Source organism: Micromonospora fiedleri, assembly GCF_016774385.1.
GTDB lineage: Bacteria > Actinomycetota > Actinomycetes > Mycobacteriales > Micromonosporaceae > Micromonospora > Micromonospora gifhornensis.
The window spans coordinates 1-114266 of record NZ_JAETXL010000004.1 but is presented as its reverse complement, the minus strand read 5'-3'; the positions used below and the strand labels follow the sequence as shown (position 1 = coordinate 114266).

105 protein-coding genes, 1 tRNA gene and 2 pseudogenes (1 of these 108 running past the window's edge) are annotated in these 114266 nt (G+C 70.6%); 61 read left to right on the top strand and 47 right to left on the bottom strand.

Going from position 1 to position 114266, the window contains the following annotated elements; all coding sequences use genetic code 11:
- From nuoI to JMF97_RS11410, 7 genes are all read left to right on the top strand, one after another.
- Positions 1-510: the 3' portion of an NADH-quinone oxidoreductase subunit NuoI gene (nuoI, locus tag JMF97_RS11440; protein ID WP_102657960.1), read on the top strand. It extends 132 nt beyond the left edge of the window; the window shows 510 of its 642 coding nt (coding positions 133-642); the start codon falls outside the window, past its left edge; the stop codon is at positions 508-510.
- A complete protein-coding gene (locus tag JMF97_RS11435; RefSeq protein ID WP_013731027.1) occupies positions 507-1277 on the top strand; it encodes an NADH-quinone oxidoreductase subunit J in 771 nt (256 codons plus the stop codon). The genes nuoI and JMF97_RS11435 overlap by 4 nt, the downstream gene beginning before the upstream one ends.
- Entirely contained in the window at positions 1274-1591 is a 318-nt protein-coding gene (gene nuoK / locus JMF97_RS11430; RefSeq protein ID WP_013731028.1) for an NADH-quinone oxidoreductase subunit NuoK, read from the top strand. Before JMF97_RS11435 ends, nuoK begins: the two co-directional genes overlap by 4 nt.
- A gap of 12 nt (positions 1592-1603) precedes the next feature.
- The gene (gene nuoL, locus JMF97_RS11425; RefSeq protein WP_203221576.1) at positions 1604-3562 is read left to right on the top strand and encodes an NADH-quinone oxidoreductase subunit L; all 1959 of its coding nucleotides are present in this window, start codon (positions 1604-1606) and stop codon (positions 3560-3562) included.
- Between the two features lie 100 nt (positions 3563-3662).
- Positions 3663-5186, top strand: a complete 1524-nt coding sequence (locus tag JMF97_RS11420; RefSeq protein WP_203221575.1) for an NADH-quinone oxidoreductase subunit M — start codon at positions 3663-3665, stop codon at positions 5184-5186.
- Positions 5187-5298: 112 nt separating this feature from the next.
- Positions 5299-6849 (top strand): NADH-quinone oxidoreductase subunit NuoN, encoded by a 1551-nt coding sequence (gene nuoN / locus JMF97_RS11415; RefSeq protein WP_203221574.1) that lies wholly within the window; start codon positions 5299-5301, stop codon positions 6847-6849.
- 107 nt (positions 6850-6956) lie between these two features.
- Entirely contained in the window at positions 6957-8024 is a 1068-nt protein-coding gene (locus tag JMF97_RS11410) for a polyprenyl synthetase family protein (RefSeq protein WP_307816903.1), read from the top strand.
- Between the two features lie 25 nt (positions 8025-8049).
- Here the strand turns inward: JMF97_RS11410 and JMF97_RS11405 are convergent, their stop codons facing one another.
- On the bottom strand, positions 8050-9252 hold the full coding sequence (locus tag JMF97_RS11405; protein ID WP_203221572.1) for an MFS transporter: 1203 nt from the start codon (positions 9250-9252) through the stop codon (positions 8050-8052).
- Between the two features lie 152 nt (positions 9253-9404).
- Here JMF97_RS11405 and JMF97_RS11400 point away from each other — a divergent pair, with 152 nt between their 5' ends.
- Positions 9405-10187: an IclR family transcriptional regulator gene (locus JMF97_RS11400; RefSeq protein WP_013731034.1), complete on the top strand. Its 783-nt coding sequence runs from the start codon at positions 9405-9407 to the stop codon at positions 10185-10187.
- Positions 10188-10262: 75 nt separating this feature from the next.
- On the opposite strand, the gene JMF97_RS11395 is transcribed toward JMF97_RS11400, so the two are convergent.
- Positions 10263-12374 (bottom strand): PhoX family protein, encoded by a 2112-nt coding sequence (locus JMF97_RS11395; protein WP_203221571.1) that lies wholly within the window; start codon positions 12372-12374, stop codon positions 10263-10265.
- A 242-nt stretch (positions 12375-12616) separates the two neighbouring features.
- Between JMF97_RS11395 and JMF97_RS11390 the strand changes: the two genes are divergently transcribed.
- Together JMF97_RS11390 and JMF97_RS11385 are read left to right on the top strand one after the other, a co-directional pair.
- Positions 12617-13111 (top strand): sigma-70 family RNA polymerase sigma factor, encoded by a 495-nt coding sequence (locus JMF97_RS11390; protein ID WP_232510732.1) that lies wholly within the window; start codon positions 12617-12619, stop codon positions 13109-13111.
- Positions 13108-13800, top strand: coding sequence for an anti-sigma factor family protein (locus tag JMF97_RS11385; RefSeq protein WP_203221570.1), 693 nt, complete (start codon positions 13108-13110; stop codon positions 13798-13800). Before JMF97_RS11390 ends, JMF97_RS11385 begins: the two co-directional genes overlap by 4 nt.
- A gap of 120 nt (positions 13801-13920) precedes the next feature.
- Here the strand turns inward: JMF97_RS11385 and JMF97_RS11380 are convergent, their stop codons facing one another.
- The 5 genes from JMF97_RS11380 to eccE all read right to left on the bottom strand — a co-directional run bounded on the left by JMF97_RS11380 (position 13921) and on the right by eccE (position 18424).
- A complete protein-coding gene (locus JMF97_RS11380) occupies positions 13921-14397 on the bottom strand; it encodes a hypothetical protein (protein WP_203221569.1) in 477 nt (158 codons plus the stop codon).
- A 231-nt stretch (positions 14398-14628) separates the two neighbouring features.
- Positions 14629-15549: an EamA family transporter RarD gene (gene rarD / locus JMF97_RS11375; RefSeq protein ID WP_203221568.1), complete on the bottom strand. Its 921-nt coding sequence runs from the start codon at positions 15547-15549 to the stop codon at positions 14629-14631.
- A 17-nt stretch (positions 15550-15566) separates the two neighbouring features.
- Complete coding sequence (locus JMF97_RS11370; RefSeq protein WP_203221567.1) at positions 15567-16046, bottom strand: GNAT family N-acetyltransferase; 480 nt, start codon at positions 16044-16046, stop codon at positions 15567-15569.
- A 129-nt stretch (positions 16047-16175) separates the two neighbouring features.
- Positions 16176-16562 (bottom strand): phage holin family protein, encoded by a 387-nt coding sequence (locus JMF97_RS11365; protein ID WP_203221566.1) that lies wholly within the window; start codon positions 16560-16562, stop codon positions 16176-16178.
- A 41-nt stretch (positions 16563-16603) separates the two neighbouring features.
- Positions 16604-18424, bottom strand: a complete 1821-nt coding sequence (gene eccE, locus JMF97_RS11360) for a type VII secretion protein EccE (protein ID WP_203221565.1) — start codon at positions 18422-18424, stop codon at positions 16604-16606.
- Between the two features lie 240 nt (positions 18425-18664).
- Here eccE and JMF97_RS11355 point away from each other — a divergent pair, with 240 nt between their 5' ends.
- Both JMF97_RS11355 and JMF97_RS11350 read left to right on the top strand, forming a co-directional pair.
- On the top strand, positions 18665-18985 hold the full coding sequence (locus JMF97_RS11355) for a WXG100 family type VII secretion target (RefSeq protein ID WP_013731042.1): 321 nt from the start codon (positions 18665-18667) through the stop codon (positions 18983-18985).
- A gap of 21 nt (positions 18986-19006) precedes the next feature.
- The gene (locus JMF97_RS11350) at positions 19007-19300 is read left to right on the top strand and encodes a WXG100 family type VII secretion target (RefSeq protein WP_013731043.1); all 294 of its coding nucleotides are present in this window, start codon (positions 19007-19009) and stop codon (positions 19298-19300) included.
- A 169-nt stretch (positions 19301-19469) separates the two neighbouring features.
- Here JMF97_RS11350 and mycP read toward each other — a convergent pair whose 3' ends face one another.
- The gene (gene mycP / locus JMF97_RS11345) at positions 19470-20720 is read right to left on the bottom strand and encodes a type VII secretion-associated serine protease mycosin (protein WP_203221564.1); all 1251 of its coding nucleotides are present in this window, start codon (positions 20718-20720) and stop codon (positions 19470-19472) included.
- A gap of 155 nt (positions 20721-20875) precedes the next feature.
- Here mycP and JMF97_RS11340 point away from each other — a divergent pair, with 155 nt between their 5' ends.
- Together JMF97_RS11340 and JMF97_RS11335 are read left to right on the top strand one after the other, a co-directional pair.
- A complete protein-coding gene (locus tag JMF97_RS11340; protein WP_203221563.1) occupies positions 20876-24139 on the top strand; it encodes an SseB family protein in 3264 nt (1087 codons plus the stop codon).
- Positions 24136-24501: a UCP033725 family protein gene (locus tag JMF97_RS11335; RefSeq protein ID WP_203221562.1), complete on the top strand. Its 366-nt coding sequence runs from the start codon at positions 24136-24138 to the stop codon at positions 24499-24501. The genes JMF97_RS11340 and JMF97_RS11335 overlap by 4 nt, the downstream gene beginning before the upstream one ends.
- Here JMF97_RS11335 and JMF97_RS11330 read toward each other — a convergent pair whose 3' ends face one another.
- The 3 genes from JMF97_RS11330 to acs form a co-directional block, all read right to left on the bottom strand.
- Positions 24502-25434, bottom strand: a complete 933-nt coding sequence (locus JMF97_RS11330) for an alpha/beta fold hydrolase (protein ID WP_126712703.1) — start codon at positions 25432-25434, stop codon at positions 24502-24504.
- Positions 25435-25571: 137 nt separating this feature from the next.
- Positions 25572-27977 carry an immune inhibitor A domain-containing protein gene (locus tag JMF97_RS11325; protein WP_203221958.1) on the bottom strand — a complete coding sequence of 802 codons (2406 nt, stop codon included), beginning with the start codon at positions 27975-27977 and terminating at the stop codon, positions 25572-25574.
- A gap of 285 nt (positions 27978-28262) precedes the next feature.
- Positions 28263-30257, bottom strand: coding sequence for an acetate--CoA ligase (gene acs, locus JMF97_RS11320; protein ID WP_203221561.1), 1995 nt, complete (start codon positions 30255-30257; stop codon positions 28263-28265).
- Positions 30258-30634: 377 nt separating this feature from the next.
- Between acs and JMF97_RS11315 the strand changes: the two genes are divergently transcribed.
- The gene (locus JMF97_RS11315) at positions 30635-31381 is read left to right on the top strand and encodes a Fic family protein (protein WP_203221560.1); all 747 of its coding nucleotides are present in this window, start codon (positions 30635-30637) and stop codon (positions 31379-31381) included.
- Positions 31382-31552: 171 nt separating this feature from the next.
- Here JMF97_RS11315 and JMF97_RS11310 read toward each other — a convergent pair whose 3' ends face one another.
- Positions 31553-32359, bottom strand: a complete 807-nt coding sequence (locus tag JMF97_RS11310) for an HAD family hydrolase (protein WP_102657944.1) — start codon at positions 32357-32359, stop codon at positions 31553-31555.
- A 172-nt stretch (positions 32360-32531) separates the two neighbouring features.
- Entirely contained in the window at positions 32532-33248 is a 717-nt protein-coding gene (locus JMF97_RS31985) for a tyrosine-type recombinase/integrase (RefSeq protein ID WP_307816879.1), read from the bottom strand.
- 1331 nt (positions 33249-34579) lie between these two features.
- On the opposite strand from JMF97_RS31985, the gene JMF97_RS11300 reads away from it, so the two are divergent.
- Positions 34580-35806 (top strand): AAA family ATPase, encoded by a 1227-nt coding sequence (locus JMF97_RS11300; RefSeq protein WP_203221559.1) that lies wholly within the window; start codon positions 34580-34582, stop codon positions 35804-35806.
- Positions 35803-36375: a DUF4276 family protein gene (locus JMF97_RS11295; protein ID WP_203221558.1), complete on the top strand. Its 573-nt coding sequence runs from the start codon at positions 35803-35805 to the stop codon at positions 36373-36375. Before JMF97_RS11300 ends, JMF97_RS11295 begins: the two co-directional genes overlap by 4 nt.
- 518 nt (positions 36376-36893) lie before the next feature.
- On the opposite strand, the gene JMF97_RS11290 is transcribed toward JMF97_RS11295, so the two are convergent.
- The 3 genes from JMF97_RS11290 to JMF97_RS31260 all read right to left on the bottom strand — a co-directional run bounded on the left by JMF97_RS11290 (position 36894) and on the right by JMF97_RS31260 (position 39871).
- Positions 36894-38192: a hypothetical protein gene (locus tag JMF97_RS11290; protein ID WP_203221557.1), complete on the bottom strand. Its 1299-nt coding sequence runs from the start codon at positions 38190-38192 to the stop codon at positions 36894-36896.
- Positions 38193-38778: 586 nt separating this feature from the next.
- A complete protein-coding gene (locus tag JMF97_RS11285) occupies positions 38779-38982 on the bottom strand; it encodes a hypothetical protein (protein ID WP_203221556.1) in 204 nt (67 codons plus the stop codon).
- Positions 38983-39151: 169 nt separating this feature from the next.
- The gene (locus JMF97_RS31260) at positions 39152-39871 is read right to left on the bottom strand and encodes a VHL beta domain-containing protein (RefSeq protein WP_238359228.1); all 720 of its coding nucleotides are present in this window, start codon (positions 39869-39871) and stop codon (positions 39152-39154) included.
- A gap of 456 nt (positions 39872-40327) precedes the next feature.
- On the opposite strand from JMF97_RS31260, the gene ssd reads away from it, so the two are divergent.
- From ssd to JMF97_RS11245, 7 genes are read left to right on the top strand one after another with little or no spacing between them, the layout of a single operon-like run.
- Positions 40328-41425 (top strand): septum site-determining protein Ssd, encoded by a 1098-nt coding sequence (ssd, locus tag JMF97_RS11275; RefSeq protein WP_203221555.1) that lies wholly within the window; start codon positions 40328-40330, stop codon positions 41423-41425.
- Positions 41422-42681, top strand: a complete 1260-nt coding sequence (locus tag JMF97_RS11270; protein WP_203221554.1) for a TadA family conjugal transfer-associated ATPase — start codon at positions 41422-41424, stop codon at positions 42679-42681. Before ssd ends, JMF97_RS11270 begins: the two co-directional genes overlap by 4 nt.
- Positions 42678-44009, top strand: coding sequence for a type II secretion system F family protein (locus JMF97_RS31255; RefSeq protein WP_238359227.1), 1332 nt, complete (start codon positions 42678-42680; stop codon positions 44007-44009). The genes JMF97_RS11270 and JMF97_RS31255 overlap by 4 nt, the downstream gene beginning before the upstream one ends.
- A complete protein-coding gene (locus JMF97_RS11260) occupies positions 44009-44785 on the top strand; it encodes a type II secretion system F family protein (RefSeq protein WP_203221553.1) in 777 nt (258 codons plus the stop codon). The genes JMF97_RS31255 and JMF97_RS11260 overlap by 1 nt, the downstream gene beginning before the upstream one ends.
- Before the next feature lie 32 nt (positions 44786-44817).
- Complete coding sequence (locus JMF97_RS11255; RefSeq protein WP_013731057.1) at positions 44818-44976, top strand: DUF4244 domain-containing protein; 159 nt, start codon at positions 44818-44820, stop codon at positions 44974-44976.
- A gap of 47 nt (positions 44977-45023) precedes the next feature.
- Entirely contained in the window at positions 45024-45341 is a 318-nt protein-coding gene (locus JMF97_RS11250; protein WP_238359279.1) for a TadE family type IV pilus minor pilin, read from the top strand.
- Positions 45338-45691, top strand: a complete 354-nt coding sequence (locus JMF97_RS11245) for an Rv3654c family TadE-like protein (protein ID WP_203221551.1) — start codon at positions 45338-45340, stop codon at positions 45689-45691. Before JMF97_RS11250 ends, JMF97_RS11245 begins: the two co-directional genes overlap by 4 nt.
- A gap of 82 nt (positions 45692-45773) precedes the next feature.
- On the opposite strand, the gene JMF97_RS11240 is transcribed toward JMF97_RS11245, so the two are convergent.
- From JMF97_RS11240 to JMF97_RS11225, 4 genes are all read right to left on the bottom strand, one after another.
- Positions 45774-46190 carry a hypothetical protein gene (locus JMF97_RS11240; RefSeq protein WP_238359226.1) on the bottom strand — a complete coding sequence of 139 codons (417 nt, stop codon included), beginning with the start codon at positions 46188-46190 and terminating at the stop codon, positions 45774-45776.
- A 258-nt stretch (positions 46191-46448) separates the two neighbouring features.
- Positions 46449-47027 carry an LURP-one-related family protein gene (locus tag JMF97_RS11235; protein ID WP_013731061.1) on the bottom strand — a complete coding sequence of 193 codons (579 nt, stop codon included), beginning with the start codon at positions 47025-47027 and terminating at the stop codon, positions 46449-46451.
- A 105-nt stretch (positions 47028-47132) separates the two neighbouring features.
- Positions 47133-47339, bottom strand: a complete 207-nt coding sequence (locus tag JMF97_RS11230) for a hypothetical protein (protein ID WP_203221549.1) — start codon at positions 47337-47339, stop codon at positions 47133-47135.
- Between the two features lie 112 nt (positions 47340-47451).
- Complete coding sequence (locus JMF97_RS11225; RefSeq protein ID WP_203221548.1) at positions 47452-49926, bottom strand: DEAD/DEAH box helicase; 2475 nt, start codon at positions 49924-49926, stop codon at positions 47452-47454.
- Positions 49927-50068: 142 nt separating this feature from the next.
- Between JMF97_RS11225 and JMF97_RS11220 the strand changes: the two genes are divergently transcribed.
- From JMF97_RS11220 to topA, 6 genes are all read left to right on the top strand, one after another.
- Complete coding sequence (locus JMF97_RS11220; RefSeq protein ID WP_013731064.1) at positions 50069-50410, top strand: STAS domain-containing protein; 342 nt, start codon at positions 50069-50071, stop codon at positions 50408-50410.
- Complete coding sequence (locus tag JMF97_RS11215) at positions 50410-50844, top strand: ATP-binding protein (protein WP_013731065.1); 435 nt, start codon at positions 50410-50412, stop codon at positions 50842-50844. The genes JMF97_RS11220 and JMF97_RS11215 overlap by 1 nt, the downstream gene beginning before the upstream one ends.
- 326 nt (positions 50845-51170) lie before the next feature.
- Positions 51171-53552 (top strand): sodium-translocating pyrophosphatase, encoded by a 2382-nt coding sequence (locus JMF97_RS11210; protein ID WP_203221547.1) that lies wholly within the window; start codon positions 51171-51173, stop codon positions 53550-53552.
- A 120-nt stretch (positions 53553-53672) separates the two neighbouring features.
- On the top strand, positions 53673-54215 hold the full coding sequence (locus tag JMF97_RS11205; RefSeq protein ID WP_043722676.1) for a hypothetical protein: 543 nt from the start codon (positions 53673-53675) through the stop codon (positions 54213-54215).
- A complete protein-coding gene (locus tag JMF97_RS11200) occupies positions 54206-54991 on the top strand; it encodes a hypothetical protein (RefSeq protein ID WP_203221546.1) in 786 nt (261 codons plus the stop codon). Before JMF97_RS11205 ends, JMF97_RS11200 begins: the two co-directional genes overlap by 10 nt.
- 376 nt (positions 54992-55367) lie before the next feature.
- Entirely contained in the window at positions 55368-58196 is a 2829-nt protein-coding gene (gene topA, locus JMF97_RS11195; RefSeq protein WP_203221545.1) for a type I DNA topoisomerase, read from the top strand.
- Positions 58197-58279: 83 nt separating this feature from the next.
- Here the strand turns inward: topA and JMF97_RS11190 are convergent, their stop codons facing one another.
- Both JMF97_RS11190 and JMF97_RS11185 read right to left on the bottom strand, forming a co-directional pair.
- Positions 58280-59200 carry a DUF559 domain-containing protein gene (locus JMF97_RS11190; RefSeq protein ID WP_203221544.1) on the bottom strand — a complete coding sequence of 307 codons (921 nt, stop codon included), beginning with the start codon at positions 59198-59200 and terminating at the stop codon, positions 58280-58282.
- Between the two features lie 147 nt (positions 59201-59347).
- Positions 59348-60661 (bottom strand): D-arabinono-1,4-lactone oxidase, encoded by a 1314-nt coding sequence (locus JMF97_RS11185; RefSeq protein WP_203221543.1) that lies wholly within the window; start codon positions 60659-60661, stop codon positions 59348-59350.
- Between the two features lie 223 nt (positions 60662-60884).
- Between JMF97_RS11185 and JMF97_RS11180 the strand changes: the two genes are divergently transcribed.
- Positions 60885-61529 carry a TetR/AcrR family transcriptional regulator gene (locus JMF97_RS11180; protein ID WP_203221542.1) on the top strand — a complete coding sequence of 215 codons (645 nt, stop codon included), beginning with the start codon at positions 60885-60887 and terminating at the stop codon, positions 61527-61529.
- 91 nt (positions 61530-61620) lie between these two features.
- Here JMF97_RS11180 and JMF97_RS11175 read toward each other — a convergent pair whose 3' ends face one another.
- Entirely contained in the window at positions 61621-62829 is a 1209-nt protein-coding gene (locus tag JMF97_RS11175) for an amino acid deaminase/aldolase (protein WP_203221541.1), read from the bottom strand.
- A 313-nt stretch (positions 62830-63142) separates the two neighbouring features.
- Between JMF97_RS11175 and tmk the strand changes: the two genes are divergently transcribed.
- From tmk to JMF97_RS11140, 7 genes are all read left to right on the top strand, one after another.
- Complete coding sequence (gene tmk / locus JMF97_RS11170) at positions 63143-65236, top strand: dTMP kinase (protein ID WP_203221956.1); 2094 nt, start codon at positions 63143-63145, stop codon at positions 65234-65236.
- Positions 65236-66444: a DNA polymerase III subunit delta' gene (locus JMF97_RS11165; protein ID WP_013731076.1), complete on the top strand. Its 1209-nt coding sequence runs from the start codon at positions 65236-65238 to the stop codon at positions 66442-66444. The genes tmk and JMF97_RS11165 overlap by 1 nt, the downstream gene beginning before the upstream one ends.
- A 132-nt stretch (positions 66445-66576) precedes the next feature.
- Complete coding sequence (locus tag JMF97_RS11160; RefSeq protein ID WP_013731077.1) at positions 66577-66906, top strand: YbaB/EbfC family nucleoid-associated protein; 330 nt, start codon at positions 66577-66579, stop codon at positions 66904-66906.
- 1 nt (position 66907) lies between these two features.
- Positions 66908-67210 carry a hypothetical protein gene (locus JMF97_RS11155; protein WP_203221540.1) on the top strand — a complete coding sequence of 101 codons (303 nt, stop codon included), beginning with the start codon at positions 66908-66910 and terminating at the stop codon, positions 67208-67210.
- On the top strand, positions 67210-67905 hold the full coding sequence (locus JMF97_RS11150; protein WP_203221539.1) for a hypothetical protein: 696 nt from the start codon (positions 67210-67212) through the stop codon (positions 67903-67905). Before JMF97_RS11155 ends, JMF97_RS11150 begins: the two co-directional genes overlap by 1 nt.
- 107 nt (positions 67906-68012) lie before the next feature.
- The gene (locus JMF97_RS11145) at positions 68013-68879 is read left to right on the top strand and encodes a PSP1 domain-containing protein (RefSeq protein ID WP_203221538.1); all 867 of its coding nucleotides are present in this window, start codon (positions 68013-68015) and stop codon (positions 68877-68879) included.
- A gap of 48 nt (positions 68880-68927) precedes the next feature.
- Positions 68928-69368 (top strand): Rv0361 family membrane protein, encoded by a 441-nt coding sequence (locus tag JMF97_RS11140; protein ID WP_238359225.1) that lies wholly within the window; start codon positions 68928-68930, stop codon positions 69366-69368.
- 66 nt (positions 69369-69434) lie between these two features.
- Here JMF97_RS11140 and JMF97_RS11135 read toward each other — a convergent pair whose 3' ends face one another.
- Positions 69435-71255 (bottom strand): metallophosphoesterase family protein, encoded by a 1821-nt coding sequence (locus JMF97_RS11135; protein WP_238359224.1) that lies wholly within the window; start codon positions 71253-71255, stop codon positions 69435-69437.
- 124 nt (positions 71256-71379) lie between these two features.
- On the opposite strand from JMF97_RS11135, the gene JMF97_RS11130 reads away from it, so the two are divergent.
- Positions 71380-71456: transfer RNA gene (locus tag JMF97_RS11130), tRNA-Thr, on the top strand.
- A 186-nt stretch (positions 71457-71642) separates the two neighbouring features.
- On the opposite strand, the gene JMF97_RS11125 is transcribed toward JMF97_RS11130, so the two are convergent.
- The gene (locus JMF97_RS11125) at positions 71643-72170 is read right to left on the bottom strand and encodes a hypothetical protein (protein ID WP_203221537.1); all 528 of its coding nucleotides are present in this window, start codon (positions 72168-72170) and stop codon (positions 71643-71645) included.
- Positions 72171-72367: 197 nt separating this feature from the next.
- Between JMF97_RS11125 and JMF97_RS11120 the strand changes: the two genes are divergently transcribed.
- Positions 72368-72559 (top strand): hypothetical protein, encoded by a 192-nt coding sequence (locus JMF97_RS11120; protein WP_203221536.1) that lies wholly within the window; start codon positions 72368-72370, stop codon positions 72557-72559.
- Between the two features lie 2351 nt (positions 72560-74910).
- On the top strand, positions 74911-75483 hold the full coding sequence (locus tag JMF97_RS11115; RefSeq protein ID WP_203221535.1) for a YxiH-YxzG fusion protein: 573 nt from the start codon (positions 74911-74913) through the stop codon (positions 75481-75483).
- A gap of 62 nt (positions 75484-75545) precedes the next feature.
- Here the strand turns inward: JMF97_RS11115 and JMF97_RS11110 are convergent, their stop codons facing one another.
- The 3 genes from JMF97_RS11110 to JMF97_RS11100 all read right to left on the bottom strand — a co-directional run bounded on the left by JMF97_RS11110 (position 75546) and on the right by JMF97_RS11100 (position 76578).
- Entirely contained in the window at positions 75546-75773 is a 228-nt protein-coding gene (locus JMF97_RS11110) for a hypothetical protein (RefSeq protein WP_203221534.1), read from the bottom strand.
- A 91-nt stretch (positions 75774-75864) separates the two neighbouring features.
- On the bottom strand, positions 75865-76233 hold the full coding sequence (locus JMF97_RS11105; protein ID WP_203221533.1) for an SRPBCC family protein: 369 nt from the start codon (positions 76231-76233) through the stop codon (positions 75865-75867).
- Between the two features lie 99 nt (positions 76234-76332).
- A complete protein-coding gene (locus JMF97_RS11100; protein ID WP_203221532.1) occupies positions 76333-76578 on the bottom strand; it encodes a hypothetical protein in 246 nt (81 codons plus the stop codon).
- 122 nt (positions 76579-76700) lie between these two features.
- On the opposite strand from JMF97_RS11100, the gene JMF97_RS11095 reads away from it, so the two are divergent.
- The 5 genes from JMF97_RS11095 (at position 76701) to JMF97_RS11075 (ending at position 81320) form a co-directional block, all read left to right on the top strand.
- The gene (locus JMF97_RS11095) at positions 76701-77348 is read left to right on the top strand and encodes a 2'-5' RNA ligase family protein (RefSeq protein WP_203221531.1); all 648 of its coding nucleotides are present in this window, start codon (positions 76701-76703) and stop codon (positions 77346-77348) included.
- 238 nt (positions 77349-77586) lie between these two features.
- Positions 77587-79023, top strand: a complete 1437-nt coding sequence (locus tag JMF97_RS11090) for an MFS transporter (RefSeq protein ID WP_203221530.1) — start codon at positions 77587-77589, stop codon at positions 79021-79023.
- Positions 79024-79188: 165 nt separating this feature from the next.
- Complete coding sequence (locus tag JMF97_RS11085) at positions 79189-79674, top strand: DUF2231 domain-containing protein (protein ID WP_203221529.1); 486 nt, start codon at positions 79189-79191, stop codon at positions 79672-79674.
- Positions 79675-79688: 14 nt separating this feature from the next.
- On the top strand, positions 79689-80207 hold the full coding sequence (locus JMF97_RS11080; RefSeq protein WP_203221528.1) for an Hsp20/alpha crystallin family protein: 519 nt from the start codon (positions 79689-79691) through the stop codon (positions 80205-80207).
- Positions 80208-80213: 6 nt separating this feature from the next.
- Positions 80214-81320, top strand: a complete 1107-nt coding sequence (locus tag JMF97_RS11075) for a glycosyltransferase family 9 protein (RefSeq protein ID WP_203221527.1) — start codon at positions 80214-80216, stop codon at positions 81318-81320.
- 45 nt (positions 81321-81365) lie between these two features.
- Here JMF97_RS11075 and JMF97_RS11070 read toward each other — a convergent pair whose 3' ends face one another.
- Positions 81366-82235, bottom strand: a complete 870-nt coding sequence (locus JMF97_RS11070; protein WP_203221526.1) for a glycosyltransferase family 2 protein — start codon at positions 82233-82235, stop codon at positions 81366-81368.
- A complete protein-coding gene (rfaE2, locus tag JMF97_RS11065; protein WP_203221525.1) occupies positions 82232-84118 on the bottom strand; it encodes a D-glycero-beta-D-manno-heptose 1-phosphate adenylyltransferase in 1887 nt (628 codons plus the stop codon). Before rfaE2 ends, JMF97_RS11070 begins: the two co-directional genes overlap by 4 nt.
- 260 nt (positions 84119-84378) lie before the next feature.
- Here rfaE2 and JMF97_RS11060 point away from each other — a divergent pair, with 260 nt between their 5' ends.
- Positions 84379-86055 (top strand): MDR family MFS transporter, encoded by a 1677-nt coding sequence (locus tag JMF97_RS11060; RefSeq protein WP_203221524.1) that lies wholly within the window; start codon positions 84379-84381, stop codon positions 86053-86055.
- A gap of 33 nt (positions 86056-86088) precedes the next feature.
- Here JMF97_RS11060 and JMF97_RS11055 read toward each other — a convergent pair whose 3' ends face one another.
- The 6 genes from JMF97_RS11055 to ku form a co-directional block, all read right to left on the bottom strand.
- Complete coding sequence (locus JMF97_RS11055) at positions 86089-86580, bottom strand: NUDIX domain-containing protein (protein WP_203221523.1); 492 nt, start codon at positions 86578-86580, stop codon at positions 86089-86091.
- 284 nt (positions 86581-86864) lie between these two features.
- Complete coding sequence (locus JMF97_RS11050) at positions 86865-87875, bottom strand: NADPH:quinone reductase (RefSeq protein WP_203221522.1); 1011 nt, start codon at positions 87873-87875, stop codon at positions 86865-86867.
- Positions 87876-87954: 79 nt separating this feature from the next.
- Positions 87955-88608: an HAD family hydrolase gene (locus JMF97_RS11045; protein WP_203221953.1), complete on the bottom strand. Its 654-nt coding sequence runs from the start codon at positions 88606-88608 to the stop codon at positions 87955-87957.
- 93 nt (positions 88609-88701) lie between these two features.
- Positions 88702-89562, bottom strand: a complete 861-nt coding sequence (locus tag JMF97_RS11040; RefSeq protein ID WP_203221952.1) for an SCO6745 family protein — start codon at positions 89560-89562, stop codon at positions 88702-88704.
- A 48-nt stretch (positions 89563-89610) separates the two neighbouring features.
- Positions 89611-90255, bottom strand: coding sequence for an FKBP-type peptidyl-prolyl cis-trans isomerase (locus JMF97_RS11035; RefSeq protein ID WP_203221521.1), 645 nt, complete (start codon positions 90253-90255; stop codon positions 89611-89613).
- A gap of 173 nt (positions 90256-90428) precedes the next feature.
- Positions 90429-91448, bottom strand: a complete 1020-nt coding sequence (gene ku, locus JMF97_RS11030; protein ID WP_203221520.1) for a non-homologous end joining protein Ku — start codon at positions 91446-91448, stop codon at positions 90429-90431.
- Positions 91449-91533: 85 nt separating this feature from the next.
- Between ku and ligD (JMF97_RS11025) the strand changes: the two genes are divergently transcribed.
- Both ligD (JMF97_RS11025) and ligD (JMF97_RS11020) read left to right on the top strand, forming a co-directional pair.
- On the top strand, positions 91534-92475 hold the full coding sequence (ligD, locus tag JMF97_RS11025) for a non-homologous end-joining DNA ligase (RefSeq protein ID WP_203221519.1): 942 nt from the start codon (positions 91534-91536) through the stop codon (positions 92473-92475).
- A complete protein-coding gene (gene ligD / locus JMF97_RS11020; RefSeq protein WP_203221518.1) occupies positions 92465-93379 on the top strand; it encodes a non-homologous end-joining DNA ligase in 915 nt (304 codons plus the stop codon). Before ligD (JMF97_RS11025) ends, ligD (JMF97_RS11020) begins: the two co-directional genes overlap by 11 nt.
- A 211-nt stretch (positions 93380-93590) precedes the next feature.
- On the opposite strand, the gene JMF97_RS11015 is transcribed toward ligD (JMF97_RS11020), so the two are convergent.
- The 3 genes from JMF97_RS11015 to JMF97_RS11005 are packed head-to-tail and all read right to left on the bottom strand — an operon-like array spanning position 93591 to position 94357.
- Positions 93591-93857: a hypothetical protein gene (locus JMF97_RS11015; protein WP_203221517.1), complete on the bottom strand. Its 267-nt coding sequence runs from the start codon at positions 93855-93857 to the stop codon at positions 93591-93593.
- Between the two features lie 29 nt (positions 93858-93886).
- Positions 93887-94099, bottom strand: a complete 213-nt coding sequence (locus JMF97_RS11010; RefSeq protein WP_203221516.1) for a hypothetical protein — start codon at positions 94097-94099, stop codon at positions 93887-93889.
- A gap of 3 nt (positions 94100-94102) precedes the next feature.
- Positions 94103-94357 (bottom strand): hypothetical protein, encoded by a 255-nt coding sequence (locus JMF97_RS11005; RefSeq protein WP_203221515.1) that lies wholly within the window; start codon positions 94355-94357, stop codon positions 94103-94105.
- 147 nt (positions 94358-94504) lie between these two features.
- Here JMF97_RS11005 and JMF97_RS11000 point away from each other — a divergent pair, with 147 nt between their 5' ends.
- The gene (locus tag JMF97_RS11000) at positions 94505-95257 is read left to right on the top strand and encodes a TIGR03089 family protein (RefSeq protein ID WP_203221514.1); all 753 of its coding nucleotides are present in this window, start codon (positions 94505-94507) and stop codon (positions 95255-95257) included.
- Here JMF97_RS11000 and JMF97_RS10995 read toward each other — a convergent pair.
- The 3 genes from JMF97_RS10995 to JMF97_RS10985 form a co-directional block, all read right to left on the bottom strand.
- Positions 95223-96443: an NUDIX hydrolase gene (locus tag JMF97_RS10995; protein ID WP_203221513.1), complete on the bottom strand. Its 1221-nt coding sequence runs from the start codon at positions 96441-96443 to the stop codon at positions 95223-95225. The two genes, JMF97_RS11000 and JMF97_RS10995, sit on opposite strands and share 35 nt — an antisense overlap.
- 574 nt (positions 96444-97017) lie before the next feature.
- Positions 97018-97374, bottom strand: coding sequence for a hypothetical protein (locus JMF97_RS10990; protein WP_203221512.1), 357 nt, complete (start codon positions 97372-97374; stop codon positions 97018-97020).
- Between the two features lie 200 nt (positions 97375-97574).
- Positions 97575-99254 (bottom strand): DNA repair helicase XPB, encoded by a 1680-nt coding sequence (locus JMF97_RS10985; RefSeq protein WP_203221511.1) that lies wholly within the window; start codon positions 99252-99254, stop codon positions 97575-97577.
- A 429-nt stretch (positions 99255-99683) separates the two neighbouring features.
- On the opposite strand from JMF97_RS10985, the gene JMF97_RS10980 reads away from it, so the two are divergent.
- Positions 99684-99923, top strand: coding sequence for a hypothetical protein (locus tag JMF97_RS10980; RefSeq protein ID WP_203221510.1), 240 nt, complete (start codon positions 99684-99686; stop codon positions 99921-99923).
- A gap of 15 nt (positions 99924-99938) precedes the next feature.
- Here JMF97_RS10980 and JMF97_RS10975 read toward each other — a convergent pair whose 3' ends face one another.
- Positions 99939-102413: a helicase-associated domain-containing protein gene (locus JMF97_RS10975; protein WP_203221509.1), complete on the bottom strand. Its 2475-nt coding sequence runs from the start codon at positions 102411-102413 to the stop codon at positions 99939-99941.
- 87 nt (positions 102414-102500) lie between these two features.
- On the opposite strand from JMF97_RS10975, the gene JMF97_RS10970 reads away from it, so the two are divergent.
- Positions 102501-103124, top strand: coding sequence for an HAD family hydrolase (locus JMF97_RS10970; RefSeq protein ID WP_203221508.1), 624 nt, complete (start codon positions 102501-102503; stop codon positions 103122-103124).
- Positions 103125-103152: 28 nt separating this feature from the next.
- Positions 103153-103539, top strand: coding sequence for a cold-shock protein (locus JMF97_RS10965; RefSeq protein ID WP_013731110.1), 387 nt, complete (start codon positions 103153-103155; stop codon positions 103537-103539).
- On the opposite strand, the gene JMF97_RS10960 is transcribed toward JMF97_RS10965, so the two are convergent.
- The gene (locus JMF97_RS10960) at positions 103500-104348 is read right to left on the bottom strand and encodes a 1,4-dihydroxy-6-naphtoate synthase (protein ID WP_203221507.1); all 849 of its coding nucleotides are present in this window, start codon (positions 104346-104348) and stop codon (positions 103500-103502) included. The two genes, JMF97_RS10965 and JMF97_RS10960, sit on opposite strands and share 40 nt — an antisense overlap.
- A 559-nt stretch (positions 104349-104907) precedes the next feature.
- Here JMF97_RS10960 and JMF97_RS31980 point away from each other — a divergent pair.
- Together JMF97_RS31980 and JMF97_RS31975 are read left to right on the top strand one after the other, a co-directional pair.
- Positions 104908-105093: pseudogene (locus tag JMF97_RS31980) on the top strand (helix-turn-helix domain-containing protein); the annotation flags it as partial.
- 141 nt (positions 105094-105234) lie between these two features.
- Entirely contained in the window at positions 105235-105756 is a 522-nt protein-coding gene (locus JMF97_RS31975) for a hypothetical protein (protein WP_307816909.1), read from the top strand.
- A 9-nt stretch (positions 105757-105765) separates the two neighbouring features.
- Here JMF97_RS31975 and JMF97_RS10950 read toward each other — a convergent pair whose 3' ends face one another.
- Complete coding sequence (locus JMF97_RS10950; protein ID WP_203221506.1) at positions 105766-106431, bottom strand: futalosine hydrolase; 666 nt, start codon at positions 106429-106431, stop codon at positions 105766-105768.
- Positions 106428-108071, bottom strand: coding sequence for an MFS transporter (locus JMF97_RS10945; protein WP_203221505.1), 1644 nt, complete (start codon positions 108069-108071; stop codon positions 106428-106430). Before JMF97_RS10945 ends, JMF97_RS10950 begins: the two co-directional genes overlap by 4 nt.
- A gap of 87 nt (positions 108072-108158) precedes the next feature.
- On the opposite strand from JMF97_RS10945, the gene JMF97_RS10940 reads away from it, so the two are divergent.
- Positions 108159-108995, top strand: a complete 837-nt coding sequence (locus JMF97_RS10940; RefSeq protein ID WP_203221504.1) for a DUF3027 domain-containing protein — start codon at positions 108159-108161, stop codon at positions 108993-108995.
- Between the two features lie 33 nt (positions 108996-109028).
- On the opposite strand, the gene JMF97_RS10935 is transcribed toward JMF97_RS10940, so the two are convergent.
- Positions 109029-109271: a DUF2530 domain-containing protein gene (locus JMF97_RS10935; protein ID WP_013731115.1), complete on the bottom strand. Its 243-nt coding sequence runs from the start codon at positions 109269-109271 to the stop codon at positions 109029-109031.
- Between the two features lie 91 nt (positions 109272-109362).
- On the opposite strand from JMF97_RS10935, the gene JMF97_RS10930 reads away from it, so the two are divergent.
- The 5 genes and pseudogenes from JMF97_RS10930 to thpR form a co-directional block, all read left to right on the top strand.
- Entirely contained in the window at positions 109363-110838 is a 1476-nt protein-coding gene (locus tag JMF97_RS10930) for an NCS2 family permease (protein ID WP_203221503.1), read from the top strand.
- 106 nt (positions 110839-110944) lie between these two features.
- Positions 110945-111394, top strand: a complete 450-nt coding sequence (locus tag JMF97_RS10925) for a MarR family winged helix-turn-helix transcriptional regulator (RefSeq protein ID WP_043719449.1) — start codon at positions 110945-110947, stop codon at positions 111392-111394.
- Between the two features lie 78 nt (positions 111395-111472).
- On the top strand, positions 111473-112750 hold the full coding sequence (locus JMF97_RS10920) for an MFS transporter (RefSeq protein WP_203221502.1): 1278 nt from the start codon (positions 111473-111475) through the stop codon (positions 112748-112750).
- Between the two features lie 90 nt (positions 112751-112840).
- Entirely contained in the window at positions 112841-113344 is a 504-nt protein-coding gene (locus JMF97_RS10915) for a hypothetical protein (protein WP_203221501.1), read from the top strand.
- A 175-nt stretch (positions 113345-113519) separates the two neighbouring features.
- Positions 113520-114059: pseudogene (thpR, locus tag JMF97_RS10910) on the top strand (RNA 2',3'-cyclic phosphodiesterase); the annotation flags it as partial.
- Positions 114060-114266 lie beyond the last annotated feature (207 nt).

The window sequence follows — 114266 nt, the reverse complement described above, 5'->3', positions numbered from 1 at the left end:
AACCGGCACCCGGACGGGCTGGAGAAGTGCATCGGCTGTGAGCTGTGCGCCTGGGCCTGCCCGGCGGACGCGATCTACGTCGAGGGTGGCGACAACACCGACGAGCAGCGGTTCTCGCCGGGTGAGCGGTACGCCAGCGTCTACCAGATCAACTACGCGCGGTGCATCTTCTGCGGACTGTGCATCGAGGCCTGCCCGACCCGCTCGCTGACCATGAGCAACGAGTACGAGCTGGCCCGGGACAACCGGCAGGACCTGATCTTCACCAAGGAGCAGCTGCTCGCGCCCCTGCTGGAAGGGATGGAGCAGCCGCCGCACCCGATGCGCCTGGGCGACAGCGAGAAGGACTACTACGTCGGCAGCCTGACCAACCCGGGTACCTCGGCCGGTGCCGAGCGTTCGCCGATGGGGCCGGGCCGCTACCAGGTGGACGAGCACCCGGGCGTCACGTTCCCCGGTGCCGAGCAGGCCGCCCAGCGAGCTGCGGCGGAAAAGGGAGAGACGGCATGACCACGTCGACGGTGCTCGCCGCCGCGGGGGCGGTCTCCGGCGGGGAGGCGGTGACCTTCTGGATCCTCGCCCCGCTCGCGTTGGCCGGCGCGATCGGCATGATCGCGGCGCGCAACGCGGTGCACTCGGCGCTCTGGCTGGTGCTGACCATGCTCAGCCTGGGCGTGTTCTACGTGCTCCAGGCGGGGCCGTTCATCGGCATGGTGCAGATCATCGTCTACACCGGCGCGATCATGATGCTCTTCCTGTTCGTGCTGATGTTGGTCGGCCGGGACGCCTCCGACTCGCTGATCGAGGTCTTGCGCGGTCAGCGGATCGCCGCGATCGGGCTCGGCGTCGGCTTCGCCGCCCTGCTCGGCAGCGGCGCCTACCGGGCCACCCAGGGCACCGAGGCGGTCGGCCTGGAGCAGGCCAACGCCGGCGGCAACGTGCAGAGCATCGCCCGGCTGCTCTTCACCGACTACATCTTCGCGTTCGAGCTCACCGCGGCGCTGCTGATCACCGCCACCATCGGCGGCATGATCCTGGCGCACGTCGAGCGGCGCAAGGAGGACCGGCGCGACCAGGTGGCCACCATGAAGGCGCGCTTCGCGCCCGGCAACTACCCCGGCCCGAAGCCCGGCCCGGGTGTCTTCGCCACCTCCTCGTCGGTCGCCACCCCGGCCCGCCTGCCGGACGGGCGACTCAGCGACCGGAGCACGCCGGACATCCTGCCGGTCCGCGAACTGACCGCCGAGGAGACCACCCTGAAGGGCACTGAGAAATGAGTGACTTCTTCTCGGTCGAGCCGAACTACTACCTCGTCCTCGCCGCGGTGCTGTTCACCATCGGCGCGGCCGGGGTGCTGGTCCGGCGCAACGCGATCGTGCTGTTCATGTGTGTCGAGCTGATGCTCAACGCGGCCAACCTGGCGTTGGTCACCTTCAGCCGGATGAACGGTGACCTCAACGGCCAGATCATGGCGTTCTTCGTGATGGTGGTGGCGGCGGCCGAGGTCGTGGTCGGGTTGGCCATCATCATGGCGATCTTCCGCACCCGGCGCTCCGCCAGCGTCGACGACGCCAACCTGCTGAAGTACTAGAGGGGCCCACCGGTGGACGAAATTCTGACGTACGCCCAGGCTGCTCCGGCCGAGACGGTCTCGTACGCGACGGCCGACGGCCTGCTGAGCAGCGTCTGGCTGCTGGTGGCAATCCCGCTGCTCAGCGCGGCGGTGCTGCTGCTGCTCGGGCGACGGGCCGACCGTTGGGGACACTGGCTCGGCGTCGCCGCCATCGGCGCGGCGTTCGTGCTCGGGTTGAGCTACTTCCTCGGTCTGCGTGGCCTGGAGAACAAGTCGGTCGAGCTGAGCCTCTGGGACTTCATCGCGGTCGGCGGCCTGCACGTCGACTTCGGCCTGCTCTTCGACCCGCTGGCCGGGGTCTTCGTCCTGCTGATCACCGGCGTGGGTTTCCTGATCCACCTGTACGCGGTCGAGTACATGGCGCACGACCCGGGTCGTCGGCGGTTCTTTGCCTACTTCAACCTGTTCGTCGCGGCCATGCTGCTGCTGGTCCTCGGCAACAACTACGTGATGCTGTACTTCGGCTGGGAGGGCGTCGGTCTGGCGTCGTACCTGCTGATCTCCTTCTGGTACACCAAGCCGGCCGCGGCCACCGCCGGTAAGAAGGCGTTCCTGATGAACCGGGTCGGTGACGCCGGTCTGGCCATCGCCATCTTCATCATGTTCGCCACGCTGGGCACCACCCAGTACGACGAGGTCTTCAACGGCGTCGGCGCGCTGGCCGGTGGCACCGTGCTGGTGCTGGGCCTGCTCCTGCTGCTCGGGGCCGCCGGTAAGTCCGGTCAGTTCCCGCTCCAGGCGTGGTTGCCGGACGCGATGGAGGGCCCGACCCCGGTGTCGGCGCTCATCCACGCCGCGACGATGGTCACCGCGGGCGTCTACCTGATCGCCCGGTCCAACATCATCTTCTCGGCCAACACCACCCTGCAACTGGTGGTGGTGAGCGTCGGTGCGCTGACCCTGGTGATGGGCGCGATCATCGGTTGCGCCAAGGACGACATCAAGCGGGTGCTGGCCTGGTCGACGGTGAGCCAGATTGGCTACATGTTCCTCGGTGTCGGCCTGGGTGGCGCGGCGTACGCGCTGGCCATCGTGCACCTGCTGGCGCACGGCTTCTTCAAGGCCAACATGTTCCTCGGTGCCGGCTCGGTGATGCACGGCATGAAGGACCAGGTGGACATCCGCCGCTTCGGTGGCCTCTCCAAGTACATGAAGATCACCTGGTTGACCTTCGGTGCGGGCTGGCTGGCCATCATCGGCATGTTCCCGTTCTCCGGGTACTTCTCCAAGGAGCCGATCATCGCCGCCGCCTTCGAGCGGGAGGGCTGGACCGCCTGGCTGTTCGGTGGGGCCGCGGTGCTCGGTGCCGCGCTGACCGCCTTCTACATGACCCGGCTCTTCGTGCTCACCTTCCACGGGCCGAAGCGGTGGACCACGGACATCGAGCACCCGCACGAGTCCCCGCCGCTGATGACCATCCCGCTGATCCTGCTCGGCATCGGCTCCCTCGGCGCCGGTTGGCTGCTGGCCACCTCGGTGCCGGACTGGCTGACCGCCACCGCCGGGCTGAGCGCGGGCGAGGCGCACCACGACGCGGTGCTGCCGCACTGGGCGATCGTCGCGCTGTCGCTGGGCGTCACCGTGATCGGTGCCCTGCTGGGCTGGTTCCTGTTCCGGGGCGGTACGGCCATCGAGCCGCAGCCGGCCGGGGTGCTGGTCACCGCCGCTCGCAAGAACCTCTACACCGACACGGTCAACGAGGCGGTCTTCGAGAAGCCGGGCATCTTCCTCACCCGGGCGCTGGTCTACCTGGACAACCGGGGGATCGACGGTCTGGTCAACGGTCTGGCTGCCGGCGTCGGCGGCGGTTCGAGTCGCCTCCGGCGGATGCAGACCGGCTTCGTCCGGTCGTACGCCACCTCGATCCTGACCGGTGCGCTGCTGGTGGTGGCCGCCTTCCTGGCCGTCCAGGCGGGGTGGTTCGCGTGATCGACCTTCAGGGGTCGGGAAACCGCGCGGCTTTCCCGACACTCTCCCAGGCGGCCGTCGCCGGCGGACCGCGCTTCGACGACGGAGGTAAGGCCGCATAATGTCCGACTTCCCGTTCCTCTCGGTGCTCACCGTGGCGCCGCTGGTCGGCGCAGTGGTGGTCGCCCTCCTGCCGCGTAGCCGGCCGACCCTGGCCAAGCAGGTCGCGCTCGGCTGGTCACTGCTGGTGCTGGCGCTGTCGATCGCCATGTGGGTGACCTGGCAGGTCGACGGCCAGCGCTTCCAGTTCCGCGAGTCGTACCCGTGGATTCCCAACTGGGGCGTCAACTTCACCTTCGCCGCCGACGGCATCGCGCTTGTCATGCTGATGCTGATCGCGGTGCTGGTGCCGCTGGTGATCCTGGCCTCCTGGCACGACGCCGAATCCTCGAAGCGGTCGGTACCGGCCTACTTCGCGCTGCTGCTCGTCCTCGAATGCACGATGCTCGGTGTCTTCGCCGCCGCCGACGTCTTCCTGTTCTACGTGTTCTTCGAGGTCATGCTGGTGCCGATGTACTTCCTGATCGGCAGCTACGGCGGCCACCAGCGGCAGTACGCGGCGGTCAAGTTCTTCCTCTACTCCCTGGTCGGCGGTCTGTTCATGCTGGCCGCGGTGATCGGCCTCTGGGTGGTCGGCGGCAAGACCTTCGACTGGGTGGCGCTGTCCGAGGTGGACATCTCCACCGGCGCGGAGCGCTGGCTGTTCCTCGGCTTCTTCATCGCCTTCGCGATCAAGGCACCGTTCTTCCCGTTCCACACCTGGCTGCCGGACGCCGGTGGCGCGGCGCCGGCCGGTGCCGCCGCACTGCTCGTCGGCGTGCTGGACAAGGTGGGCACCTTCGGCATCCTGCGCTACTGCCTGCCGCTGTTCCCGGACGCGGCCCAGTGGTTCGCGCCCTGGGCGCTGGCCATCGCGGTGATCGGCATCATCTACGCCGCGCTGCTGGCGGTCGGGCAGAACGACCTGAAGCGACTGGTGTCGTACACCTCGATCGCGCACTTCGGCTTCATCGGCGTCGGCATCTTCGCCTTCACCACCCAGGCCGGTACGGGTGCGGTGCTCTACATGGTCAACCACGGGCTCGCCACCGGCCTGCTCTTCCTGGTGGTCGGCATGCTGGTCGCCCGCCGGGGCTCGGCCCTGATCAGCGACTTCGGTGGTGCCGGCAAGCTGGTTCCGGTGCTGGCCGGGGTGCTCTTCTTCGCCGGTCTCGCCTCGCTGGCGCTGCCCGGCACCGCGCCGTTCGTCTCCGAGTTCCTGGTGCTGATCGGCACGTTCACGGTGAACAAGCCGGTGGCGGTGATCGCCACGCTCGGCATCATCCTGGCCGCCGCGTACGTGCTCTGGATGGTGCAGCGCACCACGCAGGGCACGCTCAACCCGGCGCTGACCGAGATCGACGGGATGAAGCGGGACCTCAACCTTCGCGAGAAGTTCGTGGTCGCGCCGCTGATCGCGCTGATCGTGCTGCTCGGCTTCTACCCCAAGCCGGTCACGGACGTGATCAACCCCGCCATCCAGGCAACGATGGAGGACGTCGGCCGGACCGACCCGGCTCCGACCGTGCAGGAGGCCGCCCGGTGAGCGCGAGGAGTGAGCTTGCGAGCCCCGCAGTCGCGAACGGAAAGGCTGGTTCGGTGAGCGCGAGGAACGCAGCGCAGCGGAGTACCGCAGTCGCGAACGAAAGGCTGGTCTGGTGAACGAGTTTGAACTGCCGCCGATCGACTACGCGGCACTCGCGCCGATCCTGATCATGATGGGCGCGGCGGTGGTCGGGGTGCTGATCGAGGCGTTCGTGCCTCGGCGCCTGCGGCACCCCATCCAGCTGCCGCTGGCGCTGCTGGCGGTGCTCGCCGCGCTGACCATGGTGGTGTTCAACGCCGACAAGCGGCTGATCACCATCGGGGTGATCGCCATCGACGGGCCGACGCTGTTCCTCCAGGGCGGGATCCTGGTCCTGTCGGCGGTGGCGCTGCTGATGATCGGTGAGCGGTCGATCGAGCGCGGTGGCGCGTTCGTCGCCCAGGCCGCCATCACCGCCGACTCGCCGGACGACCGGCGGCAGGCGCAGCACGCCAGCGGTGCCGGCGAGGTGTACCCGCTTGTCACCTTCGCCATCGGCGGCATGCTGATCTTCGTCTCGGCGAACGACCTGCTGACCATGTTCATCGCGCTCGAGGTCTTCTCGCTGCCGCTCTACCTGCTCTGTGCGCTGGCTCGCCGCCGCCGCATCCTGAGCCAGGAAGCGGCGATGAAGTACTTCCTGCTCGGCGCGTACGCCTCGGCCTTCTTCCTGTTCGGTCTGGCGCTGCTGTACGGCTTCACCGCCGGCCTGGGCGACCGCCCGGCCGGGGTCGACTTCGCCACCATCCACGCGGCGGTGGCCAACTCGACGCAGAGCCCGGTGCTGCTCTTCGCCGGTATGGCGCTGGTGGCGATCGGTCTGCTGTTCAAGGCCGCTGCGGCACCGTTCCACGTCTGGACCCCGGACGTGTACCAGGGCGCGCCGACGCCGGTGACCGGCTTCATGGCGGCCTGCACGAAGGTGGCCGCGTTCGGTGCCCTGCTGCGGGTGTTCCACGTCGCCTTCGAGGGCGCGCGGTGGGACTTCACCCCGGTGCTCGGTGTGGTGGCGGTGCTCACCATGCTGGTCGGCGCGGTGTTCGCGGTGACCCAGACCGACATCAAGCGGCTGCTGGCGTACTCGTCCATCGCCAACGCCGGGTACCTGCTGGTGGGTGTGTTGGCGCCGGGCGCGAACGGGCTCTCCGGCACCATGTTCTACCTGGTCGCGTACGGCTTCGCGGTGTTGGCCGCGTTCGCGGTGGTGACCCTGGTCCGGGACGCCGACGGCGAGGCCACCCACCTGTCCCGCTGGGCCGGGCTGGGCCGGCGTTCCCCGCTGTACGCGTCGGTGTTCACCTTCATCCTGCTGGCCTTTGCCGGCATCCCGCTGACCAGCGGCTTCACCAGCAAGTTCGCGGTGTTCGGGCCGGCCCTGGAGGGTGGGCAGGTCTGGCTGGTGATCGCCGGTGTGCTGACCAGCATGGTGCTGGCCTTCCCGTACCTGCGGGTCGTGGTGATGATGTGGCTGTCCGAGCCGGGTGAGTCGACTCCGACGGTCACCGTGCCCGGTGGGCTGACCTCGGCGGCCCTGGTGATCGGCGTGATCGCCACCCTGGTGCTCGGCGTCGCGCCGGGCCCGCTGCTGGATCTGGCCTCCGGTGCCGCCGAGTTCGTGCGGTAGCTGCGGACCCTGCTGACGAGGGCCGGCCCACGACTGTGGGCCGGCCCTCGCCGCGTATCCCCGGTCCGGTGCAGGTAGAGGCCGTGTGGCATGGTGGAGCTGTGGCGATCAGGGGTGGCGAGGGTTCAGGTGTCACCGGCTCCGGTGCCCGCCGGAACCGGCTTGGCGCAGGTCAGTTCGGCGCGCTCGGCCTTCATCTCGCCGACTCTCGCACGGAGGAGTCCGTGCTGGGTCTGCTGGAGGCGGTAGAGGCGGAACTGCGGGACACCGTCGCCAGCGCCGACCCGTTCGTGACCGAGGCCGCCCGCCACCTGGCGGACGCCGGTGGGAAGCGGTTCCGGCCGCTGCTGGTGGCGCTTGGCGCGCAGTTCGGCGACCCGAGCCGGGCGGAGATCGTGTCGGCCGCCGTGGTGGTGGAGCTCACCCACCTCGCGACGCTCTACCACGACGACGTGATGGACGAGGCGCCGGTGCGCCGGGGTGCCCCGAGCGCCAACTCCCGCTGGACCAACTCGGTGGCGATCCTGGTCGGCGACTATCTCTTCGCGCGGGCCGCGGACGTCGCGGCCGAGCTGGGCCCCGAGGCGGTACGCCTCCAGGCACGCACCTTCGCCCGGCTGGTGCACGGTCAGATCGCCGAGACTGTCGGGCCTCGGGCCGATGACGACCCGGTGGCGCACTACCTGCGGGTGATCGCGGAGAAGACCGGTTCGTTGATCGCCACCAGCGCGCACTTCGGCGGCCTGTTCTCCGGGGCGACTCCGGAGCACGTGGCGGCGCTGGCCGGGTACGGCGAGACCATCGGGGTGGCGTTCCAGCTCTCGGACGACCTGCTCGACATCGCCAGCGAGTCCACGGAGTCGGGCAAGACGCCCGGCACCGACCTGCGGGAAGGGGTGCCGACGCTGCCGGTGCTGTACGCCCTGGCGGCGGACGACACCGACGCCGCCTCGGTGCGGCTGCGGGAAATCCTGGCCACCGGCGCGTTGACCGACGACGCGCTGCACGCCGAGGCGCTCGGCCTGCTCCGCGAGTCCGCGGCGCTCAAGCGCGCCCGGGAGACCGTCCGCAGCTACGCCGAGGACGCCCGCGCCCAACTGGCGCCGCTGCCGCAGATCCCGGCCCGGCGGGCCCTCGAATCGCTCTGCGACCACATCGCCGACCGCACCAGCTGACCCGCCGTCGATCCTCCGGCAGCTCTCAGGCCGGGCGGGTGGCCACCGGGTGGCGCTGGGCGGACAGCAGGCGGGTGGCGGTGAGCATCAGCGCGGCGGCGGCGAGCATGGCGACGGCTGCGGTGAGCCACATCGTCGGGTAGCCGGCTGCGGCGGCGAGCGGGCCTAGGGTCAACGGACCGAGGGCGCCGCCGGCGTACACCCCGGTCTGGGTGATCGAGGTGGCGGCCCCCGGCGCCTGCGGATGCAGCTGGACCACGGCGAAGTTCATCAGCCCGGGCCAGGACCAGCCCAGGGCGAAGCCGAGCAGTACGCCGACCATCAGCGGGGCTGTGCCGGCCATCGCGAGCAGGGCCAGCCCGACCGCCCCGACGACGAGCATGCCGGCGATGAGCGTGACGTGTCCGCCGGAGCGGCGGTCGGCCAGCCAGCCGAGACCGACCCGGGCCGTGATGCAGGCCGCGCTGCCGAGGGTCAGGGTCAGCCCGGCCAGCGCCGGTTCGAGTCCCCGGTCGACGGCGGCGTCCACCACGAAGGTGCCCAGCGCGCCCGCCGCCCCGGCGGCGAGCGTCGCGGCGATACCGACCACCACCAGCGGAAACGTCCCGCGCCCGGCGCCACGGACCGAGCGGCGGGCGGGTTGCGCCGGCTGCGCGGGTACGGCCGGCAGGGTGGCCAGCGCGGCAGCGGCGGCGGCCACGAACGCCCAACGCCAGCCGACGGTGAGGGCGAAGGTGGGCACCGCGGCCCCGGCCAGCAGGGTGGAGACCGGAATGGCGGCCTGTTTGATGCCGAACGACAGGCCCTGCCGCCGGGCCGGCACGTGCCGGGCGAGCAGCACGTTGCTGGACAGCTGGCCGAGCGCGTTCGCGGTGCCGGAGACCGCGAGCAGGGCGAGCAGCACCGGGTACGATCGGGCCAGCACCGCCACCGCGAGCAGGCAGGAGGCGGAGACGAGGATGCCGGCGCGGGCCACCACGGCACCGCCCCAACGCTCCACCAGAGCCCCGGACGGTACGGAGGCGAGCGCGCCCACCGCGAAGTAGACCGCGACGACCAGCCCGAGCCCGGCGGGTGAGAAGTGCAGGTCCTCCCGCATCTGCACGGCGAGGCCGCCGACCAGGAAGACCGGCAGGACGCAGGCGATGGTCACCACGACGGCCACCGCGCTGGCTCGGACCGGCCTGGTGGTGGCCGTGCTGTCGGGAAGAGGAGCGGTGTCGGGCACGATGATCAACCTATTCGAGCGTCGGCGCGGCGACACAAAGTGCAACCGAGATCACTTCACGTGTGCCGATTACCTGCGTCATCCATCCGATCAGGGATTTCGCCTCGGGCCGCTTTTTCATATGGTGTAAGTCCCTGGTGGCGGAGGTGGTTGTGCGTGACCCCCTGGCGGAGCCTTCGGACCTGATCCGGAGCGTGTCCCGCGCACTGCGAGTGCTCGAGTCGGTCGGTCGTGCCCCACGCGGGCTGACGGTGAAACAGATCGCCCGACGCTGCGAGCTGACCGTGGCCACCACGTACCACCTGGTGCGGACCCTCGCGTACGAGGGCTACGTGATCCGTCGGGAGGACGGGACGTACATCGTGGGCCTGGAGGTGGCCGACCGCTATCGCGAGCTGGTCGCCGCGTTCCGGGGGTCGCCGGCGGTCGGGGAGACACTGCGCCGGGTCGCGCTGGAGACCGGCTGGAGCCACTACCTCGGCCGGTTCGTCGGCGGGCAGGTGGCCATCACCGCCGTCGCTGAGGGCCACCGATCGCCCTATCTGGAGGATCTCGTGCCCGGGTTCGACGAGGGCGCGCACGCGACAGCTCTCGGCAAGGCCCTGCTTGCCACGCTCACCGCCGAACAACGCCACCGCTACCTGCGCGAGTACGGCATGCGGCCGTTCACCAGCACCACGTTGAGCACCCCGGAGGCGTTCGAGGCCGACCTGGCTGCCGGGGAGCGCCGTGGCATGCAACTGGAGCTGGGGCAGTTCCGCCAGGGGGTGGCCTGCGCGGCGGTGCTGATCAGCCCGGACAAGGACATGGAGCGCCGGACCGTGCTGGCCTGCGCGCTGCCGGCCAGCGAGATGATGACCTCCGCCCGGGTGGTCCGGACGAAGCTGCTCACCGCCGCCCGCGCGATCGCCGACAGCCTCGCCACCGACAACTGACCGCCGCAGTCCGACGGCCCCCGTCCTGGTGGGACGAGGGCCGTGGGAGCGGCCGGCGCGGATGCCGGGGCGGGGTCAGCTACCGACCGGTCCGCCGTCCAGCCGCCAGGTGACCACCACGCCCGGCTTGGCGTAGTCGCCGTCCGGCCAGGTGGAGGCCGGGTTGTCGACCGTGGCACCGGTGATCTCACCCGGGTGCTGCACGGCCACGAAGAGGGAGCGGTTGTCGCCGGTGACGAACGGACCGCAGGTCTCCGCGCCACGCGGCACGGTGAGGAACTGCTTCAGGTGGCCGCGTTCCGGGCCTTCCGTGGCGGTGGCGAAGAGGCCGTCGTTGCTGCCCAGCGCGTTGCCGTCGGTGGAGATCCAGAGGTTGCCGGTGGCATCGAAGGCCACGTTGTCCGGGCAGGAGATCGGGGAGACCCTGGTCTTGTCGTACCCGGCGAAGTAGGTCGACGGGTCCGCCGGGTCGCCGCAGACGATCGGCAGTGACCAGGTGAACGTCTCGGCGGTGTGATCCGTCCGGTCCTCCACCAGTTCCAGGATCTGGCCGTGCCGGTTGGCGGTACGCGGGTTGGCCTCGTCCGGCTTCGGGTTGCTGCCGACACCACGGTTGGTGTTGTTGGTCAGCGCCACGTACACCTTGCCGGTGTGCAGGCTCGGCTCGACGTCCTCCGGACGGTCCATCTTGGTCGCGCCGACCTTGTCCCCGGCGAGTCGGGTGAAGGTGAGCACCTCGGCGGCGCTCATGCCGTCCACGTACGACCGGTGGCCGCTGACCAGCTTGATCCAGCGGCCACCGCCGTTGAACGCGCCGTCGCTGGGCAGCGTGCCGGAGCCGTCGACCTCGGCGGCGCTGGTCTGGCCGAGCTGGGCGACGTAGAGGGTGCCCGACTCCAGCAGGGTCAGGTTGTGCCTGCGGGCGACCCAGGAGTCACCCGTCATGAACTTCTTGTCGGAGACGAACTTGTAGAGGTAGTCGAAGCGCTCGTCGTCGCCCATGTAGACGACCACGTGACCGCTGCGGGCCACGATGACGTTGGCGCCCTCGTGCTTGAACCGGCCCAGCGCGGTGTGCTTGCGGGGACGGCTCTCCGGGTCGTACGGGTCGATCTCCACGATCCAGCCGTGCCGGTTGGCCTCGTTGGGGTGCTTGGCCAGGTCGAAGCGGTCGGCGACGCGTTCCCACCGACGGCTGCCGCTGCGGTAGCGGGCGGTGGTGGTGATGCCGTAGCGGGCCAGCCGGGCCTTGTCGGCCTCCGGCGCGGCGTCACCGCCGACGAAGTACTGGTCGAAGTTCTCCTCGCCGGAGAGCACGGTGCCCCACGGGGTCACCCCACCTGCGCAGTTGTTCAGCGTGCCGACCACCCGGCGACCCTTCGGGTCGGCGGCGGTCTTCACCAGCGACGAGCCGGCGACCGGGCCGGTCAGTTCGAAGGTGCTGCTCAACGCGTCGACCCGCCGGTTGTACGGGCGACGGCCCGAACCGGCCACCCGCCACTGACCGGTGCCGGCGACCCGCTCGATCTCCACCACCGACATGCCGTGCGCCGCCATCGCCACCTTGACCTGCTCGACGGTGAGCGCCTCCTGGCTGGTGAAGCCGGGGAACATCAGTTCCTCGTTCGTGTACTCGTGGTTGACCACGAGCAGCGCCCGCTTGCCGCCCTTGTCCAGCGGCAGCACGCCGACGAAGTCGTTGTTGTAGCCGAACTGCCTGGCCTGCGCGGCGGCGGTCTGCCTGCGCAGGTCGAAGGCGGGGGCACCGGGCACCACCGGGTCGCCCCAGCGGATCAGCACCGCGTGGTCGTAGCCGTTGGGCACCACGAAGGTGTCCAGGGTGTTCGGGGGGATCGGCTTGAAGGTCAGCGCGCCGGTGCCGATGCCCTTGCCGCCGGTGGGGGTGGCCGGGGGCCGTGCCGGCGCGTTGGCTGCCGCCGAGGCAGCGGCGCGGGTGTCGGGCAGCGTACCGGTGAAGCCGAGCACCATCGCGCCGACCGCGCCGGCGCGGACGACACCGCGACGGGAGACCTCCGCGTGCACGAGATCACCGAAGTACGGGTTGTCGGAGGTGTTGGGTACGGGGTGGTCGCAGGCGTTGGCGCAGCGGTACAGACAGGTCATGGCGTCGCGGCTGCCGTGGCGGGTGGTGCCCAGTAGCGGCAGCGGCCGGGGACGGTCGCTCATGGGGGGAGCCTCCTGGGGTCGGTGCGCGCCGGCGCAACACACCGGCGCGTACCCGCCGGACGCTAGGGGCGCCCGGTGAGCGCGGGTCGGCCACCGTCTGAACCGGCGATGAAATCCGCGCCGGAGGGCAGGTTTGAGCTGGGGCTGAACTGTTGGGGGTGACCGCACGTATCAAACCTCGTAACGCCGAGCCCGCTCGCGGCGAGAGCGAGGAGAGGACCATCAGCGACCACGACGCGGATCTGCTGCGTGCCCTGCATGACGAACATGCCGACGCGCTGTACGCGCACGCGTTGCGCCTGGTCAACGGCGACCGGCAGCGCGCCGAGGACCTGGTGCAGGAGACGCTGCTCCGGGCCTGGCGCCACCCGGAGTCGCTCGACCCGCGACGCGGCTCGGTACGGGCCTGGCTGTTCACCACCGCGCGGAACCTGGCCATCGACGCCTGGCGACGCCGCTCCACCCGGGTCGGTGAGATCTACACCGACGAACTGCCCGAACCGCCCGAGGTCGTCGACGAGACGGAACGTGCCGTCGAGGCGTGGACGGTCGCCGAGGCGCTCAACCGGCTCAGCCCGTCGCACCGCGACGTGCTGGTCGAGTGCTTTTACCAGGGGCGCTCGGTCTCCGAGGCGGCGTCCCGGCTGGGCGTCCCGCCGGGGACGGTGAAATCCCGAACCCATTACGCGCTGCGGTCACTACGGTTGGTCCTTGCCGAGATGGGGGTGACTGGATGAGCCGCTGCGACTTCGCGTACGACGATGGCGCGTACGTGCTGGGTGCCCTGTCTCCCGCGGACCGTGCCGCCTACGAACGCCATCTGGTCGACTGCCCGGCCTGCCAGCAGTCCATCTCCGAGATCGCCGTGCTGCCCGGCCTGCTCGGCCGGCTGGATCCGACCAGCCTGGAGCAGTTCCTGCCGCCGCCGGAGAACCCCCGGGTGCCCGAGCTGCTCAGCGCCGCGCGGGAACGTCGCCGCCGCGAACGGCAGGCCAACCGGCTGCGGTACGCGGTGATCGGGCTGGCGGCTGCCGCGCTCGCCCTGGTCGTCGGCTTCGGTACGGCCACCATGCTGCCCGGGCAGGGACCGACCGCACCGCTGGCCCAGGTGCGGATGGTGCAGATGCGTCCGGTGGCGGGCACCGTGCCGCTGCACGCCGAGATCGGGCTCACCGGCACGAACTGGGGCACCGAGGTCACCATGACCTGCGGGTACGACGAGCGGTCCGGTTACGGCAAGGCGAACGCGTTCCGGTTGGTGGCGCATGCCGCCGACGGTTCGCAGGAGCAGATCGGCTCCTGGTTGGCCGCGCCCGGCGACGACCTGCGGATCAGTGGCGCGACCCGGTTCACCAACGCCGAACTGGTCCGGTTGGAACTGGTCCGGGCCGACGGCACCGTCGTGCTGGCCTATGACGTGCCCTAGTCGCCGCCCGCTTGAAGGCGACGGCAGCGGCTAGCACCGGCGCGAGTTGCGGTTGCAGCCGGATCAACCTCCACCGCGGTCCCTCGGGGCGATCCGTGTCGACCGCCCCGAGGGGGACGGTCATTCGGGAATGACGAACTGGCGGGTGCTGGTGGTGTTGTAGTTGACGCCGTTCTTCGTGGCGTGGTGGACGCAGTTGATCGTGATCGTGCGGAACTCCGGCGAGACGCCGGTCACCGGGATGGTCGGGGACCAGAAGTGCACGTCGACGAGGGCTCCGTTGTTCTCGGAGTCGTAGTCCGTGGTGGAGTAGCCGGTCAACGTGTTGGCGTAGCACCGGACGTTGATGTAGTCGGCGTCGACGCGGTTGTTGCTGGCGTTGGCGAACCGGGAGTATCCGCGAACCTTGACGCCGCCGGTCCGGTACGGCCAGTTGCCCTCGTGGCCGTACTTCTCCAGCTCGATGACTCCCTGCAAGGTGTAGGCCGGGGCAGGCGGGGTGCCGCCGCCACCGCCGCCACCGGGCGGAGGCAGTTCGATGCAGTCGTCGAGCTCCCAACACCTGGGGGGCAGTGCCTGTGCCGGAGCGGCTGCCATTGCGACAGCGCCCAAGCCCAACATCAGCGCGACAGCGGCTCGTATGGTGCGCAAATGCACTTTGTCTCCCATCAATGACACGGAAGGTTCATCGCTTTCCGTGATCTATTGATCGCGAAACGTACTTGGCTGGCCGGGGTGACGCAATCACCCCTTTAGATGTTGCCCGCACCCGGTCAGGGGGTGTTCAGCGTGCCTGTTGAAGGCCTTCGGGCGCCGCGACCGGCGGAGTCAGCGGGCGGCGGCGGGGGAGACGACGAGCGGGCGCTGACGGCGGGTACGTCGCGCCTGACGGAACCCGTCGGCAGTGAAGATGATCAGGGCGAGCCAGACCAGGGCGAAGCCGGCCAGGCGGGCCGGCGGCATCGGCTCGTGGAAGATCAGCACCCCGCAGCCGAGCTGGAGGATCGGGCCCACGTACTGGAGCATGCCCAGGGAGCTCAGCGGAAGCCGGTTGGCGGCCCCGGCGAAGAGCAGCAGCGGGATGGCGGTCAGCGCGCCGGCGAGGACCAGCAGCAGGGTGTGTGCCGTCGACACCTGCCCGAACGCGATGTCGCCGGTGGTCGCGATCCAGCCGAGGTAGCCGAGCGCTGGCAACGCCAGCACGGCCGACTCGACGAACAGACCCTCCGCGGCCGGCAGCCCGAGCTGCTTCTTGACCAGGCTGTACCCGCCGAAGGTGAGCGCCAGGATCAGCGCGATGTAGGGCAGTTGGCCGTAGTCGACGGTGAGCACGGCCACCGCGACCGTGCCGATGCCCAGCGCCCACCACTGGGCCGGGCGCAGCCGTTCCCGCAGCACCACCACGCCGAGCAGGACCACCACCAGCGGGTTGATGAAGTAGCCGAGGGCGGTCTCCACCACCCGGTCGGAGTTGACCCCGTAGATGTAGGTGAACCAGTTCACCCCGATCAGCACGGCGGCCACGGCGATCCCCGCCAGGGTGCGCGGGCGGCGCAGCAGGGCCCGCAGGAACCCGATGTTGCGCATCGCGAGGAGCAGCAGGGCGACGAACGCCACGGACCAGACCACCCGGTGGGCGAGGATCTCCAGCGGGCCGGCCGGACGCAGCAGCTTGAAGTAGAGGGGAAAGAACCCCCACATCAGGTAGGCGGCGAACCCGTAGAGATATCCGAGGCGGAGCGGCGTCACGGCATTACGGTAAGGGCCTAACCGGCCGACTGATCCTTGCCGGTGAGCGGGCTCACTGCCGGGTCGTGACGACGGTCCCACTCCATCCAGCGCTCGCCGTCGAGCGTGGTGAAGCCGAGCTTCTGATAGAGCCCGTGCGCGTCGTAGGTGGCCAGCAACATCCGGCGTACGCCCAGGGTGGCGAGGTGGTCGCGGGCCGCGCCCGCCAGCCAGGTGCCCAGGCCGCGACCTCGCTCGGTCCGGTCGACGTACACGTCACACAGGTAGCCGAAGGTGGTCCGATCGGTGATCACCCGGGCCACGGCGACCTGACGGCCGTCGACCGGCCGGTAGACGCCGTACCCGATCGAGCCGGCGAAGGCCCGGGCCACCGTCTCCTGGTCCCGCCCGATCGCCCAGTAGGCGTCCGTGCTGAGCCAGTGGTGCACCCGGTCCAGGTCCAGCCGGTCCGGATCGGTGCTGATCGTGTACCCGTCGTCGCGGGTCAGCGTGAACACCCCTGCGACGGTAGTCCGTAGGGCGGTCGGGTTCGGTAGCCAGATCCCGCAATCTGGTCTGCCCAGCGGGCAGGTGCCGCTCGTTCGGTGAGCGGCACCTGCCCGCTGGCGGCCGGTGTGTGGTGGGGGTCAGTCGCGGTCGAGGATGGCGCCGAGGATCCAGGTGACGACGCCGACGAAGAGCGCACCCAGGACGGCGGCCGGCCAGAAGCCGTCCACGTCGAAGGGCAGCCCGACCTGGTCGGCGATCCAGCCGGTCAGCAGGAAGAGCAGACCGTTGACCACCAGCGCGATCAGGCCGAGAGTCAGCAGGTAGAAGCCGCAGCCCACGGTCTTGATGATCGGCTGGAGGACCCCGTTCACCACGCCGAAGATGACCGCCACGAGGATCAGCGTCAGCACCGTTTCGCCGGTCGACGCGGTGTCCAGAGAGATGCCGGGAATGACCAGGGTGGCGAGCCAGAAGGCCACCGCCGTGGCGCCGACCCGGATCAGTAGACCTTTCAGAAAACCCATGGCGGGCATGGTGTCACGGCCGGGCGATGGGCGGTACCCGCTCAGGTGGCGGGCGTCGAGTCGCGGGACGGGCGACCGACCACCTGCGCCTCCAACGCGGTGCCGGCGAGCACCGCCCAGCGCAGGGCACGACGGTTCACCACGGCCACCATGTCGTGCCGGATCCGGGTCAGCCCGTCGGCGGAGTCACCGAGCCCCAGCGCGGCACCGGCGATCCCCGCCTCCGTACGACTCAACGGCTGGAGCACCGCCAGGTCGGACCGGCCGAGCGCGTCCGCGTCGGCGGGCGTCAACTCGTCCCGGACCAGCAGCGTGGTCTGCCAGGCCGCACCCGGCCGGGGACCGCCGGTGGGCGGCGGCGCGTCCAGGACCACCAGCACCGGAGACAGCGGCGTGCCCGGACCGGTCTCGACCTGCCGGCCGGGCGGGAGCAGCGGGATCGGCTCGCCCGGGGTGCCGACACCGCGTACGAACGGCTGCCAGAGCTGTGGGCGGGTGGTCTGGACGACGACGCGGCAGCCCAGTGCCATCGCCCGCATGGTCACCAGTTGGGCGGCCCGTACCCCGCCGACGATCATCACGCGGGTGCTCTCCGGCCGGAACAGTCGGACGGTGACCGGGCTGCCGTGCCGGTTCGCGCCCACCACCAGCCCGGCTGAGCCGTACGGCAGCTCCAGCCCCGCGCCCTCGCCGGTCGCGGCCGGGACCGGCAGGGCCAGCGGCAGGGTCTCGGCGAAGCCCGGCAGGTGCGCCCCGTCGAGTCGCTGCACCAGGCCACCGGCCGCCGTCACCAGCGCGCGCAGCGCCCGCGCGGCAGCGGACAACTCGGCGGGCGTCGACGCGCCGATCCGTACGGTCAGGCCGGTGGTCGCCGTCGCATCGGCGTGCAGCGACACCGTCACCGCGGTCGCCGGCAGCTGCAACAGCCGCGACACCAGCTGGCGTGCGGCCTCCGGGGCGGGCCACCGGCGGAGCCGGAACGTGGTCTGCAGCAGCCCACCGGACCGCACGGCCTGCCAGGACTCCCGGACGGGCCGCCCGTCACAATGAGCGAGCTCGGCGAAGACGCGCAGCGCCGCCGGCTCACCCAGCGGCCGTACCGTCAGCGGCCGGGCGCGTCGGACGATCCGGCGTACGGCGCTGGCGAGGGTGCTGCGTAACGCCTGCTCCGACCAGCCTTCGGCGCGCGTCACCCGGACCGCCAGCACCGCTCGTTCCCAACCTGCCACCCGGCCCTGAGTCAGCTGGCGGTACGAGGTGGCGGCGGGGCCGCCACCGGCTCCCGTCACCGGCGTCGCGGACAGCACGAGCTGGACGCGTACCGGCGGACCATCGCCCGGGTCGGCCGGCAGCAGCGAGGCGGGTGAGGGCAGCTGCTGCCCGCCGTCACCGAGCAGGTCGGCCCGGTCGCCGAGCTCCAGCAGCGCCACCACACCGCCGGGGTCGTCCAGCAGCACGGCCGATGACCCGGCCAGCTCGACCGGATGGCGAACGGTGTCCGGCGCCACCAGGTCGAGCAGCGCCGCCGGACCGCCGTCCTCGGTGACCGTGCGTCGGCGGGTGGCATAGCCCAGACCGATGCTCAACCACTCGTACAGCCACCGCCGGCGGACCCGGCACCAGGCGAGGAACAGCAACGCCCCGGCCAGCGCGGCGGCGGCCAGCATCGCGGGCAGGCCCCGGCCCAGGGCCGCGACGGGTGCCGCCAGCGCCACCTGGGTGGCGACGATCTGTCCGGCTCGGGGCCGGTGATCTCGCCAGCGGTCGGGCCCGGTCGACACGGTCGCGGGCGTGACCCGCTGCCCGGTCGTGGGTGATCCGCCGGGCGGTGGGTGCCCGAGCGCGGCCGGGACGCCCGTCATCGCCACCGCACCCTCCTCGGCCGGTCACCCGCCGCGACCTGACTGCCGCCCATCGTAGTGAGCTGGGTGGATCCGCGTTGTCCACAGGGGAACGGGACGGGGTAGCACAACAGCGACGGTGCCGCTACCGTCAGCGACGAGACTTCAGTGGTCCGATCTCACGGCACACAGCCCCTCCGGTGCCCGTGGGTGTGCGTTTGCCGGGCCAGTCACGAGCCAGCAGACAAAGGAGACGTCGGGGTGTCCCAGACCCAGGCACAGGCCGCGGTGATGCAGCAGACCGCGGCGAAGTTCGAGCAGGCGGACCAGTCGTTGCAGTCGATGCTCAGCGGGCTGCTGACTCAGCTGGAGGTTCTTCAGCAGGCCTGGCGCGGAGCCGGCGGCCGCTCGTTCGAGCAGGTCAAACAGCAGTGGTCGCAGGATCAGGCGGCCCTGCAGCGGGCGCTGCGCGAGACCGCAGGGGCGATCCGCACCGCCGGCGTGCACTACGACGCGTCGGACGCCGAGGCGGCCAGTCGGGTGTCCGCCACCAACCGCGGCGGCATCCAGCTGCCGCTCTAGACCACCTTCAGGGGGAATCCGATGGAGCACGGTGTGCTGGTCGTCAACTTCGCCGCGCTGCAACAGGCCAGCGCGGACATCCAGCGAGCGTTGAACACGCTCGACTCGCAGCTGGGGCAGCTGGAACGCGACGCCGCCCCGCTGGTGGCCAGCTGGTCCGGTGAGGCCCAGCAGGCGTACGAGCAGCGGCAGGCCCGGTGGCGCAACGCCTCGCAGGACCTCCAGGCGATGTTGCGTGACATCAAGCTCGCGGTGGACGAGTCCGCGACCGACTACCTCGACACCGAGAAGAAGAACGTCGGCCTGTTCCGGTGACCGCAATGGCGACGCCGCCCGGAGTTCGGGCGGCGTCGCCTTGTATGTGCCGTTGTCCTTCAGCCGAGCGTTACCCCTCAACCCGGCAGGCGTTGTTGCTCAGCTCGGGCGGGCGCCTTTGCTCAGCTCGGGCGGGCGTTTGTGCTCAGCTCGGGTGGGCGTCTTTTGCTCAGTTCGGGTCGGCGGGACGCCAGCGACGGCGGGCACCTCGGGGCACGACCAGGGCTACCAGCACGATGCCGACCACCACCACTCCACCGACGGTGGCCAGCAGGACCGCCCGCTGCCGTGCGTCCGCCCGCCGGTTCTGCTGGGCGACCAGCGCCGGGTCGGGGCGGTCGTCGGCCAGGGCGATGACCGGGGCGGAGCGGGCCACCGCGCCGCCGGTGGTCTCGGTGATGGCCCGATACGGATTCAACACACCCGCGCCGTACCCGTTGCCGGGTGCCGGGTCGGCGGTGGACTTCAGCCGCCCGGCCACCTCCTCGGCGCTCAACTCGGGGTGGTACTCGCGCAGCAGGGCCGCCGTGGCGGCCACGAACGGCGTGGCATAGCTGGTCCCTTCGGCCCGATGATGGCCCTGCCCGGGAGCGGCCATCAGCACGTCCGACCCGGGAGCCACCAGATCCACATAGGAGCCGACCTGCGAGAAGTCGGCCCGTACGCCGTCCGCGCCGATCGCGCCGACGCCGAGCACCCCCTCGTACGCGGCGGGGTACGGGCGCGGATCACCGTTGCCGTGCAGGTTGCCCACGGCGGCGACCACGACCACGTCCCGCGCGAGCGCGTAGCCGACCGCGTCGCGTACCGCCGTGTGGTCGGCGTACAGGACGACGGAGAGGTTCACCACGTCGGCGTTGTTGTCGACCGCCCAGCGGATGGCGCGGGCGAAGTCGTCCGGGGCGACCGTGCGACCGGTGCCCTGACCGTCCACGACCTGCTGCTCGCTGACCCGTACCGGCAGGATCCGGGCAGCGGGTGCCAGTCCGCGCAGGCCACTGCCGTCGTGGGGTACGGCGGCGATGATGCTCGCCACCCCGGTGCCGTGGCCGACGCAGTCCCGCGTGCCGTCGCCGCCGGGATCGAGCAGGTCAGTGCCGCCGAGTACGCGGCCGGCGAGCTGTGGGTGACGGCGGTCCACCCCCGAGTCGACCACCGCCACGGTCACCCCGGCCCCGGTCGCCAACGGGTGCAGCCGCTCCGGCGCGTACCGCTGCTGTGGCCAGGGAACCGCGGACACCGACCTGGCCAGCGCGGGTGGGGTCGCGCAGTTCGGCGCCATGCCCGCCGCGACGGGTGCCGCGAGCGCCACCGTGACCGCTGTCGGGTCCGTCACCACGGCAGGTGCGGCGGTCACGGAAGCGGCCAGCAGAGCGGCCGCCAGACCCGGGAAGAAGGGACGCGGACCGTACCGGGACATCGACAGCCTCCGTATCGTGTCGACACCGGAACGGGATGTTAGCGCGTCGGGCGAGACCGGACCGGATCCCGGCCAGCCTTGTCATTGTGATCTTGATGTGACCTTGTAGGTTGTAACCGACACCTATGGCCTGGGCCCGGGAGGAGGGGGTGGCCGTGACCGACTGGGAGCCGGCCACCGAGGCGGAAGCCGCACTGCGAGACGCGCTACGCAGCAGTGACCAGCAGCTTTACTTCCGCATCCTGTCCAGCATCGAGCTGCTCCTGCCGATTGCCGCGTCGGCCGTCGCCGGGTCCGCGCCGGTGGGCTGGGGCACCTGGACCACCGGCGGCCGTACCCACGTGCTGGCGTTCACCTCCGTCGAGGCGATGCGGGCGTGTCTGGGCGAGCACGGCGGGGCCGCCCGACGCACCGGCTACGCCGAGTTGGCCACCGGCTGGCCCAACCACGAGTGGTGGCTGGCCGTGAATCCCGGGCTGCCGATCGAGGGCTACCTGCCCGCCTGGTACGTCGCCCAACTGTCCCGTGGTGACGTCCGGCTGCCCGGCCGTACCGTCGGTGCCCGAGCCAGGCTGGAGCGGGTCGAGGCGCTGAGCCGCCTCCGCGAATCCGACCCGGGCGCGGCGACTCCGCCCGCGGCCGTCGCACCGCCACCCCCGGCCCCACCCCGCCCACCGATGCCCTCCCGGGGCGTCCCCACACCGTTCCAACTCCCGGAGGTTCCCGTCGCCGCACCGGGCACGGGACCCGGGGCAACCGGCCAACCGGCCGGCGGCCAGGCGGCGGGCTATCCGGGCAGCGGCCACGTCGGGCCGCCCGGCGCAGAACAATGGCCCGGGTACGCCGGCAACCGGCCACGCTCGCTGGGCACCGAGCGCTCGGGTCTCGGCGATGGCGCGCGTACGGATTTCGCCGCCGGCGCGCGGCCGGATGGCACCCTGCCGCCACGCCAGCCCATGCCGGCGCGCGGGGAGGCGCCCAGCCGGCCGGTCGTCGCGGAGCCGCCCGCAGCTTCGACCAACGGTCAGCCCGCAGACGCCGGCACCGACCAGACGACCCGGCGGTCCTTCTTCGAGCCGGCGTCCAGCCGAGCGGCGTCCCGAAGCGAGCGGGCCACCCCGCCCTCCCGATTCGCCCGCAGCGGGCAGCCGTTTCCTCGCCGGGGCGCGGCCCCCGAGCCGGCGACCGACGGCAACACCCGAGCCTTCGACTTCAGCCAGGACGCCCAGGCGGGCGGCGTGCCCCGGCCCGAGGCGAACGGGGAGGCGACGCAGCCCCTGCGGCCGTCCGCCGGCCTGTCGCAGGATCCGACCCAGCGTCTGCGGTTCACCCCGCCGGCCGACCTGACCGGCTCGCCACAGGGCGCTTCGACCGCCGCGGACGCCACCCAGGCACTGCCGCGCCGGCAGTCGACGGAACTTGACGAGGGGACGTCCCCGTCGGCGGCGGAACCGGTTTCCAGTCCGCCGGCACCGCGGCGCGGGTTCACGCCGATCGTCATCGAGGGCACCATCATCGAGGCCCGCGACCTGACGACGCCGGAGCCCGACGTCGACCGAGACGCTTCGCCCTACGCCTCAGCAGCCGGAACCACGGCGACCGGTACGCCTGCGGCTCCTCCCGCCGACACCGAGCGGACAGCACCGATCTTCCCGCCGCGAGCCGAGCCGACGACGACGCTGTTCCCTGCGCAGTCGGAGCGGACCGTGTCGCTGTCTCCGGGTCAGGCAGAGCCAACGACGGTGTTCCCGGCGCAGGCCGAGTCAACGACGCTGTTCCCGGCTCAGGCCGAGCAGACGGTGTCGTTGTCCCCGGGCCAGGCGGAGCCGACGACGCTGTTCCCGGCGCAGGCGGAGCAGACGGTGTCGCTGTCGCCGGAGCAGGCGGAGCCGACGACGGTGTTCCCGGCTCAGGCCGAGCAGACGGCGGCTCTGTCCCCAGAGCAGGCCGAGTCGACGACGCTGTCCCCGGCGCAGGCGGAGCAGACGGTGTCGCTGTCGCCGGAGCAGGCGGAGCCGACGACGGTGTTCCCAGCGCAGGCCGAGCCGACGACGACGCTGTTCCCGGCGCAGGCCGATCAGACGGTGTCGCTGTCTCCGGATCAGGCGGGGCCGACGACGCTGTTCCCCGCACAGGCCGAGCCGACGACCACGCTGTTCCCGGCGCAGGCGGAGCAGACAGCGGCGGTTCCGACGGTGGCGGATGAGGTGACCGCCCCGGTTCCCGCGCCCGCGCCGGAGTCGGCGATCCACTCCGAGACGGTGCAGCCGTCGGCGACCGGGTCCTCGCTGTTCGACCCGTCACCGTCGCGCCCGGCCGCCGCCGATTCGAGCGCCGCCGACCCGGGCTTCGAGGACGCTGCGGCGACGACGCAGCGGATGGCCACCCCCGATGCGGCCGTGTCGTCGTCACCTGTCGATCCCGCCCCGGAGCCGACCGCACCGACGGCGGCCGGGTTCGAGCCCGCCAACGAGGTGGAGGAGAACCTGCTCGCCGCTGCGGGGGCCGCGAACACCGACACGTTCCTGTCGACGCTGCTGCTGGCGTGGGTCCTCATGCCGGTCGCCGCCGACTCCGCCCCCGGCAGCCGCCCCGGCGATCCGGGGTACGTCTGGCCGACGGTGGACCTGGACGATCAGACGTTCGTGGTGGTCTACACCTCGGCGCAGCGACTCGCCGACCACGCCGATCCGACAGCCAAGACGATCAAGGTCCGCTTCGTCCAGCTGATCCGCTCCTGGCCCGACCTGTCGTGGTCGTTCGCGGTCAACCCCGGCACCCCGGTCGGCGCGAAGCTGCCCGGCGAGCAGATCGTCGGGCTGGCCAACTGGGCAGCGGAGCTGGGGCTCGGCGACGAGAACGAGCCGGAACCGAGCGTCGACAAACCCGCGTCGACCAGCAGCCCACAGAAGACGACGTCCGCGGCCGACCCGACCCGCCCGATCGTGATGCAGAAGGCGATCGCACCCAGTCAACTGGGCTACTATCTGGAACGCGGCTACGACCGGGTCTCCGGCTTCGTGCACCGGGCCACCGAACTGGCCCACCTCACCACGCCGGCACAGCTCTACCGCGCGCTCGGACTCAACCATCCGGAGTCGCCGTTCGCGCCGGACGCCGAGGAGATCTACGTGTTGCGGTGGCCGGCGCACCGGCCGAGCCTCTACCGCATTCCCTACGGTGGGCAGAACGAAGCCGCGATGCGGGCGATGGAAGGCTGGGTCATCGAACGCGCCCCGTTCCGGGGCAACGGCTTCGCGCCGGGGGAGAGCAGTGAGGTGCTTGCCGAGTTCAAGGTGGACAGCGTCCGGCTGCCACACGGCGCACAACTGCTCCGTCTCGGTGCGGACGGCACCGAGCGGCTGGTCGCCGTCTTCGACGCCGACACGCTCGGCTGGCGTGAGGTCGGTGAGCAGTGACCCGCGACGGTTACGTGGCCCGCTGGCGCGGCCGGGAGTACCAGGCCAGCCCGGACGGCGGCGACGTGCGGCTCTACCAGGCGGAGCCGGGCGACGGCTTCGTCGAGGTGCGGCCCGGCCGGCATGTCCGGGTGGTGCCGGTCGCCGAGGTCGAGGAACTGGCGTACGTGCGTACCACGTGCACCTGGAAGGGGCAGCCGTTCATCGTGCTCGGTGAGCACGATGGTTGGCTGCGGGTCGAGTACACGGGTGGGCGCTGGCCGGTGGCTCAGGCGATGCGGCTGGAGGCCTTCGACTTCGGCGTCTATCAGGGATGGGCGCCCGTCGGAGAGGTCACCGACCTGCGTGAGCAGCGGGTCTGATCACGACTTCGCCCAGCGCAGGATCTCGCCCAGCACCAGCTCGGTGGCCTCCAGGTGCGGGAAGTGGCCGACCTGGTCCAGCAGTCGCCACTCGTACGGTCCGCTGACGTAACGGCCCGAACCCTGGGCGGTACGCGGCAACGAGGCCACATCCAGCGCGCCGTGCAGGTGCAGGGTCGGTGCGACAAGCGGTCGTTGCATCAGCTTGACGAACCGGTAGCCGTGCAGCCGCAGCACCGACCGGAACGCCCAGCGATAGCCCTCCAGCGCGCAGAACGCCGCCTGCGGGATCCGCATTGCCTGCCGGTAGCGCCGCGCGTAGTCGGCGAAGTCCGGGCCGGCGACCCAGCGGGGCCCACCCCAGCGGCGCAGGATCTCCTCCACCGCCCGGCCCTCGTCGCGGGTGAGGACATGTTCGTAGCGGGGCAGCTGGAACTTCAGCGTGGGGGTGGAGGCGGCGAACTGCCCCCGAGGGTCGGCGAAGATGGCCGCCCGTAGCCGCAGCGGGTGTGGCGCACCGAGCACCACCAGCCGGCGTACCAGCGTGGGGTGGAACGACGCCACGGTCCAGGCGACCATGCCGCCGGCGCCGGTGCCGACCACTGTCGCCGAGCGTTCACCCAGCGCCCGGATCATCCCGGCGACGTCGGCGGCGAGAGTGTATCCGTCGTACCCCCGGGGTGGTTTGTCGCTGGCGCCGTAGCCGCGCAGGTCGACGGCGACCGCGCGGAAACCGGCGTCGGCGATCTCGGGGAGCATCCGGTGCCAGGCCCACCAGTGCTCGGGGAAGCCGTGCAGGAAGAGCACCATCGGCCCGGTGCCCGCCTCGACGACGTGGAACCGGCTGCCGTTCGCGCCGACGAACCGGTGCGTCCACGGCCCTTCGGTGAGGACGCAGGATTCGTCGACGGCATCGCCGCGCTGCTCGGTCATGACGACAGCCTATGACCCCGCCGCCGGTGGCCCGGTCCGGCGGCGTCGGCGATGTGAGGTGGGCCGAGGAACGCCGGGACAGGGCGATGCCCCGGGCAGGTCACCTGCCCGGGGCATCGTGGTGTCGCGTCGGTGGTTCAGGAGAAGCGGACCTTGGTGTTGAGGCCCTTCTGCTCCAGCACCTGGATCTTGGTGCCGGTGGCCGGGAGCTTCACACCGTGGTTCGGCAACTCGGGGAACCAATACTGCTTGGTGTCGTCGAACAGCGGCTGCGCCGCCTGACCGCGGATGTACTGCGGCTGGCTGTTGAGGTGCAGCGTGAACGAGTCCGCCTTCTTCAGGCTGAACGGCGCGTCGTAGACCTGGATCCGGGCCCGCCACGGCTGGCCGGTCAGGTTGTAGATCGGCCGGGGTCGGGAGTCGATGATCAGGTTCCGGCCCTCACCCGGGTGCGCGAACGTGTCGTTGTCCGCCCACCGGGTGTTCCAGTACGAGATCAGCAGACCCTCCTGGTACGCGTAGTGGTCCACGTAGTCCGGCTTGGTGTTGGTGTACCCGAAGAAGTACGGGCCGGTCTTGAGGTACTTGTCGTACGAGATGTACTGCCGCGTGCCCGCGATGTAGTAGTTCGCGAACTTGCGGGTGTAGCTCTCCTCGACCACCTCGAAACCGCCGGCCAGCGTCCAACCGGCCCCACCGTCCTCGGCGCCGTCGGTGAAGACGGTCGTGCCGTCGGCGGTCAGCGTGACCGCGTCGCCGAAGAAGCCGCCCTCGGAGACCGCACCGTCGGTCTGGTACCGCAGCCGGAAGCCGACCTGGTTGCCGACGACCCCGTCCAGCGGGATCGTGACGTCCACCCACTCGTCGTCGGAGCTGCCGTCCAGCGCGAAGCGGCCGGGGGAGATCTCCTTGAGCGGCTGGCCGTCGGCGGTGCCGGGCTGCGGCGTCCAGGTCTGACCACCGTCGATCGAGGTCTCGAAGAACAGGTAGTCGTACTCCGCCTCGATGCTGTAGCGGCCCTTCATGGACAACGTCGCCGACGACTTCCCGGTCAGGTCGAACGTCCGGGTCATGGTGCTGTTCAGGTCGTCCGCGTTGCCGGAGAAGAACTGCTTGCTGCCCTCGAACGGCGCGCCGTTGTCGAAGGTGTACTCCCGCTCGGGCAGCACCACCACGGCGGCCTGGGCCTCCTTGGTGTTGTACTCCTGCGGGCCGAGCACCAGGGTGCGCTTCTGGCCGGCGACGATCACCTCGTAGTCGAGCCAGCCGAGCTGGAGCTTGTTCCAGGCGCCCAGGTCACCGCCGCGCTCACCGATGCCACCGTCGTTCTTGGCACCGAGGCGGCTCTGCGCCATCAACGTCCAGTGCTCGTTGTTGTTGTCGCCGCCGCTGATGACGTTGTAGTCGTCCGGCAGGCCCAGGTCGTGGGCGTACTCGTGGTAGAAGACGCTGCGACCGCCGTTCTCCGGCTGGATCGTGTAGTCGCCGATCCAGATGCCGGTGTCGCCGATCTGGGTGCCGCCGGCCGGGAAGTTCGGCGGGCCGGTACGTCCCTGGTCAGAGGCGTACGCGTACCAGCGGTGGCTCCAGATGGCGTCCTCGCCGTAGATCGGGTCACCGTCGGCCATGTCGCCACCGGCGTGCACGATCTGGAAGTGGTCGATGTAGCCGTCGGGCTCGTTGAAGTCGCCGTCACCGTCGTGGTCGTAACGGTCCCACTGGTCCATGGCCCGGACGTCGGCGGCGATCTGCGCGTCGGTGCGACCGGCGGCCTTCTGGTCGGCCACCCACTGGTTGGCGGCGTCCCGCACCAGGGCCCAGACGTTGGAGCAGACGATCGAGTCGCACGGGTAGCCGTTGGAGCGGCCGTACCGGGCCTGGTTGTAGTTGACCTTGACCCAGTTGCTGACCACGCCGTCGACGCTGTATCGACCCGAGGACTGCGCCTCGTAGTACTGCTTCACAGACTCGTCGCCCGGGGCGGTGCCGAAGTAGAGCTTCCGGTAGTGGTCGGCGTCGTAGTCCGGCTGCCAGACGGTCGAGTTGTCGACCCGCCGGTCCGGCTGCGGGATCTCGTTGTGCATCGGCCCGTCGAACCGGATCGGACCCGGAACGTCGGGGTCGGTGTCCTGATCGGGGTAGTTCGGGTGCCGCTCGTTACCGAACTCGGCCAGGATGACGAAGATCTGGTCGGTCTTCTCCCGGGAGAGCTCGACGTACTGCTTCTCGGTCGGGCCCTTGCCGCCCTTGGGGGTCTTGGCGTTACGGCCGGCCTTGCCACCACGGACGGCCCGGTCGCCGACCTTGGCCACCGTGCTGCCGTTGATCCGCTCCGTTTTGACCCGGCCCGAGAGCACCTCGCTCAGGCCTTCCTGACGCAGTGCGCGACGCTTCTCTTCCAGCGGGTTCGGCAGGTCGTGTTCGGCGTGGGCGGGCTCGGCGATCGACGGCGCGGCCGTCGGCGGCTCCGCGATCGGCGCGGCGGCGGCCGAAGCTCCGACCGTCAGCCCTGTCGCCGTCATCGAAAGCCCGAGCAGACCCACTGCGACTTTCCGCACGTGGTACCTCCGGATTGAGGGAACCGGCCCATCGGGGGTTGCAAGCCGGTGAGATCGGCCCCGACGGATATGGGGCCACTGGTGAACTTAGGCACTAGTGGGGCCCCTGGGAAGGGGTAGCCATCGATTTTATGGCAGTGAATTGCCTACAGGTCTTTTCACTGTCACAACCCGTGCCGGCGGCCACCTGCCATCCCCGCAGGTCCGGAGACACATCGACGGGTGGCGGTCCGCGTCGGACCACCACCCGTCGAGAGGTACGCCTGCCTGTCAGTCCTCGTCCGACTTGCCGCCACCCATGCCGGAGGCGATCAACTCCATCACCGAGGAGTCCTGCAACGTGGTCACGTCACCGAGCGACCGGTTCTCCGCCACGTCCCGCAGCAGCCGACGCATGATCTTGCCCGACCGGGTCTTCGGCAACTCCGGCACCAGCATGATCTGCCGGGGCTTGGCGATCGGCCCCAGCGTCTTCGCCACGTGGTTACGCAGGTCGGCGATGAGCTGCTCACCCGCCTCACCGGAGATGTCGGTGCTACCGCGCGGGATGGCGAACGCGACGATCGCCTGACCGGTGGTCGGATCGGTGGCACCCACCACCGCCGCCTCGGCCACCGACGGGTGCGAGACCAGCGCCGACTCGACCTCGGTGGTGGAGATGTTGTGCCCCGACACGAGCATCACGTCGTCCACCCGGCCGAGCAGCCAGACGTGCCCGTCGTCGTCCTTCTTCGCCCCGTCACCGGCGAAGTAGATCCACTCGTCGCCACCGGTGCCGCTCGCGCCCGCACCGAACCGCGACCAGTACGTCTCGATGAACCGGTTGTCGTCACCCCAGATGGTGCGCAGCATCGACGGCCACGGCTCCCGCAGCACCAGGTAGCCGCCACCACCGTTGGGCACCGACTGGCCCTGGTCGTCGACCACGTCGGCGCTGATGCCCGGCAGCGGGGTCATCGCCGAACCCGGCTTGGCGGCGGTCACCCCCGGCAGCGGCGAGATCATGATGCTGCCCGTCTCGGTCTGCCACCAGGTGTCCACGATCGGCAGCTCGCCCCGCCCGACGTGCTGCCTGTACCACATCCACGCCTCGGGGTTGATCGGCTCACCGACGCTGCCGAGCAGCCGGAGCGTGGAGAGGCTGTACTCGGCGGGGATGTCGTCGCCCCACTTCATCATGGTGCGGATCAGCGTCGGCGCGGTGTAGAGGATGGTCACCCCGTACCGGTCGACGATCTCCCAGAACCGGCCCTTGTGCGGGGTGTCCGGGGTGCCCTCGTACATCACCTGGGTCGCGCCGTTGGAGAGCGGACCGTACACGATGTAGGAGTGGCCGGTCACCCAGCCGATGTCCGCGGTGCACCAGTAGACGTCGGTCTCCGGCTTCAGATCGAAAACCGCGTGCGAGGTGTACGACGTCTGGGTCAGGTAGCCACCGGTGGTGTGCAGGATGCCCTTCGGGCGGGCCGTCGTGCCGCTGGTGTAGAGGATGAACAGCGGGTGCTCGGCGTCGAACGCCTCGGCGGTGTGCTCGGTCGACGCCTGCTCCACCGTCTCGTGCCACCAGTGGTCCCGCTGCGACCAGTCGACCGACTCGCCGGTCCGGCGGACCACCAGCACGTGCTCCACCGACGGGCAGTTCGCCACCGCCTCGTCGACGGTCGGCTTGAGCGCGGACGGCTTGCCCCGCCGGTAGCCGCCGTCGGCGGTGATGACGACCTTGGCGGAGGCGTCCTGGATCCGGTTGGTCAGCGACTCGGCGGAGAACCCGCCGAACACCACGCTGTGCGTGGCACCGATCCGGGCGCAGGCGAGCATCGCGACCGCCGCCTCCGGGACCATCGGCATGTAGATCGCCACCCGGTCACCGGCGACCACCCCGAGGTCGGTGAGCGCGTTCGCCGCCTGGCAGGTCATCCGGTGCAGGTCGGCGTAGGTGATGGTGCGGGTGTCGCCCGGCTCGCCCTCCCAGTGGATGGCCACCTTGTCGCCCCGACCGGCCTCGACATGCCGGTCGAGACAGTTGTACGCCACGTTCAGTTGCCCGCCGACGAACCACTTGGCGAACGGCGGATTCGACCAGTCCAGCACCTGGTCCCACGGCCGCGCCCAGGCCAGCCGCCCCGCCTGGCGCTCCCAGAAGGCCAGCCGGTCGGCCTCGGCCTCGGCGTACGCCTCAGCGGTGACGTTGGCGTCGGCGGCGAGTTCCGCCGGCGGCGGGAACTGGCGCGTCTCGTTCAGCAGATTGGCCAACGCCTCACTCATGCCAGCACTCCGCTTCGCTCCGTGCTGTCATGAGGCACCGGGACGCTGCATTGATGATCCACTCGCTGCCGCTCGCTCATGCGGTGCTCCTCGTCGTCGGGGTGACCTGCGCCTCTCCGGGGCAGGTTAGCCGGGGCTGCCGACCATGGCGACGGAACCCACCCGCCTGCGTCGCCCAATGGACCCTCCCGCGCGCCGAGGTGCACAACGCTCTCGATGAACGCCGCCGGCCGTCCCGGCGGCGGGTGCCGGAGACAGGCGTCCGGCGTCGTCGGGGCGCGGCGAGCGGTCGGTTCCGGCGCGGTGAGCGGGTGGTGCCCGTCGCGTTGCCGGTGACTGGGGCACGGGCCGACCAGCGGGCTCGATAGCGTGACGAGGTGACGACCGACCCGCTCGCACCGCTGCTCGCGCTCGCCGACGTCGCCGACGCCGTCGAGCAGGCCCGGATCCGCTTCGACACCGCGCTCGGTCACCGGGCGCTGCGCCGGCACGGCGGTCAGGTCGCCGCCGAAGTGAGCCTGCGATCCGCGGTCGCCAGCGCCGCCCTGGAGGGCCGGGTCCACGAACGCGAGGCGGTCCGGGCCGGAACGGTGACCGACCCGGTGCTGCAAGGTGCGCTGCGTGTCGCCGGGGCACTTCCCGGGCTCAGCGACCGCTGGCCCAGAGCACCCCGGCAGGTACTGGCGAAACTGCACGTGCTCGCCAGCCGGGACGTGGTCGGCGCGGCCGAACTGGGCCGCCCGGTCGAGGACCCGGTGGTCTCCGCCCGGCTGGACGCCCTGGTCGGGCTCGTCGCCGGTGGCACGAAGGTCCCACCACTGGTGCTGGCCGCCGTCGTACACGGAGAACTGCTCAACCTGCGTCCGTTCGCCGGCCCGTCCGGCGTGGTGGCCCGCGGCGCCGCCCGTCTGGTGCTGCTCTCCACCGGATTCGACCCGCGTGGCCTGCTCGCGATCGACGTCGGCCACCGCGAGCGCGAACCGGAGTACGTCGGCGCGGCCGGTGCCTTCGCCACCGGTACCCCCGACGGGCTACGGTCCTGGCTGCGGCACTACATGGCCGCAGTCGAGGTGGGCGCCGACCAGTTGACCGAGATCGGCGACGAGGTCCTGGCCGCGAGCTGAACCCGGTAGTGGGGCCGGCGCGGCGGGCCGGACTGCTGGCGCCGGCGGCCTGGGCCGGTCTGTTGGCGCGGGCGGACTGGTGGCGTGGGCGGTCTGGTGGCGTGGGCCGGAGTGCTGGCGTGGGCCGGTCTGGTGGCGTGGGCCGGGCGACGGGTCAGGCCGGGCGACGGGTCAGGCCGGGGTGGTCGAGGCGCGGGTGCGCCGGTGGCGGCCGTACCAGGCGATACCGATCGCCACCCCGACACCCACCCCGATCGCGGCCGCGGCCACCGGCACCGCCGGCCGCTCCCGCAGCCGGCGACCCAGCGGAATCGGGTGCCGGAACTCCAGCACCGGCCAGGCGTTCTCGACGGCCAGCCTGCGCAACTGCCGATCCGGATTGACCACGGTCGGGTGGCCCACACACTCCAACAACGGCCGATCACTGTACGAGTCGGAGTAGGCGTACGAGTCGTCCAGGTCGTACCCGCGCTCGGCGGCGAGTTCGCGCACCGCCTCCACCTTGCTGGGCCCGGCCGCATAGAACTCGACCTCGCCGCTGTACCGCCCGTCCACCACCGCCATCCGGGTGGCGATCACGTCGGTGACGCCGAGCAGCACCCCGATCGGGCGCACCATCTCCTCACCGGAGGCGGAGACCAGCACGACGTCCCGACCGGCTGCCTGGTGCTCCTCGATCAGGGCGGCAGCCTCGGCGTACACATAAGGGTTGATCAGCTCGTGCAGCGTCTCGGCGACGATCTGACGGACCTGCTCCACCTGCCAGCCCTTACAGAGCGTGGCAAGGTAGTCGCGGGTACGGGCCATGGTCTGCTCGTCGGTGCCGCCCAGCCGGAACATCAGCTGCGCGTACGCCGACTTGACGACATCACGCCGAGTGATCAGGCCATCCCGGTAGAACGGCCGACCGAACGCCAAGGCGCTCGACTTGGCAATGACGGTCTTGTCGAGATCGAAGAAAGCGGCACTTCGGCCCACGGCGCGAAAGTCTAGCCCGATGGTCTATGGTCGGCGGGTGCCCGGGGGCCGAATGCCCCTCGGACCTGCGGGGCAGCCCCCACCATGCTTGCAGACAGTGATCGCGGTCACACTCTGCGAACAGGATTTCGCAGGGAGTGGAGGCTACACCACTCGACGTACACAGGTTCACTCAGGCAGACTTGTCCACAAGGCGAGTATTCATATCGCGTACGACCGGCAGACTCTCGGCGGTTGCACCCCCCCCCGTGACCGCTGAGCAGGTTCGGCTCGACCCCCCCGGAGCCGAACCTCCGACGACCCCCGTCTCCCCCCGACGGGGGTCGTCCCTTTCCCCTTCCATCGCAGGCCCAGGTGAGAGCGTGTCCCCCGAGTCGGTCAGGTCGGGCGACGGGTGGAAAGTCAGCGAATCGTCAGCGAATGTCAGCCGGACCCGGTCGGCGTAGTCCTCGGGCGTGTGCGTGTACCGGTCCAGCGTCGTGGACGCCTTCTCGTGCCCCACCACCCGCCGCACCACGTTGACCGGCACCCCGTCCGTCACCAGCCACATGATGTACGAGTGCCGCAGATCGTGGAACCGCAGCCCGCCGACCGCCGACGCCGCAACATGAGCCACGGCCGCCACCTCCGTCGTGAACTCCGCCCGCCGCTCCCGGCCGTTGCGTTCCGGCCACGAGGCGACCCACCGGCCCGGCGCCACCTCGACCACCCGACCGAGCAGCCCGCCCCGCACCAGCGACGGCAGCCACACCCGCCGCCGGAAGTTCGACCGCCGTTGCGGCCCGCCGTCCCGGTCGGCGAAGACCAACGCCCGCCCGTCCGGCACCGCCGCGCCACGCCGCCGACGCAGCTCGTCGACGAGGAACGGCGGCATCGGCACCGTCCGCACGCCAGCCCGACTCTTCGGTACGCCCGCAGCGCGATCCCGCTGTGCGTCTCCACCGCCACCTGGGCGACGTGCAGCAGCCCTCGGTCGAGGTCGACCGCCTCCCACGGCAGGCCGGCGCACTCACCCCAGCGCAACCCCGCCCCGGCGGCGGCACACACGATCGCTCGATGCTCAGCCGGGACAGCGGGCAACAGCCGGCGGAAGAACGCCTCCCGACTGATCATGGTCGGACGAACCTCGACCCCCCGGTTGCGAGGCACCCGCACCCCTTCGCACGGGTTCACCGCGATGACCCGCGCCCGGATCGCCGTCCGCATGATCATCGAGAGCATCCCGAGGTGCTTCGCCGTGGTCGACGGCGCCAACGTCCGGCCGAGGATGGTCACCCACTCCTGTACTGCCAGGTGATCGATGCGCGCCAAAGGCCAGTCCGCCCACTGCGGCAGCAGATGCGCCCGCAGCATCGATTCCGTCCGCTCCGCCGTGCGCGCCTCCACCGACCGCCCGGCCGCCGGTACGATCGCCGCCATGCGCGACGCCGACACGCCGCCGCAGGAACCCGCCGACCGTCCCAGACCCCGTACTGGGCTTACACCTCGCAACCAAGCCGCCCTGATCCGTGCCGCCGCCGCAGAAGTGCACGAGCGTGTACAGGAGTGGCGGGACACGCCAGGCTGGCAAGACACACCGACGAATGCTCAGCGGCATCAGGCAACCGTGGCCGCCGTCGCTGCGCTGGACGCACTGCCCGACCCGGTCGTTGCCGAGGAACTTACCGAACTCGTTGATGCCATCCGGCCCCTACTTGTTGAATGGCGGCCGAGCCGACCAGGTTCCGAACAGCACGTCTTTGCAGCGGTTGAGCGGCTTCGACGAACTTGCAGATAGCGCCGAGTTCGGAATCCTTGCACCTCTTCCAGACAGCTACGAGCGGGCCACATACGCCACCGCCTGCGCACGCCTGCCGCTGTCGCTAGCGGGCCGTAAGCGCCTATATGCACGTCGGCTGCCCGGAGAGCATCCCTCCGCTTCGGCACGAGGCTGACCGGGACCTCGGCCAGCGGTTCGCGGTCCCGGGTGGTGGCGTTAGCTATCCAGGCAGACCAAGCAGACCACAGTCCGCCCCCGCAGCGCCCGAATGTGCGTCAAGGTCTGCTTGACGTGGGGGCCACTCAGCCCGCTGCCAGCGGGCGGGTCGACGGCAGGCAGGACGGCGGCACAGGCACACTAGGCTGAGGCACTAATAGCATGGCAGCAGCCCCACGGGTTGCAGCATCCCCGCATCGTAAGGCTCGGGATTGAGGGACAAAGTGACGAGCGAACCTTTCGTAATGCCAGAATCGATGGGTAAGTTCTCCATCACGCGTTTGAAGTTGCGTCACTATCGAAGTGTCGCAGGATGCGATATAAATGTGGGTCCGCTGACGCTTCTGGTCGGTCCGAACGGTGCCGGAAAGAGCAATATTTTGGACTCGCTCCGCCTTGTTGCTCAGTCGCTCAATGAGAATCTCGATAACGCACTTCGTGAGCGAGGTGGGATCAGTGAGGTTCGACGTCGCTCGCGAGGCCATCCAACACACTTCGGCATTTCAATCGAATTCACCTCTGCCGGCCTGCACGGGACGTTCGCCTTCCAGGTGGGCGCCGTCAGTGGAGGGGATTTCCGTGTTTCGCGCGAAGAATGCCGAGTGTGGTGGCCTGAGTCAGATCAGTTGATAAACATCGGCAGCGCGCAGGCGCAGATCTATGGTGAGAAGTTTTACGAAGTGCGCGAAGGTAAAGTCGTGTCATCGAGTGAGCCGTTGCTACCCAAGGTCTCTGAGGATCGGCTTTACCTGGTGGCGGTCTCTGGCATCGAGGCATTCCGGTTTGTGTACGAAGGTCTTTCAAGTGTCAATGTGTACAATCTGAATCCCGACGCGATGCGCCATCTACAGAAGCCTGAGGCTGGCGATTTGTTGCGGCGCGACGGGTCGAACATTGCCAGCGTGATCGAGCGGCTGCGACGCGATTACCCTGACGCCAAAGCAAAAGTCGAGGAGTACCTGAGTCGGGTTGTAGAGGGTGTCGTAGGCGTTGAACGTAGAGGACTTGGTTCTTGGGAGACCATCGAGTTTCGGCAGCGTGTTGCTGGAGATGTAGCTCCATGGACCTTCCAAGCTAGTTCCATGAGCGACGGCACTTTGAGAGCTCTTGGAGTCCTCGCAGCCCTGCTTGGTGGAGCACCTGGTCGGCCAAGCCCTGTCGGAGTCGAGGAGCCGGAAGCAGCCTTACACCCGGCTGCTGCTGGTCTCCTTCTAGATGCCCTAAGGGACGCAAGTGAGTCGCGCCAAGTTCTCGTGACGACGCATAGCCCGGATCTGCTGGATTCCTCGACCATCACGCCAGAGGAGATTCTGGCAGTAAGGTCCGTTGAGGGAAACACTGTTGTTGGACCGGTTGACGCGGCTGGACAAAAAGCTTTGCGAGAGAGCCTATTCACACCGGGTGAGCTGCTTAGGGTTGACCAACTGGCTCCCGAGAAGGGTGGATCGACGCAGTTGGAGTTGTTTAAATGAGCGAGCCTCCTACGATTGCGTCGGTAGTTGAAGGCTATGGCGAAGTGGCTGCCTTGCCTCTTCTCGTTCGGCGAGTTGCGCTAGAGGTTTTCGATTGCGCCTCGCTGGAGCTAAGCAAGCCTCATCGAGTCCCCCGTAACCAGATGATTGGTCCGACGATGTATCGTGCCGTCGAGATGCAGAGGGCACGAATCATGGATAAGGGCGGTGTTCTCGTTGTAGCTGATGCAGACGACGATGACCCATCAGAGCTAGCAACAAAAATTGAGGTCGCGGCGAATAGAGAAGGAATTTCGGTGGCTATTGCCGTCCGCGAGTACGAGGCATGGTTCCTAGCCTCAATCGAGTCCCTGCGAACTCACCGATCCGTGCATGATGACGCACGCTTCGAGGGTGATCCGGAGCTGCCGAGGGATGCGAAGTCGCGCCTTGAGGCGCAGATGGTTGAGAAGTACAGAGAAACGATTCACCAACCAGCCTTTTCCGCGATTATGAACATCGATCAAGCCCGAAAGTGTGCCTCGTTTGAAAGACTCGTGGCGCAAGTTGGTCGGCTGCTCGATTATTAGCGCCAGCGCATTCCATGAGTTCGTTTGCTTGGCAGGCCCAAATTTACGCTTACCCCTACGAAAAAGGGGGCCGATGGGGTTAACCACGCCGCTGTGATGCCAGCAGCGGCAAGGGGTATTTCGGACGAAGCGCATTTCCGTAGTCCTATGTAGAATCGCATGTCTAGTCCCACCACTGCCGAAACGCTCTCTCCTGGATCAAGGCGGCCCGCAAGCGGGCCGCGCCGGCCCGGCCCCGGCCTGCTGGCGACCTCCGGCCGGCATCGGTCGGGCCGGCCGGCCACGCTTGGGAGTCACAGGATCGGAAGACCTCGGGGCTCCGCCCCGAACCCCGGCCCTCCTCAGAGATCAGCCGGGAGCGGATCACCTCGCCGGGCACCACAAGGGCTACGAGCCTCCCCAGACGGGGCCAAGATCGTTCGTCCGGTAGGGCGCTCCACCTTGTCCTCGTCCGGGGAGGCTGGACGGTCTACGACTGCCCGACGAGGAGATCCGCTGCAGCGAGCTTCCGGCCCAAATCACACGTAGCTCAGGACGCCTGTCGACTTGTGAAGTAGCGAGAAGGCTTCTTCTCGAGTCATCGCACCCCCGCGCACCGCCTCCCGAATACGGAAGAGATCCGCGGTATCGATCACCAAACCACCAGCACGTGCGAAGTCCTCGACATCACCAGGGTTGGAGGACAGGGGCCGAGGACGACGAGCCGGGTTAGCACCTGCCTGCTGGTTCACTATGTACCACTGGGCATCCGGCACATGGCTTTCCGCCGCCGCATAGCGCACCGCTGCCCGACCCAGCTGCAGTAAATCGCTCGTCTTCGCAGTACGTCGCCCGCCATAACCCTTGACCTCAGCCAGGGCGACCCAACCTGCTGCGGTGACTCGCAGATCTTCGAGCTTCTCGGAGGCCCTTGAAGGAAGACGGTCTGAGTCGATGACCTCGAATCCGATCTCCTCTAGCGCTGCCTTGACCTCCGCAACCAGCTCGTCGCCTTGGGCGGTCAGCAGCCGGCGCTCTCCACCGTCTGCTGCTGCGCGAGCGGCCTCTCGCGCAGCAGCGAGTAGAGCTCGCCGGTCGGCCAGATCCCTCAGAACCTCGGCCTCGTCGCGGATGTGGTCCTCTAGCTTTTGTTGTGCGGCAACCTCTGCCGCCGTTCGCCACGGGTCCTCGTCTGCCCAATCCGGGCCGGACGGGAATCGGGCCGGATCTTCCCGACGCCACTGAGCAAAGGCGGCAGCAACCCACTCGGTCATGTCCGGTACGCCTTGCGGTAGCCACCACCACGGCATGCCGTCAGGTCGAGTCCAGATCCCGGCGCAGGGAAAGCCACCCTGCTCACGTACAAAAGCTGTGATGCCTTCGTCATCCTCGCGCCAGCCGGCCCCCCTGCCACGCGATACTTGCCTCACTAGCAAGGCGCGGGGTACTCGCTCGTGGAGGAACGAAGCTAGCGATCGGCGAACAAGCTCAGCCGCTTCGACTGGTACCCCAGAGTCTGGTCCCACCAGGCGTCCGGCAAGGCCCGATCTCGGATTGACGGTGTAGAAAGCGAAATCCTCGGCCTGCTCGTTGCCATGCACTCCTGCCCCGCCGAACTGCAGCACCCGCAGGTGACTGGCCACACTCGGGCCTTGGCCGCGTACAACTAGGGCGTCGTAGTCAATTTGCCGAACCTGATGGACGACGGCGCGCTCCGTCGTCAGGTATGTGACTTTGCCGGCCTCACGTTTGACGGCTTCGCCCAACTCATCCGATTCGTCGAAACCAAGGGCAAGTACCCAAGGTTTCGGGTCGTCGTCACCGAACACCTCAGACATTCGCGCCTCCGGACGCAACAGGCCGTCCACCGCGTGCCCGTGCGTGCCCGATCGGAGAGATCACTAGGGGCAACGGCGGTCAACAACAGCAAGAGGCAACACAGGCCCCCGACTTGCGTTTTCGCAGGTCAGGGGCCTACTGCTCCCTGGTGGCGGGTAGAGGATTCGAACCTCTGTAGCTTTCGCGACGGATTTACAGCTCGACCCTATCCGCCTGAGCACCGTACAACAGTGTCGCCGCGCTCGCGGACTGCCCTGCGGGCGGCCTCCGGCCGTCCTCGGGCGCCCGCAGCGCGTCATCCAAGAGTCAGCAGATCGTCAGCGAACGCCGTACCGCGTGGCGACACTCGATCATGCTCGACGGCATGACCACAGCGTTTGACCACGCGGCACAGCGTTCGATCACATTCCTTGCTACGTCAGGCGACTTTCCCCCCGACGGGGGTCGTCCCTTTGGTAGGTAAGCGCTGCCACACAGGTCCCGCACCGTCCCCGACAGGTCCTGGTCGCCGGTGCCCTCGTCCTAGCCCACCGCTCCCGCTCGGGCCGGCATCGGTCGGCGCGGCGGCCAGGGGGCAGCGGGCGGTCAGGCGTCATCGGTGTCGTCGTCACCGTCTTCGTCGCGTAGCAGGCGATCGAAGTCCTCCGGTCTCATCCGCTTGATCTCGGCTTCGAGCTTGCGGCTGTAGCGACGGTCGTTGGGGTCGCTGCCGTTGCCGGCCGCCACACGTCCGTACGCCTTCATGAACGACCCGATTTCACGTCGAATTCGATCCTGACGACGCCCCATGGTGCGACGGTAGGAGGCTGCCGTCGTCTTCTCACAGCGATTTACGCGTCGACGAGGTGGCTCGTCGCCGCTGGTGCCGTCGCGATCGCGACGATCGTGAAGGAACGGTCGGCTGTCCCCGTGGTCGTCCTGGCATGCCGCGCTTTCCCGAGTGGGAAGGCCTTCCTGGTCAGCGGATCACGGCGCGGGCGGGGGTGGCGGTGGGCTCGAAGCAGACAAGTGACCTGCCTCGGCGGTCGGTCACCACCCACGGATGCCCGACGTAGGTGTGCTGCTGGTACGACGCGGACGGCGCGAGTACCGCGTACTGCCGTCTGTGGCCCTGGTGGTCCAGCCAGTACACGATCACCGACCGTGACCTGTGGTTGACGAACTCGATGCTGGTTTCCCGGCCACCGCTCACCGAGCGCAGATCCCGCTCCCGCCAGGGTGGCAACGGTGTCAGTTCTTGCGGTTCGGTGGGTCGGGGGCTCGGGGTCGGTCGTACCGTCCGGCTTGGTGACGCACTGGGTTTGGCGCTGGGCGCGGCGGGGCTGGCGGTGCGGGTGGCGGCCGGGCTGGTCCTGGTTGCCGCCGCCGACGGTGATCGGGTGGGTGACGACACCTGGCTGGGTGCGATCGGGCGGGTGGAGGAGACGCCGCCCACGGACGACGATGCCTGCGGGGCGGAGGGTGTCTGGGTGCCGGGGGGTGGCCACGGCAGGTCGGGAGCATGAGGCCAGCCGAATCGGCCGGGCGGAGTCGGTGGTTCGGCGACCGGTGGCGCCGGGGTGGTCGGCCAGAGCGCGGTCAGCAGGAGGCCGAGCACGGCGGTACCCACACCGGCCAGGATGAGCCGGTGGGAGCGGCGGTCGGTGGGGTGCGGTGCCGGTTCGATCGGTACGACCATCGGCTCGGATGGGGATGCCGCCGGCTGGTGGTCGGAGAGGCCCGGGGGCGTCGACAGCGCCGGCCTGGCCGGTGTCGCCGAGATGGCGAGGCGTGTCGGCGGCATGGTGTCCGAGTCGGGATCGGGCAGCCACGGACCGATCCGAAGACGTGGCTGCCTGCGTGCGTGGTCGTGATCTTGCGGCTGAGTCATGACCCCGATCCGGCGAGGATTGCCGTCTCGCCGACGGCACAGGAACGTCGATTATGCGGTGGTGAGCATCACTTTGGCCATGGGGGTATGACCGAAGTGGACGGTGGGTGAGCATCCGCGTACGCATAGCAGATCAACGAGCGTTGCGGGCGTTGTCCACACAAGCGTTGGTTGTCCACAGGGCAGGCGTTCGGGGCGGTGTTCGTCGCGCCACGGGAGGCAATGTTCGGCCCAGCGAACCCGCGCCGACCGTTGGAGGCCGCGATGCCGTCCCGTACCTCCGTTCCGCCGCACCGGCGACCGCCGCTGGTGGTCACCGCCGACGGTGACCTGCTCGATGATCTGCTCCGGCTCGCTGCCGCGGGTGACGTCGAGGTGGAGGTCGCCGCCGATCCGGCTGCTGCCCGTACCCGATGGCAGCCGGCTCCGCTGGTGCTGGTCGGTGCCGACCAGGCCCAGCCCTGCCTGCGGGCTCGGCTGCCCCGACGCTCCCGGCTGGTGCTCGTCGGCCGGGCCGCCGACCTTGATCCCGGCTGGCAGGTCGCCGACCTGCTCGGCGCGGAACATGTGGCCGTGCTGCCGGCGGCCGAGCCGTGGCTGGTCGACCGGTTCGCCGAATGCGGTGCCGACGGCACAGCTGCGGCCCGGGTCGTCGCCGTGGTGGGTGGGCGCGGCGGAGGCGGAGCAAGCATCCTGGCGGCCGGGCTCGCGGTCACGGCCGCCCGAGGGCGGCTGCGGACCCTGCTGCTCGATGCCGATCCACTCGGCGGAGGCCTCGATCTGGTGCTCGGCTGGGAGCAGCTGGAAGGGCTGCGGTGGCCGGCGCTGTCGGATGCAGACGGGCGGGTCGATCCACCGGCACTGGTGCGGGCGCTGCCGAGCCGAGGTGACCTGGTGGTCCTCTCCTGGGACCGGGGTGACCCGGTGGCCGTGCCGGCCGAGGCGATGGCGTCCACCCTGGATGCTGCCCGGCGTGGCCGGGACTTCGTGGTCGTCGACCTGCCCCGACAGTTCGACGACGCGGCCGTCACGGCCTTGCAGGCGGCCGACCGGGTGTTCGTGGTGGTGCCGGCCGAGCTTCGGGCGACGGCCGCCGCGGCGCGGGTGGTGGCGGTGGCCGCGCCGAACTGTCAGGACCTGTCGGTCATCGTCCGTGGGCCGGCTCCCGGGCGACTTCGCGCAGCGGAGGTGGCTCGGGCACTCGGTCTGCCACTGGCCGGGACGCTCCGTCCGGAGCCGGGACTGTGCCGCGGGCTTGAGCGGGGCGAGGCCCCGGCGGCCGGTGGACGCGGCCCGCTCGCGGAACTCTGCCAGCGGATCGTCGCCGACCTGACCGGCCGAACGGTTGCGGGTGCGGCATGACCGGGCAACCGCTGGCGGCCCGGGTCCGGCAGCGAATCGCCGCCGCCGCGACGCCGGTCACCCCGGCCACGATCGTCTCGGCGGTACGCGCCGAGGCCGACACTGCCGTCCTCGGCGACACCGCGCTGCTGCGGATGGCCGACCAGGTACGCGACGACCTGGTGGGCGCGGGCCCGCTCGCCCCGCTGCTGGCCGACCCGGAGGTCACCGACGTGCTGGTCAACGGCGTCCGGGTGTGGGTCGACCGAGGACAGGGGCTGCACCAGGTGCCGGTGCCGGTGGGCACCGTGGACGACGTCCGTCGGCTCGCCCAGCGCCTCACCGCCGGTGCCGGTCGCCGCCTCGACGACGGCTCACCCTGCGCCGACGCGCGGCTGGCCGACGGCACCCGGCTGCACGCCGTACTGCCGCCGGTGGCCACCGACGGGCCCTACCTGTCGCTGCGAACCTTCCGGCAACGGCCGTTCAACCTGGATGAACTGGTCGCTCAGGGAGCGGTCCCGCGTCCGGCTGCCGCGGTGCTCGCCGCCGTGGTCGCGGCCCGGCTCGCCTACCTGGTGATCGGTGGGACCGGGTCCGGTAAGACGACCCTGCTGAACACGCTGCTCGGCCTGGTACCGAGCACCGAGCGGATCGTGCTGGTCGAGGACGCCGCGGAGCTGCGGCCGCTGCACCCGCACGTGGTGGGGTTGCAGGCCCGTACCGCGAACGTCGAGGGGCAGGGCACGATCGGCCTCAGTGAGCTGGTCCGGCAGGCGTTGCGGATGCGGCCGGACCGCCTGGTGGTCGGTGAGTGTCGCGGTGCCGAGGTGGTTGATCTCCTCGCGGCACTCAACACGGGCCACGACGGTGGTGCCGGGACGCTGCACGCCAACGCTCCGTCGGACGTACCGGCCCGGTTGGAGGCGCTCGGATTGCTCGGCGGGTTACCCCGTCCGGCGTTACACGCCCAGCTGGCGGCGGCCCTGCAGGTGGTGGTCCAGATCCGGCGTACGGCGCAGGGACGGGCCCTGGAGTCGATCTGCCTGCTGCTGCCCGAGGGGCCTGAGCGGCTGGTCAGGGCGGTACCGGCCTGGGTTCGAGGTCGCGGTGTCGGCCCGGCGGGACCGGCGTTGGCTGCCCTGATTCGCAGCCGGGACGTGCCGGTGCCGCCGATCCTGAACGAGCCCTGGCCCGGATCGACGGGGCCGGACGAGCACCTCGCGCCGGGCGCGGTGACGCCGGGGGACGACACGCAGCCTGGAGCGTCGAGATGAGCGGCCTGTCCTGGTGGGTGCTGGCGTTGTTGGGCCTGGTCGCGGTCGTGGTGCTACCGGTCCGCAGGCTGGTGCTCCGAACGGTTCGCTCGCGCCGGGTGGACGGCGACGAGGCGCTCGTCGACTGGATCGTCGCCCTGCGCAAGGCCGACGACGCGCCGATCGCGCAGCCATCCGGGGCGCGACCCGCCGGTCGCGATTGCGCGGCACGCGAGCGGGTCGCTGCCCGCGCGTCGACCGCCGGACCATCGGCTTCGACCCGGCCGCCGCAATGGCGTGGAAGCCGGCGTCCGCCGACCTCAAGCCGTACGCCCTTCGTGTCGAACGGCTCCGGCCTCGGATCTGCTGGCCCGATGGCCGATGAGCCCGAGCGTGGGGTTCGGCCCGGGTCGAGCCCGCCGACCTGGCCGGTGTCGAATCCGCTGGCTCGGCCGGTGTCGGGCACGCTGGCTCGGCCGGTGTCGGGCACGCTGGCTCGGCCGGTGTCGGGCACGCCGACCGGGCCGGGGTCGAGCCCGCCGAGCGGGCCGGCGCCGATGCGGGCGGACAACACCGCAGCCTCCCGCCGACCGAAGTGGCCGCCGCGCTATCTGCTCCTTCTTCTGCTGCTCGGCTCCGGGGTCGCCGGGCTGCTCGCCGGGCCGGTGGCGGCGGTCGCCTGCGGCGGGTACGGGGCGCTGGGCGTACGGGCGTGGCACCGACGTGGCGCGGCGGTGCTCCGGATTCGGGCACGGCGGGAGCGACTGGACCAGCTGTGCGCCCTCGCGGCGGACCTGAGGGCCGGGCTGCCGGTGCCGGTTGCGGCGGAGGCGTTGGGGCTCGTCCGCTCGGTGTCGACCGTCCGTCGGGAGTTGGCGGCACCGGCGACCGGGCCGACAGCAAGGGCACAGCGGCGGGACGAGCCAGCCTTGCCCGACCCGGTGGTGCCTGCAAGCAGCACCTCGCCGGGTGATCCCTCGGAGTCGGCTGGCCGCCTCGCTGCGCCGGACCGTCCCGGGCAGTTGGCCCAGGCGGCGGTGCGGCTCGCGGATCGTACGGGGGCACCGTTGGCCGACCTGATCGAGCGGATCGAAGCCGACGCCCGCTCGGCCGACCGGGCAGTTGCCGCCGCTGCGGCGCAAGCGGCCGGAGCCCGCGCGACGGCCTGGCTGTTGGCTGCCCTGCCGCTGGGCGGCATCGCCCTGGGCTACGGCATCGGGACGGACCCGCTTCAGGTTTTGCTGCACACCCCGATCGGGGGCGCGTGCGCGGTCGCCGCCATCGCCTTGCAGGTGGTCGGGCTGCTCTGGGCGGATCGCCTCGGCACGGTTCCGGACGGAGGAAGCTGATGTCGGGCACCGTCCTGGCAGTGGGTTGTCTGGCCTGCGCCGCGTTGCTCGCCGCGATGGCTGTCAGCCGAGGCCGCCCCCGGCGACGACTAAGCCGGTTGACCGGTCACGCCCCCGCCACCGTCGACCGGGCACCCGGCGGCGACTCGGCTGGTACGCCCACCGGCACACCTACCAGCCGTCGACTGGACCGGATCCGCCTGGCCGCCGCCTTGGCCGGGGTGGCCGTGGCGGTACTGGTCGAGGGGTGGCCGGGCGTGGTGGCGGCGCTGGTCACCGCGGTGCTGCTGGATCGGCAGCTGCGGCGGATCGAGCCTCCCGCCGTCCGGAACCGGCGGCTGCGGGCCGCCGCGGATCTGCCGCTGGCCGCCGATCTGATGGCGGCGGCCCTGCGGGCCGGCGCACCGGTGGAACGTTCGGTGATCGCGGTGGCCGACGCGCTCGGGGGCCCGTTGGCCGACCAACTCCGGCGGGTCGGCCGGACGCTGCAACTCGGCGGGTTGCCGCAGGAGTCCTGGGCGCATCTGGCCGAGGTGCCGGGCGGGCAGCGGATCGCCACCGCCGCCGTTCGCTCGGCAAGCAGTGGGGCCGCCCTGGCCGGGGCCCTGGTGCGGCTCGCCGATGACCTGCGCGCCGACCGGGTCACCACGATCGAGGCGGCCGCGCGCCGCTCGGGTGTGCTGATCGTGCTGCCCCTGGGCCTGTGCTTCCTGCCCGCCTTCATTCTCGCCGGCCTGGTGCCGGTGATCGTCGCCGTGCTCGGCGACGTGTTGTGAATCCATCGAGAAGGGACGACCAAGTGCGCAAAATGCTCGCCCGCCTGCGCGGGGACGCCGGCATGAACACCGCCGAGTACGCCGTCGGGACGCTCGCGGCGGTGGCCTTCGGCGGCATCCTGCTCAAGGTACTGACGTCCGACAGCGTGCAGTCGGCGTTGGCGGCTGTCATCGACCGGGCGCTGAAGTGACCGGGCGCCGGCTGGCCGGTCGTGACCGAGGCTCGTTCACCGCCGAGATGGCGGCCGGTCTGCCGGCGCTGCTGCTGTTCCTGCTCACCGGCCTGACTGCCGTCAACGCGGTCGGCACCAGGTCGGCCTGTCTGGATGCGGCCCGGGAGGCGGCGCTGGCCGCCTCCCGGGGCGAGGACGGCACACGCGCCGGCAACCGGTACGCCCCACCGGGCGCGTCAGTCACCGTGGTGGTGGAGGGCGAACTGGTCCGCGCGACGGTCCGCGCCCCGGTACGGATTCTCGGCGGTGACCTTCCGGTGATCACTGTGGTGGGCGGGGCCGTGGCGGTCGCCGAGCCGGGCGTACCGGAGCCGCAACCGTGAGGACCGAACGGGATCGTGGCGGGGCCACCATCTGCCTGTTGGCGGCGGGGCTGGTGTTCGTCCTGGCCGGCCTGTTCGGTGCCGGCGTCGGCGCCGCCCGGATGGCTCGCCAACAGGCCCGGGTGGCCGCCGACTTCGGTGCCCTGGCCGGTGCCGCCCGGGCCCTGCAGGACGAGCCGACGGCATGCGCGCGGGCTGCCGAGATCGTCGCCGCTAACGGTGCCCGGTTGGTGCGGTGTCACCTCGACGGGCTGGACGTCCTGGTCACCGCCGCGCTGACCGTGGAGCCGCTGCCCGGGCTGCGCCGGGTCGCCACGGTGACCTCCCGAGCCGGTCCGCTGCGCGGCTGATCATCAGCACGCTGACGACCATCCTGCGGCCAGGCCGGCCAGCGCCGCGAACAGCCTGCGGGCGCCTCGATCGCAGGCAGGGTCAGCTCAACCGGCTGAGACCGTCGGTGATGGCCGTACGGAGTTGGTTGCCGTACTCGTCTGCCGGCAACGCGGCGACGTGTTCGGCCGCTCGCTCGAAGGCGGCGCGTGCGGCACCGGGATCGCCCAACCGTTCGTGCGCCATTGCCACGCTCACGTGCAGCGATGGGTACAGGGCGCTGACTCTGGGGTCACCGACCGCGTCGGCCTGCCGCAGTGCCTCCTGGTTCCAGCGCAGGACCTCCTCGGGGTCGTCCTGTTGCCGGGCCAGGTAGTGCGCCGCGACACAGGCGTCGTAGCTGTCGGTACGCCTTGACCAGGCCTGTTCGAACAACGCCCGTGCGTCGGTCGGTCGGCCCTCCGCCTCCGCCCGCATCCCGTCCTGACACAGCTTGAGCACCGGATTGTCGAGGTCCATCACTGCTCCCGTTGATCGCCGACTGGCTGACGCGACGATCCTCAGGGCTCAACCAACATGAGGATCAAGCGGCAGCATCGCGCGCGGTGGGGCGCGGCGCGGTGGGGCGCGGCGAGGCGGGGCGGGAAGCAGTGCGGCGGGGCGGTCGGGCTCGCCGACGGGGCGGGTGCCGAGGCGACTCCTCCGGTACGGCGCGCAGCGAGGGCCGGGCGAGATCGCCCGGGACTGTGCGCGGCGAAGGAGTCGCCCCGGAAACGGTCAGCGGCTCTGGAGGGCGTCCAGCGCGATCGCCATGGCGATCACCAGGCGACGGTCGATCTGCGGGTGCTGGATCTGGACCACATACCGGTCGCGCAGGCCCCACTTCTTGATCACCGAGAAGACCGGCTGCCCACCGGCGACGAAGTCGAAGTGGTAGGGCAGCCAGGACAGCGAGTCGACGAAGCGGCGCAGCAGCGCCACCGGCATGCTGCGCTCCTGGCCGGTGACGGCGGGCAGGCCGGCCTGCTCGACGTGCCAGGTGGAGCGGAGCAACGACTGCGCAAAGTCCTTGCGGAACAGGCCGATCGGGTTGCCGGCGTGGTCGGTGACGTCGTATGTGGCGGCGAGGTCGAGGCGCTGGCGGGCCTTGAACCCGAGCAGCGGATGCTGCTTCGAGTCGTCGGTGTAGATCGTCACCTGCTCCTTGAAGGCGAGCCGCTTCTGCTGGGCGAACGCCAGCAGGCCGCCCTCGGTGCCGTCCGGGGCCACGCTGTGGACCTCGTACTGGTTGACCATGAGGCGGATCCGTTGGCGGACGTGGAACTGGTGCTGCGACTGCAGGCTGTCGAGCTGCATGAAGTCTCCTCAACTCTGATGCGCCGGAGTGTCGCACAGCCCGGCAACGGCAGCATCGAGCGGCCGCGATGCTGACGGCGCTGAGGGGTGAATCAGCGAATTCCGTCAGCGAATGCCGTCGGCGGTCGACCGGTGCGTCACGTTGGTGAGCAACTGCTGGATGGTGCGCAGCCGTTCGTTGATCTGATCCAGCCGTTCGGCCTGCGCCAGGGTGGCGAGCGCCGTGCTCAGGGCGATCTGCTGATCGACGCTGAGCTTCTCCTGGTCGATGGTGTAGAGCAGGTCGACGGTCTCGGCGATGGTGTCGGCCACGGCCCCTCCTCACGTACGCGGACGAACAGCGAACAGCGAGCGCAGGCCAACGAGCATCGATGGAAGCGCTCCCACCTTTCTTGCCCGTACGCCCCGGGTTTTATGCCTGGTGTCAGCGCGGCAGGTTGTTCAGCACCACGTCGAGCACCCGGACGGCACCTGGCTTGGACAGCGGGTTGTTGCCGTTGCCGCACTTGGGTGACTGCACGCAGGACGGGCAGCCGGTCTCGCAGCCGCACTCGTCGATGGCGTCGCGGGTGGCCTTGAGCCAGGCGGCGGCGGTGCCGTACGCCCGCTCCGCGAAACCCGCCCCGCCGGGGTGACCGTCGTAGACGAAGACCGTCGGCGCCTCGGTGTCGGGATGCACCGCGGTGGACAGCCCGCCGATGTCCCACCTGTCGCAGGTGGCCAGCAGCGGCAGCAGCCCGATCGCGGCGTGCTCGGCGGCGTGCAGCGCCCCCGGCACGTCGGCCGGGTCCACCCCGGCCGAGGTCAGCGACTCCGGTGAGAGGGTGAACCAGACCGCGACGGTACGCAGTTCCCGGGTCGGCAGGTCCAGCGGCCGGGTGTCGATCACCTCGCCGGTGGCGATGCGTCGCCGCTGGTACGACACCACCTGGCTGGTCACGTCCACCTCGCCGAGGAACAGCCCGACCGGCCCGGCGTCGACGTACGAGCGCACCGACACCACCGACAGCGAGGTGACGTCCCGCGCGTGGGTGGACCAGTCCGGCTCCTCGGGGTGGACGAGCGCGCAGCCGTCCTCCAGATCGAGGGAGTCGACCACGTAGGACACGCCCTGGTGCAGGTAGACCGCGCCGGGGTGCAGCAGGAAGTGCGACGAGCCGCCGTCGACGGTGCCGAGCAGCCGGCCGGTCGCCGCCTCCACCACGCAGACCGGGGCACCGCCCTCGCCGCGCAGATCCACCTCGGGCCGTTCGCGGTGCCGCCAGTACCAGCCGGTCGGCCGCTGCCGCAGCGCACCCGCCTCGACCAGCGCCTCGACGGTCTCCTTAGCGCTGTCGCCGAAGAGTTCCAGATCGGCGACGGTCAGCGGGGCCTCGGCCGCCGCGCAGGCCAACTGCGGCCCGAGCACGTACGGATTGGCCGGGTCGAGCACGGTGGCCTCCACCGGCGTCCCGAAGAGCGCCTCCGGATGGTGCACCAGATAGGTGTCCAGTGGGTCGTCCCGCGCGACAAGCACCGCGAGGGCCTCCTGCCCGGAGCGTCCGGCCCGGCCGGCCTGCTGCCACAGCGACGCCCGGGTGCCCGGGTACCCGCAGATCAACACCGCGTCCAAGCCGACCAGGTCGACGCCCAACTCCAGGGCATTTGTCGAGGCCAGGCCGAGCAGGTCACCGTGCAGCAGCGCCCGTTCCAGCGCCCGCCGTTCCTCGCGCAGGTAGCCGCCGCGGTAGGCGGCCACCCGGTCGCCGAGCCCGGGCACCGCCTCGTCGAGGCTGCGCCGCGCGCTGGTCGCCACCACCTCGGCACCCCGCCGGGACCGGACGAACGCCAGCGTCCGTACGCCGGCGGCGACGCTGTCCGCGAGCAGGTCGGCGGTCTCCCGCAGCGCCGACCGGCGGACCTGGGTGAGGTCGGCCACCTCGGCGTCGAGGGTGGGATCGGGTGGCGCGACGCCGGATCGCGGCAAATCCGGATCACGGCGCGGCGCCGGCGCGGACGCGGACGGCGATGACGCAGGCGGCGATGACGCGGACGGTTCGGCGGCGGGTAGCAGCGGTGGCTCCCACAACGCGAAGGTCACCCCGGCCCGGGGCGAGGTGTCCTCGGTGACCGCCGTCACCGGCAGGCCGACCAGTCGACCGGCCGTCGCCGCCGGGTCGCCCGAGGTCGCCGAGGCCAGTACGAAGGTGGGGCCGGCGGTGTTGCCGTACCGGGCGCACTGCCGGCGCAGCCGACGCAGCACGTGGGAGACGTGCGAGCCGAACACGCCCCGGTAGACGTGACACTCGTCGATCACCACGTACCGCAGTCGGCGCAGGAATCCCGACCACTGCGCGTGGCCGGGCAGGATGCCGTGGTGCAGCATGTCCGGGTTGGTCAGCACGAACCGGGAATGCCGTCGGATCCACTCCCGCTCGGCACGGGGGGTGTCACCGTCGTAGCAGGCCGGGCGTACGCCCTCGATCTCCAGCTCGGCGACGGCGCGCAACTGGTCAGCGGCGAGCGCCTTGGTCGGTGCCAGGTAGAGCACGGTGGCGCGGGCATCGGCGAGCAGGGTGGCCAGCGCGGGCAGGTGGTACGCCAGCGACTTGCCGGAGGCGGTTCCGGTGGCGACGACGACGTGTCGCCGGTCGTGGGCCAGCTCGGCCGCCTCGGCCTGGTGCCGCCAGGGCGCGCTCACCCCGCGTCGGGCGTACGCGGTGCGCAGTTCCTCGGGAGCCCAACCCGGCCACGGTGCCGGCGTCCCCGCCCGGGACGGCACCCGTTCGACATGGGTGACCGGATCGGTGGCGTGCCGTTGCCGCAACTGGCGTAGCAGGTCGCCGGGCGCGGCGGCCGGAACCGGGGCGGGGCCCGGCTCACGGCCCCGGCCGGCGGATACGCTGGCTGCCGAGGTCACGTCCTGCACTCTCGCACTGGTGTTCGGAAATGGGAAATTGACCCACCGGTGCGGTGAGTCCGGCCCCCGGTGAGTCGTCGGGGGGCCTCGGGGGTAGTGGTTAGATGCCCAGAGAGCTTACGGCCGCGTCGAGGGAGGACCGATGGAGCTGTCGCTGGCGACCCGCACCGTGGGGGAGCACACGGTGCTCGAGGTCGGCGGTGAGGTGGATGTCTACACCGCCCCTCGGCTGCGCGAGCGGCTGCTGGAGTTGATCGACTCCGGTGCCCGGCACGTGGTGGTCGACCTGGGGCGGGTCGACTTCCTCGACTCCACCGGGCTGGGCGTGCTGGTCGGCGCGCTGAAGCGACTGCGGACCGCCGACGGCACCTTCTCCCTGGTCTGTGACAAGGAGCCGCTGCTCAAGATCTTCCGGATCACCGCGTTGGACCAGGTCTTCCCACTGCATCCCACGGTCGAAGCAGCGACCGGCGCCGGCGCGTGATGGCGACGGTACGGCTCTCCTTCTCCCCGGCGCCGGTGCACGTGCGTACCGCTCGCCTGGTCGGGGTGGCGGTCGCCCGGCGGGCCGGGGTCCGCGAGGATCTGCTCGACGAGGTACGCCTGGCCATCGGTGAGGCTTGCACCCGCGCGGTCGCCCTGCACCGCCAGTACGGAGTGGCCGAACCGGTGCTGGTCGAGATGTCCGACTCCGGGACGTACGCGGTGCGGGTGGTCGACCGGGCCCCGATCGAGGCGAGTATCGGCCTGGCTGCGCTCGACGCCGACCAGTTGGCCAACGAGTCGCTCAACGAGGACGACCTCACCACCGGGGTGGGCTTCGCCCTGCTCGCCGGTTTCGTCGAGGACCTCCAGGTGCGCCCGGTCGACGACGGCATCGGCACCGAAGTCCGGATGGTCTGGCCGCTGAACCGCTGACCGAACTGCTCCGTTGACCGCCGCCGCCTTCCCTGAGCAGGGAATGCGGCGGCTTCGTCATGGATCCGGCCCTATATCAGATTCCGCCTCATAACACAGCGACGAAGATCATCGCGGCGCGCCGCCACCTCGCTGTGACCTCGGACACTGCGGAGGGCTAGAGTACGCGGGTTGTCAGCAAGTGATCCCTCGGACAACCAGCGCGGCTGGGCCTGGCGGCGCGGGTCCACCGAGGGTGGCTCAGCGCGCACTTGCGAAATCCGCATCCAGGCGCAGGTCGGTGCGTCTCCACCGGCCGGCGCGTTGTTCGGCACAGGAGGACACAGATGTCCGACAGCTTGGCCGCCGAGGGCGGCGGCGCGATCTCCCTCACCGGAGCCAATGTCACGTACGTCGTCATCGCCGCGGTGATCGCGCTGGTAGCGCTCGCCTTCGCCGCCGCGTTGACGAAGGCCGTGCTGGCCGCCGGCAAGGGCACCGAGAAAATGCAGGAAATCTCCGGGGCCGTGCAGGAGGGCGCCTCGGCCTACCTGTTCCGGCAGTTCCGGACTCTGGCGATCTTCGTGGTGGTCGCCGTAGTACTGCTCTTCCTGCTGCCGGTGCACCAGACCGACGGCAGCGAGACCGCGGTGAAGATCGGCCGTTCGCTCTTCTTCGTGGTCGGTGCGCTGTTCAGCGCCTTCATCGGCGGTGCCGGCATGTGGCTGGCCACCCGGGCCAACCTGCGGGTGGCCGCCGCCGCCCGGGAGCGGGAAGGCGGCCGGGAAGTCGCCATGAAGATCGCCTTCCGGACCGGTGGCGTGGTCGGCTTCCTCACCGTCGGTCTCGGCCTCTTCGGTGCCGCGCTGGTGGTGCTGATCTTCCGGGGTGACGCGCCGACGGTGCTGGAGGGCTTCGGCTTCGGCGCCGCGCTGCTGGCCATGTTCATGCGGGTCGGCGGCGGCATCTTCACCAAGGCCGCCGACGTCGGCGCCGACCTGGTCGGCAAGGTCGAGCAGGGCATCCCCGAGGACGACCCGCGCAACGCGGCCACCATCGCCGACAACGTCGGTGACAACGTCGGTGACTGCGCCGGCATGGCCGCCGACCTGTTCGAGTCGTACGCGGTCACGCTGGTCGCCGCGCTGATCCTGGGTCGCGCCGCGTTCGGCACCGACGGCCTGGTGCTGCCGCTGATCATCTCCACCATCGGTGTGCTGGTCGCCATCATCGGCGTCTTCATCACCAAGCTGCGTGCCTCCGACCGCAACGGGCTGACCGCCATCAACCGGGCCTTCTACCTGTCCGCGCTGATCTCGGCGGTACTGGTCGCGGTGGCCACCTTCGTCTACCTCCAGCCCTCGTGGGCCGCGCAGCTCGGCGACGACTGGCGGACCGCGCTCGGCGTGGACGGCGGCGACCCGCCGTTCGGCCCGCGTGGCGTGGTCATCGGCGCGGTCGTCATCGGCATCGTGCTGGCCGCCGCCATCCAGGCGCTGACCGGCTACTTCACCGAGACCAACCGCCGTCCGGTGCAGGACATCGGCAAGAGCTCGCAGACCGGCCCGGCGACGGTCATCCTGGCCGGCATCAGCGTCGGCCTGGAGTCGGCGGTCTACTCGGCGCTGCTCATCGCCGCCGGCGTCTTCGGTGCCTTCCTGCTCGGTGGCGGCTCGATCACCCTGTCGCTGTTCGCCGTGGCGCTGGCCGGTACGGGTCTGCTCACCACCGTCGGCGTGATCGTGGCGATGGACACCTTCGGCCCGATCTCCGACAACGCCCAGGGCGTGGCGGAGATGTCCGGCGACATCGACGAGCACGGCGCCCGTACGCTCACCGAGCTGGACGCGGTGGGCAACACCACCAAGGCGATCACCAAGGGCATCGCGATCGCCACGGCGGTGCTGGCCGCGACCGCGCTGTTCGGCTCGTACACCGACACCCTGCGCATCGCGTACGCCGACGCCGGGGTGACCGACGTCGGTGCCGAGATCCTGGGCGCGCTGAACGTGTCCAACCCGCAGAACCTGGTCGGTCTGATCATCGGTGCGGCGGTGGTGTTCCTCTTCTCCGGCCTGGCCATCAACGCGGTCTCCCGCTCGGCCGGTGCCGTGGTGATGGAGGTCCGCCGGCAGTTCCGTGAGCTGCCCGGCATCATGGACGGCACCCAGCGCCCGGAGTACGGCAAGGTCGTCGACATCTGCACCCGGGACGCGCAGCGCGAACTGCTGACCCCCGGCCTGCTGGCCATCCTGGCGCCGATCGCGGTCGGTTTCGGCTTCGGACCCGGCGCGCTGGCCTCGTACCTGGCCGGTGCGATCGGAGCCGGCACCCTGATGGCGGTCTTCCTGGCCAACTCCGGTGGCGCCTGGGACAACGCCAAGAAGATGGTCGAGGACGGCGCGTACGGCGGCAAGGGCTCCGACGCGCACGCCGCCACGGTCATCGGCGACACCGTCGGTGACCCGTTCAAGGACACCGCCGGCCCGGCCATCAACCCGCTGTTGAAGGTGATGAACCTGGTGTCGCTGCTGATCGCCCCGGCCGTGGTGGCCTGGAGTATCGGCGACGACCGCAACACCGGCCTGCGGATCACCATCGCGGTGGTGGCGACGCTGATCGTGGTCGCGGCGGTGGTGTTCAGCAAGCGCAAGAGCATCGCGCTCGACGAGGGCTCCGACAGCGGATCCGGCACCGCGGACCCGCGCCCGGAGGAGATCAAGGCCTGACCCTGCGGTCAGCATCACCGGTCCCCGGGCGGCGACACCGTCGCCCGGGGACCGGTCGTCGCTGCGGGGCGGCCCGCCTGACCGGTGCCGACCGGCAGAGGAGGCCGTACGCTGCAACGCATGCGTACGTGCCGGGCGGACGCCGCCAGAATGTTGACGGTGGTCCTGGCTACGTCGGTTCTGTTGGCCGGTTGTGGGTCCAGCGGTCCCAGTCCCCGGGCGTGGGCCGCGTCGGTGTGTTCGGCGTTGACCCCGTGGCGGGCCGAGATCAGCAAGCTGACCAGCAGCACCGACCAGCAGATGACCGCGCAGACCACTCCCGCGCAGGCCAAGGAGAACCTGGTCCGGCTCTTCGGCGGCGCCGAACAGGCCAGTGAGGACGCTCGCCGCAAGGTGGAGCAGGCCGGAGTGCCCACGGTCGAGAACGGCGCGGAGATCTCCGAGGGCTTCCGGGCCTCCCTCGCGTCGATGCGCGACGCCTACGGCCGGGCCCGGGCCACGATCGACGGGCTGAGCACCGGTGAGCCCCGCGTCTTCTACGACGGCGTGCAGACGGCGGTGGAGACACTGCAACAGGACTACGACGCCAGCGCGCTGGACACCAGCCGGCTGAACTCGGAGGAGTTGAAGCGCGCTTTCGACGAGGTGCCCGAATGCCATTGAGCGGCTCCGGTGAGACATCGGCGGCGCAACCGCTGCCGATGTCCTTCCCGCTGCCTGCTGCGGCACCACCGACCGCCCGACGCCCCCGCGCACGGGCGGTCGCTTCCGATCCGACCGAGGAGACACCCGCCGGGGAGACACCGGACGACGAAACCGCCGGGGAGACGCGGACCCGGGAGACACGGACGCCGGTCGGGGACCGGCAGCTGGTCTTCTTCGGGGCGGAGACCGCCGAACCCTCGGTCGCCGACCTCGCCGGCCTGCTCGCTGGGCCAGGTGAGGTGCACCGGATGGGCGGTACCGCCCGGTTGTCGGTGGTGGTGGACGCCGGGTGGCGGGTGCACGTGCTCGTCGCCGAACTGGCCCAGCGCGGGGTCCGGGCCACCTGGACGCCGACCGAGGACCAGCGGTACGCCGTGCGGACCGCGTACACCCGGGCGATCGTGCCGCTCGCGGCGGCGTGGCTGCGCGGCCCGACGCAGCAGCCACCGGCCGGCTTCCAGTTGGACGGCCGACGGCTGCGGCTCTGGCTCGCCGCGGCCGGGGTGGTCGACCCGCCGGAGATCCTGCTGCACCTCGGGGGTGTCGATCCGGGCCGCTGGTCGGTGGTCGGGGCGGCCCTGACCGCGGCCGGGCTGGTCGGCGAACTGGTCGAACCGGGCGCGGGCGGACCCGCGTACCGGATCAGCGGTCGACGCCGGGTGCTGCGGCTGGCGGAACTGGTCGGCGAACCGCCACCGGCCGCGCCGCCCGGTGCCTGGCCGGTCCGCGACTGACCGTCCGTGGGTCCCGGCCGGGCCCCGCTTTCCCGGGCCTGACCGGCTCCTCGAAGTCCGGCCGGTCCGGACCGGGCGGGCGACAGCTGTCCGATCTGGGACAGCCGGGCGTCAGCGCACACCGGGAGAAACGGCCGGGTTCCACCTCCACCGAGGGGCTGCCATGGTCACAGTGGCACGCTTTACACCCTACCCAGGGTGTACGGTGACGCCGTTCGGCGTGAGCATGGATCGTCCGTAGCGGATTGCCGCCCGCGAAACCCGAAACACGGACGGCGCGTTACGTTGGACATCCGGACCGCCGGGTATCGGGGGGTCGAGCGTGCCCCGAACCGGACAGGCGCGGCCATCGAGTGGGAATGAGGTCGAAACCGAAGTGCCGAGCAACGCTGGAACCACCCGTCTGGTCATCGTCGAGTCGCCGGCGAAGGCCAAGACGATCTCGGGCTACCTCGGCCCGGGGTACGTCGTGGAGGCCAGCTTCGGGCACGTCCGCGACCTGCCGCGCAACGCCGCCGATGTGCCCGCCAAGTACAAGGGCGAGCCGTGGGCCCGGCTCGGCGTCGACGTGGACAACGGCTTCCACGCCCTCTACGTCGTCTCCGCCGACCGCAAGCAGCAGATCAGCAAGCTGACCAAGCTGGCCAAGGAGGTCGACGAGATCTTCCTGGCCACGGATGAGGACCGCGAGGGTGAGGCGATCGCCTGGCACCTGGTGGAGACCCTCAAGCCGAAGGTGCCGGTCCGGCGGATGGTCTTCCACGAGATCACCAAGCCGGCCATCCAGGCGGCGGTGGCCAACCCGCGCGAGATCGACCGGGACCTGGTCGACGCCCAGGAGGCCCGACGCATCCTCGACCGGCTCTACGGCTACGAGGTCTCCCCGGTGCTGTGGAAGAAGGTCATGCCGAAGCTGTCGGCGGGCCGGGTGCAGTCCGTGGCGACCCGGATCGTGGTCGAGCGTGAGCGGCAGCGGATGGCCTTCCGCACCGCCGAGTACTGGGACATCCTGGCCACCCTGGCGGTCGCGAACGCGGGCGAGGGCCCGCGCACCTTCAACGCCACCCTGGTGGCCCTCAACGGCGACCGGATCGCCACCGGCAAGGACTTCGAGCCGACCACCGGCAAGGTGCGCGCCGGGGCAGGCGTCGTCCACCTCGACTCCAGCGGAGCGCGAGGGCTGGCCGCCCGCCTCGAAGGGCGACCCTTCACGGTCACCCGGGTCGAGGAGAAGCCCTACCGGCGCCGCCCGTACGCGCCGTTCATCACCTCCACGCTCCAGCAGGAGGCGGCCCGCAAGCTGCGGTTCTCGTCGCAGCAGACGATGCGCACCGCGCAGCGGCTCTACGAGAACGGCTACATCACCTACATGCGTACCGACTCGGTGAACCTGTCGGAGACCGCCATCGCGGCGGCCCGCCGGCAGATCGTCGAGCTGTACGGCGAGCGCAGTGTGCCGCCGGAGCCGCGTCGCTACACCGGCAAGGTGAAGAACGCCCAGGAGGCGCACGAGGCGATCCGCCCGGCGGGGGACAACTTCCGCACCCCGGGCGACGTGGCCAAGGAACTCTCCGCCGAGGAGTACAAGCTCTACGAGCTGATCTGGCGGCGCACCATCGCCTCGCAGATGACCGACGCGGTCGGCTCCAGCGTGTCGGTGCGGATCCGGGCGACCACCACCGCCGGTGAGGAGGCCGACTTCGGCGCCACCGGCAAGACCATCACCGACCCGGGCTTCCTGCGGGCGTACGTCGAGTCCAGCGACGACGAGAACGCCGAGGCCGAGGACGCCGAGCGGCGACTGCCCAACCTGGTCAAGGACCAGCCGCTGACCGCCGACGAACTGGCCGCCCAGGGCCACCACACCCAGCCGCCCGCCCGCTACACGGAGGCGTCGCTGGTCAAGGCCCTGGAGGAACTGGGCATCGGGCGTCCGTCCACGTACGCCTCGATCATGCAGACCATCCAGGACCGCGGGTACGTCTTCAAGCGCGGCCAGGCGATGATCCCGTCGTTCCTGGCGTTCGCGGTGATCGGGCTGATGGAGCGGCACTACCCGCGCCTGATCGACTACGACTTCACGGCCAGCATGGAGAACGAGCTGGACGAGATCGCCGGTGGCGATCACGCGGCGGTCGACTTCCTCACCGCGTTCTACTTCGGCACCACCAACGGCGCCGGTGACCAGGACATCGCCCGCTCCGGTGGGCTCAAGAAGCTGGTCACCGAGAACCTCAGCGACATCGACGCGCGCAGCGTCAACTCGATCCCGCTGTTCACCGACGACGAAGGCCGTGAGGTGGTGGTGCGGGTCGGCCGGTTCGGGCCGTACCTGCAACGGGCGCTGCCCGGCGAGCAGCCCGCCCCGAAGGCGGAGGGCGAGGAGGGCGGCACCCCGGGCGACCGGGCGCCGATTCCCGAGGGCCTCGCGCCGGACGAGCTGACCCCGGAGAAGGTGCACGAGCTGTTCCTCGGCGGCGGGGGCGAGCGCAAGCTCGGCGACGACCCGGCGACCGGCGAGCCGATCCTGCTCAAGTCCGGCCGCTTCGGCCCGTACGTGGCCAGCGGGGAACGCAAGTCGTCCCTGCTGCGCTCGCAGTCACCGGATTCGCTCACCCTCGACGAGGCGCTCAAGCTGCTCAGCCTGCCGCGCCTGATCGGCGTGGCACCGGACGGCGTCGAGGTGTTCGCCAACAACGGCCGCTACGGCCCGTACGTCAAGCGGGGCGACGAGTTCCGTTCGCTGGACTCGGAAGACAAGATGTTCACCGTCACCCTCGACGAGGCGCTGGCCCTGCTGGCCGCCCCGAAGACCCGTCAGCGTCGGGCCGCCGCCCCACCGCTGCGGGAGATGGGTGCCGACCCGCTGACCGAAAAGCCGCTGGTCATCAAGGACGGCCGGTTCGGCCCGTACGTCACCGACGGGGAGACCAACGCCTCCCTGCGGCGCGGCCAGACGCCGGAGGCACTGACCCTGGAGGAAGCCTCCGAGATGCTCGCCGAAAAGCGAGCCAAGGGCCCCGCCCCCAAGAAGACCCCGGCGAAGAAGACCGCCGCCAAGAAGACCACCGCCAAGAAAGCCCCAGCCAAGGCCACTGCTGCGAAGGCCACCAAAGCCACCAAGGCCACCCCCGCGAAGGCCGCCAAGGCCACCCCCGCCAAGAAGGCCGCCCCCAAGAAGGCCACCTCCGCGCACACGGAGTAACCACCCCAACGTCACCTTCCACGCGCACGGATCAACTGACTCGCTCACCAGCCAACGCCAACTCCGCGCACAGAGATCTCTCGTCAAGGGCGCCAGCCGGCGGCGAGCAGGGCGGCGCGGAGTTGGGCGATGACGTCGGCGGGGTGGTGGCGGATGGCCCAGGCGGGGAAGCGGAGCACTCGGTCGCCGCTGCGCCACAGATCGTTCTGTCGGCGCATGTCTGCCCAGGCGGTGGCCGGGTCGAGGTGCTGGCTGCCGTCGATCTCCACATGCACCCGCCACTCCTCGAACCAGGCGTCCAGGTAGCGGCGTCGACCAGTGGCGTCGTGGCGGACAGCCTGCCTCGTGGGTTCGGGCAGCCCGGCGCGACGGACCAGGCGCAGGAAGTCGAGTTCGGGCAGGGAGTGCGCACCGCCCACCGCATCGGTGGCGGTCTGCGCGATCAACGCGCGACGGCGGGCGCGGGGAAGACGATCCAGCACCTGGCGTACGTCGTCACCACCGACGAGGCGCTGCTGAAATCCGGCAGCGATGATCGCCCGAGCTTCCTGATCGCTCGGTGCCCACTGCGCCGCGTCCACCAACGACCGAGCCGGCATCGTCCGGCGGGGCTGCCCCACATCGAGGACGTCCGCGGCCGGCAGCAGGGTGGTGCGGTGTACGCGGACACCGGGCGGCATGGCCCGGGTCCGGTGATTCGCCGGCAGCAGGATGTGCACGACCTTGTCGTCGTACCTGCGCAGGCCCCACGCACGTGCGGCGCTCAGCCCGCCGAGCACCGCCGCCGGCCCGGCGGACAGGACGCCGATCCACGGCAGTTGTGCCGGCGCGATCGGCCCGTTGTGCGTGACGTAGACCGCCCGGTGCACCTGCCGCCAGCGGCCGACGTCGACCCGGTGCCGAATCGCCTTCGGCGACAGGTACCGCCGAGCCTGGTCGAGGCTGAGCACCTGCTCCTGATGAAACAGCAACCAGGCCAGCTCACCCGCCTCATCCCCCGGCAACCCACCTCCCGCCCACCCACTCTGTCCCCGCACACCCCCACCCTGCCCACCCACACTCCCGTCGCGCTGCCCCTGTGGACAGCCACGAGATCTTGGTACGAAAGTGCCCCTCCAGGGGCGGTCTCGTACCAAGATTCAGATCGGGCTTCAGCCGAGGAGTGCGGTGAGGTGGGGGGTGGTGAAGATGTGGTGGGGGTCCAGGTGGGTGCGGATGCGCTGGAAGTCGTGCCAGCGGGGGTAGGCGTCGGCCAGGGAGGCGGCGTCGCGCCAGTGCAGTTTGCCCCAGTGGGGGCGTCCGCCCAGCTCGGTCGCCACCTGTTCGAAGGCGCGGAAGTACGGCTCGTAGGGCATGCCGATGTACTGGTGCAGGGCGACATACGCCGATTCGCGCCCGTACGAGTGCGACAGCCAGATCTCGTCGGCGGCGGTGAAGCGCACCTCGACCGGGAAGAGCACCCGGAACGGCAGCCGGTCGATGATCCGGCGCAGGGCGTCCAGCGCCTCGGGCAGGGCGTCGCGCGGTAGCGCGTACTCCATCTCCACGAAGCGGACCCGGCGCGGGGTGCAGAAGACCGTGTCGGAGCGGCCGGTGTAGATGCGTTCGCTGAGCGCGCGGGCGGAGACGGCGCTGATCGTCGGGACCAGGGCCGGCATCGCGCGGCCGAGCCGGCAGGCGCCGGCGAAGACGGTGTTGGCCAGGAAGTCGTCGTCGAGCCAGCCGCGCCAGCGGGGCAGCGGGCGATCGTCGTCGGGCACCCGGTCGTTGACCTTCAGCTGCGCCTGGCTGCTGTACGGGAACCAGAAGAACTCGACGTGATCGTGGGTGCCGATCAGGTCGGGCAGGTCGGCCAGCACGGCGTCCAGGGCGGCGGGGCGTTCGTGGGCCCGCAGCACGAAGGCGTCCACGCAGCGCAGCGTCACCTCGACAAGTACGCCGAGCGCGCCGAGCGAGATCCGGGCCGCGTCGAACACGTCGGGGTGCTCGTCGGCGGAGCAGTGCAGCACCTCGCCGGTGCCGGTGACCAGGGTCAGCGCGGCGACGAAGGTGGCCAGCCCGCCGTACGCCGCGCCGGTGCCGTGGGTGCCGGTGGAGATCGCCCCGGCCACCGTCTGCGCGTCGATGTCGCCGAGGTTGGGCAGCGCCAACCCGTGACCTGCCAGTAGCGCGTTGAGCTGCCGCAGGGTCATCCCGGCCGGTACGGTGACAAGGCGCTGATCGACGTCCACCTGTACGTCGATGGCGAGTCCGGCCAGGTCCATCCGGCTACCGTCGCCGACCGCGACGGGGGTGAAGGAGTGGCCGCTGCCGACCGGGCGGATCCGGGCACCGGTCTCGGCGGCGGAGCGGACCTGCTCGACAACTTCGGTGACGGTGGTGGGGCGCAGAACCGCAGCCGTGCTGTGCTGGTTGCCGGCCCAGTTCGACCAGGCGGTGGCGTCGCTGACGCTGCTTCCAGGCATCGGCGCTCCTTCACATTGAATATGAACCGAGTTCATATCAGGAACGTTGTTCCTGGTAAACACCGCAATCGAGATTCGCTCGTTGTACCGGTAGTCACGAACTGGTGACGTGTAGATATGTTCATCCGTCGAGAGGGGGTGGCGAGTGTCCACTTCAGCCGCCACGACTGGGCCGCTGCGCCGGGTTCCGGTGCAGGGTCGTAGCGTCGCGCGGGTCCAGCGAATGCTGGACGCTTGCGCCGAACTCGTCGACGAGGTGGGGTACGAAGGGCTGACCACCACCCTGCTCGCCGAGCGGGCAGAGGTGGCGATCGGGTCGGTCTATCAGTTCTTTCCGGACAAGCGGGCGATCGTGCAGGCGTTGACGCTGCGCACGATGGAGGCGTACCTCCAGCGGCTCGACGAGCGCTTCGCCTCGGACGACCTGACCCACTGGTGGGACGGGGTCGACGCGGGCATCGACGAGTACATCACCATGCACCGCACCGTTCCCGGATTCCGTACCTTGCACTTCGGCGACGTGGTCGACCTGCATCTGCTCGATGAGCAGCGCGACAACAACGGGGTGATCGCCGACCAGTTGGCGCGCGTGCTCACCGAGCGCTTCGGCCTTGCCGACGTGCCCGACCTGCAATTCCATCTGGAAATCGCGGTGGAGGTGGCCGACGCGCTGATCAAGCTCGCGTTCCGGCGTACGTCCGACGGCGACGAGCGGGTGCTGGCCGAGGCGAAGGCGCTCATCCGCGACTACCTGCACCGTCAGGTGGACGCCCGGGGCGATGCCGGGCACCGGCCGGTCGTGCAGCCCGCGAAGCCGGCCGACGATCAGATCATCGATTCCGCGGAAACCGCGGCGCAGCCCGCCTGACGCTCGCCCTCCCGCCCGGCGCGGCCCTGCGGTCACCCCGCTCCACCCGCCGAACCCGTCAGGTGCGTACCCCAGCGGCTGGCGGCGGGTTTCACAGGAAGGCGCGGCTCTCGCCCCGGTAGGTCGGCACGGTGGCCACCACCTCGTCCCCGTCCACCAGGTGCAGTTCGTTGACGTGTTCGCACAGCTCGCCCGACTTCGCGTGGCGGAACCAGACCCGGTCACCGATGCGCAGCGTGGCGGCCGTGCGACCGGCCAGCGGGGTCTGCACCTCGCCGGCACCCTCGGTGCCGACCAGCTTGAGTCCGGCGGGCAGCCACGGTCGGGGCAGCCGGCTGCGGCTGGCCGATCCGGAGGCGATCCAGCCGCCGCCGAGCACGGTGGCGAGCCCGGGTGCCGGCCGGCGGACCACCGCACAGGCGAAGAAGGCCGCCGGGGTGGGACGCCAGTCGCGATAGCCGTCGAACAGTGTCGGCCCGTACAGCCCTGATCCCGCGGTGACCTCGGTGACCGCGGGATCGGCGCTGGTCGCGGCCACGCTGCCGGTGCCGCCGCCGTTGACAAATTCCAGGTCGGCGTGGTCGCGCACGGCGGCCACCGCCGCGGCGCGGCGCGCCAGCAGCTCGCGGTACGACCCGCGCTGGGCCAGCCGGATCACCGCGCCGAGCGCCCTCTGCCCGGGCGGCGCGTCACCGACCCCGGCGATCTGTGCCTCGTACGACATCAGGCCGACCAGCCGGAAGCCGGGCCGGGCGGTGATCGCGGCGGCCAACCGGCCGGCGGCCTCGGCGCTGTGCACCGGTGAGCGGCGGACGCCGACGTGCACCCGGCCGCCCAACAGTCGCCACGAGGCGTCCAGGTCGAGACAGATCCGCAGCTCAGCCCGGCTCCCCGGCGACCGCACGGTGTCGTGGAAGTCCAGCTGATCGGGGTCGTCGACCATCAGGGTGATGGCGGCGGCCAGAGCCGGATCGGCCGCGAGTTCGGTAAGCGCACCCCGGTCGACGGTGGGGTACGCCACCAGCACGTCGTCTGTGACGCCGGTACGCACCAGCCAGATCGCCTCGGGCAACGTGAACGCCATCACCCCGTGCCAACCGGGGCGGGCCAGCGCACGGGCGATCAACTCGCGGCAGCGCAGCGACTTGCTGGCGACCCGGAGGGGCTTGCCGCCGGCCCGGTCGACGAGCGCGGCGGAGTTCGCATCGAAGGCGGCCAGGTCGACCACGGCGTACGGGGGATCGAGGTGCCGGGTCGCCCGGTCCAGCCGGTGGCGCAGATTCTCGCTGTCGGTGGCCACGTGTGCACGCTAACTGTGAAACGGTGAATGCGAAACACCCTCGCGTCCTGCCTGCGCACCATGAGTTGGCCACAGCGGCCTAGGCTCGGCGGGCAAGGCGAGGCGTGACGGGGGCAGGTCCCCGCAGGTCTAGAGTGTTCCACCGGGGGTGCCCAGCGATGGGCCGGCACGTGGAGGTACGGCCATCGAAAGCCAATTCAACGGCGAGTCGTCCGGCGTGTCGCCGTCCACGAACCAGCCCACCGGCCAAGCCGGCCGCTCCGGCGGCACGACCGGCCAGGCCGACCTGACCGGCTACCCCGCCATCCGCTCGGTGCTGCGCATCCGCCCCTTCCGCCGGCTCTGGATCGTGCTCAGCGCGGCCTCCTTCGGTGACTGGCTCGGTCTGCTCGCCACCAGCATCTTCGCCGCCGCCCAGGTGGAGGGCAGCACCGCCAAGGGCGCCGCCTTCGGTGGCGTGATCGCCATCCGGCTGCTGCCCGCGCTGCTGCTCGGGCCGATCGCCGGCGTGTTCGCCGACCGGTTCGACCGGCGCTGGACCATGGTCATCTGCGACCTGCTGCGGTTCGTGCTGTTCGCCTCGATCCCGCTGTACGCGCTGACCGGTGCCAGCGGTGCCCGGGTGGTCAGCTGGGCGGCCATCGCCACCTTCCTGATCGAGACGGTCACGCTGCTCTGGATCCCGGCCAAGGAAGCGGCGGTACCGAACCTCATCCCGCGCGCCCGGCTGGAGACCGCCAACCAGCTCACCCTGATCACCACGTACGGCCTGACGCCGATCTTCGCCGCGATCGTGCTCGCCTCGCTCGACGGCATCGTCCGGGGCGCCACCGGCGGCGAGATGCCGTCCTGGGCCGAGCCGGCCCAACTCGCGCTCTGGTTCAACGCGTTCTCCCGGCTCGCCACCGCCCTGGTCGTCGCCTTCGGCATCAAGGAGATCAGCCAGGGGCAGCGCCAGCGGCAGGAACAGTCCGAGCAGAGCATGCTGCGCCAGTTCAACGAGGGCTGGCGGTACATCGGGAAGACGCCCCTGGTCCGTGGCCTGGTGCTGGGCATCTTCGGTGCCTTCGCCGGCGGCGGCATCGTGATCGGTACGTCCCGGTTCTTCGCCAACTCGCTCGGAGCCGGTGACGCCGCCTTCTCCCTGCTCTTCGGGGCGATCTTCTTCGGCCTGGCGATCGGCATCGGGCTCGGCCCGATGATCGTGCGGGACATGTCCCGGCGTCGCTGGTTCGGCATGAGCATCGTGCTGGCCAGCGCCTCAGTGATGACCCTGGCCTTCGCCATCCACCTGTCCATGGCGCTGGTCGGCGCGGTCCTGGTCGGCGCCGGCGCCGGAATGGCCTTCCTCTCCGGCACCACCCTGCTCGGCGGCGAGGTCGCCGACGAGGTACGCGGCCGGGTCTTCGCGGTGGTGCAGATCGGCACCCGACTGGTGCTGATCCTGGCGATCGCGCTGGGCAGCCTGCTCGCCGGTGTCGGTGGCTCCCGGAAGCTGGAGATCGCCGACCTGGGGATCTCGATCTCCGCCACCCGCCTGCTGCTGCTCGTCGCCGGCGCGGCCGGGATCTTCGCCGGGATCAGCGCATTCGGCCAGATGGACGACAAGAAGGGCGTTCCGGTCCTGGCCGACCTGTGGGGTTCGATCCGGGGTCGTCCGCTGATGCCGGCGGAGCCGTTCGTCTCGGCGGGGCTCTTCGTGGTCTTCGAGGGCGGCGAAGGCGCCGGCAAGTCGACCCAGCTGGCCCAGCTCGCCGAGCGGCTGCGCGCCGAAGGGCGGGACGTGGTGGTCACCCGGGAGCCGGGCGCAACCGGCGTCGGCACCCGCATCCGGTCCCTGGTGTTGGACAACACCACCGACGAGGCACCTTCGCCACGCGCCGAAGCCCTGCTCTACGCCGCCGACCGGGCGCATCACGTGGCCACCGTGGTCCGGCCCGCCCTGTCCCGGGGTGCCGTCGTGATCAGTGACCGGTACGTCGACTCGTCCCTGGCGTACCAGGGTGCCGGGCGTACCCTGCCGGTCGACGAGCTTTCCTGGCTCTCCTCCTGGGCCACCGGTGGGCTCAAGCCCGACCTGGTGGTGCTGCTGGACATCGACCCGCGTGCGGGGCTGTCCCGGGTGGCCGAGCGCAGCCGGGCCGCGGACCGGCTGGAAGCCGAGTCGCTGGCCTTCCACGAGCGGGTCCGGTACGCCTTCCTCGACCTCGCCGCCGCCGACCCGAAGCGCTACCTGGTCCTCGACGCCGGCCACCCGGTCGAGCAGATCGCCGAGCGGGTCGCCGACCGGGTGACGGAGCTGCTCGCCCCCGGCGGTGCCGACCACCCGGGACCGGCGAGTGGCCCGGACACCTCGGTGCAGCCTGAGTTATCCCCAACGGAGCTGGTGACGACGGAGCGGACTTGATGCCGGACGCCTTCGCCGACCTGGTCGGGCAGGACGAGGCGGTGGACACGCTACGCCGGGCTGCGGCCGCCGCAGCCGCCGTGCTGCGTACGCCGCAGGAAGCGGTGAGCGGAGCCGACCCGGGTGCCGGGATGACGCACGCCTGGATCTTCACCGGGCCACCCGGCTCGGGGCGGTCGGTGGCGGCGCGGGCCTTCGCCGCCGCGTTACAGTGTGAGCACGGCACCGGATGCGGGCAGTGCCCCGGCTGTCACACCACCCTGGCCGGCACCCACGCCGACGTACGGCTCGTGGTTCCCGACGGGCTCTCCATCGGGGTCAACGAGATGCGGGCGCTGGTGCTGCGGGCGGCCAGCACACCGTCCGGCGGCCGGTGGCAGGTCGTGATCATCGAGGATGCCGACCGGTTGACCGAGGCGGCCGGTAACGCACTGCTCAAGGCGGTCGAGGAACCGCCACCCCGAACGGTCTTCCTGCTCTGCACGCCCTCCACCCACCCGGACGACATCTCGGTGACGATCCGGTCGCGCTGTCGGGTCGTACCTCTGGTGCAGCCGGCGGCGGACGCGGTGGCCGAGGTGCTGGTCCGGCGGGACGGGATCGCGCCCGACGTGGCCCGGTGGGCGGCGGCGGCCACGCAGGGTCACGTCGGACGGGCCCGGCGGCTGGCCGGCGACCCCCAGGCCCGGGCCCGGCGCGAGGCGGTGCTCGCCGTACCGCGCCGGCTGACCAGCGTGGGTGCCGCCTTCGACGCGGCCTCCGCGCTGATCGAGGCGGCCGAGGCCGAAGCCGAGGCGGCGGTCGTGGAGATCGACGCGGCGGAACGCGCGGCGCTGGAGACGGCGCTCGGCGCGGGCGGTACCGGTCGAGGCGCGGCAAGCGCCGCCCGGGGATCCGCCGGCCAACTCAAGGACCTGGAGCGGCGGCAGAAGTCCCGAGCCACCCGGGCCCAGCGGGACGCGCTGGACCGGGCGCTTGTCGACCTGGCCGCCTTCTACCGGGACGCGCTGACCATGGCGATGGGCGCACCGGTGCCGCCGGTGCACACCGACACCGCCGAACTGGCTGACGCCGGCGCGCGCAGCTGGCAGGCGGAAGGGGCGCTGCGGCGACTGGAAGCCGTACTGGCCTGCCGCACCGCCATCGAGGCGAACGTCAAGCCCCGGATCGCCGTCGAAGCCATGATGCTCGCCCTCTGGAAGGGTTGACCGCGGCAGGTCTTGTCGGCCAGACCGTTATCCACAGGCATCGACACGCGCAATTCACGTGCGGTACGGTCCGGTGTGCCGTGGTGACGGCGGCGGCACGCAGAGTGAGGGCAGCCGGGGAGGAGTCCGCTGATGCCGCGGGGCGAGATCGACGAGGCATGGATCGAGGAGGCGGTCCGGCGTTACCGCCGGATCGAGTCGCTCCAGGCCGAGTTCGACCAGGCCGTGGCGACGGTCGAGGTCACCGTCCGGTCGCCGGACGGCCTGGTGGAGGTGGTCGTCACCGCCAGCGGCCGGATCACCGACGTGCGCTTCCTCGGCCCGCTGCACAACCGTGCGCCGCGTGACGTGGCAGGCTCGGTGCGGGCTGCGGTCACCGCCGCAGCAGACGCCGCCCAGTGGGCCCGGGAGAAGCTGCACAACGAGACCTTCACCGCCTACCGGCCACTGACGGGGGCCTGAGATGGATCTGCGTACCCTGGCCACCCGGCTCGACGACGCGAGCGCCACCCTCACCGCGCTCTCCCGTTCGGTCACCGCCAGTGATCCCGCCCAGGGGGCCTTCGGGGCCGACGCCCCGGGCCGGCCAGGCGAGATCGGCCGGGCACTGCTGCGGCAGTGGACGACGGCCACTGGCGACCGGGCCCGGGAGGCGTACGCTGCCGCCGGTCATCTGGCGGCCACCGCGGACGCCCTACGCCGGGCCGCGGACCAGTACGCCGACACCGACGTCGCGGTGAGCCGCCGGCTGGCCGGAGAGCCCTGATGGACACCCTGGACCGGCTCGCCGAACCGGGCCTCGACCTGTTGCGCCGGGTCGACACCCTGCTCGCCGCAGGCGCGCCCGAGGGGCACCGGGTCTGGCCGCTGCTGCGGCGGATGCAGGTGCTGCCGGGCGAGGCGCTGCGACACTTCCTCGACCTGCGTCCCGGGCCGTTGGCCGCTGCCGGGCAGGCGGTGCGCCGGCACGTCCACGGGTACGACCGGGCGTGCGCCGCGCTGACCGACCCGCTGCTCTGGTCCGGGCCGGCCGCGGCGGCGTACGGCGAGACCCGAGCGGTGCTGCTGCGCCACCTCGACGAAGGGCCCGAAAGCCTGGTGGGGAGGCTGGAGGCGACCGCTGGTTACGCCGAGGCGCTCGCCGACTGGGTGGAGGGCAGCCGGTTGGCCGTCGCCCGTGCCCTCGCCGAGGTGATCGGCTCGGCCGAGGCGGTAACTGTCGTCACGGCCACCTCGGTCACCCGGGTGGTGAGCCACTCCGGGCCGTCGTCGCCGGGTGCCGTCGCCGGCGCCGAGATCGCCGCCCGCCTGCTGGCGGTGCTCTGCGTGGCGTACGACGGGGCGGAGACCCTGGTACGACAGTGGGGGCCGAGCATGGCCGAGTCCGTGCTGCGCCCGCCGGCCGCCCAGACCCGCCCCGGCTTCCACGACGGCCCCCGCACGATCCGTGCCAGTTGGTAGGCGGGGCTCGCACCCACCGGGGTCGGCCAGCCATGGACGGTCGTACCGAGTGGTCGATCGCGACGCCGAACCGGCGCGGTCCCGCCGAAGCGTCGTAGGGTGATGACATGGGGATGCTCTGTGCGGTCAGCTTCCAGCGCTACGGGCGCCTCTACTACCTCGATCCGGGCGAGTTGCGCCCCCAGGTGGGCGACAAGGTGTTGGTGCCCACCGACGACGGACCCGAGGTGGCGGAGTGCGTGTGGGCGGCGCAGTGGGTCACCGAGGACACCGACGGGTTCCCCAAGCTCGCCGGGCTGGCGCAGGATGAGGACCTGCGCCGCGACGAGGACCTGCGCCGCCGCAAGGCCGCCGCGAAGGTGGCGGCGAAGCGGCTGATCCGCGAGCACGGCCTGCCGATGAAGGTGGTGGCGGTCGACCACGTGCTCAGCCGGGGCGACGACGGCGGCGAGCGGAGCACCATCTACTTCACTGCCCCGCACCGGGTCGACTTCCGCTCACTCGTACGCGACCTCGGCGCGACCCTGCACTGCCGGGTGGAACTGCGGCAACTCTCCGCGCGGGACTCGGCACGGGTGCAGGGCGGCATCGGCTCCTGCGGGCGTGACCTGTGCTGCGCCACCTTCCTGAACGACTTCGAGCCGGTGACCATCCGGATGGCCAAGGAACAGGACCTGCCCCTCAATCCGCTGCGCATCTCCGGCGCCTGCGGTCGACTGATGTGCTGCCTCAAGTACGAGCACCCGCTGTACGCCTCAAGCGGCACGTACCCCGCGAGCGGGCAGCGTGTCGAGACCCCCGCCGGCCTGGGCAAAGTCGTGTCCCGGCATCCGCCGAGCGAGACCGTCACCGTCCGGCAGCTCAGTGACGGTTCGGTCAACCGCTGCTCGCTGGCCGATGTCTGTCGCCCCCGTATCGCATACGACGAAAGGCCCCCCTCCGCAGAGCCGGGTCTGTCGCCGCAAGGGGAGTGACCGGGCCGCTGCGATCTTGGGCTTGTCCGGGCTTCCTACCCTGCCCGCATGGCATATCAGCCGGCCATGGTGCCGCCGAAGAAGTCCAAGCGGGTTCTGTTCATCGTGTTGGGTGTGGTGCTCGCACTCTGTTGCTCCGGTGGGGCGGTCGGCGCCTTCCTGATCTACCGGGTGGCGATGGACGCCACCGGACCGGTCCGCTCCACAGTGAACACATTCGCGGGCGCGCTTGTGGAAGGCGACTATCCGACCGCCTATCAGCAACTCTGCACCCGGATCCGGGATCGGGTCAGCGAGGCGGACTTCACGCGGCAGCAGGAAACCCAGCCGGACCTGACCGGACACAAGATCGTCGGGCTGAGCCTCTCCAACCAGAACGGTCACGTCAGCGGCACTGCGACCGTCCGCTACACCCCGAGCGAGGGCGGCACCACCAACCGGGTCTACCCGCTGATCAAGGAGGAGGGCAACTGGCGGATCTGCGAGTGAGCCGCAGGCCGGCAGGCCCCGGGCCGGCACCGCAGGTGTCGGCCCGAGGTTGCCAGGGTGCAGTGGTCAGGTGAGGGAGACGGGCGGTTCGGCCAGGCGCGGAGTCAGGGGCGTCGCAGGGGTCAGCCAGGAGGCTTCCGGGGTGTGGTCGGGATTGACCTGCCACCGGCGGGCCACCCGGTCGACGACGACGGGATAGAGCGTGAGGGTGCCGTCCGGGTCGATGCGCATCCGGACGAAGCCCTTGGCGTCCTCGATGCCCTGACCGGCGAACAGTTCGTTGACGTTCACCCCGAACGCGCTGGCGATCAGCAGGTACCCGGCCACCAGTTGACTGGCCACCAGACCGATCACCGGCAGGTAGAGCACAGCCGCCGCAGCCGCCGGCAGCGGCCAGGACCAGTTGTGGAAGGGCAGGGCCAACCAGACCCAGGTGCCGGCCGCGCCCAGCCCGACGTGGGCCAGACCGTGTATGACGCCGAGAACCCAATGTCGCACGTTGCGTTTTCCGGTGGTGCTGGGCGGCTTGGCGAACAGGGCCGCCGCGAGCACGGTCACCAGCACCATCAACACCAGCGGAACGCTGAACAGACGCTGCTCGGACGCCTCGATCCGGAAGTCGGCCACCCCGGCGATGGAGAGCATCAACAGGGTGTGCAGGACGCCGAGCAGGGTGGCGAACCCCGGGTTGCGGCGGGGCAGCCGGCCGAAGATCCCCCAGCCGTACCGGCGGGAGCGGGCCGCGTCGGGGTAGCGGGCGGCCAGCGCGTACGACCGGGACGGGCTGGACCGTCGGGCCAGGGTGTCGCGCGGCGGCACCTCGATCTGCTCGGGCAGCTTGTGCGTGGGGTAGAGGTACGCGCCCCCGCTGCCGCAGGTGACCAGCTGGCGGTCGTCCGGGCCGGTGTACCGGGCGTAATGGTGCAGGTCACCGGAGATCAACACCCGGACCCGGGCCCCGGTGGGCGCGATGATGGTCCGGATGAAGTAGTCGATCGAGTCGTACGCCGAAGGGTCGTCCACCGCCTTGACCCAGGCGGGTGCCGGCACCGCCAGGATCACCTTGCTCTGCGGCCCCAGCTTTGCGGCCACCGTGTCGAAGTAGGTCAACTGCGGGTCGTCGACGTACGAGCCGGACTGGTCGTCGAGGCCGAGCAGCCACCAGTCGGCGGGCAGTTCGGCGGCGAAGTACGAGCGGGACTGCCCGGTACGCCAACCACCGAAGTGCCGGTCCCGAGAACGCACGAACAGCCGCAGGAACGCGGTCAGCCCGTCGTACCAGTCATGGTTGCCGGGGACCGCGAAGACCGTGGGCTGCTCCGGCGGGGTGGCCGGCAGCGCGGCCTGGTACGGCCCCTTGCACCGGTCCTCGTACGCCTCGTAGGCGGCCGACGGGTATACCTGGTCGCCGCCCATCACCAGGGTCTGCGCCCGCGGCAGCCGATGCCCGTCCACCACCAACTCCGGCTGGGCGAGCAGGTAGGCGACCGAGTACGTGGCGTTGAACCCGTCACCCAGGTCGGCGACATAATCCAGCCACAGCCCGCCGTCCGGCCCGACCTGCTTGGCGATCTCCGAGTCGAGGGCCTTCTGCAACTCCCGCTTGTCCAGGTACGCCCCGAACAACATCGCCAGCAGCGTACGCAGACCGGTGCTGATCAGCAGGAGCGGCGCGAGCCACGGCACCGGCTTGCGCGGCGTGAACCCCAACTCCAGCGGGTCGGTGCTACGCGGCCGCCGCGCCGCCCGCCCACCGGCCGCCTCCTCGGCGTACGGACCCAGCGGCGCGGCACGCCCGGTGGCTCCGGCTGCGTCGGCCGGAGGTTGAGGGGTAGCGCCCGGCGGGCTGTCGACCGGTTCGTCGCGGGGGATGTGATCGTCGGCCATCCATCGCAGCGTAGCGGGCGAGGATTCGAACCTGCCGAGCCGCAAGGGCCGCGCTGTCCGGTATGCCGACTCGGGTACTCCCGCTCCGCTGGGCGTCGGGCGTGCCGTACACTAGGCGATCGTTGCCGCCTTAGCTCAGTCGGCTAGAGCGACGCACTCGTAATGCGTAGGTCGACGGTTCGATTCCGTCAGGCGGCTCCATAGAAAGGCCCAGGTCACCGGCTTGATCGCCGATCATGACCTGGGCCTTTCGCCTACCGTCGCGAGGCCGAGCAGCCAAGCGAGCAGCCAACGCACCGACAACGGCCTGTGGTCCCGGCCGGCAGCCGGCGTGGGATCCGAAACTGATCGGCGACAGATCTCCGTCGACTGATGTGTGCGATAGACCTAGCGGAAAGCGGTGACCCAGAACAGAACGGCGGCGAGGGCGAGCAGTTCACAGACACCCACCGCGAGCAGAGGCATCGCCGCCGACGGCAGCCGGGCCGACGAGGAGTAGCGGGGTCGTTCCCAGCTGTCGTGTGCCGGGCCGCCACTGATCGTTCCGCCCAGAATCAACGCGAGAATGGCGGCGGTAGTGCCCACGTGGAGCGGCACGAAGTCGGGGTAGCTGCCGTGGAGCCTGCCAACTCCCGCGTACACGATCGTGAAGCCGACGGCGGCCAAGCCGGCACACGCGATCATCGCGTACCGGGCTGTGGCACCCGTGACGGAGATCAGAATGATCAGGCCGGCGAGCAGGAGCGGCCCACCCACGACGGCCCAGCCGGCGAAGGCAAGGCCGACCGCTGAACAGGCCGACTCGGTACACAACAGATCGAGCAGCGCGGTCAGCATCTCGCCGCTGCGGAACACACTCGTGATCACGGCGGCGATGAGAACCGCCGAGACGACGATGACCCCCGCCGCACTCATCTGAGACCCCTTGCCCCCGGACAACCGTGGCCTCCCTGCGGTCGACACGTCGCCGATCGTAGGGCCAGCCCGCTCATCGCCTGGGTCCTGGCCGGCGGCAAGGCGCCCCGGCCGCCCACGGCACCGGGCGGTGAGCCACCGACAGCCGCCGGGACACCGTCCTCACGCCGATGGCGGAAGAGACTTACGGTCGCAGCATGGACGACCCGATCGAGCTGCGACTCGACCTCGCCACCGCCGAAGACCTTCGTAATGCTCTTTACGGCCTGGGCGAGCATCAGGCCGCAGCCAGGCCGATCCCCTCCATGGGCACCGAGACCAGCAGACGGCTCGGCGTCCTCCTGCGAGACCTGGACATCCGGTTGGGCGGCACCGGCAGATTCGCATAGCCCACTCGCCAGCGAGCAGTACGGAACCCGGCACCTCGACCGCCATCGGGGTCGGGGCTTTCCGGCTGCAGCGCCAGTCCAACTCGAGGACTGGCTTGCCACCGGTGTCACCGGGTCAAGGAACAACTCCACCGCCAGGACGTGCCCCCTCCAACAGCCGCCAGCTCCGATCGAGATCTCCGAGCACCGACCCCGGAAAAGGCCATCACGACGGTGCAGCCCGCCCGGTTCGCGGCAAGCCGACTGAGCCCCGCTCAGGGCGTCGCTAGGGTTTGATCACGGCTCTGAGCTGAGTGGGCGACGGACGAGTCGACCTGTACGACGGATACTGTCCGCACCGCGCCCGAGCGACTATCGGTTAAGGAGCACGCGGGTCTCTCTTGGTACGACATGAACTGAGGTGCCATGAGCATTATGGACTACTGGTATCTGGATGACAGTTGTTGGCACAAGCAGAGTGGGCGGCATCCGGAACGTGCTTTGTGCGACCGATCTTGGCAGAAGGTCTCGCGGGTTTGTGGCAGCCCACCTCCGGGTGGTGAGGTGTGCGAGGTATGCAGGCGATCTCGGCCGACGGTCAGTGCGCCTGCGCCCGCGCGGTCGCAAGGCAAGCCTCCGAGGCAATCCAAGGCACTGCGCAGAAAGATGGCGGAACTTAGAGCCCGCGGGGTCAGGGAAGACCTGCTGGAGCCCCTGGCATCAGATGAGTTGGCGCGTGAGGTTCGTCGGAGTCGCTCCGTGACAACGGTCAGCGGCGGACTTCCTACGTTGGGGAAGCACCGCTGAACACCGACCTCGTTTCGAGCCTCGACCGACCGCGCGGCCGGTAGTTCGCATCGAAATGACAGTTAAGGCATGGACGTCCCAACCGTCTGCATTCTCGGCGCACCTGGGCGAGGCGGTCGACGTGGTCCAAGGCGTATGCCAGCGGCTGGAGGCTGAGCGGCCCGGCGGTTAGTTAAAGGCGTGGAGGCATGGGCGGATGAGGCCGAGGCTACGGAAGCTGCATATCGACGGCAGGGGGTTCACCTGGAAGGCAGACATTCTGGCCGCACGTGGACCTGACGGTTATCGTCATCGCTGCATTCGGGTGCGCGTGTGGGGAGCCGGAAGGAACGGCCGCGCCTTACAGGCCGATCTGATCGAGGTTCCCTGCCCGGCGCCTGGCGAGGAATCGCATTCGTACCCGACGGCTGATGAGGTTCGTGCGCTCGCCAGACACGGGATGCTCACTGGTTGGTTGCCTGAAGTGGGTGGCGGTACGTTCCGAATCACGTCAGGGGCTGAACTTGCGTTGCCCGGATTTGCCATCACTGATCTTCTGTGGGCCGCAGAGCAGTCACGCTCCCAGGCCGGTGCACGCTGACCCATCCTGCACCAGGGACGGTCCGCATCCAGTCCGCAAGAGGTCCACGGACAGCGGAGGCGGTGAGAGAATTGACGTGAGGTGCGTGAGCCGTGAAATGAATGGAAAGGTCAGTGTATTCCAGCGTGGCGATGGAAGGATTTATGTGGCCAGCTATTCTCGTGTCGCTCAGGGGCCGACGGTCCTAAACGGATGGTGCGATGCGGTCTCCGCTGACGTGTCTGACAACCACCTTGGCGCGCTCGTTCAAGAAGGGCTCCGAATCGGTCAGGAGTCAGGGCGGGACATTTCGCCGGAGAATGGGGAGGAACACTTGCGGGGGCTCCTGAAGCTGGCGAGAGTTAGGTCCTTTGCAGCGTTCGCGCGGGGTAGCCGGGCGGTGGGCGTCAGGCATGACGATTCCGGTGCCTACTTCGTCTTCTACACGGAGAACAGTGGTGTTCGCGCGGGATTTTCGTACACGGGAAACAAGACCGTTGTGCCGTCAGAATCCAGCGCTGACGAGATAGGTAGGGCTGTTCGAACCGGGCTGGCATCCTCTTCCATAGTTCAGGCTGCTCGCCCGCGCCCGCCGGCGCGGGGCCGCGGCGAATGAACGACAGCGGCGACGCGTGCCCGCGGAGCCCTGGTTATCGTCTGACGATGGCGATCTTCGCAGGGCACAGTGGTCCGCCGCTGGTCCGGTTACGTGCGCATGGGCGGCTGGCGTCCCCGGTCGCTGACGACGTGTTGGTGACCGCATCGGTTGGCCCGTCCGGCGAGGCGATCTCGCTGTGGGCTGACCCCGCCGGCCGGAAGGCGTTGCTGACCGGGGCAGGCTTGGCCGAGTCCTGCGCCCGGCAGCCCGTCTCCGTCCGGGTGGTCGTCCAAGAGGGGGAGTACGACGACGGTCACCACCATCGCCGCTCTGGACCTCCCGTTCTGCAAGCTCCAGCCGCTACCGGACAGACGGATTGTGGGGGTGGCGGGCAGGGGTGGCAAGGCCGTGGTCTTCGACGCCGACGGCACGCCTGTGCTTCAGGGCGATGTCGGCGACGGCATCGAACATGCGCTGAGCACGCCGACAGGGCAGCTGTGGATCGGGTACTTCGATGAAGGCGTCTACGGCGGCGGCTCCCCGCACGGCATCGTCCGCTTCACCGCCGGCCTTGAGCCCGATTGGAGTTACCCCTTCGGGGTTGAGTTCGGCCCGATCGACGACTGCTACAGCCTGAACGTCACGGGGGAGACCGCCTGGGCCTGCTACTACAGCAGCTTCCCGATCGTGTGGATATCCGACGGGACGGTGACCGGATGGCACAACAAGATCAGGGGAGCGAAGGCGCTTATCGCCCACGACGACGCCTGCGCCTTGTTCGGCGGCTACCGCGGCGAGCGCAGCCGAATAGTGACCGGCCGTCTCGCTGAGACCCAGTACGAGCCGGTCAGCGAAGGATTGCTTGTCCTACCCGACGATCGGCCCCTTCCCGACCGGGTCCAAATGGTCCGACGAGGCCCGGAGTTGCACGTCTTCGCCAACACGGAGTGGTACCGGATCAGCCTCGACGACCTGCCCTAGCCGCCCAGGCGCGCGGATACCTGACCAGTCATCCGTGATCTTCTTCCACCTCAAGCCGTAGCTCAGTCGAGTAGTCCCGGAACCCGCTCCTGAAGCTCGGCCAGCACCCGTGACAGCCCGGCGTTCAGGTCGTCGCCGTCCCACCGCACGAGTTCCCCGCCGAGCGGACTGCCTGACACCAGCACCGTCCAGCGGCCCCGTTCGCGTTCGCCGTCCATCTTGACCATGGCGACCAGGCCGTGATCGCCGAGCTGGATCAGCAATTCCGCAAGGCACTCATCCCACCCCATGGTCGGCTATTGGATCAGAAGGGCTGCGGGGCGAGCGGTCCGCGTAGGCCGACGGTTCGATCCCGCCCGACCGCAAGGCGCGGCGCGTTTCTCAGTCGGCGAGGCTGCAGGCGAGGAAGTGGTTCCTCCGTGCGATCAGCCGCTGGAGGTACGGGCGCAGGATCACCGCCGCGACCAGGGAGCCGGCCGGGCCGCCAGGGGCGGTGAAGTCGATGACATCACGCATCACCGTGGTGGCCGGATCGTCCGGGGCAGGGGTGAGGATGTGTTCGTGACGCCAGTGGCGAAACGGTCCGCTGACCTGCTCGTCAACGAATCGGTGCGGTGACTCGTACTCGGTGATCTGCACGGTCATCCGCCACCGGACACCGAAGTGTCGTGCCTGCCAGGTCACCGTCTGGCCGGGGCCAAGGCATCCGCTGGTGACTCCAGCGACGGCCCGCTCGCCGCTGGCGCCCATGGACAGGGTGCACCGACATCGAGACAGGCCGCGAACACGGAGGCCGGGCTGGCGGGGACCACCGTGATCAGCTCGATACGAGGCACGCCAGGAGCGTAATCAGCGGCGGCTCGTTCGGCCTGTGGCAAAGGTGGATGGGCCAGCCGGGAGAGCCCAGGCGGGGCCGGACTTGTAGCTTGGCGGAATCGAGCCGATGCTGTTGCCGTGGGTGCAGCCAGGAAACCGCGACCGGTCCACCGTGAGCAGGCTGACCGTCTCACCCTTGTCGATCGATGGCACTATTTCGTCCTGGATAAACCGATCCTGGTTCAACCCGGCGAAACCATCTGGGTCGAGAACGGTCACCTTCTGCTGCGGAGGACCAACGGGGTAGTTGATTCCTACCCGGGCTTCATGAACCGCTGACCACCGGCTCATGAGGGAAATGCCCAGCAGCCGAAGACGCCGACAGCCATCCGGGGAGCAGAATGTCCGACCTGGTCGAGCACGCCGACACCATGCAGGACCACTGGTGGTGGCGGCCGGGGTGGCGAGTTGGCCGCCACTTCCACGCCTGCCACTTCACCATCAGTCCGCAGACCGAACTGGTGCAGCTGGTGCAGCTCTACCAGCAAGCATTGCGACCGTTTTCCGGCCTCGACCTCATCCCGACACCCTGGTTGCACCTGACCATGCAAGGCTTCGGCTTCCTGGACGTGCTGACTGACGACCAGGTCGCTGATCTGGAGCATGCCATTCGGCATCGGCTTGCCCGCGTGCCGGCACCGATCGTCACGTTTCACCGACCTGTGGTGCGCCGGGAAGCCATATACCTGCCAGCGACGCCAGCTGAGCCCATCGCCTGCGTGCGTCACCAGGTCAGGGCCGCCATCGCAGAAGTCCTCGGGCAGGACCATGTCGAGTTGGCACCCGAGCAGGCTGGGGCGTTCCGACCGCATGTGAGCGTTGCCTATTCGAACTCGACGCAAGCCGCAGGGCCGATCGTCGACGCGGTGACCGAGGTGGACGCGCCAGCGGTCACGGTGATCCTCGATCACGTCGGCCTGATCGAGTTCCACCGCGACAACCGCATGTACGAGTGGACCCGCGACGTGCAGGTCCCCATCGGTCACTGAGGTCTGCCTGCTCGGACGGACGGGGACCGGCCGAGTTGGACCCGGCTCGCGGACGGCCGCTAAACCCGGCCCGGCCAGTGGCAGCGCCCTGCGGCGCGTTTCGGACGGTACGAACCTGGACATCATCACCGGGGACCGTATGGGCGTCGATGCGTCTCGTCGCCGCCACCCATGTGCTCCGCAACGGGTTGCCGTACCGGCGGGCCGAGCACCGCCACTGATCCGGGAGGGCGGGCAGGTGAACGTCGCTGGTGGCAACCGGGCAGCGCTGGTGCTCGCGCTGGTGTGCAGCGTGCAGTTCGTGGACGTGCTCGGCGTGACCGTGCTGGTGGTGGCGCTGCCGACCGTGCGGCGTGACCTCGGGGTGGATCCGGCGACGCTGTCCTGGATCGCCGGGGCGTACCCGTTGTTCTTCGGTGGTCTGCTCATCGTCGGTGGGCGGGTGGTCGACACGTTCGGGCGGCGGCGGGTGTTCCTGGCCGGCACGCTGGTGGTGACCGCGGCGTCGGTGGTGTGCGCGCTCGCGCAGCACGGCGTGACGCTGCTGGTAGGCCGGGCGGTGCAGGGGATCGGCGCGGCGGTGGCGGTGCCGGCGGCGTTGGCGGTGCTGCTGGCCGCCTTCCCCGCCGGCCCGCGCCGCACCCGCGCGCTCGGCGTGTGGACGCTGTGCGGCGCGTTGGGTGGTGCCGGCGGGTTCGTGCTCAGTGGGCTTGTCACCCAGGCGGTGGGCTGGCGGTGGCTCTTCGTCGCGCTGGTGCCGGTCGGTGTCGCGGTGGTGATCCTGGCACGTCGGGTGATCGAGGCGGGACGGGGCACGACCGCCCGCCCGGATGTCCTCGGCGCGATCCTGGTGACCGGCGCGGCAGTGATGCTGATCCTCGGGTTCACCCGAGCCGGCGAGTACGGCTTCGGCAACTGGAGCGCCTGGCTGCCGCTGTTGCTGTCGGCGGTCTGCACGGCCGCGTTCCTCGCCGTGCAACGGTCGGTGGCCGATCCGCTGGTGCCGCCCTGGGTGTGGACGGTGCCGTCGCTGGTGCTGGGTGCCCTGGTGGCGTTGGTGCTGACCTTCACCACCAGCGGCGCCAGCGTGGTGGGCACCCTCTTCCTGCAGCAGGTGCTCGACCTGTCCGCCGCGGTGAGCGGCGCGGTGTTCCTGGTCTTCAGCGCGGCGGTCGCCGCCGGCTCGGCCGGCGCATCCGGGGTGGTCCGCCGGATGAGGCGGGTGCCGGCGATGGTGGCCGGGCTGGTGGTGGTCGCGGGCGCGATGTCGGTGAGCGCGATCGCGGTCGACCGGCGGTCGCTGGTGCTGTTCGTGGTCAGTCTGTTCGTCTCCGGGGCCGGTCTGGGCGTGGCGTCGGTCGCGTCGACCGCACACGGCACCAGCACCACGGCCGACGACAACGCCGGCCTGTTCGGCGGCATCCTGAACGCCGCCGCGCAGATCGGCACCGCGGTGGGCATCGCCGTGCTGCTGGCCGGGGTCTCGATCGGCGCCGGACCGGCACCCGGTACGCCGGACGCGAACGCGCGAGGTCACCTGGTGGCCTATCTCGCCGCCGGGCTGTTCGCCCTGCTCACCGCGGCACTCGTCGCGCTGCTCGCGCGACGGTGGTCGGACGGGCCGGCCGTCCGGCCGGCGTCGCCCGCCCGACCGGAACACGCCCCGGCACCCTGACAATCGCCGGCACCGTCACTGTGCGCTACCGGGGACGTTGACCATGTCGGCGGCTGCCACGGTCGGTGCATCGTGCCTGTCGTCAGGTTTGTCCCATGGTGACCGGGGTACCGCCCACGGATGCGGCGACGGTACGCCGACGAGTGAAAGCAGTGGAGGACGGAGATGGAGAGTCGACTCAAGGTGCTGGGTCACCCCGTCCATCCCATGCTGGTGATGTTCCCGGCGGCGCTGCTCATCACGGCGGTGCTGTTCGACATCATCGACACCGTCGGTGGGCCGGACTTCCTCGGCGAGGTGGCGTACTGGAACATCACCGTCGGGCTGATCGGTGGCCTGCTGGCCGCGGCGGCGGGACTGTTCGACCTGCTGGCCATCCCGGTCGGTACGCGGGCGAAGCGAGTGGCGCTCACCCACGCCGCCGCCAACGTGGCGGTGATCCTGCTCTTTGCCGCGGTCTGGGTGGTACGCCTCAACGCCGACTCACGGGCCGCCGGTGGCGCACTGATCGCCATCGAGGTGGTGGCGCTCGGCATCCTCAGTGTCAGCGCCTGGCTCGGCGGGGAACTGGTCGACCGGCTCGGCGTCGGCGTCGACCGCGACGCCCACCTGGACGCGCCGAGTTCCCTGCGTACATCTGGCAGCCAGTGAAGGGGAGATCAGCGATGACCGGACCAGGGCGTGGTTGGCGTGCAGGCCAGCAGGGCTGGGACCCGCTGGGCGAGTTGCAGTCCCTGCGTACCGAGCTGAGGCGGTTGGTCGGTGGTCGGCCGGGCCCGCCCGAGGTGGAGCTGGGGGAGACCGCCGACGGCTGGGAGGTGATCGTCCGGCTGCCCGGTGTCGCGCCCGAGGAGGTCGCGGTGGAGGTGGACGACCGGGAGCTGTGCGTACGCGCCCGGACCGAGGCCGAGGTCAACGCCGACCACGGGATCTCCGGTGGCTTCGAGACCCGGGGCTTCGACTACCGGGTGCAGTTGCCGGCACGGGTGGACCCGGATGCGATCGACGCGGTGATGGATCACGGCCTGCTCCGGGTGCGGTTGCCGCGACCGAACCGCCCCACGCCCCGCACCATCACCATCGGCCGGGGCGGGCCGTACAGCGGCACGTCGAGCGGCATCGACCCGGCCGCCGACCGGGAACTGCACCATCCGGACGTCGCCTCCGGCGAAGCCGACCGGTAGCCGAGGATGAGCGCCCCGGCCCTGGTCACGTCGGCCGCCGGGCTGGTACCGGACGTGACCCGGATCGCCGTGCTGCGCGCCAACGCGCTCGGCGACTTCATCTTCGTCCTGCCGGCGCTGGACGCGCTGCGGTCGGCGTACCCGCAGGCGGAGATCGTGTTGCTCGGTGCGCCGTGGCACGCGCAGCTGTGGCGCGACCGCCCCGGCCCGGTGGATCGGGTGCTTGTGGTGCCGCCCGCGCCGGGCATCCGCACGGCGGGCCCCGGTGAGGCCGAGGCCAGCATGGTCGACTTCCTGGCCGCCGCCCGCACCGAGCGTTTCGACCTGGCGCTGCAACTGCACGGTGGCGGCGCCAACTCCAACCCGCTGGTGGCCGCGCTCGGTGCCCGGGTCAGCGCCGGTCTGCGGGCCGAGGACGCCCCTCCGCTGGACCGCTGGCTTCGCTACGTCTACTACCAGCCCGAGGTGATCCGCTACCTGGAGGCGGTGGCGCTTGTCGGTGCCCCGGCGACCACGATCACCCCGACGTTGACGGTCACCGAAGCGGACCGGGCCGAGGCCCGGTCCGTGCTCGGCGCGGCGGAACGGCCCCGGGTGGTGTTGCATCCGGGGGCCACCGACACCCGCCGCCGCTGGCCCGCCGAGCGGTTCGCCGAGGTGGCCCGGACGCTGCACGCGGACGGGTACGAGGTGCTGGTCACCGGCACCCCCGCCGAGCAGGACGTGGTCGACCAGGTGGTCGCGGCGGCCCGGGTGCCGGTCCGGCCGCAGGTCGGCACGCTGAGCCTGGGTGGATTGGCCGGCTGCTACGCCGACTGCGAGCTGGTGGTCTCCAACGACACCGGCCCGCTGCACCTGGCCGCCGCCGTGGGCACCCCGACGGTCGGCATCTTCTGGGTCGGGAACCTGATCACCACGGCCACCCCGCTGCGTGCCCGGCACCGGCCGATCACCTCGTGGACGGTGCACTGCCCGGTCTGCGGGGTGGACTGCACCCCGGGCATCTACCCGCATCGCCCGGGCGACGGTGAGTGCCCGCACCGGGACTCGTTCGTCATCGACGTGCCCGTGGCCGAGGTGCTGGAAGCCGCCCGCGAGCTGCTGTTCCGGTAAGGAAGGGCACCTTCTTAACGTCTGCGGTAGAGCAGGGGTCCCTTGTTAACAACCAAGGTCGTCGGCGAGGACGACCTCCCACGCCTCCACGTCCCGGTCGGTCACCGTGGTCGGTGACTCCAGGTGGTAGGCGCCGCTGGGCAGGACGCCGGCGCCGCCGTGGCGCGCCAGCACGGCGAGTTGGGCGGCGACGTCCTCGCCCTGGTGGCGCGGCGGCACCCGACGCCAGAAATCGAAACCGCCGGAGTCGACGAGCTTCGCCCGGTCGTACAGCACGCAGCCGCCGATCCAGGAGATCCGGTACGCCCGCCAACTGCCCTCAGGCAGCGCCAGCGCCTCGGTCACGTGCAGCAGGTTCGCCGCCGAGTGGATCTGCGCCCGGTCCCACTCGGGGGTGTCCGGCCCGATGCGCTCGGGCACCGGTCGGCCGCGCCACTCCTGGTAGTGCCGGTGGGTCTGCGGCCGTACGTCGTGCAGATAGGACAGTCCATGCACCGCGTTCCCGACGAACCCGCAGCCCAGCTCCTCGATCGCGGTCACCAGTCGGCGCAACGTGCCCGGTTCCAGCCAGACGTCGTCGTCGAGGCAGAGCACGTACCGGGCGGCGGAGGCGGCGAGCAGCGAAGCACGGTGTTCGGCCAGGCCACGGCGGGGCAGCCGGCGGGTCAGCAGCACCGGGTGCCCCCGGTGGCGCAGCGCCCGGACCATAGTGGCCGCCGCCGGGTGGGCGTACCCGGGCTCGTGGTCGGACTGGTCGCTGACCACTACACCGAACCCCGGCACCCCCTCCTGGGCGGCGAGCCCGGAGAGGGTGACGGCCAGTTCGGCGGGCCGGTCGCGGGTCGGGATCAGCACGTCCAGCAGCCGTTCGGCGCGGAAGTCGGCGTGCGTACCGGTGTCGAGCGGTCGGTTCACGGTGCCTGACCGGTCATCGGCGGCGCGGTCGACCCGGTCATGTCGTCCGCCCGGTCGGGCAGCGTCACCCCGAGTGCCCGGTCGGCGTCGAGGACCTGATCAACGTCGGGGTCGGGCCGCGCCGGTGGGCCGCCGGCCACCACCTCCGGCGAGCCTTCCTGACCGTACGCCCGGATTCGCTCGATGATCGCGGAGGTGGACCGGTCCGGTACGTAGCCGAGGGTGCGTACCTGCCCGCCGAGCCGCTGCACCAGCGGCGCCTCCGGCACCATCTCGGGCGGATAGTCGCCACCCTTGACGTAGACGTCCGGCCGGATCGCCTCGATCAGCGCGGTCGGCGAGTCCTCCTCGAAGACCACCACGTGGTCCACGCAGGACAACGCGGCGAGCAGCGCGGTCCGGTCCTCGACCGGGTTGACCGGGCGGTCGGGCCCCTTCAGCCGCCGGACGCTGCCGTCGGAGTTGACCGCCACCACCAGCAGGTCACCGAGCGCCCGCGCCTGCTCCAGATACCGCACGTGGCCCCGGTGCAGCACGTCGAAGCAGCCGTTGGTGAAGACCACCGACCGGCCGGCGCGACGATGCTCGGCGACGAGGGTGTCCAGCCCTTCGGTGCCGACCAGCACCTGCCGGTCGTTTCCGCCCAGCACCGGCTGCCCGAGCGCGGTCAGCAGATCCTCGCGGCGGCACACGCAGGTGCCGGTGCCGGTGACGGTGCTGGTGGCGGCGAGCTGCGCCAGGTGGGCCGCGGTGGACAGCGGGGCGTCGGCGGCCAGCGCGAGCGTCATGGCCGCCAGGTACGCGTCCCCGGCACCGACCGCGTGACTGGCCGGTACGGGCGTGCTGTGGCTGCGACTGGGCTGCCCGTCCGCGCCGCCGACCACCGCCCCGTCGGTGTCCAGCGTCACCGCGACCACGTCCGCGCCGGTGTGTGCCCGCAGCTCGGCCAGCCGGGACTCGGCCAGCACCGCCCGGTCCACACCGGCCCCCGCGTCGGCGTTCACGGTCACCCCGGTGCCGGTGACGCTGAGCCCGTCATGGGTCATCGCCACCCGGTCCTCGCCCGGCGTCGGCTCCCCGGTCGGCCCGCCGGTACGCTGCCCCGCCCCGCCCGGCGCGGCACCGACGGTCAGCTCGGACGGGCCGTCGCCCGCGTCGACCTCGGGATGCTCCAGTTGCAGTTCACCGCCGCCGCGCCCGGCACGGGCGAGCAGGCGGGTGGCCTCCGCGAAGCTCGGGGTCACCACGGTCGGGGCGAGGCCGCGCCAGTCGGCGAGGTCGTGCGCGTCGAGGGCGACTGTGGCGTACCGGTCCCGTTGGGCGACCAGCCAGGCGCGGACCCGGGCCGGCAGTGCGCCCAGACCGTAGTCGCAGATCACCAGGGTCGGCGCCACGCCGTCGGCCGCGGCCTGCAACTCCCGGGTGGCGCAGTCCAGGGCGGTGAGCAGCCGGTCCACCCCGTCCTCGCTGAGCGGGTCGTCGGGGTCGCCGGAGTCCTCCCGCAGCAGGATCTGGTCACCGGCGAGCATCCGGCGCTTGACCGGGGTGTGCCGGCCCGGCTGGCTGACCGTACGGTCCCAGACGCCGGCCCGATCCAGGCAGTCGTGCAGTTCATCGCCGGCCACGTCCGCGCCGACGGGTGCCACCAGCACCGACCGGCCGCCCAGCGCGGCGATGTTGACTGCCGTGTTGGCCGCCCCACCCGCTGCGGAGATCCGGCGGCGCAGGGTGAGGACGGGGGCCGGGGCTTCCCGGCACAGCCGGTCCGAGTCGGCGAACCGCCACTCGTCGAGCATGGCGTCGCCGAGTACCAGGACGGGGCGTCCGAGCCAGCTCTGCACGACCTCTGCGAGCCGGAGCTGTTCCGCTGCTGCTCGTGCCATGCCGGCGGATCCCCCCGCCCGACGGGGTCAAACCTGCCGCGCGGACCAGGAGCGGATGCGGCGTGCCCCACCACGGGCGCGCGTTGCGTTCTGCGCCAAGATCGTCGAGGAGTTCGCCGAGGGCCGGCACTGAGCCGACAGCCGACGCCGAAGCGGTGGTGGTCCGTCCGGGCTGTCACCGCTTCGGCGTGCATGCGTCGGGTCCGCCATCGCGTTCGAGACGTGCGGCATGTTTTCGGTGACCGGGGAAAGCAGGCGTAATGACCACGGAGGGCCGTTCCGAGCCGGTACTGAAGAAGGGGCAGCTTCGCCTGCTGATGTTCGGCCTGATGACCGGCATGCTGCTCGCCGCACTCGATCAGACGATCGTCGGGACCGCCCTGCCGACAATCGTCGGTGAGCTGGGCGGCATCAGCCACTACTCGTGGGTGGTGACCGCGTACCTGCTCGCCTCGACGGCGTCGACGCCGCTGTACGGCAAGATGGCCGACCTGTACGGCCGCCGGCCGGTGTTCCTCTTCTCCATCGGGACCTTCCTGCTCGGCTCGCTGCTGGCCGGGCTGTCCCAGGACATGACCCAGTTGATCGTCACCCGCGGGGTGCAGGGCATCGGCGCGGGTGGCCTGATCACGCTGGCCTTCACCATCATCTCGGACGTGGTCTCGCCCCGCGAGCGCGGCCGGTACCAGGGTGTCTTCGGCGCCGTCTTCGGCATCTCCTCGGTGGCCGGTCCGCTGGTCGGTGGCTATTTCGCGGAGACGAACTGGCGTTGGATCTTCTACGTCAACGTGCCGCTGGCGATCCTCGCCATCCTGGTCTGTTCCCGGGTGCTGCGGCTGGTGCCGTTCACCCGGCGCAACCACGCGATCGACTGGCTGGGCGCGATGCTGCTGGTCGCCGGGGTGAGCTGCCTGCTGCTCGCGCTGAGCTGGGGTGGCGAGACCTACCCGTGGGGTTCCGCACTGATCATCGGGTTGTTCGTCGCCGGGGCGGTGCTGGGGCTGCTCTTCGTGCTCCAGGAGGCCCGGGTCGCCGAGCCGATCCTGCCGTTGCGGTTGTTCCGCAGCGCCACCTTCGCCCTGGCCAACGGTGCCGGGTTCGTCATCGGCCTGGTGATGTTCGGGTCGATCATCTTCATCCCGCTGTACCTTCAGATCGTCAAGGGCGCCTCGCCGACCCGCAGCGGTCTGCTGATGCTGCCGATGATGGCGGGTGTCATCGTCACGTCGGTGCTCACCGGCCGGGCCATGAGCCGGCTCGGGCGGTACAAGTGGTTCCCGGTGGCCGGTGCGGCGTTGCTGCTGGTCGGGATGCTGCTGTTCACCCGGCTGCGGGTGGAGACCTCGCTCTGGGTGGCGTTCGGCTTCATGGTGGTGATCGGCGTGGGGCTGGGGCTCTGCATGCAGTCGCTGGTCCTGGCCGTGCAGAACGCCGTCTCCATGCGGGACCTGGGCGCGGGCACCTCCTCGGCGACGTTCTTCCGGTCGCTCGGTGGCTCCTTCGGGGTGGCCATCCTCGGCGCGGTGCTCTCCTGGCGACTCACTGCCGAGTTGGCCGACCGGCTGCCCGGCGCGATCGCCCAGTTGACGCCCGAGGAGCAGGCCGCGGCCGGGGCCACCGGCGGCGCGGGCGTCTCGATCAACGATCCGGCGGCCATCCTGGCGCTACCCGCCCCGGTGCGGGCGGCCGTCCAGGCGGCGTTCGTCGAGTCGCTGCACCTGGTGTTCCTGACCACCGGGCTGATCGCGATCGTGGCGCTGCTGGTCACCCTGGCGCTGCCCAACGAGCAGCTGCGGGGTGCCGGCCCGCAGGGCGCCACCGGCGGGACGGACGGGCTCGGTGGGGAAGGTCCGGCACCGGGTGGCAAGCCGCTCGACAAGGGGTCCAAATCGGAGGCCGCCGCCGACATGGAGGCGAAGTCCCAGACGATGCTCTGACCGGTTACCGCATCCGGTCCCGGGCGGCGTGTGTCACTTGAGGATCAGGCGGTTGGTCTGCTCGAAGACGTCCAGGTCGGCGAGGGTCTCCGCGACGCTGCCGGAGAGCGGATGCGGCATCGCCCTGCGGTGAAAGAAACCCGCGTCGGTGGTCTCGTCGGTGATCCGGGCGAGCTGGCCGTCCCACTCCTCGACCCGGAAGGCCGTGGTGAAGACCTGGTACGTGTGGCCGTACATGTTGGTGTGGGTGCGGTCCGCGCCGGTGTAGAGGGCGAAGGCGCTGACCCGCAGGGCGCGTAGGCCGGTCTCCTCGCGGACCTCCCGTACGGCGCAGTCGGCGATCGACTCGCCCAGTTCCATCGCCCCGGCCGGCAGCGCCCACTGCCCGTTGTCCGACCGGCGGATCAGCAGGACCCGCGCCGAGCTGTCGCGAACCACGGCACGGGCGCCCACGAACATCAGGGTCCGGTCGCCGGCGAGAGCGCGCAGCTGTCCGACGTACGAATCAGCCCAGGAAATGCTCACTCGGCCGAATGTACGCAGGGATGCCGGGGGTGTCCGGGAGACCGGCTTGTTACCCACTCGTAGGGGCGATGTGCGGGAACTGGCACCGCCGTAACACTTCTCGGCGCATCATCGCCGTTAGGGATAGCGGGCTCGCGTAGACCTCTACTCCCGGAGGGCGGCCCCGGCGTTCGCACCGCGCCGGGGCCGCCCGTTTTTGCGGGGGTTACCCGCAACGACAGTATTGCGAGAGTTGTTCGCATCTGTCCTGCTGATGGGGAAATCCGCCCAGAACGCGCCCGGCGCTAGTCGGCGGCGCTGATCAACACCTTGCCCACGACCGCGTCCTCCACCGCCTGATGCGCGGCGGCGGCCGCCGACAGGGGATAGCGGTGCAGCGGCAGCCCCGCCTCCTCGCCCACCCGGATGCCGCCCTGCGCGGCAGCCGCCGCGACGTCCATCACCGCCTGCGCCTTCGCCGCCTTCGGCAGCGTGTAGACAAGCACGAACTGCCAGCGCGCGTTCGGTGCCATCAGCGGCCTGATCGGCAGGGTCACCTCGTCGCCGCCGTCGTCGGCGTAGACACAGACCACCCCGCCCGGATGCAGCAGTTGGACGTCGGTGGCGGCGTTACGGGCGGCGGCGACCTCGACGATCCCGTGCACCCCGTCGGGCGCGACCTTGCGGACCTCGGCCACCACGTCCTGCTCCCGATAGTTGATCACGAAGGAGGCGCCGGCCGCCGCCGCCAACTGCGCCTTCTCGGCGCTGCTCACGGTGGCGATGACGCAGGCGTCCGCCCAGGCCGCCAGTTGGATCGCCGCGTTGCCGACCGCGCCCGCACCGCCCTGGACCAGCACCGCGTGGTCGCTCAGCGCGCCGGGGCGCAGGCCGTCCGGCAGGTACTCCCCGGCCGTCAGGCAGCGGTGTGCGGTCAGGAACGGGATGCCCAGGCTGGCTCCCAGCTCGAAGGAGCCGTCGCCGAGGCGTACCACCTGGCGGACCGGGACCACGGTGTACTCGGCGGCGGTGCCCCAGGGCCGCTGCCAGGCGGCCTCCCAGATCCACACCCGCTCGCCGATCAGATCCTGGGCGACGCCCTCGCCGACCGCCTCGATGATCCCGGCGCCGTCCTGACCGGGCGTCTGCCAACCGGCCGGCAGCGGGAACTGCCGGCGGGCCTTCCAGTCCGTCGGGTTCACCCCGGAGAACATGATCCGCACCAGCACCTCGCCCGCACCGGGCTCCGGCAACGGCCGGTCGACCAGTTGCAGCACCGAGGGATCGCCGGTGCGCTCGTACACGATGGCCTTCATCGCCGTCCCCTCCCGCCCGGCCCGCTGGCGGGCGTCCTGTCACCGACCGTAGGCGGGCCGGGGGTCGGGCGGTGGCCGTTCAGGCCAGCCGGTCCACCACCTGCGGGGTCAGCTCGTCGATCGAACCCAGCACCGTCGCCGCCAGCTGTTGCGCGTCCGGATCCAGCGGGTACGAACCGTGTGGCACCGCCACCACAGTCATTCCCGCGGCGGCGGCCGACCGCACCCCGTTGGAGGAGTCCTCCACCGCCACGCACCGCGTCGGGTCCACCCCGAGTTGCCGGGCGACCGTCAGGTAGACGTCCGGGGCCGGCTTGCCGCGCTCGGTCTGCTCGGTCGACAACGTGGCCTGGAACTCGTCGGTCAGGTCGGTGGCGGCCAGCGCCGCCGCGATCAGCCGGGTCGGGGACGAACTCGCCAACCCCAGCGGCCACCGCGCGGCCAGCCGGCGTACCACCTGGTCGGCCCCGTCGATCACCGGTACGCGCTGCGCGTACCGCTGGGCCATCTCCTCGACCACCTCGGCGGCGACCTGCTCGGCGCTCCGGCGTACGCCCAGTTCCCCGCTGAGGTACCGGGCCCACTCCCCGGTGCTCATCCCCATCAACCGCCGCTGCGTGTCGCCCTGCCACGTCCCCCCGTGCGCCGCCACGTACGCCCGTCGCACCTCCTCCCACACCGGCTCCGAATCCACGATCACACCATCAAGGTCGAAAACCACCGCTCCCACCATCACCTCCCCATCCTCCCCCACCCACCCGCAGACCCAAGTTGATCAAGAGGTTCTGGTCGGCGGGAGCGCCACGTCTCGACCGAAACCTCTTGATCAGCGCTGCTGGGGGGTGGGGAGGCCGATGGGGTTGGTGGAGGGGATCACCTGGTGGGCGGCGTGGGCTATGGGGAGGAGGAGGGTGTGCAGGCGGGTGAGGGTTCTGGGGGTGAGGGGATGCCAGGGGCGGGCGGCGGCGGTGTCGGTGGCGGATTCGATGGACTGGAAGGCTGCTTGGCCCTCGGGGGTGGGGGTGGCAGAAGGCGGGGTGGTGGGGGGTTGGTCGGGAGCGGGGGTTAGCCAGTGGCGGGTGGTCAGGCGGGATTGGGCCTGTGCCCACTCGTGGTCGGACCAGCCTCGGCCCTGCAGGGACTGGGCCGGCATTCCGTTCGCCACCCGCCAGGCCAGCGTCTCGATCGGGTCGAGGTCGGCGGCGACCAGCGCGGCCACATGCCCGTCGCCGCGATGCTCACGGAGCGTCGTCGCCGCCTGCCAGAGGCGGGCCAGCGGATAGTCGCCGCGCGGCAGGGCGGCGTTGGCCGCGCCGAGCACCCGACCGGGGGCCGTACCGACCCCCTCGGCGGCGGCTTCGAGCAGCTCTGCGGTCTCCGCCAGGTGCCGCTCGGGCAGCTCGTACGTCAGCTCGGCGAGCGCCTGCACCGCACCGGTCAGCCGGGCCCGCAGCGCCTGCTCCGGGTCGGCCAACTGCCAGATCGACGGCAGGGCACGGGCAACCATGTGCGGAGCGAAGGTGTAGAAGGCGGCGACCACCGGCGCCGGACCGACCGCCCCCAGCGGCGCGGCCCGGCCCGCGAAATAGCCACGCCAGTACCCGCGCAGCCCGACCGCCTCGTACGCGGCCCGGGCGCGCGGGTGGAAATAGGTGACGGCGTGCACCGGCTCGAAACAGGTCCACATCAACCGGGCAACCTGTGCCGGGTCGTCCCACGCCGTCACCGGCAACCCCTACTGGGCGGCGAGGACGTCGACCACGAAGCGCAGCGGGCCGCCCGGACGTCCACCGCCACCGTCGCCGTACGCCTGCTCGGCCGGGATGTCCAGCTGCACCCGGCTGCCCACGGTCACCCCGACCAGGCCCCGGTCCCAGCCCTCGATGACCTGTCCGACGCCGATCGGGAAGGTGGCCGGCTCACCGCGGCTCCACGAGGAGTCGAACTCCTCGCCGTTCTCGTAGAACACCCCGATGTAGTTGGTGGTGATCTGCTGACCCGCCTCGACCTTCGGGCCGGTGCCCTCGATCAGCGGAGTCACGGTGAGCTTGGTCAGCTCGCCCTCGCCGGCCTTGACCTCCGGCTTGGTCCCCAGCGCCGGGTCGGCCCCCTCCGGCAGCTGCGGGGCGGGCGGCGCGTCCTGCGGCGCACCCTGCGTCGGCGTGGCCGACGGCTCACCGGCGACCTGGTCGGGTGCGTCGTCACCGCGCTGACCGATCATCACGAACACGGTGATCAGCACCGCGACCACGGCTACCGCCGCGAACGCACCGGCCCAGGCCTGCTTGCGGCGTTTGGCCTCGGCTGCCTTCTGTTCGGCCAACTGTTCGGCCAAGCGCCGCCGTGCCTTGCTTTCCTGCCCGCCCGCGTGCTCGCTCACGTCCTCGACTCCCTGCGCAGAGGTGGATGCGTCCGGCCACGGACGCCGTCGCCGACACACGGTACCTGGTGGCCGGCGCAGTTCCGACGGTCGATCGTGACCAGTGGGACCGCAGAGGGCCGTTGGGACTCATGTGGGGGTTGCGGGCCGCACAGATCACGGCCGGAGGCGGGTCACGCGGTCTTGCGGGCAGCCTTCTTCGGAGCGGCCTTCTTGGCGGCCTTCTTCTCCGCCGCCTTGGGCGCGGCCTTCTTCGTACCCTCGGTCTTCTTGGCGGCCTCGGCCTTCTTCGGGGCGGCCTTCCTGGTGGCCGCCTTCTTCGCCGGGGCCTTGGCCGCCGCCTTCTTCTGCTGGGCGGAACGCGCCGAGGTGATCGGGGTCGGCTCGCCGGCGCCACCACCGGCCGGCGCCTCGCCCCGGGCCGCGCGGGCCCGCTCGACCGACGCCTTGAGCGCGGCCATCAGGTCGACGGCGGCGGCCGGAGCCTCCTCGGCCTCCTCCGGCTGCACCACCTCACGGCCCTCCACCTTGGCGTCGATGACCTCCTGCAACGCCGCGCGATAGTCGTCGGTGAACTCGTCCGGATGGAAGTCACCGGCCATCGAGTCGATCAAAGAGGTGGCCATGGCCAGCTCCGGCGGGCGGATCTTCAGGTCCTCGTCGAGGAAGCCGAAGTCCGGCTTACGGATCTCGTCCGGCCAGAGCATCGTGTTCAGCAGCAGCACGCCGTCGCGGACCCGCAGGGTGGCCAACTGCTCCCGCTGACGCAGCGCCACCTTGACGATCGCCACCCGCTCCGAGTCGGTCAGGGCGTCGCGCAGCAGCAGGTACGGCTTGGTCGCGGTGCCCTCCGGCTCCAGGAAGTACGCCTTGTTGTAGAGGATCGGGTCGACCTGCTCGGCCGGTACGAACTCCAGCACGTCGATCGCGTGCGAGGTGGTCAACGGCAGGTCGGCGAAGTCGGAGTCGGTGAGGATGACCATCTCCCCGCCGCCGATGTCGTAGCCCTTGGCGATGTCGTCGTAGCTGACCTCCTCGCCGCAGACCTGACAGGTGCGCTTGTACCGGATCCGTCCGCCGTCCTCCCGATGCACCTGGTGGAACCGGATGTCCTTCTCCTCGGTCGCGGAGTACAGCTTCACCCCGATCGAGACCAGGCCGAACGACACGGCTCCCTTCCAGATGGCCCGCATCCCGTACTCCCTTCGCCGGTATCGACCATGCTCGCACCCGAGCGAACGTGACGCGAGGTGTTCGGCCTGGTACTACAGTCGGATGGTGCCCGGCGCGCCGCTCAGACCGATGCTCGCGATGACCGGGCAACTCCCGGTCGGTGCCGGCTGGGCGTACGAGTTCAAGTGGGACGGCGTACGCGCCCTGGCCGACATCACCGCTGGTCGACAGCACCTGTACGCCCGTTCCGGTGTGGAGATCACCACCGCCTACCCGGAACTGATCACGCTCGCCGAGCAGGTCGACGACGCGCTGCTCGACGGTGAGGTGGTCCTCTTCGACCAGGCGGGGCGCCCGTCATTCACCGCACTCGCGGAGAGGATGCACGTGCGGGACCGGGCGAAGGCGGCCCGGCTGGCGGCCACCGTCCCCGTCACGTACATGATCTTCGACCTGCTCCGGTTGCGGGGCGAGGACCTGACCGGCTGGCCGTACGCCCGCCGCCGGGAGGCCCTCGACGACCTGGGCCTGGGTGCGGCGCGGTGGGCGGTGCCACCGGTCTTCTTCGACGGCGCGGCCACCTACTCCGCCGCCGGTGAGCACGGTCTGGAGGGGGTGATGGCCAAGCGGGTCGACTCGACCTACCGACCCGGGGTGCGCTCACCGGACTGGGTCAAGGTCAAACTGGAGGTGACCGGCGACTTCGTGGTCGGTGGCTGGCGGCCCGGTGCTCGCAAGATCGGTGGCCTGCTGGTCGGGGTGCCCGGTGCCGACGGACGGCTCACCTACCGGGGTCGGGTCGGCGGCGGCATCGGCGCGGCCATCGAACGGGAACTGCTGCGCGAGCTGGAGCCGCTGCGCACTCCCACCTCGCCGTTCGCCGCCGGAGTGCCGCGCGAGGATGCCCGGGGCGCGATCTGGGTAACCCCACAGGTGGTGGTGGAGGTGAAGTACGGCCAGCGCACCCCGGACGGGCGGCTGCGGTTCCCCCGGATCCTGCGACTGCGCCCGGACAAGCCCGCCGAGGAGGTCGACGATGCCAGCTGACCGGTTCCGGGTCGAGGTCGAGGGCCGCACCCTGGAGCTGTCCAACCTGGACAAGGTGCTCTACCCGCAGGCCGGCTTCACCAAGGGCGAGGTGATCGACTACTACACCCGGATCGCCCCGGTGCTGCTGCCGCACCTGGCCGACCGGGCGCTGACCCGGATCCGCTACCCGAACGGGGTGGACGGCAACTCGTTCTTCGAGAAGAACGCCCCCGCCGCAACCCCTTCCTGGGTACGCACCGAGAACCTGCCCGCCCCCGGATCGAGCAAGGGCCGGGAGACCATCGACTACGTGGTCGCCGACGACCTGCCCACCCTGGTCTGGCTGGCCAACCTCGCCGCACTGGAACTGCACACCCCGCAGTGGAAGGTCGGCGAACACCCCGACCTGATGGTGGTCGACCTTGACCCGGGCGCCCCGGCATCGCTGAAGCAGTGCTGCCAGGTGGCGCTGCTGCTGCGCGACCGGCTCGCCGCCGACGGGGTGGACGCCTACCCGAAGACCTCCGGCAAGAAGGGCATGCAACTGAGCTGCCCGATCGCCGGTACGCAGTCCTCCGACGACGTGTCGGGCTACGCCCGACGGATCGCGCAGGAGTTGGAACGTGAACACCCGAAGCTGATCGTGTCGAAGATGGCGAAGAACCTTCGGCCCAGCAAGATCTTCATCGACTGGAGCCAGAACAACGCGGCGAAGACGACTGTCGCGCCGTACTCGCTGCGCGCCCAGCCGGTGCCGTCCGTCTCCGCGCCGCTGACCTGGGACGAGGTCGCCGCCGGTGCGGCCGGTAAACGACCGTCGGCACGGCCGTACACCGCCGGCGAGGTGCTCAAGCGGGTCGACGAACACGGCGACCTGCTCGCCCCCCTGCTCGACCTCGGCCCCGCCCTGCCCGAGCGGTAAGGAAGGGCACCTTATTAACGCCTCCGGTAGAGGAAGGGTCCCCTGTTAACACCTCCGGCGGAGCCGCGCCGCTCAACGTGTGCCCCCGCGACAGTGGACAACACGTGCGTCTGCCCCCAACCGGCGCGCCCGGACCAGCGGATAAGCACCGCCATCAGCCCGGCGCCGACGATCACCGTCACGGCGAAGGCGATCCAGCCGGACAGCATGCTCACGCCGATGTAGCTGACCAGGGCCAGCCCCCGGCAAGGACAGGTCGTGGCGCGTCCACTCCAGGGCCAGGCGCCGGGCGACGCCGCCAGCGGGGCAGGGCGGCCAGCACGATCAGGGCGAGCACCACCGTCGCCGCCCCGACGAGCTGGCCGGGGCTGGCCAGGAAACCCTTGCGGCCACTGTCGTCGGCGAAGACGAGCAGGCTGCCCAACACGTAGAGGACGCCCACCACGACCAGGCCGGGTGCCCGCAACCACAGCCGCAAGCGGCGGGCCGGGGAGAGGTACGACTCGACTATCGCGATCGGCAGGAGATGCTCAACGCCACATGGTTGCCGAGGAAGCTGACCGCCTCCTGGGCGCTGATCCCCAGCACCGGGATGCGGGTCTGATCCGCCGCGCTGATCTCGGCGAACTCGGTGTCGGCGAGGAAGTCGGGGTTGAACAGCGACTGGTCGACCAGCCCCGCCTGGAGCACACCGAAGGCCAATCCGAGCAGCACGATCATCGGCTATCCGCCGCCCGTACGCCGGGCCGTCTCACGGATCAGGATCGCGGCGCCGCCGTACATCGGGGCCAGCACGACCACGACGAGCAGCATGTCCGTCCCGGCGAACCCGCCCCACGAACACTCGGCCGCCCAGGGGGCGAGCAGCGCAAGCGCCACGACCGGCACGAGGCGCCGCCACACCGGTCCCCGGGGATCGGGGGCCTCGCCGTGATCCGCCTGCCCGACACCTGCCTGCTGCTGCCCCGCGTGCGTCATGGTTCGACTGTCCCGCCACGATGGGGCACGGCACCAGTGCCGATGGTTTACCCCCGCCATCGACCATCGGTCAGCCGAGGCGTACCGGTGTCACCCCGGGCGGGGCGGTCTGGACAGGTCGGGGCTGGTAAGAGTAGGACGTACGGTATGTCTGCCACGCTGCCCGTGCTGTCCGCTGCCGGTCTCGCCGAGCGGGAGCAGCCGCTGATCACCTACCTCGACCACCGGACCGGGCACCGTCACCAGCTGACCGCCGCCGAGTTGGGCGAGTGGTCGGCGCGGGCCGCCGGCCTGCTGCGGGACGGCTGCGGCCTGACGCCGGGCAGTCGGGTGGCGGTGCTGCTGCCGCCGCACTGGCGTACCGCCGCGGTTCTGCTGGGCGCCTGGGCGGTCGGACTGGAGGTGTCGTTCCGGCCGCGCGCCACCGCCGGGCTGCCGGTGCTCGAACCCGGCGGCGACCGACCGTACGACGCGGTCCTGGTCACCCCGGAACGGCTCGACGACTGGCTGGAGGACGTACCGGACGGGCTGCACCGCTACCTCGTCGGCACCACCCCGGAACCCCTGGCCGAGGTGCCGACCGGCTGGCTCGACTGGTCGACCGAGGTGCTGCGGCACGACGCCGCCCCGACCGACCGCCCTCTGCTGCACGCCACCGACCCGGTTAGCCCGGACGGCACCACCTACCACCAGTGGGGTGGGCTGGCGCGGGAACTGGCCGACAGCTGGGACCTGCGGGTAGGTGACCGCCTGATGGTCGACGTCGCCGAGCACGACCTGCCACTGAAATGGCTGCTCGCGCCCCTGTCGGCCGGTGCCTCGGTACTGCTCTGCGCCAACCTCGACCCCGCCGACCTGGACGCGGTCATCGCCGCCGAGCATCCGACCCGGGTGCTTTGAAGACAGGGTGATCAGCGGCTCGGGAACCATGAGAGTCTTCGGCGGTACTACCGGGTGTGACGCCATGGCGCGGTGCAGGTATTAGCAGTCCTGCGCTTCGCATAGGTGGGTGGAGAACCTTAGCGGACCCTTTTCGGTAAAGCTCGGCGGCAGGGCCGCGTGCTCCGCCTCGTCGGGCGCCAGCGCGTTCAACGAAACCCGAGGCAAGAACCTTGCGGCGAAAATTGCTCGGGTCAATCGGTGCTCCCCATACTGCCTCGTAAACCTGGCATAGCTCGCGCAAGGTGAAAGTCGGACCGCAGAAGTCTGCGGCGACAGTGGTGTGCTCCAGTAGATTGCGTGCGCGCTGGACGCCGTCTTTGAGGATCTTGCTGTGGTCGAAGGCTAGGCGGTCGAAGAGTGAGGGCTCAACCTCCACCCAGTCGGCGCTCCGGGCATCCGTGGCGGCAGCGGGGACGGGAAGGTTTGGCGCTATAGCTAGGAAAGCAGTAGAGATGATTCGGCGCGGACGTGGGTCGCGCCTTATTCCGGAGTACGTGTGCAGTTGTTCGAAGGGTAGCAGGGAGGCATCAATTCCTGTTTCTTCCTTTAGTTCGCGCCAAGCCGCGTCTTCGAGTGACTCTCCAGCCCGCATGAATCCGCCGGGGAGCGCCAGTTTTCCCTTGAACGGATCGGTGGCTCGGGTTACTAGCAATACCTGGAGCCGCTGCTCGCGAACGGTGAGTACCACCAGGTCGGCGGTGATCTGAGCGATCTGGCGCGACCGGTGATGGACTATGCTTCCCGTTTGTATCCGTTCCACGAGTTTGTGTGGACTGAGGATGTTGTGAGAGGGCACGGAGACAGGCAGGTCCACAGGCGGGCAGGAGAAGTAAAGGGGAATGTCTCGGTCAATGACACTGCCTAGCTCGTAGGAGGTAGTGCGTCCAATGTATCCACTGGGAGCAACCACGTAGACAAGGTCAGAGGAAAGAATTTTGCGTAGTGTCGCTGCCTGGATCTCGTGGTCGGCCGACTCCGGGCTATCTCCCTCGAATCGAACGAAGTCGGCTCCTGGATTGATGATCCGCGAGATAGTCGGTGATAGTACGGTTAGGCCCGCAGCGGTAAATAACCTGGCCGCTTCCACAACTTCTGGGTAGCTTCGCCGGAAGCTTCCAATGATTGATATCTTCACGCTTCTCATCGTCGCTGGCTCCGTCCGTTCCGGCGTCGCTTTGGAGGTGGCCCCTTCCGGCCCAACTGGCGCGTTAATTCTGCGGCCGCGAATCCTGTGCCCGTGATCACCATCGCGATGACCGCAGGATCGTGGTCGAGCAACAGCATTAGTACCGCTAGGCCGAACGTGAGGACAAGCGCAACGATGATAGTCGAGTCAGAGTGCCGGGGCGGAATCTTGGCTGGCGTCATGACTCGATGCTGACATTCACCACTGTGCTGGTAGTTGCCGGTGCATGGTCACGGTGACCCTGTTAGCGCGTTCTCGCAGGTCCGCAGGATATCTACCTCCTGGTCAGAATGACTGCGTTGGTGGTCAGCAATAGCTCCGACCGGAGCCACTTGCGCAGCGAGGTGGTACGAATGACAACGATGCCGGCCCCGGGAACTGCCCGAGGTCGGCGTCGTCGCCTCAGTCGGTCGTCAGCGGCGGCCGAAGACCTTTGCGCTGGGGTCGAGGCGGAGCAGTGCCGTCTCGCCGGTCGCGTCCTGTACGCCGTCGTTGTCGGTGATCGCGTACACCTGGCCGTTGCCGGCCACGGTCAGACCTTCCAACTTCTCCTGCGTCCAGCCGTTGTCGGCCCGCGGTGCGGGGGTGGCTTCCTCGTCCTGCTCGTTCTCGATGGCGATCGCCGCGTACCGCTTGTCGGCGCTGATCGCGATCGAGTCGGGCTGACCGCCGAGATCTCGGCCACCGTCTCGGTGGCCGGGTCCTCACCCGCCGGACGGTTCTGGAACACCGGGTAGGTGGCGACGCGGTCGAAGCTCTTGGCCGGGCCGTGGTGGTGGCCGGCGTGCTGGTGGGGCTGCGCTCCGGCGTGGGCCGTGCCGGTGATGGCGAGGGCGGCGACGGTCGCGCCCGCCACCGCCAGCACGGGCAACGTCTTTTTGCTGGTCACTGGTCCTCCGTCTGTGCAGACACGGGACGGAGGCTGGCAGCCGCGACCGAGCACCGCCTGACGCACGCATGAACGACGGACGAACATCCCCGGCGGGAGGTCGTGTCCAGCAGAGATCGACACCGTTTCGGCGTTACGGCGGCATCCAGGCCGCCCTGATACCGCCACAACGCCGAAACGGCGCCCTGCCAGCGAGCCGGTCAGTCGAAGGTGGGGAGGGTGGGGCCGAGGACGTCGTCGGCGTCGACGATGGTGTACGCGTACCCCTGCTCGGCGAGGAAGCGCTGGCGGTGGGCGGCGTACTCGGTGTCGATGGTGTCGCGGGAGACGACCGTGTAGAAGTGTGCCTGCCGGCCGTCGGCCTTGGGTCGCAGCACCCGGCCCAGCCGTTGCGCCTCCTCCTGCCGGGAGCCGAAGGTGCCCGACACCTGGATCGCCACCGCCGCCTCCGGCAGGTCGATGGAGAAGTTCCCCACCTTCGAGATCACCAGGGTACGGACCTCGCCTGAACGGAACGCGTCGAAGAGCCGCTCCCGTTCCTTGTTGGTGGTCGACCCCTGCACGATCGGTGCGTCCAGATATTCGCCCAGCTGGTGCAGTTGGTCGATGTACGCGCCGATGACCAGGGTCTGCTCGTCCGGATGCCGGTCGACAAGTGCCTTCACCACCGGCAGCTTGGTGCGGGCGGTGGCCGCCATCCGGTAACGCTCCTCGGCCTCGGCGGTCGCGTACGACATCCGCTCGGCGTCGGTCAGGGTGACCCGTACCTCGGTGCACTGGGCCGGGGCGATCCAGCCCTGCGACTCGATGTCCTTCCAGGGCGCGTCGTAGCGCTTCGGGCCGATCAGGCTGAACACGTCACCCTCCCGGCCGTCCTCGCGGACCAGGGTGGCGGTCAGCCCGAGCCGCCGACGGGCCTGGAGGTCCGCGGTGAAGCGGAAGATCGGCGCGGGTAGCAGGTGCACCTCGTCGTAGACGACCAGGCCCCAGTCGCGGGCACCGAACAGGTCCAGGTGGGTGAACGCGCCGCCGCGACGCGAGGTCAGCACCTGGTACGTGGCGATGGTGACCGGCCGGATCTCCTTGCGCTCGCCGGAGTACTCGCCGATCTCCTCCTCGGTCAGCGAGGTGCGGGCGATCAGCTCGCGCTTCCACTGTCGACCGGCGACCGTGTTGGTGACCAGGATCAGGGTGGTCGCCTTCGCCTCGGCCATCGCCGCCGCACCGACGAGCGTCTTGCCGGCGCCGCAGGGCAGCACCACCACGCCCGAGCCGCCGGCCCAGAACGCCTCCACCGCCTCCCGCTGGTACGACCGCAGTGTGAACGGCTTACCACCGTCCTTGCCGGACTCGGCCAGCTCGATCGGATGCGCCTCGCCGTCGACGTACCCGGCGAGGTCCTCCGCCGGCCAGCCGAGCTTGAGCAGGGCCTGCTTGAGTCGGCCGCGTTCGGACGGGTGCACGGCGATGGTGTCGTCGTCGAGTTTGGCGCCGAGCATCCCGGCGAGCTTCTTGCTCTTGGCCACCTCGATCAGCACCACCCGGTCCAGGGCGCGCAGCACCAGCCCGTGCACCGGGTCGTTGGCGAGTTGCAGCCGGCCGTACCGGTCCATGGTCTCGGCCACGTCGACCAGCAGGGCGTGCGGCACCGGGTAACGGGAGTACTTGATCAGGGCGTCCACCACGCCCTCGGCGTCGTGGCCGGCGGCGCGGGCGTTCCACAGCCCGAGCGGGGTCAGCCGGTAGGTGTGCACGTGCTCGGGGGAGCGTTCCAGCTCGGCGAAGGGCGCGATGGCCATCCGGCAGGCCTGCGCGTCGGGGTGGTCGATCTCCAGCAGCAGCGTCTTGTCCGACTGTACGATCAGGGGTCCACCGCTCACACCGAATCTCCTCCTCCGTACGGCCGACCGGGTCGGCACGGTAGGTGCCTGACCTGCCACCGGGCGACCATCCAGTGTTACACGCAGAAACCGGCACGAAGAATGCGTACGCGGGCAGCAACCTTTTCCGATCGGAACTGCGTCTTGCTACTGGGGAGACGACTCTCGTGACCGGTCGGTCACTCGTCTTCCAGGTCGGCGCGGTGCGTGCGCGTTCGATCCGCGATCAGGCGGGCCAGGAAGCGGGGGCCCTTGCCGCCGTCGCGGACAAGCCAACGGGGGCGAGCGGCACGCCCGCGCCGACCTTATGCCGGATTTCGCGCACTCGTCGATGGGTAGAAGCCGCCGGGGCTGGTCGGCGCGGTGCTGGCCGGTTGCCGCCCGGGATGACACTCTGGGATGACAGGCCGGACCGTACGGGGAGGGCAGATGTCCGTTGACCAGGAACTGATCCTTGAACGCGACAAGGCCGAGTCCGCGGAACCCGTCTCCACCGCGACCGTGGTGGCGTACGCGGTCGTCGGGGCGCTGCTGTTCGGCTGGTTCCTGTTCGGCTGGCTCGTACTCCAGCAGGGCTTCATCGATTCGGTCGGCGAAGCCGCCGGCACCGGCTCCGCCCTGCTGCTGATCGTGGCGATCGTCGGTTCGGTGCGACGCAGCCGGCGCTGACCAGCGCGCCGGAGGTCACTTCTCCAGCACCGCCGCGGTGATCCGGTGCAGCGCGAAGGTGTGCAGCATCTCCGTCCGCTCGTCCTCGGCGCGCAGGTAGCCGGCACCGAGGGAGACCGGGCGGACCAGCCGGGATGCGGTCGCCCCGTGCGCGTCGACGTAGCCGACCCAGACCAGCGCCTTGTCGCGGATCGCCTGTTGCAGCACGGCCAGGGCGTCGGCGTGACTGTGTGCGGGGGCCGGGCCGGTCGAGGCTGCGGATCCGCGTACCGCGGCGGGAGCCCGCCGGGCCGCCCGGGCCGTCGCATCGCCCCGACGGATTTGCTCGACCACCCCGAGCAGGCGGGGCAGCGGCAGGCGCGGGGTGGTGAGCGGGTCGAGGGCCCGGGTGGCGACCGACACCCGCGCGGCGGCCCGTCGGGCCTTGGCCCGGGTCAGTACGGCCGTGCCGGTGGCGTCCTCGGCGACCGGCGCATAGCCGGCCTCCCGCAGCACCGCCAGCATCCGGCCGCTCTGGTACGGGGTGACCAGCACCGTCGGCGCGAGTCGACGCAGCGTCAACTCCTCGACCCGCCGGTCGGCCAGCAACTCGGTGAGCAACGCCTCGTCGTCGCTGCGCAGGTAGGCCCCGGCGGAACCGACCCGCAGCCCACCGTGCCGGCGGGCCACGTCGTCGACCAGGTACGTCAACCCCTGCGGGATCGGGGTACGGGAGCGGCGGCGGAACAGCGTGTGCAGGTCTTCGGCCGAGTAGCCGGCGTCCAGGGCCCGACGCACGCTGCCCGAGGTCACCCGGTACACGCTGGCCCCACCGGCGGACTCGGGTTCGGCGACCGCGTCCAGTTCGGCGGCGAGCGCCGGCTCCGCCGGCCCAGGTACCACCACGGTCAGGTCGGCCTGCACCAGGAAGTGATCCACCGGGGCGGGCAGCAGGCCGTCCAGCACCCGTACCGCGGTGCCACCGGCGTCCTCGCTCTCGGTGCGCAGGCCGAGCGGGTCGTCGCTGTCCCGCTCCTCGGTCGCCGTCGCCTCGGCCAGCAGCAGCCGCCCGTACGAGGTGAGCGCCCCCAGCCCCGTCACGCCCAGCGTGGCCGCCTCGGCGAGCACCTCCCGGTGGGCGGCCTCCCGGCCCCGGCTGCGGCGCGGGGCCCGCCAGTCGAGCAGCGCCAGCACCTCGTCGACGGTGGGTGCGGCGGCCGGTTCCAGGTCGGCGAGCACGCCGAGTACCGCCCGTCGGGCGGCCGGCGCACCGGCCCGTTCCGCCTCGGCGGAGAACACCGTGATCGGCCGGTCCCGGTCATCACGCTGGCCGATGAGCCCCACCTGGCGGGTCATGGTCAGCCAGGCGCGGGCCAACTGCTCCCAGCGTTGGGCCAGCGAACCGGCCCGCCACAGCTCGTACCCGGCGGTGGGCAGCACCTGCTGGTCCGCGCCGTACCGGCCGGCGCTGCCGGACAGCTCCATCTCGCCGGCCAGCCCGGCTGCGTACGCCACCTCCAGCAGCAGCGCCGCCGTCGGTTCGTCCAGCCCGGTGACGCGGGCCAGCCGCCGCAGGTCACGGACGCCGATGCCGCCGGAGCGCAGCACCGGGGCCGGTTCGGCGGCCAACTGCTCCAGCAGCGCCTCGGTGTGGCGTACCACCTCCATGGTCTGCCCGGCCCCGGCGGAGTCGACGGCCTTCGGCTCGCGTGGCGTGCTGGCCACCGGCGGCGGGCCGGCGCTCAGCGGACCCAGCGGGCCGGTGTCGCGGCGCAGCAGCAACCCGATCTCGCGGGGCAACTCGACCATGCCGCTGGTGCCGCCCTTGCCGCCGGCGACCCGCACCAGCAGTCGGTGATCGACCAGCCAGCGGACCGGGGAACCGGTGGGTGCGCCGCCGTTGGTCTCGTCGGGGGGCAGATCGTCGTCGCTGCCGGTCGCCGGGGCCTGCAACGCGCCGGGCGGCACGCTGCCGACCGGTGGCCCGGCCGCCAGCCGGTCCAGGATCGCCCGCGCCGACGGCGGTGCGGCCAGCAGGGTCCGGCGCAGCTTCGCCGGGTCCGCGCAGAGTACGGCCGTGCGCGAGTCCAGCTCCGCCGCCGGTCGGCCGAGCCCCGCCGGGTACGGGGATATCTCGTCGATGCCGCCGACGAGCTGCAACTGGTGGTCGGGGCCGTACACCAGGAAGCGCGCCCGCAGCCGGTCGACGGCGGCCCGGACGGAGGTGGGCGCGGGTGGGTGGGGGCCGGTGGTGGCCAGGGCGAGGACAGCGTCGACCGAGGTGGTGCCGTCGACCGGATCACGGGTCAACCGGGCGGCATCCATGATCTGGAGGGTGAACTGGTCCAGCCCGTCCAGGGCACGCGACACCGAAACCCGTGACTGGGCCCGGATGGCGAGCGCGGCGACGTCGGCGGGTACCGGCACGACGAGGTCGGGCCGCAGTTGCAGCAGCGCGGCCAGGGACTCGTCGGGCAGCGCCCGCAGGTGGTCGGCGAGTGAGGTGCTCATCGTCGTTCCACGCTAGCCCGGCCGGGCCGGGTTGCGCCCACCGGACGACCGGGCTGCCCTGGGGGTCGACCGGGTAGCTTTCCCAGGATGCCCCTTCTGACAGTCGGGTTCGACCTCGACATGACCCTGGTCGACTCCCGTCCCGGCATCGCCGCGACCTATCGCGCGCTGACCGCGCAGACCGGTGTCTCCGTCGACGCGGAGGCGGCGGTGTCCCGGCTCGGTCCGCCACTGCGCACCGAGATCGCCCGCTGGTTCCCGTCCGATCAGGTCGACGAGGCGGTCCGCATCTTCCGGGAGCTCTACCCGGCGTACGCGATCACGCCGACGGTGCCGTTGCCCGGCGCCCGGGCGGCCCTGGACACGGTACGCGAGCGCGGCGGGCGGGTGGTCGTGGTCACGTCGAAGCTCGGTCGGTTGGCCAGGCTGCACCTGGACCATCTCGGGATGGCCGTGGACGAGCTGGCCGGCGACCTGTTCGCCGAGGAAAAGGCGGCGGCGCTGCGCGAGCACGGTGCGACATACTATGTCGGCGATCACGTGGCGGACATGGTGGCCGCCAAGGCTGCGGCCGTGCCCGGAATCGCGGTCGCGACCGGCCCGTGTTCCGTCGATGAGCTGCGGGCGGCCGGCGCCGCGGCGGTGCTGCCCGATCTCACCGGATTCCCGGCGGCACTCGACGGCATGATCCGGCTAGCCTTGACGCAGTAGACGTCTCAAGCGAAGCAGGGGATTTCAGGTGCCTACGGGTCGAGTGAAGTGGTACGACGCGACCAAGGGATACGGGTTCGTCACCAGTGACGAGGGTGGCGACGTGTTCCTGCCAAAGGCCGCGCTACCGGCGGGTGTCACCGACCTGAAGGGCGGCCAGCGCATCGACTTCAGTGTGGTCGACAGCCGGCGCGGCACGCAGGCGATGGGTGTCAAGCTGCTGGAGGCCCCGCCGTCCGTGGCGGAGCTGCGCCGCCGTCCGGCCGAGGAGCTGCACGGCCTGGTCGAAGACATGATCAAGGTGCTGGAGGCGAAGGTCCAGCCGGACCTGCGCCGGGGGCGTTTCCCGGATCGCAAGACGGCCCAGAAGATCGCTCAACTGGTCCACGCGGTCGCCCGCGAGCTGGAGGTCTGAGGCACGAGCCCGGCGTCGGCGGCCCGGCCGAGCAGCGCCTCGACGGCAGCGAACCCGGCGGATCCCAGGTCGGCGGTGAATTCGTTGACGTAGAGGCCGATGTGCCGGTCCACCACGCCGGGCTCCATCTCCTGGGCGTGCTCCAGCACGTACGCCCGACTGGCCGCTGGGTCGGCCCAGGCTTGCCGGACCGACTCCCGGATCCAGCCGGCGGCCTGCTGCGGGTCGACCACGCCGCGTCGGGCCAGGATGGCCCCGAGCGGGATCGGCAGGCCGGTGTCGCCTTCCCACCACTCGCCCAGGTCGACAAGCGCGGTCAGCCCGTGGCGCGGGTAGGTGAAGCGGGCCTCGTGGATCACCAGCCCGGCGTCGTACCGCCCAGCGGCGACGCCGGGCATGATCTCGTGGAACGGCACCACCTCGATGCGCCGGGGCGTCCGGCCGGCCGCCCAGAGCCGGAAGAGCAGGTACGCCGTGGTCCGGTCGCCGGGCACCGCCACGGTGGCGTCGCGCAGGTCGGTGCGGTCCGGCCCGCCGTCGCGATCCGCCCGGGTCAGCACCAGCGGCCCGCAGCCACGCCCCAGCGCACCGCCGCAGGGCAGCAGGTGGTAGTCGTCCAGCAGCCACGGCAACGCCGCGTAGCTCACCTTCACCAGGTCGAACGCGCCGCGCTCGGCCGCCGTGTTCGTCACGTCCACGTCGGCGTACGTCACCTCGACCGCCGGTGCCCCGGGCACCTGCCCGTGCACCAGGGCGTGAAAGACGAACGTGTCGTTGGGGCAGGGCGAGATCGCCATCGAGAGCGCCACGCCCTAACCGTATCCCCGCCCCGTCCGGCGACACCGTGCGGTCGGCACCGCACCCTGCCCAGGTCACACCCCACCGCCGCAACAACCCGACCCTGAGCCCTCCGGGTCCGCCGAGCCAGCGGCCGGCGTCTAGACGTGGCGTACGCGGTGGGGATTGAAGGGCCTGTCGCGGCGGGACCATGTCAGATACGGCCCCTGTCGAGCTGAGAGCAGCAACGGATCACCCATCCCGATGCCCGTCTTGGCAACCTCTGCGTCAGGAGTGCAGATGATGCGTCAGGAATGGCGATGATCATTCATTCCGTCGGGATGGTTGTCGCTGCGCCGGTGCCATGGAGCGTCGCTGAGGTTCTGCTGGACCAGTCTGCGGCGATAGCGCAGACGGTTCAGCTCGACAGGGGGCCTGGGGGACACCCTCGGTCCTGCCGACGCACCCTGCTGGACCGGTTCGCGCTGCTGGGTGCAGGCGTTCCCCAACGGCTTCCGGTTATCCACAGGGTTGTCCACAGGTGGACGATCGGGGTTGAGTGGTCTGGGGCGGAGCGGAAGCATCGATGGCATGGGGGACGAGTCGGGTGCTGAGGGTTTGGCTGATCTGGGTTCGATGCTGCGGTCGCTGCGTCGGCAGGCCGACCTGAGCCAGCGCGAGCTGGCCGGGTTGTCCGGCGTGCCGCAGTCAACCGTGGCGCGCATCGAGTCGGGACAGAGCACCGATCCTCGGTTCCAGACCGTGCATCGGCTCATCCGAGCGGCTGGCGGGAGGTTGCGACTTGCCAGCGCAAATGATGCTGCCTCTTCCTGCCGATGCGAAGACGCCCGCCGCGAGGTGTTCCAGGACGACACTCGACGTGACGAGGCGGGTCGGCGATATCCGGCGCACCTGGACGTGCGGAAGGTTCGGAGGCTGAAGGACTGGCCGGGCGCCTGGTGGGCCTACTCGTACACCCTTCCGCCCGACCGGTGGCCGTTGCGGGTACCCGAGGTCACGTACGACCTGAATCGTGGTCGTCGGGACGAGCGGCGCCTACGGGAGCGGATTCGTGACTCGGTGCGGATTCGACGGGTCACCGACGGTGTGCCGGACGGGTGCTGGCGTCTGCTGGCCGAGCTGCCCGACGGGGACATCGTCGGCGAACTGCGCGCTCATGAACGCAGCCTGGACCTGCTGGTCGGTGAGGACTGGGGCGACCAGCGTGAGGTCGTGCTGGACGGAGTGCTGGTGACGCCGGGGCTACGGCTACTCGGCCTCGGTCGCCGGCTGGTGACTCGGCTGGCCGAGGAGACCCGTCTTGCGGGTCCGTCCGCAGTGTGCGCCACGGCGGAGTTCGGTGGCGTCGATTTCCTGCTGGCCTGTGGATATCAACTCGATGGGACTCGGCCGGCCACACTTCGTCTGCGGCAGCCCTGATCGGCCCGGTCAGCCTTGGGCGACGGCGGCAACCGCGACGGCGGCGGTGGTCAGGGCGGCCAGGGCGTCGGACAGGCGCCAGGCCTCCCGGTCGCGGGGGCCGATCGGGTTCGAGATGGTACGCAGTTCGGCGAAGGGGACCCCGGCCTGACTGGCGGCGACGGCCACCCCGTACCCCTCCATGGCCTCGGCCACTGCGTCCGGGTACCGCCGCCGCAGAGTCTCGGTGCTGGCCGTGGTGCCGGTCACCGTGTTGACCGTCAGCACCGCGCCGACCGTGGCCGAGGGCAGCGCCGTACGCAGGCTGGCCAGCAGCTCCGGGTCGGCGGACACGGTCGGGCCGCCGCCGAGCAGGGCGGGCGGCATCCCCAGCTCGTCGATGGGGAGGAAACCGTCCGGGGACTCCGCGCCCAGGTCGGCGGCGACGGCCCGGGTGCCGAGCACCACCCCGCCGACCGGTACCTGGTCGGCGAAGCCGCCGGCCACCCCCGCGCTGATCACTGCACGGTACGGCCGACCGGCGGCCTCGGCGAAGGCCAGCAGTCGGCCGGTGGCGGCTGCGGCGACAGCCGCTCCCACCCCGACCGGGACCACCGCGATCGTCGGGTCGTCCAGGCCGGCCTGGATCGCCTCGGCCTCGGCGGGTACGGCGGTGACCACCAGCAGGTCGGTCACGAGACCGACCCGGGTGAGTTGCTGCGCGTCTCGTCCTCACCGCCGGTGCCGGTGACCGCCGAGGAGGGCCGGTAGATGTGGAAGCCCGGGGGTGCCAGGTCCGGCTCCTCGGGGGCGGTAGCCCCCTGGGCGGGAGCGGGGGAGGTGGGGGCGTTGTCCTCGGTCTCCTCGGCGGCCTTGCGGTCCCGGTCGGCCTGCTCCTTGGCAGCCCGGGCGTCGGCGTCCCGCTCCGTGGCCTTGAGTTCCTCGTCGGTCAGCGGCCGGCCACAGAGCCGCTCGGCGCGCAACCGGTGCGCCATCAGCAGCCCCCGTGCGGCGGCCAGCACCCCGACCCCGGCGGTGACGGCGATACCGATCCGACCATGGAACGGTACGAGTCCCAGCCCGCCGCCGGCCACGAAGGCGAGCATCAACACCGTCTCCGAGTGGGCGAAGGAACTGGCCCGGAGCCGTTCCGGGATGCGTTCCTGGATCGAGGCGTCCACGGCGAGCTTCGCGATGCCGCTCATCATCGCGGCGACCACGCAGAGCAGGGTGACCATCAGCAGGGAGAAGTACAACGTGGCGAGGACGGCCACCCCGGCCACGATGATCATGCTGCTGGACTGGAGCGCGGTCGGCCGGTGGATGCGTAGTCGGGTGCCGAGCGCGGTGGCCAGGAAGGTGCCGACGGCCAGTGCCCCGCCGACCAGGCCCAGCGCACCCTTGTCACCCAGGTCGCGGCCGAACAGCACAGTGGTCAGGTCACCGGCCTTGATGGTGAAGGCCAGGAAGAGCAGCAGGAAGCCGTAGAGCGCGCGTAGCGTCGCCGCCCCGACCAGGTTCGAGATCACCAGGCGGCCGGCGGGACGTCCTCGCCCCAGCGGGCGGTCGCCGGTGGCTCGTCGCAGGGCCCGCAACGGTCGGGGCACCCGCTCGGGTGGTTCGGAGTCGGCCCTGGGCGGCAGCCGCAGGGCGATCACCATGCCGACCAGGAAGATGACCGAGGCGACCCGTAACGGCCACTGCGCCCCGAACCAGAACGCGGCCAGGCCGATCGGCGCGACCAGGGCACCGGCGACCGTGCCGTACACGCTGGCTCGGGCGCCGACCTGGGACAGGCCGAGCCCTTCGGGCAGGAGCCGGGGGACCGCCGCGGAACGGGCCACCCCGTACGCCCGGGACAGCGCCAGCACCCCGAAGGCCGCCGGATAGAGCCCGAAGCCGTGGATGTAGTCGGAGATCATCCAGGCCAGGAACGCCCGGCCGAGCATGGTCGTCGCCAGGGCGTACCGCCGGCCGTGCCGGAAGTGGTCGAGCAGTGGCCCGACCACCGGGGCGAGCATGGCGAACGGCACCATGGTCACCAGCAGGTAGAGGGCGACCTTGCTGCGAGCCTCGCCGAGCGGGACGTTGAAGAAGATCGTGCCGGCCAGGCCGATGGCGATCAGGGTGTCCCCGGCGCAGGAGACCGCGTGCAGATCGAACATGCGGACCATGCCGGTCTCGCCGCCGGCACCCCGGGCCCGGGCGCGGGCGGCGCTGCGTGTCACCCAGCGGCCACCGTTGACCGAACCGCGGAACAGCAGCCGAATGGCACGGATGCCGGTGCCGACGGTCCGCCCCAGGAGGGACCGCTCGGAGTGGGAGGACAGCGGCATGGCACCCATCCTGACCTATCGTCTGGCCGGATGCCGCACCACTGTCGGAGAACACCTCTGGGGAGTGCCTCACGGTCGACCCCACCCATGGGGAACAATGGTTGGGTGACCAGGCCTGTCTCCGCCCGCGCCGCTCGTCTCGATCAGGTCTGCGCCGCCGCCGTCGAGGTGGCGCGTGCCGGCATTACCGAGGTGGACGCCACCGAAGTCGGTGAGCACCTCCAGGCTGTCGCCGAGGGCGATCGGCTCGTCACCCACTACTTCGAATGCCTGCTGGCCGGCTATCGCGGCTGGCGGTGGGCGGTCACCGTGACCCGGGTGCCGCGCAGCCGTACCGTGACGATCTGCGAGACCGTGCTGCTGCCCGGGCCGGACGCGCTGCTCGCGCCCGGCTGGCTGCCGTGGCAGGAGCGGCTCAAGCCCGGTGATCTCGGCCCGGGTGATCTGCTGCCCACGCCCCCGGACGACGAGCGGCTCGCCCCCGGCTACCTGCTCTCCGACGACCCGGCGGTGGAGGAGACCGCCTGGGAGTTGGGTCTGGGCCGGGCCCGGGTGCTGTCGCGGGAGGGGCGGACCGAGGCGGCCCAGCGCTGGTACGACGGCGACCACGGCCCCTCTGCGCCGATCTCCACCTCCGCCCCGGCCGCCGCGCGATGCGGCACCTGCGGTTTCTACCTCCCGCTCGCCGGGCAGTTGCGGCAGTGCTTCGGCGTCTGCGGCAACTTCTACGCCCCGGACGACGGCCGGGTGGTCAGCACCGACCACGGCTGTGGCGCGCACTCGGAGACGCTTGTCGAGGCCGAGACGGCGGTGGAAGAGGTGCCCGCCGTCTACGACGACAGCGCGGTGGAGCCGATGTCGGTCTCCCGGGCACCGGGATCTGTCGAGTCGGGCGAGCCTGCGGAGCCGTACGGCCACTCCTGATCAACCTCGGTCGGCCCTCCGGCCGGGTGGTGGTCAGTTGGCGGCGCGGCGGCGGCGTCGGTGGGCGTCGTGCCGCATCATCACGGCCAGACCGGGGAAGCCCCACAGAAAACCGGCAAGGCAGATCCAGAGCCAGTCCTCGTGCCCGCTCGCGGCCAGCCGGTCCCGGAAGAGGAGCAGCACCAGCCCGGCCACCGCCCACGCGACAATGCCGGCCAGCGCGAACGGCACCATCGGCGGATCGAGTGGCTCAGGTCGCGGCTGCTGCTTCGGCACCTGCTCAGAGTACGCGACGCAACTTCCTCCGACCGCCTGCCATCTGGGACGATGCGCGCGACGACCTGATCATTCGCTGTGAGGTTTCCTGATGTCAGTAGCGCCGCTCGACAACACACCGCCCGACCCCGGCCGGACGGTCAACCGCTTCGACCGGTACTTCGAGGTCACCGCGCGTGGCTCGACGATGACCCGCGAGCTACGGGGTGGTCTGGCCACCTTCTTCACGATGGCGTACATCGTGGTGCTCAACCCGCTCATCCTCGGTGGTGCCGTCGACGGTGACGGCAAGGCCCTCGCGATTCCGGCGATCGCCGCGGCCACCGCGCTGGTCGCCGGCCTGATGACGATCCTGATGGGCGTGGTCGGCCGGTTCCCGCTGGCCGTCGCCGCCGGCCTCGGCGTCAACGCCCTGGTGGCGTACGAGATCGCGCCGCAGATGACCTGGGCCGACGCCATGGGCCTGGTGGTGATCGAGGGTGTGATCATCGCGGTGCTGGTGCTGACCGGCCTGCGTACCGCCGTGTTCCGCTCGGTGCCGACCCAGATGAAGACGGCCATCGGCGTCGGCATCGGCCTGTTCCTGACCATTATCGGTCTGGTCGACGCCGGTTTCGTCCGCCGCATCCCGGACGCGGCGAACAGCACCGTGCCGCTCGGTCTGGGCATCGGCGGCAAGCTGGCAAGCTGGCCGACGCTGGTCTTCGTGCTGGGTCTGCTGCTGACCCTGGTGCTGGTGGTACGCCGGGTCAAGGGCGCGATCCTGATCGGCATCTTCGCCTCGACGGCGCTGGCCATGGTGGTGGAGGCGCTCGGCAACGTCGGCCCCTCCTTCGTCAACGGTGTGCCGAACCCGAAGGGTTGGTCGCTGAACGTCCCGACCCTGCCCAGCAACCCCGTCGACCTGCCGGATCTGTCGCTGCTCGGTCAGTTCAACGTGCTCGGCTCCTGGGAGCGGGCCGGCTGGCTGGTCGTGCTGATGTTCATCTTCACCCTGCTGGTCACCGACTTCTTCGACACCATGGGCACGATGGTCGCGGTCGGGCAGGAAGGCAGCATGCTCGACGAGCAGGGCACCCCGCCGCGGGCGAAGGAGATCCTGCTGGTCGACTCGATCGGTGCGGCGGCCGGTGGTGCGGCGAGCGTCTCCAGCAACACGGCGTACATCGAAAGTGCCGCCGGTGTCGCGGAGGGTGCCCGGACCGGCGTGGCGAACCTGGTCACCGGCGCGCTGTTCCTGCTGGCCATGTTCCTGGCCCCGCTGGTGGTGGTCGTGCCGTTCGAGGCGGCGTCCGTCGCGCTGGTGGTGGTCGGCTTCCTGATGATGACCGCGGTACGGACCATCGACTGGTCCGACTACGAGATCGCGATCCCGGCGTTCCTCACCATCGTGTTGATGCCGTTCACCTACTCGATCTCCAACGGCATCGGTGCCGGCCTGATCACCTACGTGGTGATCAAGCTGGCCAAGGGCAAGGCCCGTGAGGTCCACCCGTTGCTGTACGCGGTGGCGGCACTGTTCGTGGTGTACTTCCTGCGCGGTCCCATCGAGGCGCTGGTGTTCTGACGTTCCGCACCCGGGCCAGGTGTGATTCGCTCACACCTGGCCCGGGTCGGGTGAGAGTGGTCATATTCGCTGCGGTCCGGCGAGCTCATTAGTTAGGCTAACTATCGTGACGGAGCGGACGGTGACGGCGCAGAGCATGCCACCGGCGCAGCTGGCCCATCAGCTGCGTGATGCGATCACCCGGCTCAACCGGCGGGTCCGCCAGGCCCGGCCGGTAGGTGACCTGACGGTCACCCAGTTGTCCGCGCTCACCAGCATCCGGCTGGGTGGAGCGCTCACGCCGCGGGAACTCGCCGACGTCGAACGGGTGCAGCCACCGACGATGACCAAGATCGTCGCGAAGCTGGAGGAGCGCGGCCTCGTGCAGCGCACCCCTCACCCGACCGACGGCCGGCAGGTGATCCTCGCGGTGACCGCGGGGGGCCAGGCCGTGCTCGACCAGTTCGAGCGGGTCCGAGATGAATGGCTGGCCCGCCGGCTGACCGAGCTGAGCGATGCCGACCGGGAGACTCTGCAACACGCCGCAGAGATTCTCCAGCAGATCTCCCGCGCCTGACGCCGCACACCCGAGTGTGCTTCGCGCCGCGCCGTCCGTTGTCGACGACGCGTACCACCGCGAGGAGGCGCACAGAGAGTGCAGGCACGGTTGAGCACGATGTTCCAGTCCTTACAGGTCCGCAACTACCGGCTTTTCGCATCCGGGCAACTGGTCAAACTGATCGGCGTCTGGATGATGTTCATTGCCCAGGACTGGCTGGTCCTCGAGCTTTCCGACGACTCGGCCACCGCGCTCGGTGTGGTGGTCGCGCTTCAGTTCACCCCCGTACTGCTGCTCACGCTGATCTCCGGCCGGCTCGCCGACCGGTACGACAAGCGGATGCTGCTCTTCGTCGCCAACGCCTTCTGGACGGTGCTGTCGCTGGCGATGAGCGTGCTGGTCGTCACCGGTCTGGTCCAGCTCTGGCACGTCTTCGTCTTCGCCGCCCTGCTCGGCGTGGCCAACGCGGTGGAAACCCCCGTCCGGCAGGCGTTCGTCTCCGAACTGGTCGGCACCCGGCTGCTCCCCAACGCGCTCTCGCTCAACGCGGCCGTGTTCAACTCCGCCCGGATCGTCGGACCGGCCGTCGCCGGCCTGGCCATCGCGGCGTTCGACGTCGGGCCGGTCTTCATGGTCACCGCGCTCAGCTCGATCGCACCCCTGGTCACCGTGATCCAGATGCGGTCGTCCGAGCTGTACCGCCCCCCGCTGCCCCCGCGTGAGGAACGGGCCGCCGCCACCGTGATGGACGGACTGCGGTACGTGGGCCGACGTCCCGACCTGCTGCTGCCGATGGTGGTGATGTCGGTGATCGGGATGGCGCTGTTCAACTTCCAGCTCACCCTGGCGGCGCTGGCGAAGACCGTGTTCGACACCGGCGCGGCCTCGTTCGGCCTGTTCAGCACCACCCTCGCGGTCGGTGCGCTGGCCGGTGCACTGGCAGGTACGGGCCGGCGTAGCCGCCCGTCCGTCTGGCTGGTGCTCGGTGCCGCGATCGCCTGCGCCGTCTTCGGCACCCTCGTCGGGCTCGCGCCGACCTACTGGACGGTCGTGGCGCTGCTGCCGCCGACCGGCTTCTTCATGGTCTACTTCGCCCAGGCTGCCAACCAGCGGGTCCAGCTCGGCACCGACGCCGCGTTCCGCGGCCGGGTGATGGCGCTGTGGGTGCTGGTGTTCCTGGGCACCAACCCGATCGGCGCGCCGCTGGTGGGTTGGGTCGCGGAGACCTTCGGTGCCGGCGTCAGCATCTGGGCCGGCGGCCTGGTCTCCCTCGCCACCGCCCTGCTCGCGCTGGCCTGGCAGCTGCGCCGCGATGGCGCCCGGGTACGGTTCCGGGTCCTGCCGATGCCTCGCTTCTACGTCACCGAGGCCTGAGCGGGTCACCACGGCCGGAGCGGCCCGCGCCGGGACGTCAGATACTGAAAATCAGCAACGTGACGCTCCATGACGGCATAGCTTCGTTGGGTGGAGTTCCTGCGCTTGCTGCTGCTGTCCCTGGCGCTGGCCGCCGTGGTCTGCGTACCGGCGCTGATCGCCCTCGTGGTCTGTGCCGACGAGGTCCTCGACCGCGTCACCTGCCGCTTCGCCGAATGGCGGGAACGGGGACGGGAACGGCGCCTGATCGCCCGGCTGAATCAGGCGGTGGCCGTCGAGGATCTCGCCGACCCGGACGCCCTCGACGCCCTCGACCGGCCCGACCGGCGTCCGTTGGAGCAACTCGCGGCGGACCTGCGCTGCCTGCGTCGGGACCGGGTCGGTGGTGCGGCAGTGGTGTGGCACAGCAGCGTCCTCGACGCGTACGACGACCGGCTCCGGTTGGCGTGCCGGGCGCTGGGCATCACCGAACACCTGGCCGAGTTGACCGGCATCGACCAGCAGATCGAACGGGTCCGGATCGAAGGCGAACTGGACGCCGCCGGCCTGCGCCTACCGGCCATCCGACCCGGCCAACACCAGCGCCACTCCTGAACGGTGTGGGTGAATACTCAACCTGAGCGGGGTGCGGGTGGAGGCTCAACCTTGAACGGTGCGGGTGGAGGCTCAGCTCCTGAACGGGTGCGGGTGGATGCTCACGTCGGTCGGTGTTCGCCGACGCCGCTGCGGTCGGTCGTCGCGTTCCCGTCCTAGCTGACATCCTGCGTCGATGCGACTCTTCATCGCGGTCTATCCGCCTGCCGAAGCGATCAGGCACCTGTTCAGCGAGGTCGCCGGGCTGCGGCTCAGCGCGGCGGCAGCCGCCGGAACGAACGTACGGCTGGCCGACCCCGGTAAGGCCCACCTCACGCTCGCCTTTCTCGGCGAGGTCGATCCCACCCGGTTGACCGCCGTGCAGCAGGCCCTACGACTCGCCGTGGCCACGGCTGGTGGCGGCCCGCCGTCCATGCTGCGGCTGGGTGGCGGTGGCCGATTCGGGCAGGGCCGCAGCACCGTACTCTGGGTCGACGTGCACGGCGACGTCGATCGTCTGGCGGCGCTGGCCGGAGAGGTCCGCGGCGGACTGGCCGCGATCGGGGTGCCCAGCGACGACAAGCCGTTCCGCCCGCACCTGACCATCGCCCGCCCCGGCGACCGGATGCCACCCCACGACGTCGAAGCCGACCTGGCCGTACTCGACAACTACCTCGGTCCACCCTGGCCAGCCACCGAACTGACGCTGGTCCACAGCCACCCCGGCCCCCCCCCCCCCCCACCCCCCCCCCCCCCCCCCCCGATTGTTAAAAAACAAAAGGAGCCGTCCCCCCGCCCCCCCCCCGGCCAGCCGGTCCCGGCACGGAGCCGCCCCCGGCCCGGCACCGCCCCCGCGCACAATCCGCGCCACCCCGCAGCGCCACCCCCGCGACACAGTCGCGCAGGGCCCCGCCACACAGGAACAGGCTCCTGTAGGGTAGCC

Bases quoted from the DNA above. Each gene is read 5' to 3' on its own strand.
- JMF97_RS11435 (WP_013731027.1), top strand. From the start codon at position 507: ATGACCACGTCGACGGTGCTCGCCGCCGCGGGGGCGGTCTCCGGCGGG.
- nuoK (WP_013731028.1), top strand. From the start codon at position 1,274: ATGAGTGACTTCTTCTCGGTCGAGCCGAACTACTACCTCGTCCTCGCC.
- JMF97_RS11420 (WP_203221575.1), top strand. From the start codon at position 3,663: ATGTCCGACTTCCCGTTCCTCTCGGTGCTCACCGTGGCGCCGCTGGTC.
- JMF97_RS11395 (WP_203221571.1), bottom strand. From the start codon at position 12,374: ATGAGCGACCGTCCCCGGCCGCTGCCGCTACTGGGCACCACCCGCCAC.
- JMF97_RS11385 (WP_203221570.1), top strand. From the start codon at position 13,108: ATGAGCCGCTGCGACTTCGCGTACGACGATGGCGCGTACGTGCTGGGT.
- JMF97_RS11380 (WP_203221569.1), bottom strand. From the start codon at position 14,397: ATGGCAGCCGCTCCGGCACAGGCACTGCCCCCCAGGTGTTGGGAGCTC.
- JMF97_RS11365 (WP_203221566.1), bottom strand. From the start codon at position 16,562: ATGGGTTTTCTGAAAGGTCTACTGATCCGGGTCGGCGCCACGGCGGTG.
- eccE (WP_203221565.1), bottom strand. From the start codon at position 18,424: ATGACGGGCGTCCCGGCCGCGCTCGGGCACCCACCGCCCGGCGGATCA.
- JMF97_RS11350 (WP_013731043.1), top strand. From the start codon at position 19,007: ATGGAGCACGGTGTGCTGGTCGTCAACTTCGCCGCGCTGCAACAGGCC.
- mycP (WP_203221564.1), bottom strand. From the start codon at position 20,720: ATGTCCCGGTACGGTCCGCGTCCCTTCTTCCCGGGTCTGGCGGCCGCT.
- JMF97_RS11330 (WP_126712703.1), bottom strand. From the start codon at position 25,434: ATGACCGAGCAGCGCGGCGATGCCGTCGACGAATCCTGCGTCCTCACC.
- acs (WP_203221561.1), bottom strand. From the start codon at position 30,257: ATGAGTGAGGCGTTGGCCAATCTGCTGAACGAGACGCGCCAGTTCCCG.
- JMF97_RS11300 (WP_203221559.1), top strand. From the start codon at position 34,580: ATGCCAGAATCGATGGGTAAGTTCTCCATCACGCGTTTGAAGTTGCGT.
- JMF97_RS11295 (WP_203221558.1), top strand. From the start codon at position 35,803: ATGAGCGAGCCTCCTACGATTGCGTCGGTAGTTGAAGGCTATGGCGAA.
- JMF97_RS11290 (WP_203221557.1), bottom strand. From the start codon at position 38,192: ATGTCTGAGGTGTTCGGTGACGACGACCCGAAACCTTGGGTACTTGCC.
- JMF97_RS11285 (WP_203221556.1), bottom strand. From the start codon at position 38,982: ATGGGGCGTCGTCAGGATCGAATTCGACGTGAAATCGGGTCGTTCATG.
- JMF97_RS31260 (WP_238359228.1), bottom strand. From the start codon at position 39,871: ATGGTCGTACCGATCGAACCGGCACCGCACCCCACCGACCGCCGCTCC.
- ssd (WP_203221555.1), top strand. From the start codon at position 40,328: ATGCCGTCCCGTACCTCCGTTCCGCCGCACCGGCGACCGCCGCTGGTG.
- JMF97_RS11270 (WP_203221554.1), top strand. From the start codon at position 41,422: ATGACCGGGCAACCGCTGGCGGCCCGGGTCCGGCAGCGAATCGCCGCC.
- JMF97_RS31255 (WP_238359227.1), top strand. From the start codon at position 42,678: ATGAGCGGCCTGTCCTGGTGGGTGCTGGCGTTGTTGGGCCTGGTCGCG.
- JMF97_RS11260 (WP_203221553.1), top strand. From the start codon at position 44,009: ATGTCGGGCACCGTCCTGGCAGTGGGTTGTCTGGCCTGCGCCGCGTTG.
- JMF97_RS11255 (WP_013731057.1), top strand. From the start codon at position 44,818: ATGCTCGCCCGCCTGCGCGGGGACGCCGGCATGAACACCGCCGAGTAC.
- JMF97_RS11250 (WP_238359279.1), top strand. From the start codon at position 45,024: ATGGCGGCCGGTCTGCCGGCGCTGCTGCTGTTCCTGCTCACCGGCCTG.
- JMF97_RS11240 (WP_238359226.1), bottom strand. From the start codon at position 46,190: ATGGACCTCGACAATCCGGTGCTCAAGCTGTGTCAGGACGGGATGCGG.
- JMF97_RS11235 (WP_013731061.1), bottom strand. From the start codon at position 47,027: ATGCAGCTCGACAGCCTGCAGTCGCAGCACCAGTTCCACGTCCGCCAA.
- JMF97_RS11220 (WP_013731064.1), top strand. From the start codon at position 50,069: ATGGAGCTGTCGCTGGCGACCCGCACCGTGGGGGAGCACACGGTGCTC.
- JMF97_RS11215 (WP_013731065.1), top strand. From the start codon at position 50,410: ATGGCGACGGTACGGCTCTCCTTCTCCCCGGCGCCGGTGCACGTGCGT.
- JMF97_RS11210 (WP_203221547.1), top strand. From the start codon at position 51,171: ATGTCCGACAGCTTGGCCGCCGAGGGCGGCGGCGCGATCTCCCTCACC.
- JMF97_RS11205 (WP_043722676.1), top strand. From the start codon at position 53,673: ATGCGTACGTGCCGGGCGGACGCCGCCAGAATGTTGACGGTGGTCCTG.
- JMF97_RS11200 (WP_203221546.1), top strand. From the start codon at position 54,206: ATGCCATTGAGCGGCTCCGGTGAGACATCGGCGGCGCAACCGCTGCCG.
- JMF97_RS11185 (WP_203221543.1), bottom strand. From the start codon at position 60,661: ATGCCTGGAAGCAGCGTCAGCGACGCCACCGCCTGGTCGAACTGGGCC.
- JMF97_RS11180 (WP_203221542.1), top strand. From the start codon at position 60,885: ATGCTGGACGCTTGCGCCGAACTCGTCGACGAGGTGGGGTACGAAGGG.
- JMF97_RS11165 (WP_013731076.1), top strand. From the start codon at position 65,236: ATGCCGGACGCCTTCGCCGACCTGGTCGGGCAGGACGAGGCGGTGGAC.
- JMF97_RS11160 (WP_013731077.1), top strand. From the start codon at position 66,577: ATGCCGCGGGGCGAGATCGACGAGGCATGGATCGAGGAGGCGGTCCGG.
- JMF97_RS11155 (WP_203221540.1), top strand. From the start codon at position 66,908: ATGGATCTGCGTACCCTGGCCACCCGGCTCGACGACGCGAGCGCCACC.
- JMF97_RS11150 (WP_203221539.1), top strand. From the start codon at position 67,210: ATGGACACCCTGGACCGGCTCGCCGAACCGGGCCTCGACCTGTTGCGC.
- JMF97_RS11145 (WP_203221538.1), top strand. From the start codon at position 68,013: ATGGGGATGCTCTGTGCGGTCAGCTTCCAGCGCTACGGGCGCCTCTAC.
- JMF97_RS11140 (WP_238359225.1), top strand. From the start codon at position 68,928: ATGGCATATCAGCCGGCCATGGTGCCGCCGAAGAAGTCCAAGCGGGTT.
- JMF97_RS11135 (WP_238359224.1), bottom strand. From the start codon at position 71,255: ATGGCCGACGATCACATCCCCCGCGACGAACCGGTCGACAGCCCGCCG.
- JMF97_RS11125 (WP_203221537.1), bottom strand. From the start codon at position 72,170: ATGAGTGCGGCGGGGGTCATCGTCGTCTCGGCGGTTCTCATCGCCGCC.
- JMF97_RS11120 (WP_203221536.1), top strand. From the start codon at position 72,368: ATGGACGACCCGATCGAGCTGCGACTCGACCTCGCCACCGCCGAAGAC.
- JMF97_RS11110 (WP_203221534.1), bottom strand. From the start codon at position 75,773: ATGGGGTGGGATGAGTGCCTTGCGGAATTGCTGATCCAGCTCGGCGAT.
- JMF97_RS11105 (WP_203221533.1), bottom strand. From the start codon at position 76,233: ATGGGCGCCAGCGGCGAGCGGGCCGTCGCTGGAGTCACCAGCGGATGC.
- JMF97_RS11095 (WP_203221531.1), top strand. From the start codon at position 76,701: ATGTCCGACCTGGTCGAGCACGCCGACACCATGCAGGACCACTGGTGG.
- JMF97_RS11085 (WP_203221529.1), top strand. From the start codon at position 79,189: ATGGAGAGTCGACTCAAGGTGCTGGGTCACCCCGTCCATCCCATGCTG.
- JMF97_RS11080 (WP_203221528.1), top strand. From the start codon at position 79,689: ATGACCGGACCAGGGCGTGGTTGGCGTGCAGGCCAGCAGGGCTGGGAC.
- JMF97_RS11075 (WP_203221527.1), top strand. From the start codon at position 80,214: ATGAGCGCCCCGGCCCTGGTCACGTCGGCCGCCGGGCTGGTACCGGAC.
- rfaE2 (WP_203221525.1), bottom strand. From the start codon at position 84,118: ATGGCACGAGCAGCAGCGGAACAGCTCCGGCTCGCAGAGGTCGTGCAG.
- JMF97_RS11060 (WP_203221524.1), top strand. From the start codon at position 84,379: ATGACCACGGAGGGCCGTTCCGAGCCGGTACTGAAGAAGGGGCAGCTT.
- JMF97_RS11050 (WP_203221522.1), bottom strand. From the start codon at position 87,875: ATGAAGGCCATCGTGTACGAGCGCACCGGCGATCCCTCGGTGCTGCAA.
- JMF97_RS11045 (WP_203221953.1), bottom strand. From the start codon at position 88,608: ATGGTGGGAGCGGTGGTTTTCGACCTTGATGGTGTGATCGTGGATTCG.
- JMF97_RS11040 (WP_203221952.1), bottom strand. From the start codon at position 89,562: ATGTGGACCTGTTTCGAGCCGGTGCACGCCGTCACCTATTTCCACCCG.
- ku (WP_203221520.1), bottom strand. From the start codon at position 91,448: ATGCGGGCCATCTGGAAGGGAGCCGTGTCGTTCGGCCTGGTCTCGATC.
- ligD (WP_203221518.1), top strand. From the start codon at position 92,465: ATGCCAGCTGACCGGTTCCGGGTCGAGGTCGAGGGCCGCACCCTGGAG.
- JMF97_RS11010 (WP_203221516.1), bottom strand. From the start codon at position 94,099: ATGATCGTGCTGCTCGGATTGGCCTTCGGTGTGCTCCAGGCGGGGCTG.
- JMF97_RS11005 (WP_203221515.1), bottom strand. From the start codon at position 94,357: ATGACGCACGCGGGGCAGCAGCAGGCAGGTGTCGGGCAGGCGGATCAC.
- JMF97_RS11000 (WP_203221514.1), top strand. From the start codon at position 94,505: ATGTCTGCCACGCTGCCCGTGCTGTCCGCTGCCGGTCTCGCCGAGCGG.
- JMF97_RS10995 (WP_203221513.1), bottom strand. From the start codon at position 96,443: ATGAGAAGCGTGAAGATATCAATCATTGGAAGCTTCCGGCGAAGCTAC.
- JMF97_RS10980 (WP_203221510.1), top strand. From the start codon at position 99,684: ATGTCCGTTGACCAGGAACTGATCCTTGAACGCGACAAGGCCGAGTCC.
- JMF97_RS10975 (WP_203221509.1), bottom strand. From the start codon at position 102,413: ATGAGCACCTCACTCGCCGACCACCTGCGGGCGCTGCCCGACGAGTCC.
- JMF97_RS10970 (WP_203221508.1), top strand. From the start codon at position 102,501: ATGCCCCTTCTGACAGTCGGGTTCGACCTCGACATGACCCTGGTCGAC.
- JMF97_RS10945 (WP_203221505.1), bottom strand. From the start codon at position 108,071: ATGCCGCTGTCCTCCCACTCCGAGCGGTCCCTCCTGGGGCGGACCGTC.
- JMF97_RS10940 (WP_203221504.1), top strand. From the start codon at position 108,159: ATGGGGAACAATGGTTGGGTGACCAGGCCTGTCTCCGCCCGCGCCGCT.
- JMF97_RS10930 (WP_203221503.1), top strand. From the start codon at position 109,363: ATGTCAGTAGCGCCGCTCGACAACACACCGCCCGACCCCGGCCGGACG.